This window comes from Cohnella cholangitidis, assembly GCF_014107495.1.
In the GTDB taxonomy this organism is placed as follows: domain Bacteria; phylum Bacillota; class Bacilli; order Paenibacillales; family Paenibacillaceae; genus Cohnella; species Cohnella cholangitidis.
On the sequence record NZ_CP041969.1, the window covers coordinates 3721886 to 3837228 of the forward strand.

The following is a 115343-nucleotide window of genomic DNA, read 5'->3' on the forward strand; positions in this document are numbered from 1 at the left end:
AGCGATCCGCTTCATCGAAAGGACCATAGGGAATTGCTGCTCGGAAGTCTTTACCTCGCAGGCCAGAATGGCATTATCCCAAGTCTCGCAGGCGGCCATGCCGCCTTTTCCGTCCGGCCGTTCCGGGATAATCTTAGACAGCAGAGCTCTGACGTTGGCGGGCCTCCAACCGAACCGAAGCGGAAGATGCAGCACATGAAGGCCGAGATCTCCCATGCACCCATATTCGCCGTTCGTTCCGATACGCCTTTTCCAATTAATCGGTTTGGACGGATCCAAATCGCTGGAATGCCAGAAGCCGGCTTCCACTTCGATGATTTGGCCGAACCGGTCTTCGTTCACCCATTTAACGATCTGTTGAGCGCCGGGAAAGAAGGGGAATTCGGATGAACTCCTTACGATGACATCGGGATGAGCTTTGATAGCTGCTTGTATAGCCGCATTAGCCCCGCGATCGATGCCGAACGGTTTCTCCCCTAGGAGATGCTTGCCTGCCCGGATAATATCGATATAGATGCCCTCGTGCAGGTTGTGGGGAACCGCGCAATAAATGGCGTCAATCGAGTCGTTGGCTAATAATTCCTTGTAGTCGGTATATACATTCTCTACCGTCGGGACATGATCGAGAAACCAACGTGCGGCTTCCGGATTGGCATCGCAAACCGCCGTGATGCGCGGTTCGAAATCAACATGGTTGAGATGGCACCAACGAGCGGCAGCGCTTGCGAATTCCTTGCCCATCAACCCGCAGCCGATCACGCCGAAACGAATGATCTTTTTCTCCATTATACCGATGCCTCCCGCAGGATAGCGAGCGCGGATTCTTCCGACGCGTCATCGTGAACGATCGCCATCATCGCGCGCGTCATGGCGGACGGGTTCGGATGCTGCACGACGTTACGGCCGTATACGATACCGGATGCGCCTTGTTTCATCAATTCTTTCGTGCGGGTTACGAGCTCTTCGTCGCTGGCTCGTCCGCCGCCCCTAACGAGTACGGGTACGTCGGAAGCGACCTCGATTACCCGGTGATATTCGCGGACATCGTCGCATGGATCGGCTTTGATCACGTCCGCGCCCAGCTCGACGGCTTGACGGACCAACGGCATGATTTTGCGGATATCGCCGTCCACCATGTAACCGCCTTTGATTTCATTCGGCAGCATGACCAATGGCTCGACCATTAACGTCATTCCGTATTTCTCGGCTTCCATCTTGAGCAAAGAGATGTTGCGAACGCATTGGTGATGCAAATCCGGTTGGTTAGGCAGCAACAGCAGATTGATACAGACGGCGACCGCATCCAGTCGAACCGCTTGCTCGATCGTCCGGTTGATCGTCTCGCTGAATAGGTGCCGGGGCAGTTCGGAACCGTATACGTTGGCCGCATCGGCCCGAAGCACGAGCCCCGGCTTCTGTTTTCCGGGAATGGATTGCAGGAAATGCGCTTGGCCGATACTCAATTGAATGCAATCGGGATTGGCTTCAACGATGGTTTCGACTGCTTTCTGCATATTTTCGATCCCATGAAGAAAGGAATATTCGTTGAAAAATCCGTGATCGATGGCGACATCGAAACATTTGCCTTTGTTACTAAACATGCGATTGATACGGTAGGGTTGTTTGGACAATTAGAACATCTCCTTTTATTGTTTATAACATATTTATTATTGAATACAACATTTATTGTAGCTTAGTTGTTCTTTGTTATCAACGTTTTGTAAAAAAAAAATTATCTATTTAGCAGAAAATAGCGATATTAATGCATTTATAATGAGTTCTAGGAATGTTTGATTTGAACATAAAAAATAGCTCCCGACATACAGGAGCTAATCTGCTGAATATAAGTTCACGAATATTGAAAAACGATGCGAAGGAGCTGTCGTTTATTTTCGTTTTGGGGTAAGTCCTCATACGATAGGACGTTATATAGAGGATTTAGAAGGATTTTTCCGAAAACGGGGACTGGTTGGAATCTCATTATTGCTAAGCCCGTCTTATAGGGCGAGAGGCTCCCGTATGCGGTTTTCCATGCCAAAGGATAATCGGTACACTTAAAAGGAGAATTTCATCCGGAGGTATTGCAGCATGACTCACATTGAAATGTTAAGGCGCCGCAGCGAGATCTTGAAACGTAACATTGGATCGATGATCATGAAGGATAACAAGCAAGGGTTAACCGGACAAGAGAACCTGTTCTATCAAGGCATGGTTAGAAAATGGCACCAGAACGAGCATGAAATCAACGCCGCGAATAAGAAAGTTTAATGAATAATAAGCAATGGCCCCAATCGACTGCGACGAGCAGCCGTTGGAGCCTTTTTTTACACGTTATTTGCTGTTCCAACTGGCCGAAACGGGAGAACTCTTGTTGCCTTTCGGATCCGACGGGGAGTAGGAAAATTTCATGGCGTTGAATGTTAATCGTATCGTTTCCTGTTCGTTGTTAAATTCATAACCGGTAACGTTAACCGCATTAAGATCGATCGTCAGCACCGTACTCGGGGCCTCGCCCCTGGTCGTAAGAACGAACTGGCCGCTTTTGATGTTCGTGCCGGATAATGCCGCTTGCAATAAAGGGGTGGATGCGGCATCCAAATTTTTCGTGACGGTAAACGAGTCGACCGCGGCTCTTCCGGAACCGGATCCGCCGCCGTTTGCCGCTTTTGCGTTGTTCGACACTTCGAATTGCACGCCGGACAGAACGATCCAATTTTCATAATGCCTGGCCTTCGAATCCCCGGCAATGCCGTCCAATCTCAGATATGCGTCATGAGAAAGGGGGGGAGGCGCGTCGGAGCTGGATACGGCTGCTGACGCCACGCCGGATATCATCATGAACAGGCCGATGATAACGATCAGTTTGATTCTTAATTTTCGCATAGGAATCACCCTTAATAGAAATTGATAGCCCTACATCAATATTCTAAGCCAGGGTTCCATAGAACAAGTAGCCTACCTCGGCAAAGGGTATCTTTGCCGCAACAGCCGACACGACTCCTCGATCGTTGCGCGCTCCGGCAATCGGAGTGGATGAAACGAGGCAGCGGTTGCGTATTCCGGCAGCCGTTCCCGCAAATGCCGTATGATCGCTTCAGTGAAAGCTTCCGCTCCTTCAACGCCCGCAATGCCTCTCTCTTGCAAGCTAGTCATTACCTCGGGTCTAACGAACGGATAGTCATCGGGCTCCGTGCCGACACCCGCCCGATCGTAGAATGCTTTGACCAGCTCCGCGCGTTCCGAGCCTGAGCCGTCCACAATGACGAAAGCCTGAATGATCATCGCCCGCACCTGCCTGCGTTGGGCGATTCCGCAAAACTTCAATCCGTCGACCCGAAGGTCGTAGTCGCCCGGACAATAGGAGCCCGCGACTTCCCCTCTCGTAACCTCGCAACCGTACGCGGACAAAGTCCGGCGAATCAAGGAATACATCCGCTCGAAATCGGCGTGGAAGCGCTGAGGGATCCGCGCGTCGATGGGCAGGATGAGGGACACGTTCACGACGCCTTGATCGAGAGGCACGGCCGCCCCGCCGGAATTGCGCAAGAGCACGGAGTACCCTTGGCGTTCCAACCATTTTACCGCGTCCGCCGCCCCGGGTAATCGGCTATCCTTCGAACCGATGACGAAGGCGCGCGGATGTCGCCAGAGGTGGCACGCCGCAGGTCCTCCGTTTCCCGTCTGTCTGCCTAACAGCTCGTCCAAGGCGAAAGAATAGCCGACGTCTTCGGGAGCGGGTTCTCTTGTTCGATCTAGAATGTGCATATCTTTCAGCTCGAGATTCATTATCGCCCATGCCTCGATTCGTATCATTGATGCTCGCAAGGCAAGTATAACACTGAAAGGATGATCATACTTATCGTTCAAGCATTGCAATGGAAGGGAATACAAATTAGAATCAATTCATATGTCTAGCTTGTACAGTCATGAAGGGAGCACGTGAACGTGGAGTCCGCTTTAATCGGAAGTATCATATCCGCTATGGCTACCGTACTGGGAGCCGCTCCTATATTTTTCATTAAGAAGCTGTCCGAGAAGTGGAAGGATATTCTCATTGCTTTCACGGCGGGTATCATGGTATCCGCTTCTACATTCGGGTTAATGCCGCAAGCGATCAAGGAATCGGGCATCGTCGGCTTGACGCTCGGCATTTTGATCGGAATCGTCGTACTAGACCTGATCGAGAAAAATATCCCGCATATCGACGTCGAGAACGATAGCCGCGTCAGTTCGTTCGACTCCAAGTCGCTCTTGGTCATCATAGCCCTGTTCATTCACAACATTCCCGAAGGGTTGAGCACCGGATTTAGTTATGCCAGCCAGAACGCGGGATTGGGACCGATGGTCGCGATCTCGATCGGAGCCCAGAACATGCCGGAGGGGCTTATCTTAGCCGTCTTCTTGATCAACTCGAAGGTCAGCAAGCTGAGGTCTTTCGCCATCGTGTTCCTGACGGGACTGATGGAAGCCGTATCCGCGATAATCGGCTATCTGACGGCCAGCAGCATTCAGAATCTAATCGGGTTCGGCCTTGCTTTCGCGGCGGGCGCTATGCTGTTCATCGCTTACAAGGAACTTATTCCCGAGAGCCATGGACACGGCTATGAGCGGCCTTCCACGTATTCATTCATATTCGGAATGCTGATTATGGTTTATATTAGTCATTGGTTCGGGTAAGGATGAAGCGGTAAACGGAGGGGGAGCGGCAAGCGATGAATCTGTATCGACTCGAATCCAATCCGTGCGGCGTCGACCGGATGAAGCGGTTTCTGGAGGATAACTTCGTTAGCATCGGATATCCGGGGATCGGAGATTTAGAGGATGTCGGCGATAGCGAGCTGAAGGATCGGCTAACCAAAGTTTACAAATACGAGGGTCAGGAGCTTGCGGATCGCTTAAACGAGATCGCTGTTTTCGTGCATGCGATGCAAGACGGAGACTATGTGCTGGTGGTCGAAAACGATTCCGTCCATCTCGGAGACGTCGGCGATTATTATTACGTGGAAACGTCCGATACGATGGAGGACGGCTTGTGTCATCGGCGAGGCGTCACTTGGCTAAATCGCATTCCAAGTTCCGAATTGAACGATTACGTGCGGGAATGGCTGAGCTCCCCCGGAGCGATCGCGGAATTCGAGTACCCGTTGTCCTCGGCGCAGCTCGATGGCTGGGTATCGCCGAACCTCTCGGCACAATCGCAGATGCCAGTTGTTGCTGACCATCGAGTTCACGTCGATCGGGAGACGATCGAGGAAGCGTTGGAAATCTTAAAGCAAGCCTTGAGATGCGAGGATGCCGACAGGCGGGAGCGCGCCGCTGCGGCTATATTGCGGTATGCGAAGTAGTTAAAAAGGTTCAGCATTTGCGCGCTATTCGAAATAGCGGCACGCGGTGCCGTTATTTCGAAACTAAACGCCCATTTTCCGCGTTAGCGGCACGCGGTGCCGTTATTTCGAAACTAAACGCCCATTTTCCGCGTTAGCGGCACGCGGTGCCGTTATTTCGAAACTAAACGCCCATTTTCCGCGTTAGCGGCACGCGGTGCCGTTATTTCGACTAAACGCCCATTTTCCGCGTTAGCGGCACGCGGTGCCGTTATTTCGACCCCCTAAGTTTGGACACGTCCAATTTCAGGTCCTCCGAGTTAGCGGCACGCAGGTGCCGTTATTCCGCAACAAGGCGGCGGCTCCTCCGAGTTAGCGGCACGCGGTGCCGTTATTCCGCAACAAGGCGGCGGCTCCTCCGAGTTAGCGGCACGCGGTGCCGTTATTCCGCGACAATGCGGCGGTTCCTCCGAGTTAGCGGCACGCGGTGCCGTTATTCCATATGAACAGGGTGTCCCTGAATAGGACACAGGGTGTCCCTGAATAGGACACCCTGTTTTTTACTTATTTGTCGGTCGAATATTTCTCGTTCTCTCCCAAGATCTCCCGGACAACGTTCCGCACCATTCTCACTTGGCCAGGTTTCTGATACCTCAGCGTAGATACGATCTCTTGCAAATCCTTTTCGGATTCCGTACGTTTTTCTTCCTCGTCTATGTAAGTAAACAATTGGGATAGGCTAACGTCCAGCGCGGTAGCGATCTTGGAGAGATTAAGAAGCGAGATGTTTTTCTCTCCTCTTTCGATTTGGCCTATATAGGAATAATGGAAGCCCCCTTTTTCCCCGAGCAGCTCCTGAGACATTTCCCGTTCTTTGCGCAACGAGCGAATCCGTTGGCCGACCAGCTTAAGAATATCGTTATCCATTGTCCACACCTCTTTGATTAAAGTGTAGAGAAGAGGCATGAAGGAATGAATGCGCCGATAAGTACAATAAACGATTATTATAGTATTCATTAATATCATTTAAAGCTATAATTAAGACGTTGGATACTTATCTGAGTCTAATATCCTATCTATCCGTATCATTTCCGGCCAAGCCGAATGTATACATCCTACATGCGAATGAGGGAAAAACGATGTTGCTGCCTCTGCTGAACTCGAACGGGGAACATAGAATGCTGGACGTGCGGGAAATCGTCTATTTGCAGACGAACGGCGCGGGGGAATTAACGATCTACTCTTATGACGACGAGTATAAGATCATCTCCATGGTCAAGGACTTGTCGATTCTGCTCCAAGATTCGGGATTCATCCGTACGGATCGGGGAACGGTCGTCAACATGGAGAGCATCGAATCGTTCGACGGCATCTTGAATATCGTAAAGCTGCGAACGAGCAACGGAGAGGTTATCGCGCCCGTGTCCCACAAAATGCAAAAGCAAATCAAAGCTTATCTAAAGGGCGTTAGAGGAGCAAGTCGGGAGTAGGGGAGTAAAAATCATTGTTCGCAAAATAGGTTTAAACGCTGCGATAGATGCCCATTCTAGTAAAGGAATCTAATCTACTAGAATCAGGTGATCGGAATGCTCTTATTAGGATTAGCGGGAGTATTGACTTCGATAGCATGCGCGGTAACGGTAGGCACGGGAATGATATCCGGCATCGGCAAGGCGCTGACCGTGGTAGTTGCGGCAATCGGAATTACCCTTGGCGCCACGGTCGGGACGGTCGTGGCAAGTACGGGAGCAACGACGCTGTCGACGGGGTCGATCGGAATCATGGTCGGCTCGTTAACGGTAATAGCAGGAAACGTCGCCGTTCGCAGGCTGATCAAGAAAGCTAATGTTCAAAGGCACTACTAATCGAAATAGATGGTAAAAAGACATTCACCGCAATGGAGGGCGAATGTCTTTTTTATGATTAGCCGATGGAGAGGACGACCTTCCCTCGGCCGTGTCCTTTCTCGACCTCTCTATGGGCGTCCGCGGCGTGGGACAAGGGAAAAGTTTGTCTGATGTGGATTTGCAGCTCGCCTCGGGAATGCAGATCAGCCAATTGCGCAAGCCGTACGGCCGACCGTTGGCTGCGGATCACGCGCAGACCGAGTCGCGCCGCTTGTTCGAAAGCGACGATCGTGCCGATGCGATCCTTGTCGCCGACAAGTTCCAGCGAAGCTTGCAGGGCATCGCCGCCGGCTGCATCCAGCGCGGCATGAACGCCGTTCGGGGCGAGCGAGCGCACTCTATCGGCCAACCCTTCGCCATAAGTTGCGGGAATCGCTCCGAGCGACCTGAGGTAGTCGTGGTTGCGCTCGCTGGCGGTGCCGATGACCGTCGCCCCATAGAATCGGGCCAGTTGTACCGCGACAGAGCCGACTCCGCCGGCCGCGGCGTGAATCAACACCGTATCGCCCTTGCCGACTCGTAATTCCTGCAACGCCGTATGAGCGGTTTGCCCTGAGGCGGACAACGAACCGGCTGCTTCCCAAGTCGTGCCATGCGGCTTCGTTATAATCTGGTCAACGCTAACGACGACGAACTCGGCGTAACAATTCAGCATTCGGTAGCCGAGAACCTCGTCGCCGACGGCAAAGCCGCCGACGCCTTCCCCGATCTGATCGATTACCCCCGCGAACTCGTTGCCCGGAATCTGAGGGAAACTCACCGTCGCTCCGGGCGGTACCCAGCCGGTCCGGACCGACACGTCGGCAGGCTGCACTCCGGCTGCTTTGACTTGAACCCTCACTTGTCCGGCGTCCGCTTGGGGGGCTTCGAAGTCCATGAGCTTTAATACGTCAGGCGGACCATAAGAAGTAAAAGCCGCTGCTTTCATATCGCCTCACCGATCCCTTCGCTTGCTTTTCTTTTTCGAGCCGTTCTTCCGAATTGAAAGATATAGAGCAGGAGTATGCCTACATGCGTTAACGCCAGAACGAGATAAATATTGCCGTACGCGGACGCTTCCGTAACCGAATTCAACGGATTCCAATTCCGGCCCGCGCCTTGGTCGACTGCCTTGCTGTAGAGGCTTGCCGATACGGCGCCGGCAATAAAGTTAAGCATACCTAGCAGTCCCATGCCGACTCCGCTCTGTTCCGCAGGCAACGTTCGGGAAATCGCGTTGGACAAGGCGATGTAGAGGAACGATTGCCCGACATTGCCGAAGATAAGGAACAGAGCGACGAGAATCGGCGAGACTCCGGGGAATGAAGATAATAGAGCGAAACAGACCAATAAGAGCGAAGAAGCCGAATAGAAGAGAAAAGGATTGCCTTTCTTATCCGCCAGATAACCGGCTTTTCTGCCTAAGATCGCGGTCATGACCGCAGCCGGAACCATCGCGATGCCGACCAGTCCGGGAGCCAGATGATAGACTTGGGTCAACAGCTGCGGACTCAGAAAAGCGAGCGAGTAGCCGATGCCCGTAGCTGCAAAAGCGATGGCGAGCCCAAGAGAATACCCTTTGCTACCGAATAGGTCCGGTTTAATAAAAGGCTCCTTCGCCGATCGGATTCTCGCCACGAACAACGCGAACGTGAGCAGGCAGCCGGCGGCAGGCATCATCGCCCCGTTCGTGATCGCGAGCAGCAATAAAGCGACGGTGCCTGCGAGCAATCCTCCTCCGATCCAATCGATCTTCACGGATTTGACGCGTTCGTCGCGCAAATATTTACGGTAATAAGGCAATGCGAGCAACGTGAGGATCGGCATGCAGAACAACCAGCGCCAATGAACGACGCTCACCACGAGAGACGCGACCGCAGGGCCTATCGCGCTTCCGATGGCGAGTCCCGTCATCGAGATCCCCAATGCTCGCCCCCGGCTTTCCTGCGGAAAATAACGAACCGGAATAATCCCGGCCGTTGCGGGAATAACGGCCGCTCCGACGGCCTGAACCATTCTACCTAGAAGAACCATCCAATATTCCTGCGCGCCCAATCCGACCAGCGAGCCTAAGGCGAACAGGACAAGTCCGAACGTGAGCAAGTTTTTGAGCTTGTAGACGTCGGCCAATTTCCCGTAGATGACGGTTCCGATGGCATAGATCAACAGAAAAGCGGAAGAGACCCAGCTGACTTGAGCGAACGACAGATTGAATTCCTGGCGGATCTCGGGCAATACGATATTGAACACAGTCGCGCTCATGACCGACAGGACAAGCGTAAAGGCAAGGATACGGATCAATTTCTCTCCCGCCGGCGAATCGACTCGGGTTTCCATGTAGCGAACCTCCTTTGCAAGCCTTCAACCCGGGAAGGCAATTGTTTCCTTGCAAGGAGTATTTTATAATGAACTGCAAATAAACAAAAATATATCTTATTTCATATGATATATATACTCTGGTATATAAGTGAGGAGTGAGTGGCATGGAACTTCTGCAATTGCAGTATTTTCGCACGGTCGCGAAATTGGAGCACATGACGAAAGCCGCTCAGGAGCTTCGCATCGCTCAGCCCGCTCTTAGCAAAACGATAGCCCGGTTGGAGGAGGACGTGGGGGTGCCGTTGTTCGATCGCCACGGCAGGCAGATCAGGCTGAATACGTTCGGCAAAGCCTTCTTGGACAAAGTGGACGCGGCGCTTACCCTTCTGGACGAGGGGAAAAAAGAAGTCTCCGAGCTTGCCGGAATGGAGCACGGAAGCATTCATCTGGCGACATCGACATTGGACCGGTTGACGGAGCCGCTGGGAGAGTTCGTCGCGCTTCATCCCGAAGTCAAGTTTCGGATTACCCAGGCATCCATGGAACGGATGGCGCAGCTAGTCGAAACCGGCGACGTCGACGTCGGCTTCACGGCGATGCCGGTCGAGTATCCGGGAATTCGTTCGATAACCGTGCTGAACGAGGACGTCTATTTGGCCGTTCCTCCGGGTCACCGATTGGCGGATCGCGACAGCGTCCGCTTAAGCGAGTTAGCCGATGAACCGTTCGTAGGCTATACGGAAGGGTTTCCTTTTCAGCAAATGAACGATAAGTTTTTCCGCAACGCGGGGTTCGCGCCGAATTTCGTTTGCCGGGTAGAAGAGCCTGCCGCCATTGCCAGTCTTGTCCGCGCTGGACTGGGCGTCGCGCTCGTCGGCAATTGCGGCGGCCCGAATACGAAGCTTGATCTTCTTACGATCGAGGATCCGGCATGTCAACGACAGTTCCGGATCATCTGGCACGAGAAACGTTACCTTTCCTTGGCGGCCCGTACGTTTCGGGACTTTATCGTCCGGTATTTCGCGGAGAGGGAGAGAACGGCACAACAAAGAAACCCGTCGGTTCTAGTCCCGACAGGTTCCTGAATGATTGCCGCGCACGTCAGCCGATCATGTCTCGCCTCAACGTGAAGAGATCCTTCAACTCGTCCGTAGACAGCTCCGTTATCCAGCCTTCCGACGAGGAAATGACATTTTCGCTCAGCTGCTGTTTGTTCTCCAGCATTTCGTCGATCCGTTCCTCGAGCGTGCCGAGAGAAATGAATTTGTGCACCTGCACGTCCCGGGTCTGACCCATGCGGTAAGCGCGATCCGTCGCTTGGTTCTCGACAGCCGGATTCCACCAGCGATCGAAATGAAAGACATGATTCGCCGCCGTTAAGTTCAGGCCGACTCCTCCGGCTTTGAGCGACAAGATGAACACGTTCGGCTGTTCGGGGGAGGGAGGCTGCGCGGTCGATTGGAACTGCTCGATCATGCGGTCCCTCGCCTGTTTGGACGTGCTTCCGTTCAAGTAAAGCACGGGCTCCGCGAGCTCTTGCTCCAGGACGAGCTTCAGCATCTGCCCCATGCCGATGTACTGGGTGAAAATCAGGCAACGCTCGTCTTCCTCCCGCAGCTCCTTGACCATGGCGAGCAGACGCTCCAGCTTCGATGAACGGCCGATGAGCGTTTCCGTATCGAACGGCGGTTCCGTTTTCTCCGTTTCTCCCCATATAGCTTCGGGCAACGCTTCCTTCGTCAGCAGAATCGGATGGTCGCATAGCTGCTTCAGTTGGGTTAGCGCAGCTAGAATAGCTCCTTTACGCTCGATGCCTTCCAGCTTTTGCATCTTCTCCATCAACTCGTTGACCGTCTGTTCATAGAGCGCTCCCTGTTCGGCCGTCAGATGAACATAGGTTTTCATTTCGTTCTTGTCGGGCAGATCGAGCTGGATAGCCGGATCTTTCTTCTTGCGGCGCAGCATGAACGGCTTGATCAGCTTTTGCAGATCGTTCGTGCTTTGCTCGTCCTTGTCCTTCTCGATCGCGGCGGCGAAGCGGGCGTTGAACTCGCGGGAGCTGCCGAGATAACCCGGGTTAATAAAATCGTACAGGGACCATAGTTCAGCTAACCGATTCTCGATCGGGGTTCCGGTGAGCGCGATGCGGTGCTTCGCCGGCAAGCTTCGGACGACGGTCGATTGTTTGGTCTGGGCGTTCTTGATGTTCTGGGCTTCGTCCAAGCTGATGGAAGTCCAAGTCAGGCTTTGAAGCGTCTCCTGGTCTAAAGAACAGGTCGCGTAAGAAGTCAGTACGACGTCGGCTTGCCGGGCTTCTTCGAGGAAATCTTCTCCGCTTAGTCTTCTGCTTCCGTAATGAAGCATCACCTTCAAGGAAGGGGCGAAACGGCTTATCTCCTTCTGCCAGTTGCCGAGAACGGACGTCGGGCAAATAATCAGGGACGGAAGCTTGCCGCCGGCCGAATCCGGGGACGCGCCTTCTTGAATATGCAGCAAGTAAGCAATGAGCTGCACGGTTTTGCCGAGCCCCATATCGTCCGCGAGACAGGCGCCCAGCCCGAAACGCCGCAGGAAGCTCAGCCAAGAGAAGCCTTCCTGCTGGTATGGGCGCAGCTCGGCGCGGAGTCCGGCGGGTACCGGAACGTTCGGTTGCTCCGTCTGTTGGCTGAGCTGGCCGATCAGCTTGATCAAATGCTCGTTCAGCTCGATCTCAAGCCGGATGCGCTCCGTCTGCTCCTCCTCGTTCTCGGCCGCGTCGCCGGGATTGTCCGCCACGAAGCCCTCATTCCCGAGCAGGTGCAATTGCAGAACGTCTTGGAAGGAAAGTCCTTGTTCCTTGTCCACGGACGCCATTGCCCTGCGAATCTGAGCGAGCAAGGCCGGGTCGAGCGGAATCCATTGCCCGCGGAAGCGAACGAGCCTGACGTTCCGGGCAACGAGCTCCGCGAATTCCGCTTCGGTAAGATCGACTTCGCCGATGGCGATCCGCCAATCGAAATCGATGAGGGAGTCGAGCCCGAACAACGATCCGCCGGTTCGGCCGCCTTCATCGGAGCTTACTTTGGCGCGAAGACGAGGCTTCTTCCGGCTGGCGGTTTCCCACCATGCGGGCAACAACACTTGCCAACCGGCCTCCAACAGACGTTGGCTGTCCGCCGTCAAGAATCGCCATGCGGCTTCGTCGTCCAGCTCTTCGGCGAAAATATCGTCCCGTGCTCCGTTAAACCGGTCATCGGGCAAGCTTGCCCGCAGCCTCTCCAACCAATTGGCGGAGCGGTGCGCCACGTGCGCCGTCCACGAGCTCGGCCATGAACCGAATACTTCGCCGCCCGCGGTCATTCGCGCGCCGAAGATCTCCGACGCATCCCGCTTATCCTGTAGGATGAGTCGAATCCGCCAAGCGGATTGCCCCTCGTCGGGCTCAAGCAGCTGCAGGGCCGGGCGGAAGGGAGCATAGTCCGCTTTCCAACCGATCGCGACTAACCATTCGCGTTCGTCCAAGCCTGCGTTGTCCGTTTTTTTGCGAGCGAACAGCAGCGGATATTCCCGCCTTAAATCGGAAGCGGCGGCTTCGGTTCCGTAATGACGGTTAAAGACGGCAGCGGAGAAAGCCGCTCTCACCCCTTCGATGAAGTCGGTCTGCCCCTCGCTCGCCTCTAAGACGGCGCGTTCGTCGGGGGTTAACGCCTCTTCGTCCCAATTCCATTGCAGCTTGCCCGACCGGAAAGCTTCGAAGCTGGGAATATAGCGCTTTTCTTGCAGGCAAGAAGCAAGAACGGGAGCAGCCCTAAGCAGCTGTTCGGCCACTTCGCTCCATACCCATTCAATGTGCCGTAGAAGCTTAGCCTCCGCGAAGAAAGGAATGACCATCTCCGCCGGAAGCAGGACGAGCTCTAGCCCTTCGATGTAGCGGACTTCCAGCTCCGTACCGTAGAAGGACGGTTCATGCCAGGCGAACAGCGCCTGTTTGAGAGAAACTCCGGCAGCATAAGTATGTTCGTTATAGGAACCGTGGATAAGGGCGTTGCCTTGACCGTCGAAGATGATTTGAATATGAATGGATTCCGTAAACCCGCTCGTCGTCATGGCAGCAAATTCCCCTTCCTGAGCTCCTCTTGCAGCGCGCGAAGCCGGCTATGCCGGACAATAAACGAAGAGAGAAACTGTTCCCATCGCGGTTCTTGTTTGATTTTTTTGTACAATTTGGCCAGACGTTTCAGCAGCTTCGTCGCGGCTTTGTAGCTGTCCCTGTTTTTAACGAGCACATATCGTTCGACGGCCTGATGATAGAAAGGAATGAGCACCTCGGGAGCATTCTTCTCCAGCGGCTGCAAATCGGTCGCGCGGAAGTCGAGAGGATCGCTGTCCATGCTTAAGTGGAAGTCCATCCAACGTTCCCACTTGCCGTTCGACAGCAGCTTTTCCTCGTATAAGGCGCGCGAGTGCGGGAGCATGGAGACAAGAGCGTCCCACATTTGCTGCTCGGTTTCGGGCAAATAGCGCACGGCTTGCTCCCAGTATTCCGAGTAGGGACGAATGCTCGCCTCCCGGCGCAAATTAAGCAACGGAGCGATTTCGCGCAACCATGCCGTTAATCGATTCCATTGCTCCGTTCGGGAGAGATAAGCTAAGAAGGATAATAAATATTCGCCGGGGATCTCGGACGTTTTCTTGGCGTCATGAAGCAGCATCCAGGCTTCCGAATCTTTGGATTCGTATAAGCGAATGCCGGCTTGGGCCACCTTCCATGCAAACGGGGATAAGGATGAGCCAAGCTCGTTCGCATTCTCATCCAGCGACCGCAGTTCCATCTCATAGAGGTTTGACTCGCGGATGGCCGGAACGGCCCAGCGGCTCCAGATGCTTAAGTAGTGAGCGAGAAAATAATGGTTTTCGTTAGATTCCGCTAACATTTCCTTGCGTACGTAAGATAAACTCTGCTGCACCATTCGGGCGTTGGCGGGATCGGCGGCGGCGGGGGAGAGCTGAATAATCCCTTGCTCGATCGTCGTTTGCAAGTCCGAAGCCGCATGATGGGCATGAAAGGCGAGATAAGAATAGACGTATCCCGATTGATCCTGCGGCTTCTTCGTTAATCTCGATAATACGAACATGTGCGCATGCAGGATGAAAAAGAGCTCGATCTCGGATGGCAGCGAAGGCTTGTAACGGAATATAGCAGCCAACGAGTCGGTAACGAACTGGGTATTGCGCGAGCCTTGCAGCGTTCGTTCCGATGCCAGCTCGAACCACGCATGCCACTCCGAGATGCTCAGATGAGGGATGCGTTGCGCTTGCTGCTGCAATTGCGCATAGCTCTCCGCGGCTTTCTTCGCCGCGAGTTGCTTGGCTTGGTTATAGGATTTCGCCGAAGAGGCATTATCGTCTCGCGGCTTCGCGAGGGCTGTCGTCTTAGCGTTAACCAGCGTGTGTATAGACCGGTTATGCAAATTGGCATACTTCAATATCGCGGCAAACATATGCTTGCAATTCCTGCCGACGGGGCAATTGCACCGGCTGGCCGAGAGACTATCGAGATCGATCTCGACTTGATAGTACTCGGATCCTTCCACAACCGCTTTTATGGTCCGTTGAGAGGGAAGCGTAAGCTTCACTACGCAGCCTTGTTTATAGTACTGAAACCCTCTGCTCAGGGTAACATCGCCGAAATGGTCGGCTACGTCTTGGACAAGCCGATTCCATTGATCGTCGTCCAATTCATAAGTAGGTATCATTTACAGGTCTCCCGAATGAGGTTCGTCGTTATTCGATTCCACAATTATATCATTGAAAGGCGTCGCGTTCAGGATGAATTGATTGACAATTCCCCGTGCAGGGATTGCGCGACGGTTGTAGAATTTTGAAAGGAAAGGGGTGGAAACGATGAGCGAATCGAAATACGAGAAACATTATTCCGACGAAGGGTTCTGGGCCAAGCTGAAGAAGAGCGCCAAGGAAGCGGGAAGCAAAGTCGTTTACAGCGGATTGCTGCTTTACTACGCCGTGCAAAGCCCGAAGACTCCGCTTAAGGCAAAAGTGCAAATATACGGGGCTTTGGGATATTTGATCCTGCCCGTGGACTTGGTGCCGGACTTCCTTCCCGCTATCGGATACGTAGATGATCTAGGCGCGCTGGGTTTGGCTCTCGGAGCGGTCGCGATGAGCATCGATCAAGAGGTCAAGCTGAAGGCGAAGGATAAATTGAAGGACCTGTTCGGAGAAGAGGCTTTGAAAAGCCAAGACGTCATCGACGTGGACTCGGAGATCGTCGACAAGTAACGCGTGCTACTGGTATGGAAGGAGCTGTCTCATAAGTAGAGTCGTACAAAATGGTCGATTAAGAAAAAGTGCATGTATCTTCTGGAGACTGCCTCATACGGTCCTGAAATGACCTTATTACGGGTTTACCTATTCAGGTTTCGGGACCGTATAGCATCGTAAGGAGATACATGCACGGCAACATTCTCTATCGATCATCCTTTCGTACGACCCTTTTTACTTATGGGACATCCTCTTAGTTATTTCTATCGATTAAAGTTTTTGCGGGGATGTATCTCCTTCCGGTTGCTTGGAAATCGTGAAATCTGATTCGATAAACCCTTAGCAAGGGAATTTCACGATTTCCAAAGCATTCCTGTATGGCGCTAATTTTGGAGTTTGAAAGAAAACGAGCACCTTCGTATGATGATGGTGGGGGGCCTAGACAACCCTAACACATCACAAGGAAGGTGCTCTTCTTATGAAGTTTAAACATGCTGCGAAACAAAATCAACGCATTGAAAGAATTACCGGTGACCACCTTATCATCGGGATCGATATCGCAAAATTCAACCATGTTGCACGTGCTACGGACTTTCGCGGAATCGAACGCGGAAAACATCTTGTCTTCTCTAACGATTTAGACGGTTTTCAAAAACTTCATGCATGGGTTCAATCACTCAAACTTCAGTTTAATAAAACGCGCGTTATTTTAGGGGTAGAGCCAACGGGACATTACTGGCTCAATTTAGCTTTTTGGCTTAAGGAAAACCATATGGAACTCGTGCTCGTCAATCCGCTTCAAGTTAAACGTAACAAAGAAAACAGAGATAACTCTCCAACGAAGAATGACATTAAAGATGCCCTTGTCATTGCTGACATGGTAAAGAACGGTTACTACTCGGAACTCCACCTATTGCCGGATCAATATCGCGCTCTGCGTCAACTATCGACTTGTAGAGAGTTTGTAGTGAAGCAGTTCTCGAGTGTAACTAATCAAATCCACCGTTGGACGGACATGTACTTTCCGGAGTTTCATCTGGCATTTAAAGACGTGACTTGTAAAACTGCTCTCGCAACTTTAGCCTTATTTCCGCTTCCGTCAGACCTATGTGGGCTAACGGTACAGGATATTGTTGCAAGCTGGAAACAACACCTTAAACGCGCCGGAAATCATTCAACAGCAGTTACTTTGCTTGAGTGTGCTAAGCGAACTTCGGCGGTACCGGGTTGCTTAGAAGAAGCTCGCCTCAGTATCGATTTACTCCTAAAGCAACTGGAGCTGTTCAAACAGCAACTCTCTAAGATAGAAGAAAAGATGAGTACACTTATCTCAGACATCCCAATGACAAATTCTCTTCGAGTAATAGCGGGAATCAGCGATATTACCATAGCAACCTTGTACAGCGAAGCAGGTGATTTACGTCGATTCGAACATGGAAGGCAATTGTTAAGATTAGCTGGTCTACACTTATCCGAAAATAGTTCCGGTACGATAAAAGGCAAAGTAAAGGTGACCAAGCGCGGCCGGCCCAAACTTCGAAAAACGCTCTTCTTGACTGTAATGAACATGGTTTCTGTGAATCCAGAATTCCGGACGCTGCATCAATACAACAAACATGTAAAGAAAATGAGTGCCATGCAATCACTCATGAGATTAATTGGGAAACTCGCTCGCATACTCGTTGCAATGGCACGACAAAACATACCGTACAATGTAAACCGCGTTCTGAACATCGCATAAAAAAGCTCGCTTATTGGCTCATTCGCAGGATTCCAAAAAGGCACGAAGTACCGACTACGTTTGCCTAAAGGGCTCTGACCCGTTTTTAAAGCATTGTCGGACTCCATCCCCTTGAAAGGTGTTACGAAGGAATGTAAGGGCTAATGACCCGTTGAGACATGGGAGGGACAACCTCAAGGATGTCGGTGGAGTAGTGCAATAAAAAGGAAGACTATGGGAAAACCACATTTCCCTTATTTCACTATGACCACAATGTCTTAACTGTCTCCAGCCAAACACTTCGTATTATCACTCGTTGCAAAGTAACGGATGAAATCCTGCGAATGAGCGAGTAAATACGAGTAAACACGATCACGTTGAGGGAGGCAAACGCTGTCGCTCCTACAGGAGATACATCCCCTCTTTTTTTATCGATTAAGGTAAGAACCTATTCACAACCTACTTGGGACAGCCCCTTGTATTGATTAACTTAGAAAACCATAACCGCCGCTAATTTTGTCATAATCCGCTTCGCGGCACGTCATCGTTAGACGGGTTCCGTCTTCCTCGTGACTCATGGCGTGAACGTGGGCGCGCTCCTTGAAATAGGACACCAGCTTGCTCCGGTCATAAGGAATTACGATTTCGTACTCCTTGTAATCGCTGAAGATCCGTTCGCTAACGAGTTGAACGAGATCCTCTATTCCGCTGCCATTCTCCGCGGAGAGATAGATTTCGTTGCCGTCTATCTTCGGATAGGAACGCTCGGTCAAATCCGTCTTGTTGTACACGCGCAACGCAGGAAGATCGCCCGCGCCAAGCTCTTGCAACGTTTCGTTCGTTACATGGATTCGACTCTCGAAGTCCGCATCGGAGCAGTCGATGACGTGCAGCAGCAAGTCGGCTTCGATTACCTCTTCCAATGTCGAGCGAAAGGCTTTAATCAAATGATGGGGCAGCTGGCTCACGAATCCGACCGTATCCGCCAAGAGGAACGACCTGCGGTTGGGCAGCTCGATGCTCCGCACGGACGTCTCCAGGGTGGCGAAGAGCATATCCTTGGCCAACACCTCCTTGCCCGCGCCGGGATTGAATTTCTTCACCAGGGCATTCATTAAGCTCGATTTTCCCGCGTTCGTGTAGCCGACCAGACATACGACGGGAACTTCGTTCTTGAGTCGCTGCTTGCGTTGGACATGCCGCCGGGCAACCAGCTTCTCTAAGTCCGCCTGCAATGCCGCGATCCGATCTTCGATCCTTCTCCGGTCGAGCTCCAGCTTCGTCTCGCCCGAGCCCCTGTTCTTAAGGCCGGCTCCGCCTCCTTGGCGGCCTAGCGATTCCCTAAGCCCGACCAAACGGGGCAGCATATATTGCAAGCGTGCGACTTCGACTTGGAGTTTGGCCTCTCTTGTCTGGGCCCGGCTAGAGAAAATATCCAGAATTAAGATCGTCCGGTCGATGACCCGGCAGTCGAGCTCCGCTTCGAGATTGCGGATTTGGGAAGGAGACAACTCATCGTTGAAGATCGCGGTGCCGGCGCTGACGGACGCCATTAATTCCTTTAATTCTTTGATCTTTCCGCTTCCCATGTATAAGGACGGATTCACCCGTTCGGCCTTCTGCACAAGCTCTCCCGCGACGTCGATCTCGCAGGCTTCGGCCAAGCTGCGGAGCTCCGCCATGGCTCCGGTAAAGTCGGGGCGATGATTGAGTTGCACCCCTACGGTTATTGCTTTTTCGCGTTGTAATCGGTTCATATATTCGATATCCTCCAGTCTGTACGAACAAAATAAAAAACACAGGCAGCGCTCTGCCTGTGCGGTCGTAAGACGATGAGAGGTAAGGAAATAAGCGCAAGCGGGCGATAGTCGCCGAAGCTTGCCGATCATGCCTACGCCTACGGTGAACGAACGAAACAATGCCGGAAACCGGACAACGAGACTTCTCCCGTTATCCATTATCCGTTCCGAGCATAGCCGTTCGATCGCCGATCTATAGGGGTTATAGGACAGACCAATCCTGAGTCCTCTGCACACAGGCAGAGCCTTAAGCGCTATTCAATTAGCCGCGCAAGGATCTAACTCGGATGTAGTCTATCACACGTAACCCTCCGTTCCCGTAAGTTACCGTTAGTGTAGCACACGAGCGGCCTACTGGCAAAGCTTCGATTTCAAAGTCGACGAAACCCGCTCTAATTCAAACACGTATAAAATGGGATAATAAAACGATGACGCACTATTTAAGCGGATCTAAGAGAGGAAGTTCAACGTGAATAAATCCAAAAGCCGATCGTTGCTGGCGGGTATCGGCGTGTTTCTGTTAGCGAAATTCAAATGGGCGATCGCGTTGCTGAAATGGACGAAATTCGGCGGTACGTTCATTTCTATGATGGTAAGCTTGGGGGCTTACGCGGCTATCTACGGATGGAAATTCGGCGTTGCCCTCGTTTATTTGATATTCGTCCACGAGATGGGACATCTTATCGCCGCCAAGCGCAAGGGAATTCCGATGTCTCCGGCCTTCTTCATCCCGTTCGTCGGTGCCATGGTATCCATGAAGGAGAGGCCGCGGGATGCGGCCACCGAAGCTTATTTGGCTTATGGCGGTCCGCTTGCGGGACTGATTTCGTTCCTGCCTGCCGTCGTGCTGTACGAGACGACCGGGGAACCGTTCTGGGCATTAGTCGTTTTCCTAGGCGCGTTCCTTAACCTGTTTAACTTAATTCCGATTTCTCCGTTAGACGGGGGCAGAATCGTCTCCGTGCTCTCGACGAAAATCTGGTTCGTCGGACTGCTCGCATTGGGCGTCGTCGTCGCGATTTCTCCGAGTCCGTTTTTGTTCTTCATTATTTTGATAGGTCTGTTCTCTTGGTGGAGTCGCGCCAAGGAAAATTACCAAGGCTCCGTGATGGCTTACGAAAGGGAGAAGCTTGCCGAGTACCGTTCCGCCATTCTGCAATGGCCGAATCTGTCGAGTACTTGGACGATCAAACAAACTTTATCGTCCCAAGCCGACGCCGCCAAGCAGAAGGAAGCCGGCATGCCCAAGCGGCTCATTCCGTTCTTGCACGATGAAGAGCGGCTTGCCCGCGACCAAGCGAAAATGGATCAACGCTACGCAAGCATGGCCCTTTCCCTTATTCAAGAGTGGGAGCATCAACCGGTGCAATACGAGGAGGCCGACCCTTCGCGCCCGATTCCTTCCAGGCTGCTTGAAGACGCGATAGAAAAGGCGGACGAGAGAATCAAGCTGCTCGACGTCGAGATCCGGCACTTCCGGACCTATTATAAAGCGCCTGCTTCCGTGAAGTGGAAAGTGCTCGCGGCTTACCTGCTGCTGGCCGGCGTATTATCCGCGTTCATGTGGTACGGTCATCGGATTATGGAATTATATCGATAATTGTCGGCATAGATGCAAGACGCTTTTCCCTCTACGGGAAAGCGTCTTTTTGTCATGCGCAACGGAATTTTTTTGGATAGTTAACTTTAGTAAATCGATTTCCGGAGTTTCTCTCCCTACAATGGAAGGGAGTATGTGGACAAGGAATGACAGATTTCGCGGAGGGATGATCATGAAACGCTTCATTAGACTTTTTATGTGTTTCGCCGTACTACTCGGGGCGATACCTTTCATTCAGATGAAAACGACGACCGCGGCGGCGGAATACGTCGTGGCTCCCCGGATCGCTACCGGCTACTATCATAGCCTTGTGCTGGTTACGGACGGAACCGTATACGGCTGGGGACAGAACACGGAGGGACAACTGGGAATAGGCACGATTTCGGGGAAGAACGTGCCGGTAAAAGTCAAAAATCTGGATCGCGTGAAGTCGATCGCGACCGGCATCCGAAGCAGTTACGCGATAAAGGAAGACGGCACGCTTTGGGCATGGGGAATGAACGGTAACGGCCAATTGGGAGACGGAACGACGATTACCCGAACGGAGCCGGTTCAAATTACGGGAATTCCAAGCGGAGTCAAGTCGTTATCGACAGGCATTGGTTACCATACCCTGGCTATCGACAACGACGGCAACGTATGGGCTTGGGGAACGAACAGCGGCGGGGAATTGGGGGACGGTACGACGATTCAACGGAATTCTCCCGTTAAAATAGCCGGTCTGGACGACGTAGTCGCGGTCGCCGCCGGCGGTTGGCACAGCCTCGCCGTGAAGTCCGACGGAACCGTCTGGACGTGGGGGAATAACGAATACGGAGAATTGGGCGACGGGACGAAGATCTCGCGTTCTACGCCGCAACAGATCGGCATTAGCGGCGTAAAGTCGGTGTCCGCGGGCAATAACCACAGTCTCGCGGTCAAGGAAGACGGAACCGTATGGAGCTGGGGAAGAAATACTTGGGGAATGCTGGGCGACAGCACCGGTTATGATCGACTGACGCCGGTTCAGACCAGTCTAGTTAGCGACGTCAAGGCCGTCGTAGGCGGCGGTAACCATAGCTACGCCGTAACGAATGGCGGGAAGGTATGGGCTTGGGGAGTGAATACGCAAGGCCAGATCGGGGACGGAACGTGGGAATGGCGTTATACGCCGGTGGAGATCACGACGCTCTCGGACATCGAAATGCTCGGCGCCGGCGGCTTTAACGGGATCGCGATGGAAAAAGACGGAACGGTATGGGTCTGGGGGTTTAATGCGAGCGGGGAACTGGGCGACGGCACGGCCGAGGAGCGTCGGATTCCCGTCATCAATAAATCCGTGGCGGACTTGACGTCTCCTACCATCGTCGACCCGGCGATTACCGCTGCCGATATTACGCAAACGGCGGTTACCCTGTCTTGGACGCCGGCGACCGATAATCTAAGCAAGCAGAATGAACTGGAATATCGGATATATCGCGTTGCGAGCAGTAATCCGGGGACGGTCAGCGCGATCGAATCCAGCGGAACCCCGCTCGGTGCCTATGAGGCTAATATTAACACGAAACAAATAACGGGATTATTCGGCGGACAAACGTACCATTTCGCGATTCTCGTGAAGGATAAGGCGGGCAAGAAAAGCGCCTATCAGAAGAAAACGGTTAAGATGTTACCGGTCCCCACCTATGTCGTTATCTATGAGGGCAACGGAGAGACCGGAGGCGAACCTCCCATTGATTCTTATGAATATTGGGTAGATGAAATGGCTGAAGTTCTGGGAAATACGGACGCATTGGAGAAAACGGGATTTACGTTCGGAGGCTGGAACACGCAACGGGACGGGAAAGGAACGGATTACGCGGCGGGGTCCACCCTCATCATGCCTGCAAGCGACGTCGTTCTCTTCGCGAAATGGATCCCCGGTCCGGATACGACCGCTCCGACGGTTAACGCCTATTCGCCATTGCAAGATGCGGCGGATGTCCCCGTTCATAAGCCGTTGACCTTGGGCTTTGACGAGGACGTAACGCCGGTTGCGGGTAAATATATTATCGTTAAAAATTCGGATGGCAGTTTATTCGAGACGATTGCGGCGACGGATACGAATAAGGTTACGGTCTCGGGCTCCACGGTAACGATAAGTCCGACGGTTCCGTGGAATCGGTCGTCCGATTATGTCGTACGGATCGAACCGGGAGCTTTCGCGGATGAAGCGGGCAATGCTTACGCGGGAATTTCGGACGATACGACTTGGAGATTCTCAAGCGCGGCGGAAGCGGTAGTGCCTGGAGATGACGCAACGTTAGGTTCTCTTAGCTTAAAGTCGAACAATAACGTGCTTATCGGGCTGGATCCTTTGTTCGCGCGGGAAACGTCGAGCTACAGGGTAAACGTGGCTTACGATGTAACATCGGTCTCGGTTACGGCTGCCACTTACGATAGTCGCGCAAGCGTGACGGCGAGCGTATACGGAAGTTCCAACGATCCGACCAAGGGGCCTATTCTATTGAACGGAGGGCAGCCGAGCGAGCAGCTGCAGCTAGTTGAAGGGATTAACCGGATCGAGCTGGGCGTGAGGGCAGAGGATGGGACGAGCAATAAATATACGATTTCCGTAACCAGGGCAACCGCTCCGTCCGTTCCCGGAACTAACCCTGGAACCGGATCCGGATCCGGACCTGGATCTGCGCCGGAGGCGCCCGCGGAGCCCTCCACGAAAGTGTCCATAAGCGGACAAGCCCTGAAGGGGCTAGTATCGGAAAGATCGGTTGTAGAGAATGGCTCTAACCGGTTAATCTTAACGGTAAATACGGCGGCTTTCTTGGAGAGGCTGGCCAAGGAAAAGGAGACGCCTTCCATTGTCATCGCATCGGAAACTCCCGGCTCGAACGCGGTCGTTCTGGAGTTGACCGGAGACGTCGTTCAAGCTTTGGGGGCTAAGGAAGCGATTCTGGAGATCCGCACTGCCAACGGAAGCTATAGGCTGCCGGCGGCCCTTGTGCCAATCGATTCTTTAACCGGGCGGTTTGGCGCAGCGGGCGACACGGCTAAAGTGACCTTCCGTATCGAGATTACGCAGCTCGGCGTGGCCGAGTTCGCGAATCTGCGGTTGATCGGATCGCCCGTGGAATTCAGGATTACCGCCGCATACGGAGCAAGAGAAGCGGAATTGGATAAGTTCGGCGCTTACGTGGAAAGAACGATTCCGATTTCCGCAGGCGCCGGCGCCGATCGGATCACGACGGCGGTCGTGTTAGAAGCGGACGGATCGGTTAGGCACGTACCGACTTTGATCGCCGATAGGGACGGCAAGAGCGTAGCGGTCATTCGAAGCTTAACGAATAGCAAGTATGCCCTGATCTGGCACCCCGTCGCCTTCGGCGACGTAGAAGGGCATTGGTCGCAGGCCGAGGTGAACGACCTCGCTTCCCGCATGGTCGTGAGCGGCAAACGGGGCGATCGGTACGATCCTTCGGCGGCGATCACCCGAGCGGAATTCACGGCAATCTTAGTGAGAGCGCTAGGTTTGTCCGATCAGGGAGAGGCGGCCCGATTCAAGGATGTTCCTTCGGGTGCATGGTATCTGGGAGCCGTGGGGAAAGCGCTGGAGTACGGCATCGTCAAGGGAGGAACGGGAGATCGCTTCAATCCCGATCAGGCCATTACCCGAGAGGAAGCGGCATCGATGATCGCGAGCGCGATGCGGTTAACGGGTTTAAGCGCCGACCTGGATGACTCGGCGACGGCAACCGCTTTAGCTCCGTTCGAGGATAGGGATTCCGTCAGTGGCTGGGCGAAGGAAGCAATGGCTGCGGCCATAGACAAGGGGCTGCTTAAGGGTAACGATTCGAAATTGATGCCTAAGAGCTCAATCACCAGGGCGGAGACCGCCATCCTCGTTCACAGACTGTTAGAGAAATCTAAGTTCATCAATTCAAACTAGTTCCTTTAGCGGCCGAACGGCCGTCCCGAACTCCCTTGGCAGAGAGGCCATAAGGGTTCGGGACGGCTTTTTATTATGATTGATCTACCGTAAGACCTAGGCGCGGATAGGCAGAAAAATAATGTTTAGGAGACGATTTCCTTATCGAGTGGTACAATAGGTTCAGTGACGAACGCAGACGTAGGACAAGACTACCAAACCGTCAGGGTGAGCTAACATGGAACTGATTAATTGCAACAGGTGCGGGAAACTACAAGTTCAAAGGCCGGATACGCTTTGCAAGGAATGCCAGCAGCTCTATGTTGCCGAGGCTCTTATTGTTAAGGAATATATTAAAATGAACCCCGGTGCTACGATAATGGATTTAGTCCAACATACGGGGTACACCCTGAAAAGGATCAAAGAGATTCTCCGGTAACGGAGTCACCGACACCCTCGGCTTGGCGCTTTCGCGCCTGGCCGGGGGTGTTTTGTTAGAAGCGGGTTGTATTCAGCAAAAGCACTCCGGTCCCTTAGCGGAGAGATCCGAAGAAGGTTCGTCTGCCGACGAATCAGCATGGTTGCCCGGTACGCCGTCGAACGCGTTCAAGGCATGCGTGGCATGGCTGAGTATGGCTCCTGCCCGGGTAGATGCGGCGACCAATACCGCTTCGACGATTTCTTCCCGCGTACCTCCGAGCTCCTTGTATTTCTTGACGTGGACGTCGATGCAATAAGGGCACCCCGTCAGGTGGGCGACGGCGATGGCGATGAGCTCTTTCGTTTTCAAAGGAATGGCGTCGGAGGCGTGGTATACGTTCTTTTCGAAGGTTAAAAAGGAATTGGCGGTTTGCGGGGCAAGCCGAACAAGCTCGGGTATCCGTTTCAGGTTATCGGGCGTGTAGTAAGGTTTCATTAGTATCCTCTCCTATTCGTTCAATCGTCGTTCTATACGCGATTGTAAGGGGAGAACGGCAAATCTTCCGTGACTAAGTCACGTTTGCCCGTTTCGAGAGCCGTTGCAGGCTGCCGCCGTCCAATAGGACGATCTGTCCTCGCTTTAAGGCGATCGCTCCGGATTTCGCGAAGCTCTTCAACGTACGCGTGACGACTTCGCGGGCGGTCCCGAGTTCGATGGCTATTTTTTCGTGAGTGATCCATAAGGTATCGGATTGCAACGCATGGAATCGGGAGAGCAGATAGTCCGAAAGTCGGAGAGGAATCGACTGGAACGTTACTTGTTCCAGCAGCGTCGTGACGTCGATGATCCGACCCATCATTTGCTTATACACGAATTGCCGAACCGGCTGGAGAGAGTCCATCCAACCTCGGAACAAGGGAACGGGGATCAATAGCACCTCCGTAGGCTCTTCGACCTGCACGGACGCCTCGTATTCCGTCTCCCCTAGAATGCTGGCCAGCATGAGCGAGCAGCATTGACCGCCATTTACGCGATAGAGCGTCATTTCTCGGCCGGAAGAGGGGCATATTTTGAATATTCGAACGCTGCCGCCGACGATGAACATCGTATGCCGAAAAATATGGCCTTCTTGGATCGCGTGGGGAGTAGAGGAATCGATAGAGAGTAATTCCGCGTTGACCCAATGCTCGTTCGGAACGGATTGGAAGCAAGGGAATAAAAGCTTAATCCGATCAAGATGATGGTAATCCATAAGCTGCGTGCTCCTTTAGGAGATGAACTATGTAGACATTATTCGCGAATCCCTTACAATATCCTCCATTCGTCTTGGATGACTATAGCGGTGACCGGGGTAACTGGTCATGTGACTTCGGCTCGTTATAGGATTGTAAGAGCTTAGGAATATGCGTTGGGATGACGGTCATGAAGGTCTCAAGCGCATCCTTGATGGAGGGATATTCGAAATGGAAGCGAAAGTGGGTATAAGGATGATTTTGGCGTTATCGGTTACGATCGTGATGGCAGTGACGGGTTGTACGGGCAACAATATTAAACTCGAAGGTTCCGGCGATAAGGGCAGCCTGACTTACAAGACGGAGGACGGAAATGAAATCACGCTTTCCAGCAAAGGGGAGGTGCCGGAAGGATTCCCGTCCGAAATTCCGCTACCGGGCGGCATGGACGTGACGGCCTCCACCCACAGCGAGAATTCGGGCAACTATACGGTGTCGGTCGAGATCGAGAAGCCTTTCGACGATGTGCTGAAGATTTACCGGGATTACATTAAGGATGCGGGATATACGCAAACGTTGGAAATGAAAGAAGAAGGCTATTACATGTATTCGGGCACTCGCGGAGACGAGTTGTTTATGATTACGTTCAACCAAGATCAAGAAAACAAAAAACTCGTAACGGGAGCTCTTGTCTACGAGAAGAAACCTTGAACCTTGATAGCGCGGCTTGAATAGGTTACAATTAGACCAACCGGTCGGTCTAAGGTGGTGCATCATGGTTAAAGGACGCTCTGACGGCGAAGAAACGAAGAAACGGATTACGAATAAGGCGAAGCATCTGTTTATCCAGAAAGGCTACGGAGCGGTTACGATGAACGAGGTGTGCGAGGAGGCCGGCGTAAGCAAAGGCAGCCTGTATCACCATTTTCCGAGCAAGGATGAGCTTTTCCTGTTTGTGATCGAGGAAGACTCGGAGCATTGGCAGAACGAATGGAACAAGAAGCGGGCGACTCTGAACGGAATCGAAGAGCAAATGTACGCTTTGGCGGAGCATTATGCCAACGACTTTCAGAATCCGTTGTTGAAGGCGATGGAGGAATTTTCCCGGAGCCGGGTCATTACCGACGATGTTTTCGAACGCGTGCTGCGGATCGGCAATAATAGCTCGCAAGCGTGTCGCGACGTGCTTCGCGAAGGAATGGAGAGCGGCGATTTCGCGGAAGCCGATCTGGATGAGCAAGTGTTGATCGTGAGCAGCATGTTCGAAGGTCTAGGCAAAATTTATTATATGATCGATCGCGAGCAAGAACAGAATAAAGTAAGAGATTATTATGAGAAAGCAGTCCGGCTTATGTTGGACGGAATTCGCGCCAAAGCAAAGTAAGAGCTTGGCGCCTCTTTTTTCACTATTAATTAGACCGGATGGTCGGTCTACTAAGGGAGAGGGTAAAAATGCTTTTGAAAAACCGCACGTTCCGTATTATCCTCGTATCCGATCTATTGCAGCAGCTCGCGATATGGATACGTAACATGGCGTTATTATTCTTCATCATGGATCAGACAAAGGGAGATCCGGCAGCCGTTTCGCTGTTATCTCTTCTGGAGTATGCGCCGATATTCATATTTTCCATCGTCGGCGGGTTATTCGCGGACAGGTGGAATCCTAAGCGCACGATGATTGCAGGAGACATTCTCAGCGCGGCGTCGATCGGCATTATTATCGTGCTTGTGGCAAACGACGGCTGGCAAGCGATATACGCCGCCGTATTCGTCTCCGCCGTGCTTAGCCAATTCTCCCAGCCTTCATCGGCCAAAGTATTCAAGGAACATATCCCGGAAGAGCATGTTCCGGGGGCTATCGGAATTACGCAAAGCCTCTCTTCCTTATTTCTGATCTTAGGCCCGATAGCGGGCACGGGAATCTATCAATGGGCGGGATTGACCGCTTCCTTGGCCGTATTGCCGGCGCTGTTCCTCCTCTCCGCGTTAATTCTATCGTTCCTGCCCAGAAGCGAAACCGTCAACAATGAAGAGAAGACGACTCTCCGGGAGGATTTGTCCGAAGGGATCCGGTTCATCCGATCGGATAAAAGTCTCCTCCGCTTATTCGCGGCGTTCTCGATGATCGGACTGGCGGCAGGGCTAGTCAATCCTCTGGAAATCTTCATCGTGACGGAAAGGCTCGGTTTATCCCAAGAGAAGTTGCAGTGGTTCGCGGCAGCGGACGGCGCAGGGTTATTGATCGGGGCATTGGTTGCGGCCGGATTCACGGGTTTGCTGAAGGTTCGTTATCTTTTTCCTGTCGCCATCATCTTTCTTAGTCTGACCTTTGTCGTGGAGGCTTTGTCCGTATGGCCGCTCTTAACGGGGGCTTTCCGTTTCTTGAACGGGATCATGCTGGCAATCGTCAATACGGCGGTGGGCAGCTATGTCATTACGAAGATCCCGCAAACCATGGTAGGTAGAGTAAACGGGATCGTCACGCCGTTATTCATGGGAGCGTTGCTTATCGGGACTTCGGTATCGGGGATGTGGAGTTCCGTCGCGGGAGTTATTCCCGTTTATCTAGGCGCTGCGGTTATTTGCATGATTTCCGTCCTGCCGTCGTTGAAAATCCATTTGCATAGAGACCATCCGGCAGAGGAGAAAAGCGCGCATGCCTAATATTTATAACGTGCTTGTATTAACGGGACTTTGCCTTCCGGGGATTGTGCTGATGAGCCAATATTCCGTTCGGGCGCTGGCGGATAAACCGGATAATAAGTTATCGGATACGTCCTTGTTCGCAGCGGTCGCGACGCAAACTTTGGTTATTGTCGCTCTATGCGCAGCCGCAGGAGTGTATTTGGGTCGCGGGGTCGGCATACGCGATCTTGTCCTCGAGGGAGCCGCGCGCGGGGAAGCGCAATGGTCCGATCTCTATCGTCAACTGAAGGCGGGGGCTCTATCCGGCGTCCTATGCGCGGGGGCGTGGATGATAGCCTATTATGGATTCGTGCGTTCCCGGCTGGACGAGGAAACGGTCGCGATCTCCGAAAGGTTAAGGAATCGGTTAAGCTTATGGACGCGGATAACCTCCGGAGGGATTGTCGAAGAGGTGATCTTCCGTTGGGGGGCGCTTACGGTTGCCATGTGGGCGCTATCCGCGATTAATCTAGGCGAATCAGCATCTTGGTGGATAGGAATCGCGGTAACCGGAATCGTATTCGGATTGGCGCATCTTCCCGTCAATCTTCAAGAAGGGTGCAAGCCGTCGCCGCTGTTCATCGGAACCTCGATCGTCGGCAACCTCTGGGTATCCCTTATCTGCGGATACTTACTCTACCGCTATGGGCTGATCGCCGCCATGACCGTACACGTCTTGTTCCACGTCATCTGGTATCCGTGGGATATGTCGGTTCACCGGCGAATGGAGGCATGCGGCTCCGCGAGCAGGAATTCGGGGGACGGGGATGGAATAAGTTGACATTGGTTAATGTCATAAACTAGGCGGGAGCAATGAGAAAAATAATTGTATTATACGCATTCCTAATCGCGGCGGTAATTGTTTTGTCTGCCGGACCTGCGAGCGCAACGGAAAGCGCTAAAACACGCATTACGATCAACGATGTAAGTTTAGAAGGATCCGAGGTTATCGCCGTTAACGGGGTGACTTTGGTTTCGTTTAGAGCGTTACTCGATGCGTTTGGCGGTAAAATCGGGAACGACGGGGAAACCGGAGCGGTAACGGGACGTTTAAACGGAAAAACGATCCGCATACGGGCGGATGAAGCATTATTTGAATACGAAGATCAAGTATATGACTTTCCGATCCCCGTTAAAGCCGTTAAGGGCCGGCTGTATGTGCCCGTTCGCGCGTTGGGGGCTGCTCTTGGATATCATTTGAGCTACGATAGTTCGAATAGAGCATTCCGATTGACCAAGTATGGCTTAGGGCAAGACGGTTACGTCAGGGAACTGTTGGAGGCTTACTATCGGGGGACCCGTCAGCCCCTATCCGATCTGGTTACGTTGGATAATCCCGATCGCATTTATTTGGAGGCCTCCTCTTCCCGTAAGAAAATACCGAATAGAAGCTTTGAATTTTGGATGGGAGACATCGTGTACTTATCCGATAAAGGGGCTGTCGTGACGGCGGGTTTCCGCTCCGAAACCCAGGCGGTAAGCTCAAGCGTCGAACGTAGATTCTTTCTGCGTCGGGAACAAGGACAATGGAAAATCGCCAACGCGGAGTGGGTTCATTTTACGCAAGATTTACCGAAGGACGCCGACGAATCGGCTAAGCAACAGTTAGCGACCCGACAGACTGAAACTCAACAAGTCGTTCGGGATTTAGAAACTTACTATAAGGCTATGAACGAGGAAAACTTGGAACAAGCCATGAAATCCCTCTCTCCTTATTTCGTTGAAGAGTGGGAAAAGGCGACGATAACGGATGAGACGTACGGGTCTTTCCTGCAAGAGCTGTTCGAAGGCGATTATTCCGATAGGGTCGAAAAGCTGCTGGATGCGCGAGTCTTGTATCTAGATGATTCGATTGCGGCCGTTCATGCCCGAATTCTCTATAGCGAGGAAAATAATAACCCAAACCTCAAAGAGTCGGAACGAAGCTATACCCAAGAATACGAGCTGCTAGTCGAGATGGATCTCACCCCCGAGGGACGATGGACATTTTACAGGGATTGGGATTTGAACGGGGATTATTGATCCTATTAATTCAAACAAGCCGTTCTGCGCCCTAAAGGGGAAGGACGGCTTGTCCGGTTTGGGGCGGTTCCAACCGACGGACGATCGCGCCGTTTGTCCGAAATGAACCTTTTGACAAGATCGAACCAATATAGGACGAATACCCACTAGGAGGCGCCCCCTATGCAGGATCAAGAAATCCGTCCGTGGCTCGCGAGAATGATCCAGGGTGATTCGGATGCATTCCAATACGTTTACGAACAGACCAAGGACGACGTATACCGCTTGCTTGTTTTTTTGTTGAATCACAAGGAAGATGCCGGCGATGTAATGAGCGAGGTTTATCTGAATCTGCACCGATCGCTTCCGAACTACAACTTCAACCAGTCTTTTCAATATTGGCTGAACGGTCTTGTCGTACGGCAGGCGAACAATTGGAAACGCAAAATATGGCGTACGATTCGCTTATTCGACCGGGCAAAGAGCTACGCCGTGGAACCGGCCGGCGTGCAGGCGGACGAGCGTTATTTGGCAAGCGAGCAAAGGACCGAAATGATCGCGCTCGTGAATCGGTTGCCTTACAAATTGAGAGAGGTCATCGTATTAAGGCATTACAGAGATTGCTCGCTCGAAGATATTGCGGGTATTCTTAACATTCCTCTCGGAACGGTGAAATCGAGGCACCATTCGGCCATCCGCAAGCTTCGCCAGTTGACCGGGCAAGAGATCGTTCATAAGGAGGCATCCCTTCATGCGGATTGAACAACAATTAACGGAGGCTTACCATGCTGCCGCGTTGGATATGACGAGTCCGGCGGAGCTGGACGAGAGAATCAAAAACACGCACGAAAAACAAACCGGCAGGAAGCGCAAGACGACGTCGAGCAAGAGAACGCTGCAAATCGTGTTTATCGGCCTGCTTGCCCTTATGATCATGGGATTCACGGCGCGGTATTTCATTACGCTCGGCGATGACCGGTTCCGTATGGAGATTGAAGTGAACGCAGGGCAAACGGAGTATAACGAGAGCCTGGCCGGCCAAGTACGCGCGCAATTGGAACAGGTGAAAGCTCAACTTAAGGTAGGGGAGAAGGCGCTTGTCTATTCTCCCGAGATTGCCGCTATCACTCCCGAGCCGCCTTCGGGGGGAGAGGGACTCCCTTATGTGGAGTACGTGTCTAATCCGGTCGTTTATGAAAACTATGCGGGTTGGCAAGCCAAGTTAAGCGAGCGTTTGCCCGAGTTCAGGCTCCCCGCCGAGGAAACGAACGGTTTGAAGTTTAAGGGAGGAGAAGAGGAACTCCCGTTCGGAGGAACGATTTTCGAGACGGACGTTGCCAGAGAGCTGCAATCCGAAGTGAATGATGAGGGTAAGGATATCGCGTGGAGGAAAATCGTCCGGGAAAACTCGGCATGGCCAGCCTATACGACGATTTATAACGATGCGGAGCGGAACGAGATCAAGGTATCCATGCAGATTATTGCGCAGCGGACGAAGATGGTCGGTCTTGCTCAGGCCGTGAACGAAAAAGTAGATCTGAATGGAACCGAAGCGTTGTATACGCTGAATAATCGTTTTCTGTATAGCGATACGAATCAATTCCAAATGCTGAGCTGGATCGAAACGCTTCAGGATGTGACCGTAGTGTACAGCGTTGGCAGCTCTTCCGAATCCGTAACCAAGGAACGGCTTATCGCTATAGGAGAGGGCTTGGTTGGTCATTGACCATGAGAAAAGGACGCCTCGATAAGGGCGTCCTTTTCTCATGGTCAATTATGGTTTAACCAGCATCATGTCTTTTACCGATCGCCACTCCGCCAGATGTTTCTCTAAATCGTTAATAAGGGTATCGACGTCCTGAACGAACTGCGCTCTTTCAACGCCTTCGAGATCAGGCAAATCTTTGGGGGACAGGTTGCTTGGAGCGGGAAGCGTTGCGAGCAAAAGGTTCAGCATGCCTTCGATGAAGCTTTCCGAAGGTTGCTCCCGATCTTCCGCAAGCTCGGTCTCTTCGTTAGAGCCGTAATCGAGAACCGATGTAATCGCCGACAATGGGCTTATCGGTTTCTCCGCGCGTGCTGCGGTACCCGGTTCCGTGGGTTCGCCGTTTCCTCTAACCGCGCTGGCGGGCGACGGAGAAGGCGCCTTATCTGTAACGGTCTCTTCTTTGGGTTCGGCGCTCTTCGCGCGTTCTTTCTTCGTCTGTTCGAAAGAGGACCAAGTTTCGAGCAGCTGCGGACCGGTCTTGAACAATAGCTTGCCTTTCGTGCTGTCGGAAATTTCCTTATCCTTGAACAAACGCGCGATCCGTTTGACGTCGGGAACGGGCATTTCGTCTTGCGCCATGATTAACGCTAGCGAATCCCGATATTCCATGGACAAGTCTTTGAGCGGCATGAGCTGGTCTTCCGTCAGCTTGTCTTTGCGGATCTCCGTCCCATACACGATAAGCGAGCGAACGGCGCTGCTGAACTTAAGCAGCTCCAGCTTGTTTTTAATGTAATTTTCCGGCTTGCCGAGCTTGCTGGACAAGTATTTCACGGAGCTGCTGAATTTCGGATCGGTTAGCAGCTTATTGAAAGCTTCGGCTTCCTCGATCGGGGAGAAGCCTTGGCGGGTTAAGTTCTCCGCGATCTGCTCCAAGTAAATTTCCATTTCGTCGGTAACGTTGGACACGATACATGGAATGGTCGGGAGGTTAAGGGCCGTGCAGGCTTTGTAACGCCTATTTCCATAGATGATCTTATATCGTCCGTCGCTCGCGGTTCTTACTTTAATAGGCGACAGCAACCCTAGCTCTTCTATGCTGCTCATAAGCTCTTGCAGAGCTTCCTCGTCGAACTGATATCTCGGTTGTTCTTTATCTTCATCGATCAAGTGCGTAGGAATTTGAATGATGTCCATGCGTGATCTCCTATCGTTAATATCGTTAAGGGCGCGCCAATGGGAACATCTGTATTATATAACAGGAGTTGAACTATGGGAATAAAGGGCAATCCGTCTCGGCAGAGGAAAACGGTTGATGTTTCGAATTCGCCCGTAATATGATAGGGGATGTTAGAGACGAGAGGTGCATAATGAATCGACATCATGATCAACTCGCGCTCGGCGCGAAAGAGACCAAGAAAACCAATATGCTCTGGCTGGTCGTTCTTCTAGGGTCGTTATCGGCGTTCGGACCGCTATCGCTGGATTTGTATTTGCCGGCGTTGCCGACTCTTGCGGATAATCTGAACACCACGTCTTCCTATGCCCAGTTAAGCTTAACGGCTTGCATGATCGGCTTGTCCGTCGGACAGCTGTTCGCCGGAGCGTTAAGCGACTTCCGCGGCCGCCGTATGCCGTTGCAAATCGGCTTATTGATCTATGCCGTATCTTCCGTGCTATGCGTGTTCAGCCCTTCGATCGAGGTGCTTGTGCTTTTGCGCTTCGTGCAAGGTATGGCGGGTTCGGCCGGCATCGTGATCTCCCGAGCCGTCGTGAAGGATTTGTATTCGGGACCGGAATTAACGAAGTTCTTCGCGTTGCTGATGCTCGTTAACGGAGCCGCTCCGATCTTCTCGCCGGTCATCGGGGGGCAATTGCTCAAAGTTACGCCATGGGAAGGGTTGTTCATCGTTCTGGCGGGCTGGGGAGTAGTCACGTTATTGGCCGTTCTGTTCGGCTTGCCGGAGACGCTGCCGGTTAATAAAAGGATGTCCGGAGGGATTCGCGAGACGCTGACTACGTTCCGCCGTCTGTTAAGCGACCGTATGTTCATGGGGTATGCATTGGCCCAAGCTTTGGTTAGCGCGGCTATGTTCGCATATATCGCGGGGTCGCCATTCGTATTGCAGAACATTTACGGCGTATCCCCGCAGATGTTCAGCTTATTCTTCGCCGTTAACGGCGTCGGGATTATTATCGCGGGGCAAATAACGGGAGCCCTGGCGGGCAGAATCGACGAGAAAAAGCTTTTCTTGAGCGGATTAATCATCGCATCCGTAAGCGGAAGCTTGTTGCTCGCCATGATCGGATCGTCGGCAGGACTGGCTGCGCTGCTCGTACCGCTCTTCTTCGTTGTCTCGAGCGTCGGTATCGTAAGCACGACCGGTTTCTCCCTCGCGATGCGTAACCAAGGACATGCGGCAGGCAGCGCATCGGCGCTGCTCGGACTTCTTTCCTTTCTGCTCGGGGGCGTGCTCGCGCCGATCGTCGGGATCGCGGGAAGCGCGAACGCGTTGCCGATGGGAATCATTATTGCGGTAACGGATTTAGGAGCGATCCTTTGTTACGTCGTGATGGTACGCCGATGGGAGATCGCTCGGAAATAACAAATCGTTCGAAATTTGCACTGGCCGATATTTGGTCGGTGTTTTTTGTTATGACCGACGACCAACGAACTCGCAAACCCACATAGACCGCTCGCAGCGGTTTAGAGAGTGGTGTTGATGTAGGAGCCATTTTTGGATTTTTAATGAAATTAATTTCGGAAAACGATGAAATTTTTATGAAAATACTAATTGACAATGCATAAAATAAAGCAACAAAATGTCCTGTTATCCGTGCGTTTACAACTTATTATCGCAATGGCTCAAAAGAAATAGCTCTATTCTACTTCACAATACTAACTAAATGTGATTTAATAATAATGAAATTTAATGAAATATATATGAAATCAAATGAAACACGTTTCACGAATTGCATTTCTTTAAATTTTGCTCCCATCGTGCAACTTGTTTCATAGAGAAGGAGGTGAAACCATCTTTTGCATCTGTATGTTATTCGACACGCGCAAACGACTATGAATATCGGGCAAGGCGGAGGCGCGAATTGCGAGCTTTCCGATATCGGTTATTGGCAGGCCAACCAAATTCCTTCCTTCTTTCGGGACATCAACGTCAAGGCTATCTATTGCAGCCCATTGAAGAGAGCGATTCTGTCGGCGTTGCCGATTAGCCGATTCTGTAACTTGCCGATCATTCTCGTTCCCGAAATGTCGGAGATGTTTCTGGAGCAATGGACGGACTATAGGGATTACGCCTGGCAGAGCTGCGCCGAACTTGTAAGCGGTTACCCGAATGTGCGGTTCTTGCATACGCACGACGAGAACAGGCAGTGGTGGCCGGTGTGGCCTGAAAAGCCGAGCGATGTTAGAGCTAGGGTCCGATCGTTCTACGATGCCCATATCGCTCCGGACTTGGGGACCGACGAACATATTGTCGTTATCGGGCATGGCCAGTCTACCGCGGATTTGAAACAAATCGCCAATCCCGGAGATACGATCCCGGTTTACAATGCTGGAATCGTAGAGTTTGTTATGAATGCCGCCGGTCAATGCGAGTCCGCCGTAGTCCATACGGGACATCTGGGAGCGCACGTTTCCGATTAAATCCGCAACAACCAACCATTAATCGAGAGGGGTTCGACAATGAAATTCAAAAAGACAATGCTTTTGCTGACAGCGCTCATTACCGCTTTCTCCGCTAGCGCATGCTCATCCAATAACGCTAACAATTCTGCTCCCAGCGCAAGTTCCTCCGCCGCGGCCAGTACGCAGGCGGCGGAAACCGGGGAAGAGGAGCTGGCGCCGGAACCGAACGCTAAGTTGATTATTTGGGAAGGCAAAGACGAGAAGCCTTTCATCGACGCGATCGCGCAAGAGTTCACGGCTAAATACAATATTCCGGTCGAGTTTCAAGAAGTGCCGTCTACCGAACAACGGAAAAAGCTGAAAACCGACGGCCCTGCCGGTTTAGGCGCGGATATCTTGGTTATGCCGCACAACACTTTGGGCGATGCGGTTGCTTCCGGTATTCTGCTCCCTAACGATTTCTACGCCGAAGAAACGAAGGCCAACTATCCTAAATCGTTAGTCGACGCCGTCTCATTAGACGGAATGATCTACGGTTACCCCCGCAACGTTGAAACGTACTTGCTGTATTACAACAAGGATCTTGTCAAAAAGGAAGATCTCGCCTCTTGGGACAGCATCGTCAAATTTGCTAAGAGCTATAACGACGTAGCGAATAACAAGTTCGGCTTGATGTGGCAAGTAAACGACTTTTACTATAACTATTCCTGGATCGCGGGCAGCGGCGGATACGTGTTCGGAGCTAACGGCACGGATCCTTCCGATATCGGTTTGAATAACGATGGCGCCGTCGAAGGCATGAAATTCTACCAAAGCTTGCGCGACGCTCTGCCTATTAAAGCGGTAGACGCGACGGCGGACGTAAAGACAAGCCTCTTCCAAACCGGCAAGCTGCCGATCAATATGGACGGCGTCTCCCAATTGGGCAATTTCACGAAAGAAAAGCTCGGGTTCGAAGTAGGCGCGGTTCCGTTGCCTCCAATGCCGAACGGCAAAAGTCCGATCAGCTTCTCCGGGGTTAAGGCTTACTATGTAAGCTCGTTCAGCAAATACCCGAATGCCGCGAAATTGTTCATCCATTTTGCAACCACGCAGGAAGCGGCCATGAAAAACTTCGAGTTGACCGGACTTATTCCGGCGCGCAACGGCATGGATTCCGATCCGAAGATCGCAAGCAACGAGGTCGTAAAAGCATTTACGGACCAAATTAAAAACTCGCAGCCGATGCCTAACATTCTTCCCGCAACCCAAATCTGGGGCCCTTCGACCGCTTCTCTGGAATTGATCTGGAACGGCGGGGACGTGAAAGAGATTTTAGACAAGTCCGTTGAGGATATTAAAGCCGGGATCGAACAACAAGGGAAAAATAATCGTTCGATATCTTCTATACCATGAACGATTAGGCGATCACCCACTTCCCGGTGGGTGATCGCTTAATTCGAAGGAGTGCATTCCTGATAATGAACCAATATAGGAAGACGGCTGCCTTGCTTTCCGTCATCGCTATGGGATTAGGGCAAATCTATAATCGCCAATATATAAAGGGAATTTTAATGCTCCTGTTATATGGTTGCGGATTATATTACGTGATATGGAACCTGAAGGATGCGCTGTGGGGAATCGTTACCCTCGGCGAGAAAAGCCAGCATTTGGAGCTGGTCGGGAAAGTGTACAAGATGGTTCCCGGAGATCACTCGATATTCCTGATCGTGCAAGCGTTAATCGTCATATTTGCGCTTATCGTATTTGTCATTGCATACGTTGCGAACATTAAGGATGCCTATCGCGTGGGGAAATCCCGCGAGCAGGGGGCTGCGCCTCGCCGTTTCATAGGTACCTTGCAATATATCAATCAACAAAAGTTCCCGCAGTTGATCATTGCTCTGCCGCTTGCCTTCGTGTTTTTTTTCACCGTGTTGCCGTTAGTGTTTTCGGTTCTGATCGCTTTCACCAACTATTCTTCTCCGAAGTATTTGCCGCCTGCCAATCTGCTGGATTGGATCGGGTTCGATGCCTTCAAGGAATTGTTTACGTTAAGCAAATGGGCCAAAACCTTCTACGGAGTTTTTACATGGAACATCATCTGGGCGGTTCTGGCGACGATAACGACGTTCTTCGGAGGATTCGGCGTAGCCCTGCTCGTGCAAAGCTCGAGTACCCGCCTGAAATCGTTGTGGAGAACGATCTATATTCTTCCGTTCGCTATTCCCAGCTTCGTCTCATATCTCATCATGCGCAACATGTTCAACTCTCAGTTCGGACCGGTCAATCAATATTTGAAATGGCTCGGCATTCAAGGGCCGTCTTGGCTTTCCGATCCGACTTGGGCCAAAGCAACGGTTCTCTTGGTTAATCTCTGGCACGGGTACCCGATATCGATGCTTCTCATCATCGGGATCCTCACGACGATTCCCAAAGAACTCTATCAAGCCGCGGAAGTCGACGGAGCTTCGGCCTTTCAGAAATTCAAAATGATTACTTTCCCGAGCGTTATGTTCTCGTTATCTCCGATCCTGATCGGCATGTTCGCCGGCAACGTGAACAGCTTTAGCGCGATCTTCTTGTTGACCAACGGGAATCCGGCCAATAGCGAATACCAATTCGCCGGACATACCGACATTCTGATCACTTGGCTATACAACCTGACGATCAATCAAGGGAATTACAACTTCGCTTCGGTAATCGGCATTATCATATTCGTCATTCTAGCAACCTTATCGATTTGGAATTTCCGAAGAACCCGTTCGTTCAGAGAGGAGGATCTTAACTGATGGTGAGTAATAGGAAGCTCAAAAAACTGCTGAATATTTCGATCGTCCATTTGTTGTTGCTTATTATTGCCGTTATCACCATCTACCCGGCGTTATGGGTCGTATTAGCGTCCTTCCGGCCGGGAACGTCTCTCTATAGCGAGCATCTTGTCCCGGAAAGGTTTACCTTGGAGCATTACCGCGGGCTGTTCGAGATGTTTCCTTTTGCGCAATGGTACGTGAATACGTTGAAGATCGCCGTCGTGACGATGGTATGCAGTACCTTTTTCGTATTGCTGACGGGTTATGCGTTCTCCCGATTCCGCTTCTATGGTCGCAAAGGGCTCATGACGGGATTGTTCGTTCTGGGGATGTTTCCTTCTTTCATGAGCATGATCGCCGTTTATATTTTGCTACTGAACATGAATTTGCTGAATACCCATTCCGCGCTGATCTTCGTTTACTCGGCGGGGGCGGCCATGGGCTATCTGCTCGTAAAGGGTTATTTCGACACGATTCCGAGAAGTTTGGAGGAAGCGGCCAGAATAGACGGGGCTAACCACTGGGTCGTCTTTTTCCGGATCTTCGTGCCGTTGTCCAGGCCGTTAATCGTCTATCTGTCGGTAACTTCGTTCGCGGGCGCGTTCAACGATTTTATTTTCGCGCAAATGGTGTTGAGGACGAAGGAAAACCAGACGCTCGCGGTCGGGTTGTATAACATGGTGAGCAGCCAATTCTCTACGCAGTTTACGCTTTTCGCGGCGGGATGCGTGCTGGTTGCGTTGCCGATAACCTTAGTGTTTATGTTCTTCCAGCGTTTCTTGGTGGAAGGTCTGACCGCGGGAGCGGAAAAAGGATAATCGGAATGAGGAAGAGCGGAGGAGAAGCAGTGTTCGATTTGCACACGCACCATGAAAGGTGCGGCCATGCTGTTGGTTTATTGGAGGATTATATAGAGAGCGCAATTGCCAAAGGATTACGGGTTCTCGGCATTTCGGATCATTCCCCTTATTTTTTCGCGCAAGACGATCATCCTTTTCCGGGGTTGGCGATGGCCCGCAGCGAATTTGCCAAGTATGTGGAAGAGGCCGGGGAATTAAAGAAGAAATACGCGGACCGCATCGAGCTGCTCATTGGCGTCGAGTCGGATATTTACAAGGAACATCTCGATTTATATGGTCGAGTCTACGACGGTTATCCGCTCGATTACGTCATCGGGTCGATTCATTTTACGGCCCCGGACCGCATTATGCGCGGGTTGGACTGGAGCGCCGCTTCGGATGGAGAGCGAGAGTTGGAATTCAAGCGATTCATCGAGTTGTTCCAGTTATCGGTTCATAGCAGATGGGTCAATATTATCGGGCATTTGGACAGGTTTAATAGAGGGTATGACTCTTTTCAGCGGTTGCTTGCTCCTTATATGGAACCTACGCTCAAAATGATGGCCGAGAAAGGCGTGGCCATGGAAGTGAATACGAGCGGGTTTCGGAATACGTCTCATGAATGGTACCCTTCCGCGGACGTGATCGAGCGCGCGCGCTATTACGGAGTCGATATTACGTTCGGTTCGGACGCGCATCATCCGAGCCGGGTCGGAGACGGTTGGGAGAAGGTTCGCGAGACTTTGCGGCAGATAGGCTACAAGCAATGGGTGATTTTCAGGCAAAGAAAACCTTGCTATTTGGAATTGTGACGGGGAAGCGGCATCCCTTCCTAACGAAGGGGAAGGAAGTGCGACTAAATGAATATAGCTAGCTCGGATATTTGGCATATTACCTATTCGGATATGACTCTGCGCATCTTGACGGCTCTAGTATTAGGCGGGCTGATAGGGTTCGAGCGGGAGGTTAACAACCATGCGGCGGGGTTCCGTACCCACATTCTGGTGTGCGTCGGTTCCGCGACGATCATGTTGTTGTCCATCTACGGGTTCGGAGATTTCGCGAAGGAGCTCAACGTAAGAATGGATCCTGCCCGGTTGGCGGCGCAAGTGATTACGGGGATCGGTTTTCTAGGAGCGGGGGCCATCATTCGCACGGGTTCGTACGTATCCGGTTTGACGACGGCGGCTTCGATCTGGGTCGTGGCCGCGATAGGTCTCTGCGTTGGGGCAGGCTTTTACTACGGGGCGATTCTGGCTTCGTTCCTCGTGCTGATCAGTTTATTCGTATTCAATAAATGGGAGAAGTACATGTGGCGCAAGTATCGAAAACACGAGATGAATATCGAGATGTACGACCGTCAAGATTTATTAGGTCAAATCGTTCTGAAATTAGGGGAGCATGGGGTGCTGATTTCCACTTTGCTCGTTCAGTCGAATAAGGAGAAGGAGGGGGGAGAACAAACCGTCCTTGTCCGAGTAAACGTTAAGACTCCGCGGGTAGATAAGATCGTGGAGGCGGTTCGCGGCATTTCCGCTTTCGAAGGCGTAATATCGGTGGACATCCCTTCGTTTTCCAGTCTATCCGGTACAGCGGCCGGATCGGTTAAGTAGGTAAAGGGAATGCTGGATTTAAACTGAACGGTCATAGTAAGATAAGAAAATATGGAAAGTTTATGAAGTGATTCGGTCAGCGGGGGTGTTTCATATCTCGACAATTAAAGATGTTGCTCTCCTAGCGGGCGTATCGCCGGCTACCGTATCGAGAGTGATTACCCAGAAGGGGAATATCGCCAGCGAGACCAGGGCCAAGGTTTATTCCGCCATGGAGCAGGTCAACTATATTCCGATACAATCTCAAGCTCTGAACAAGTCGGGAACGATCAGCTTCTCGATTGCCAGAGATCCGAAGGAAATGCTGGGGAATCCTTTTTTCAGCGACGTGCTGTGCGGAATATCGGATGCGGCGAAGAAATCGGATTACAACGTTCAATTCTCGTTGTACTACAATATAGAAGAGCAAATCGAGAAATCGATTCGGTTGTTCAAGAAGAAACAAGCGGACGGCTTTATCTTCACGAGCGTCATGTCGTCGGATAAGGATTTGCTGCTGAAAAGCATGCAGGAGAAGGATATCCCGTTCGTGATGATCGGCAGCAGCATGAATCCTAATATCTTCTCCGTTCACAATGACAATATTCGCGATAGTTATATGGTGACTAAGTATTTATTGGACAAAGGATACCGCAATATTCTGTTCCTAACGCCGAATCTCAAGCAGGATGTCATGTATGATCGGATGCATGGGTACCGTAGGGCTATCGAAGAGTGCGGAGGCGACGTTTCCGCGAATATCGTGTTCAGCAGCAACGAAGAAGTGGACATTACGAAAGCGTTGGACAAGGTAATGGAGGATGGTATTGCCTTCGATGCGATTCTGACGATGGAGTGCATCATGTCCCTGATCGCTATGAAGTATTGCCAAAGCAAGAATAAGAGTGTGCCGGAAGACGTCGGCATCCTTTCGTTCAACAACGCGACCTATCTGGACAAGGTATCGCCGTCCATTACCGGATTGAACTTGAATCCCGCGGTGCTGGGGGCAGAGGCATTCCAGCTCGTATACGATTTGATCAACACGAACCCGCAAGCGATGGTGCAGAAGAGCGTGAAGCTGCCATCGGAAATCATCGAGAGGCAGTCGACTCAACGTACGCTAGCTTAGAACAAATCCTATTTCGCGAAGAACAACACGGTCGGCAAACCATAGCCGTTGTTGTTCTTTTTTTGCGTTGGAATAATATGCAAGCCGGTAATTTATTTAAACGAGTTGACAAATGAAAGCGCTCCACATAATATAGATATCAAATAGATCCAACATAGATCTATGATAGATCTAAGATGAAAATGAACGTATTCGGCCTCGAAAGCTCCGCGGAAAGTATCGTCAACAAGAGGGGAGGCAGCACCATTTGAAAGAACAAGAAGTGATAGCTACCTATCTTATAGAGACGCCGTATTCCTTAGAGAAAGCTGCCGCAACGATGGCGGGAGAACAATCGACGGGCACTTTCGTATCCGTGCCTGGCGAAACTCCCGAGCTTAAAGCTCTACACGCGGCTAAAGTGGTGAATATTGAAACGATTGATGAAGCCGACGTTCCTTCGCTCCCGGGCGTTTATATCCCGAAGGACATGGAAAAACCGGTGTACAGAAGAGCGATCGTAAAACTAAGCTTTCCGCTTCGCAATTTCGGCGCTTCCTTGCCCAATCTTCTGTCTACCGTCGCCGGCAATTTGTACGAGCTTCGGGAGTTTTCGGGATTGCGGCTGATGGATCTCGAGTTTCCAACCGCTTTCGCCGATAGGTATCCGGGACCGCGGTTCGGTATTGAAGGAACCCGGAAGCTGGCGAACGTGCATGATCGGCCGTTGATCGGAACGATCGTTAAGCCGAGCATCGGGCTTCCGCTGCAAGAGTATGGCCCGCTTGTCCGCACGCTAGCGGAAGCGGGGCTCGATTTTATCAAAGACGACGAGCTGTGCGCGAATCCGCCGTACGCGCCTTTCGAAGATCGAGTCAAGATCGTCATGGCCGAAGTCGACAGAGCCGCGGACCGAACGGGCAAGAAACTGATGTATGCCTTCAACGTTACGGGCGATATCGACGAGATGAAACGAAATCACGATACGGTCCTCCGGGCAGGCGGAACTTGCGTCATGGTATGCGTGAACAGTGTCGGATTTGCAGGAGTGGCGCATCTTCGGGGATATTCCGAATTACCGATACACGGCCACCGAACGCAGTGGGGAGCTATGACGAGAAGCCCGCTCTTGGGAATGAGTTTTACCGCGTATCAGAAGCTCTGCCGCTTGGCGGGCGTTGACCATCTCCACACGAACGGAGTGGATAGCAAGTTCGCCGAGAGCAACGAATCGGTTATTCGGTCGATTAGCGATTGTCTGAAGCCGATGTTCGGAGGCTATGGGATCATGCCGGTGCTCTCTTCGGCACAATGGGCCGGGAGCGCAATACCGACTTATCGCGCGATTCGTACTCTTGATGTGATTCATTTAGCCGGCGGGGGGATATTAGCGCATCCCGGCGGGATAGCCGAAGGCGTTCGCAGCATGCAGCTAGGATGGGAAGCCGCGGTACAAGAGATTGAACTGGATAAGTATGCCGAATCCCATCCGGAGCTCCAAGGAGCGATAAGCGCATTCGGAGGCAAGTAGCAATAGCTTGGAGGTAAGATCACCATGAATCAAAATCAACTTCTGCTCGCGTTCTACGGCGATGATTTTACGGGATCAACCGATGCCATGGAAGCGCTGGCCCGAAGCGGATACCGTACGGTACTGTTCCTAGAAGCGCCGACGCCGGACATGCTTAGACGGTTCGAGGGCATTCGGTGCATAGGCGTCGCGGGGACGAGCAGGGCGAAATCGCCCGCGGACATGGCTCTGGAAATTACGCCGATCATGTCGCGTCTGTCCCGTCTCGACGCGCCGGTCGTTCATTATAAAACGTGTTCCACGTTCGACTCCGCGCCGGAGGTGGGGAGCATCGGAGCAGCGATTCGGACGTCCCGGGAATTTTTCCCGGACCAGCAAACCGTTCCATTGCTCGTAGGTGCGCCGGCGCTCGGGAGATATACGCTGTTCGGCCAGCATTTTGCCCGGATGAACGGCGAAATATACCGCTTGGATCGCCATCCCGTCATGTCTCGCCATCCGGTTACGCCGATGCACGAAGCCGATCTTCGCCTTCACCTTGGACAACAGCTCGACGAGGAGATCGGCTTGATGAATATTCTCGAACTGGAAGGCGAGCCTGAACAAGTAAGCGAGCGGTTCCGCGAGAAGCTGGAAGGAAAGCCGTCGGTTCTGCTATTCGATGTGCTGGATGAGGATAGGTTAACGCTGAGCGGCGGCCTCGTCTGGGAAGCCGCGGCAGCAGGAGAAAGGTTCGTGGTCGGTTCATCCGGCGTGGAGTATGCTCTGACGGCCTATTGGCAGAAGGCCGGGATAGCTCCTTCCGGAGACTTAAGTCCAATCGTCGCATCGGTAGTACCGGCTCAACGGATTCTGGCCGTTTCCGGCAGCGCTTCCCCGGTAAGTCAGCGTCAGATTGAAACCGCTATCGAACAAGGATTCCATGGTATTCGAATATCGCCCGAATCCCTTGCCGACGGGGATAATCTGCCGCAGGACATGCTGGAACAAGCGATACGCCTGCTGGACGCCGGCGAGAGCGTCGTGCTCTATACGGCACTCGGACCGGAAGATGAATCGATTGCCGACACCCGTAAGCGGATTGCCGACCAAGGAATCCTTCCTTCCCAAGCCGGGGAGCATATCGGACGGCAACTGGGACGATGGACCAAACACATCATGCAGCAGTCCGGTTTGCGCAGAGTCGTCATCGCCGGCGGAGACACTTCCGGATTCGTGACGAGCGAGATGGGGATCTACGGAATGGAAATGCTTTTGCCTATCTCGCCCGGGGCGCCGCTATGCATAGTCTATGCGCAGGACGCCCGAATGGACGGGATCGAGCTTGCCCTGAAAGGCGGCCAGTTCGGCAGCCCGGATTATTTTGCCAAAGTAAGGGATGCCGCCTTAGAATGAAGGGTAAAGACGAGATAGACGAGAGGGGACCGCAAGCGATGGAGGATTCCAAAAATCCAGGAGCTGCCATGTTGTTGAAGGATATAGCCTACGATCAGATCAAGGAACGCATTCTTGACGAAAGATTCGAACCGGGCCGGTTCTTATCCGAGCGCGAATTGATTGAATTGCTGGAGATGAGCAAAACTCCTATTAAATCTGCTCTAACCCGCTTAGAAGCTGAAGGTTTCGTAACCGTGTCCTCCAAACAAGGCATCATCATTAACGATCTGGCTATCAACCGTATCATCGACATTTACGATCTTAGGACGGCGCTTGAAACTTTCAACATTCAAGCCATTCTCGGCAAATTGAACGAGGAACAGAGCGAGTTGTTGCTGGCTAATCTCAAGGCGACCGAAGAGATCGTCCAACGTCTCGACGTGAAGGCATTCGGTAAAGCCGACCATGAATTCCATTTGCTGATCTGCCGCTTTACGGGCAATCAGGAAATTTACCGCGTGCTATTGAACTACCAGGATCATCTGCTCAGAATTACGCTGCGCCATTTGCGCAAAGACCCTCATAGGATGGTCGGGTTCTGGCAGGATCATGTAGGCATTTACGAACTGTTGAAGCAAGGCAACGAAGAATGCGTCGGCAAGATGCGCGACCATCTGCAACATTCCAAGAGCAAGCTGTTTATATAGAGAGAACAAGGAAAACCGAACGCAGCATGACCAGACAGAATGGAGAGATTAACCATGAAAGCCGTATTCGTGCAAGATGCTTATGAGGTTGTCGTCAAGGAAGTGGACATGCCCGAGCCGGGCAACAACGAAGTGTTGATCAAGGTGAAAGCGGCAGGCATCTGCGGCTCCGATATTCACACCTATAAGGGGCTTCATCCATTCCGTAAACCGCCGGTCATTATCGGCCACGAATTGTCGGGGGAAGTCGTCCAAGTCGGATCCGCCGTTACGAAATTTCAAGCGGGCGACCGGGTAACCGTTGAACCGCAAACCGGATGCGGCACATGCGAATACTGTTTGACCGGAAACGTTAATTATTGCGAGAACCGGGGAGCTCCCGGAATCGGAGCTTGGTACGGAGCGATGGCGGAGTATTTCGCCGCTCCCGAGCAGACGGTATTCAAGCTGCCGGACGGAATGGATTACGAGCAAGGCGCGCTGGTCGAGCCGTTCGCGGTAGGCGTTCACGCGGTTCGCAAAGCGGGCATCGGAGTCGGGGACAAGGTTGCGATCCTGGGCGCCGGCCCGATCGGATTGCTTGCTATGGCGGCGGCCAAGGCGGCGGGGGCAACGACGCTTCTCGTAACCGACGTGATGGATTACGCTTTGGAAAGCGCAATGAACATGGGAGCAACCCATACTTTGAACATTATGAACAAAAAGGATTGGATGCAGGACGCGAAGGCTATCGTCGGCGGAACTTTCGATAAGGTTCTGATCGCGGCCGGAGTTCCCGGCATCGTAGATCAATCGCTTGCTCTGCTACGCAAAGGCGGGCGGGTAGTTACCATCGCTATGTTCCATGGCGACCAAACGTTCAACATTCACAATTTGCAAAACCAAGAAAAAGAAATCGTGGGCTGCATGACGTATACCCGCGAAGATACGATTACCGCGATCGACATGATCGCCGCCGGAGCCGTCAACCTTGAGGCCATCGTCAGCCACAGGCTTTCGCCTGAGCAAGCGGCGGAAGGATTCCGCTTAGTCGACAAGAAGGAAGATCAATCGCTTAAAGTACTCGTTACGTTCGATAACTAAGTCAACGCAGGCCTGTTCGGCTTCACGCCGAGGCGCGGTGAAGCCGGACAATCCTTAAGCAATCATATAACACAACTAGGGGGCAGACACGAATGTTTAAGAAGTCTATTGCCGTAACCATGATGATCATTCTGTTATTTGTAAGCGCTGTAGCTTGCGGAAAAAACGAAGGAAGCAACGCAAGCCCGTCCGCTAACGCAGGATCTTCCAATGCAGGAAGTTCGGGTAAAGTAGTTAAACTCAGATTAGGACATATTACAGGCGAATCCGATGCGTGGCACAAAGGCGCCTTGGAATTCGCCAGACTGGTAAAAGAAAAGTCGAACGGCAGCGTCGAAGTCGAAATTTATCCGAGCTCCACGCTGGGCAACGACCGCGATTTGATCGAAGGCATGCAGCTCGGTTCCGTTGATTTCGCGCTCGTGGCCGGCGTATTGTCCAACTTCTACGAGCCGTATTCCATTTTGGAGCTTCCGTACTTGTTCCGCGACAACGACCACTTGCAGAAAGTGCTCTACGGGGAAGTCGGAGAAAAGCTGAAACAAGACCTGCTCGACAACGCGCAAATTCGCGGTTTGCAATTCTGGGTTCGCGGTCCCCGCGAGCTGACGGCTAGCCGTAAAATCGAGAAAGTAGAAGACCTGAAGGGCTTGAAGGTACGCGTTCCGGAAATTCCGGCATCTATCGCGGCATGGAAAGCGATGGGCGCATCCCCGACTCCGATGGCATTCGGCGAAGTATACTCCTCCCTGCAAACGGGAGTTATCGATGGACAAGAGAACCCGATCGCTTTCATGGCGAGCAACAAAATCCAAGAGGTTCAGAAGTATTTGATGATGACCAACCATGTGTATGGCTACGTACAATTGACGATGAGCGATATCACTTATCAGAAGCTGACGAAAGAACAACAGCAAGCGGTCGAAGAAGCGGCCAAAGAAGCAACGACATTCGAGAACGAATTGGTTGCGAAGCAAGATGCAGAGCTGTTGGAACAATTGAAAAAAGGCGGGATGGAAGTCGTGGAACCGGATACGGCTCCGTTCATGGAGAAAGCCAAAACGGTTCATGCGGAATTCGCGAGCAAATACGGCCAAGAGCTGTATGACAGCATCGTAAATACAAAATAGGCAAACCTATACAGAGGAGCCGGTGTCGAGGGGTGCAGGTAACCCGCGTGCGGACACCGGCTTCCTTTGCTCTGCCTAATTATGGGCATGTACGAGTCCTACAACAGGAGGATAACCTCAATGAAGGCTACTATGAAAGCAATAGACGGCTTGAATAAAATAGTGGGGATCGTCGTCGGCTTGATGCTCGGCGCTATGTCCATCATTATCATTATGCAAGTCCTTTGCAGATTCGTAATTGATTATCCGCTCACTTGGTCCGAGGAAGCGGCGCGTTATTTAATGGTTTATACGGTATTCCTGGGTGCCTCTCTCGCGCTTAGAAACCACAAAATGATCGCCATCGAGATCATTACCGAAAGCGTCAAACCTAAAGTTCGTAAGGTTCTAAGAATACTGGTTTCATTGATTTCCATCGTGTTTTTCGTTGTGTTGCTCTTCAAAGGACTGGATATGCTTGAAATCGTAAGCCGGCAAACGTCGGCGGGCCTAGGCATCAAAATGGATATTCCGTACATGGCGATTCCGATCGGCGCTACGTTGATGATAATTAACAGTATTGCAAACATTATCGATTTCATGACGCATGAGGATATCGATACATCGGAAGTATCGGAAGCGTTGAAAGCGGGGGGGCAAATCTAATGGGCATTATTCTATTTGCTTTCCTTATTCTGTTCTTCGCTCTCGGCGTTCCGATTGCCATATCGATGGGTCTCGCCGCTGCTGTTGCGATATGGTGGGATGGCGGCACGCCGCTTACCGTGCTTGTGCAACGTTCGTTCACTTCTATCGACTCGTTCCCGATTATGTCGATCCCTTTCTTCGTTCTTGCCGGAGTATTGATGGAATACGGCGGGATTTCCAGAAGGCTTGTCGCATTCGCGAATGCTCTAACGGGACATTTTTCGGGGGGGCTGGCGATCGTAACCGTTGTGACGTCCATGTTCTTCGCCGCGATCTCGGGGTCGAGCGCAGCGACTACAGCGGCCTTAGGAAGCATATTGATTCCCGCTATGATTGCCCGGGGGTATCATAAAAACTTCACCGGGGCAGTTCAATCCGTATCGGGCGAGCTCGGCGTTATTATTCCGCCAAGTATTCCGTTGATTCTTTACGGTATATCGACGGAGACTTCCATCGGTTCATTGTTCATGGCCGGTTTCATCCCCGGTTTATTGATCGGGTTGTCTTTGATCGTTACCGTTTTGATTATCGCCAAGAAACGCGGGTACGCGAAAGAAACGAGAAAGTCCGGTAAGGAATTGTGGAAAGCATTCAAGGATTCTTTCTTCGCCTTGCTGATGCCGGTTATTATCCTTGGAGGGATTTACGGAGGGTTCTTCACGCCTACGGAAGCGGCCGGAGTCGCCGTGGCGTATGCTTTCATTGTCGGCGTGGTCATTTATCGGGAAATCAAACTGCCGAAGCTTATGAATATTCTTACCCAGTCCGTCGTCACGACTTCGGCGATTATGTTCATTCTGGCAAGCGCGGGTTTGTTCGGGTGGATTCTTACGCGCGAAGGTATCCCGCAGGATGTTGCGCAGTTCTTCATTAGCATTTCCGATAATCCTTACGTCTTCTTGCTGCTGGTCAATGTATTCTTATTGGTAGTCGGCATGTTCATGGAAACTAATGCTTCGATTATTATTCTTGCGCCGTTACTAGTACCTGTAGCCGTAACGCTCGGTATCGATCCGGTTCATTTCGGTATCATCATGATCGTCAACTTGGCGCTCGGGATGTGTACGCCGCCGCTGGGGATCAACTTGTTCATATCGGCTCAACTGGCAAAGATCAATCTTCTGCAGATCACAAGAGGCATGGTGCCGTTCTATATCGTTCTCTTGCTGACATTGTTGTTGATCACTTATGTGCCGCAGATCTCAATGCTCATTCCCAATTGGTTGGGATAACCGATAGCCGGAGATAAATCATAAGCGTTTCTTGGATGGCCGCTAAGCGGCCATTCCCATTTTTCAAACATTTCCATTGCCGAGCTGCCTGGGGAGGAATAATCCATTATGAAAAATATCGACAAAGTTAGAAAAGAGCTGCAACAAACCGGAAAGTATATGATGGAATACGGGATCGCGTGGGGGAATTCGGGCAACATCAGCGCAAGAACGTCCGAGGATCGTTATTTGATCACGGCCAGCGGAACTTTCCTTGGCGAATTGGACGATGCGGATCTGATCGAGTGCGATCTTGCGGGCAACTCCTATGGCACGGAAGGCCGAAAGGCTTCCAAAGAAACGCCCATGCACCGCGCCGTCTACGAACAACGTCCCGAGATCAATGCGGTCTTGCATGCTTCTCCTTTCTATAGTACGTTAGTAGCTGCTTCTAAAATCGATATTCCGACCAATTGGTTCATAGAAACGATGTACTACTTGGAGAAAGTAGAGCGGGTGCCTTACTTCCATCCGGGCAGCGAAGAACTGGGAGAAGGAGTTCGGGCGAAAGCGAAGTCGGCCAACATCCTATTGCTCGAGAATCATGGGGTTCTCGTATACGATACTTCGATCCGGGAAGCCAGAATGGCGCTTCAGACGCTCGAGATGGCTTGCAAAATGTTGGTCGTCTCGCAATCCGCCGGTATCGAGATGACGGGGTTACCGCATGAAACCGAACGGGAATTTATTGAAGGCGCCGCTTACAAACCGAGAAGAAACTGGAACTTCTAAGGAGGCCCTATGGAACACCAAGCGATCCTTGCGCTTGCTATCTTTCTGATCACTTACGCGATGATTATCGCGGAAAAAATTCATAGAACGATCGTAGCCATGTTAGGCGGGCTTCTAGTCGTTGCGTTAGGCATCGTAAGCGTAGATTCGGCAATCGTACATCATATCGATTTCAATACGCTTGGCTTGCTGATCGGGATGATGATTATCGTGAGCGTGACGGCCAAGACGGGGTTATTCAGTTATATCGCGGTCGTGGCCGCGAAGAGGGCGAAGGGCGAACCGGTTAAAATCCTTATCGCGTTGTCCGTCGTCACGGCGGTAGCTTCGGCGTTCCTGGATAACGTCACGACGGTGTTGCTTATCGTTCCGGTCACGTTCAGCATAACGAGACAGTTGAAGGTACATCCGTTTCCCTTTTTGTTTTCGCAGATTCTGGCTTCCAATATCGGTGGCACGGCTACCTTGATCGGCGATCCGCCGAACATCATGATCGGCAGCGCGGTCAAAGAGCTTACCTTCATGGCGTTTATAGACAACCTGGCTCCGATCGCCATTATCATCATGGCGGTTCATCTTCCGTTGTTCGTGCTGCTCTTCCGCAAAAAGCTGAAGACGTCCGAGGAGTACAAACGGGGAATCATGGAGATGGACGAGAGCAAGCTCATCACCGATCGGCCGATGCTGACCCGATGCCTGATCATTCTCGGGCTTACGATCGCGGGATTCTTCCTGCATCAAGCGTTGCACTTGGAATCGTCCGTAGTGGCGCTTGCCGGCGCGTTCCTACTGCTTTTGCTCGCGGGAGAGCATGCGATGGAAGAGGCTTTCACGCGCGTGGAATGGACGACGATCTTCTTCTTTATCGGCTTGTTCACGTTAGTCGGCGCGCTTGTTGATACCGGGATCGTCCGCGATCTCGCCGTGCAGGCGATCGACTTAACGGGCGGGAACGTCGCCGCGTCCGCCATGCTCATTCTGTGGATGAGCGCCATAGCGTCAGCCTTCATGGACAACATTCCGTTCGTGGCGACGATGATCCCGCTTATACAAGAGATGGGCAACATGGGAGTAAGCAACCTTGAGCCGTTATGGTGGAGCTTGGCTCTTGGCGCTTGCCTAGGCGGCAACGGGACGTTGATCGGAGCGAGCGCGAATCTGATCACGGCCGGGTTGGCGGCCAAGGAAGGTTACCCGATTACGTTCGTTAAATTTCTGAAATACGGTTTCCCTTTGATGATTTTATCCATCGTCATTTCCAGCGTTTATATTTATTTGAGGTATTTGCTGTAACGGACAAGCTAATGAGAAGCCGACCCGAGGGTCGGTTTTTCGCGTTTTATAGCTTCCTTAGGCGATCCGAGCTTGAAGTGGTTGGAAGAAAACTGTAAGGTATTTAATATACGAAGTTAATCATTAATCGAATTAACCGCATTATCGATGGCTACAGGAGGCTGTTTCAATGACGATACAATCACAGGAAGATATCGAACAGTTAATGAAGATCGGACGAATAGTGGCATTAACGATCGAGGAAATGAAAAGACGCGCCGAGCCGGGGATGACGACCAAGGAACTGGACCAGATCGGCCAGCAGATGCTCTCCCTGCACGGGGCTACGTCCGCTCCGATGAAAGACGTTGATTTCCCGGGCTATACTTGCATTAGCATCAATGAGGAGGTAGCCCACGGCATTCCGGGAAACCGCGTGCTGCAAGGGGGCGATCTCATTAACGTCGACGTGTCCGCGGAGCTTAACGGCTATTACGCCGATGCCGGGCAATCGTTCCAGATTCCTCCCGTAACGAGCGAGGTGGATCGTTTGTGCCAGACGACCCACGCGACGATGATGAAAGTCATCAACAGCTTGAAGGCCGGAGTAAAGCTGAATCAAGTCGGCAAAATCATGCAGCAAGAAGCTAAAAACACGGATACCGCATCGTCGAAAACTTGTGCAGCCACGGAGTCGGCAAAGGGCTTCACGAGGAACCGACCGAAATTCTCCCTTATTACGAACCTCGGGATCGCAGGGTGCTGCGAGCCGGTCAGGTTATTACGATCGAGCCGTTCCTGTCGACGGGAGCAACCTACGTCGACGAGCAGTCGGACGGATGGACTTTGACGGTTCCGGACCGCAGCCGCGTCGCGCAATACGAGCATACGGTCATTATTACGAACAATAAACCGATAATCGTTACCGCATGCTAATCGGAACTCCTATCTACAAGTACAATCCGGATCGTCCGTTTAGAGACGATCCCGACCTCTATCTCCAGTGCTGGGGCAAAGAGAAGTGCGTGCCGGGGCATACCGTCGGTCCCGGGATCAAAGAGGTTTACAAAATCCATTTTATCCATCAAGGCAAAGGCTTCGTTCGAGTCGGAGAGCGGGAATATTCACTGTCGGCCGGGCAAGCCTTCTTGATTTATCCCCACCATTTGACTTATTACGAAGCGGATAAGGAAGAGCCTTGGGTGTATTCATGGGTCGGATTCTACGGCGCTCAGGTGCTGCCGATTCTTGCCCGGACGGGGCTATCCCCGGACATGCCCGTGTTCCCGATGGATATGCAGCTTATGCCCGGCTTATATGAAAAGCTGACCGAAATGTTGTCCGACGCGGAAGGCGGAGGACTTCGGTTGCAAGCGGCGATGTACGAATTGATGTCGGCCATCGTCGGCGTTATTCCCTTGGAGGCAAGACAAAGTTATCGCTTGGGCAAACAAGATGCGTACGTCCACCAAAGCATGGAATGCATTCATTCCCATTACGGGGAAAATATTTCGGTACGGCAGATGGCGGCGGATTTGGGGCTTGATCGCAAATATTTATCCGTTATTTTCAAACAGGCGCTTGGCGTTCCCCCGCAGCGGTATTTACTTCAATATCGAATGGATAAAGCGAGCGAATTGCTGTGCAAAGGGAAATATACGGTCGGAGAGGTGGCCAGGTCCGTCGGTTATCCGGACGCGCTGCAATTTTCAAAGATGTTCAAACGGGTAAAAGGGGTGCCCCCTACGCAATTCAAGTAAATCGAGAAATCGGACATTAGCCCATATTTATCACCCTCCGTGACATAGGCTCGGCTCCTCCTTTCTTATACACTTCTAAGTATATTGATCCTTAGGAGGAGTTTGGATGACATACTCAGCTAGTCCGCAACGATACGACATGATGACATATCGCCGCAGCGGCAAAAGCGGCTTGAAGCTGCCGGCGATATCGCTCGGCTTGTGGCACAACTTCGGAGGGATCGATTCGTTCGAGAAGGGAAGGGAGATGGTCAGACGGGCATTCGATCTTGGGATCACCCATTTTGACTTGGCGAACAACTACGGTCCCCCTCCAGGCTCGGCCGAAACGGCGTTCGGCGGCATTCTGAAGGCGGATTTCGCGGCTTACCGCGACGAGATGATCATCTCCACCAAGGCGGGTTATTACATGTGGCCCGGCCCGTACGGAGAATGGGGCTCGAAAAAAAGCCTCGTCTCCAGTCTCGACCAGAGCTTGAAACGGTTAGGGCTGGATTATGTCGACATCTTCTATCATCATCGCCCCGACCCGGATACGCCTCTGGAAGAAACGATGGCGGCTCTAGATTTGATCGTTCGCCAAGGAAAGGCGCTATATGTGGGGCTGTCCAACTATTCGCCGGAGCAGACGAAAGAAGCCTCGCGGATTCTTAAGTCTCTCGGGACGCCATGTTTGATCCACCAACCTCAGTATTCGATGTTAACGCGCGGACCGGAAGCCGGGCTGCTCGACGTGCTGGAAGAAGAGGGCATCGGTTCGATCGCTTTCTCGCCTTTGCACAAAGGAATTCTTACCGATCGTTACTTGAACGGGATCGCGCCGGATTCGAGGGCTGCAGGCCCGAGCGCGTTCCTGAGGCCGGAGGAATTGACCGAGCAGACGCTGGGCAAAGTCCGATTGCTGAACGAGCTGGCTGCGGAAAGAGGACAGAAGCTGTCCCAGATGGCGCTTGCTTGGGTGCTGCGCGGGGCCGAGTGACGTCGGCCTTGATCGGGGCGAGCAAAGTCAGCCAGATCGAGGATGCGGTCGGCGCGTTGCGTCAGCTGAACTTCTCCAGCGAGGAATTGGCGCGTATTGAGGATATTCTGAAGTAAGGTAGAGGCATCGCTTGCCGGATCTAGTCCGGGAGATACATGCGCGATATAGCGGCACGGCGTGCCGTTAACCGGAGCGAATCGGTCCCCGGTGATCGAATAGCGGCACGGCGTGCCGTTATCCGGAGCGAATCGGTCCCCGGTGATCGAATAGCGGCACGGCGTGCCGTTAACGGGAGGAGATCGGGCTCCGGTTATCGAATAGCGGCACGGCGTGCCGTTATTCCGATAGCTCTCTACGTACAAGCCTGCCAAGGGCACCCTTAAAGGGTGTCCTTTTGCCGTTGGACGGGCTCTCGCGTCCTCTATTTTATTGGGAAGTAATGTAATATGATAGATTGAAAGGAACGGGTTCGCATAAAAGTGGAGGCTGTGCGCATGGTCGGTATTTTCGGCGGGTTAAGCAAGTTAAGGAAGCCAATCGTTATCTTTTTATTAATAACTATAGTTGCTGTCTCGTCGCTCGGAGGAAATGCGTCTGCCAATGGCGGTCCGGCGGACACCGTGCCCTACGTTACCGGGGGCGGCATTCATTTTATTCAGAAGAAGAACGTTACGCTTAAGCGGGAGGATCTGTCGTTCGTCATCGTCGGAGACCGGGTTCGGATCAACGTTGCCTATACGCTGGCGAATCGCGGTAAAGCGGACAAGGTGCGCTTTGCCTTTCCCGTGGATTATTACGAACAGGAGTATGGCTGCGCTCCGAATTGCGACTTCAAGGCGAGCGATTTCCGGATCGTGGACGGCAGCCAACCGCTCAAAGTGACGGACGAATTGATCAAGATGCCGGTCAACCGAATCATAGACGATACCTATATCGTTCAAAAGGCTAGCAGGGTATACCGAACGGCCATTTCCTTTGCCAAAAACGAAACGAAGATTATTAAAGTCGGTTATACCGTCAATGCAGGTTATGTGGATTGGATGAACCCTTATAGCTTGATCGATCGGGTAGGGGAACGGGAATTCAACTACGATCTTGCGCCCGCGGGGTACTGGGGGAACGGCAAGGTGGACAAGCTGAATATCACGTTCGATTATCGGGACATCGTCAAGAAAGGCGGTTCTCTTCGCAAACTCACGCTGCCGTATGGACAGGCTTCGCCGGAAGGGATTTTCAAAGTCGAGCTTAAACAGGCCGACCTGAAATCTCTCGGGGATCTAAAGTTTAAGTACGAATACGAGGACTATCTAAAATCCAAGCAGATCGCCTCTTCCCGCATATCCCCGAAGCTCGTTTCGGGCATTAAAGCTTCATCCGAGCTAGGGAGCCGTTACGGAGCGAGTCGATTGCTCGACGGAAGCTTATCGACGACATGGGCCGAAGGCTCCAAGGGGCAGGGAATCGGAGAGACGGTTACGATCGAATTAAAGAAGAACACTTCTTTGGCGGAGCTAAGGGTCATGAACGGGTACATGAAAAGCAAGGAAACCTACGGCAACAATGCCCGGGCGAAGGAGATACTCGTAGAGAGCTTAATCAGGTATTCCGCCAATGAGGATTACCAGTGGGTAAGCGACACGAAGTATTTGGAGGATAAGCCGTACGACGCCAAAGCGGTCGCGGACGGGAACCTGTATTCGTTGTCCGATCAATTGGCTTATTACGAGGGCGAAGTGAAGACGATCAAGTTAACGATACGGGATACTTATCCGGGTACGAAATACGAGGATACTTGTTTGTCGGAGTTATTATTGCTTTACTAATAGAGGAGTTTAAGATTCATGTTCAGGTGCATTAGGGGATGAGCGCGTGCGGAAAAAAAGAATAGCGGCATTGGCAATAGGCTGCGTGTTTGTAGTTGCGGGGTGCGGGAATGGCGAGTCCGTGCCGGGGTCTTCGGCGAGAACGGAGCTGCTCGTGTCGGCTGCGGCCAGCTTGACGGACAGCCTGAAAGAAATTCAGGCGTTGTACGAGCAAAAGAACGATGATATTACGCTGCGTTATAATTTCGGTTCATCGGGTACTCTGCAACGGCAAATCGAGCAAGGCGCCCCCGCGGATCTCTTCCTATCGGCAGGCAAGAAGCAGATGGCCGCTTTGGTGGATAAAAGCTTGGTCGAGAAGGAGAGGCATACCGGATTGCTGCGGAATGAGCTCGTCGTTATCGTACCGGCGGATAGCGATACCCGGGTAAGTGCCGTATCCGATCTAATAGAACCGGGGTTCGTGAAGCTGGCGATCGGGGAACCGACTACCGTTCCCGCCGGCGGCTACGCGAAAGAAGCGTTGGAGCATTACGGCTTATGGGACCAGTTGAAACCCCGTTCGTCTATGCGAAAGACGTGCGCCAAGTGTTAACATACGTGGAAACCGGCAATGCCGATGCCGGGTTCGCGTACAAAACCGACGCCTTGACCTCGAATAAGGTAAAGGTTGCTTCCGTCGTCGATCCCGGCAGCCATCAGGCGATCGAATATCCTATCGGAATCGTTCGAGGGAGCGCCCATATGGAGGAGGCCGAACGGTTCTACGATTTTTTGCAGACCGCCGAGGCATTGTCCGTTTTCGAGAAGTACGGATTTAGTCTTCCTAACGAAAGAGGTACGAAATAGATGTCCAAACAAAAACATTACGTAGTATGGGTCGGCAGGAAACCCGGGGTTTACGCGAGTTGGGCGGATTGCCAGGAACAGATCAACAAGTTCGACGAAGCGAAGTTTAAGTCGTACGAGTCGAAAGCCGCAGCCGAGCTGGCTTACAAGGAAGGCTGGAAGAAGCACTGGGGAAGCGGGAAGACGGCTAGCTCCGGGGGGAGCTTCAAGCCGAAGGCGACGGGCATCGAGACGTCGGAGGAAATCGACTATAACAGCATCTCCGTCGACGTAGGGACTAGCGGAAATCCGGGACCGGTCGAATATAAAGGCGTGGATACGCGGACTGGCGAAGTTATTTTCTCCGTGGGACCGATCAAGAAGGGGACGAATAACCTAGGGGAATTTCTGGCGATCGTTCACGGACTGGCTTATTTGCAGAAAATAGGAAGCGACAAAACGATCTACAGCGACTCGGTTAACGCCCTGAAGTGGGTGAAGCAGAAGGAAGTATCATCCACCCTCGTCAGAGACGAATCGACCGCGGAAATCTGGGATTTGGTCGACCGCGCGGTTCGCTGGCTGAAGACGAATAAGTATTCGAACAAGGTGCTCAAATGGCAAACGAAGCAATGGGGCGAGATTAAAGCGGATTACGGGCGGAAGTAGGGGAGTTTGCGTTGAGTGGTATATTTTCCCTATTGGATAGGGTATAGTTGCGGAATCGTGTCGAATAAGCGCATAAAGGCTACTACGATGGGGGACGTGACCGTAAGGTATTTCAAGCCGAGCGCGACCGACTTCGCATTCACGTTTAATCTCGCCGTCGAAGGTTACACGGACGAAAGCACGCCAAGCTTCACGGTCGTTTTCCGCAGCACGGGAGAACAATTCGTAATTAAGGAAATTTACCATAGTTATTAGAGTCAAGAGGAGAGCGCCGTTCATGCGCTCTTCTTTTTTTATGGATTGAGCCATGATTCCCGCCATCTGCTCCTTAGACGATAGCGTTATGCGAGAGTCTTATTTTCACCGAATCACAGCTTGCTGGTCTAATAAGACGATGCGACAACGCTATCGATCCAACTCTCCGCCCCAAACAGGCCACAACCCACAATCAGGGTTATGGCATAACTCTATTTCAACGATAGACCCCCTCGCTCGCGCAATAAGGTGATCCTATAACGTTAAATGCGGGATCTATCAAATCTCCACGAACGCTTCTGCCGAAGCTCCGTTTCTTTTTAACAAACTCTATCATCCGGCTTAATCCCACGGAAATAGAACGGTTCTATAGTGGTGAAGGGTAGAATACAACAAGACTAAAGAGACACCCCACAAAAAACCACATGGGAGGAAAAGGGAATCATGAAAAATCGGTTGAAGAAAGAGCTTGCCTTCGGGCTGATCCTTACCTTACTTGTCGTGCTGCTAGCTGCTTGCGGAGGCGGAAACAATAATAACGCGAATAGCTCGGGAGCCGAGGAATTATCCTTGACCGAGATCGAAGCGAAGGCGAAGGAAGAAGGATCCGTCGTCAGCGTCGGCATGCCGGATTCATGGGCGAACTGGAAAGGGACTTGGGAAGATATTCAGTCCAAGTACGGGCTGTCCCACACCGACACCGATATGTCGAGCGCGGAGGAGATTGCCAAGTTCGAGGCGGAGAAGGATAAGCCGACGGCGGATATCGGCGATGTCGGGATCGCGTTCGGCTCGGTAGCCATTGCCAAAGGCGTCACTCAACCGTACAAAACTTCTTACTGGGACGAAATTCCCGATTGGGCGAAAGACAAAGACGGACATTGGCTGATCGGCTATCAAGGGACGATCGCTTTCCTAACGAATAAGAAACTCGTGGCCAACCCGCCGCAAAGCTGGGAAGACCTGAAGAACGGCAACTACAAAATCGTGACGGGAGACGTAACGAAAGCGGCTCAGGCGCAAATGGCCGTGCTTGCCGCCTCGATCGCGTTCGGCGGAGACGAGTCGAACATCGAGCCGGGCCTTGCGTTCTTCGAGGATCTGGCGAAGAACGGCCGGATCGCCAACGTTGAAGCCTCGCTCGCCAATATCGAGAAGGGCGAAGTGGAAGTCACTTTGCTGTGGGACTTCAATGCCCTTAACTATAGCGACCAACTCGGCAAGGATCAGTATGCGGTAACGATTCCGAAAGAGGGCAGCGTCGTCAGCGGATACGCCACTATCATTAACAAATACGCTCCGCACCCTAACGCGGCTAAGCTGACGCGGGAATACATTCTTAGCGACGCGGGGCAGATCAATCTCGCCAAAGGTTACGCGAGACCGATCCGGGACAGCGTGAAGCTTCCGGACGACGTGGCGGCGAAGCTGCTGCCGAAGGAAGATTACGCGAACGCGAAGCCGGTCGGCGATTACAAGGTATGGGAAGAAACGGCGAAGAGCATTCCGGAGCAATGGCAGGAGCGCGTTCTCGTTCATATCAACTAGCCGATCAACGCAAGACGACGCAACAATAGCAGCTATGGAGCGCCTTCGTCCGCGTGGCGAGGGCGCCCGTTTGTATACCGCCATAGGAGAGTGGACGGCATGAAGGCTAGAAACCGTTGGATGCTGCTCGGATTGGTTCCCTTTGCGCTTATGGTGCTGGCATTCCAATTCGCGCCGCTCCTGTCTATGCTCGCGGGGAGCGTCAGCAAGTCGGGCGCCGCCGGGTTTACGTTCGGCCATTACGATAAAATCTTTCACAGCGCTTATTACCTTCAAGCGATCAAGAACAGTTTGCTTATCTCTGTGTATTCCAGCTTGATCGGAATTGTCGCGGGTCTTCTATGCGCGTATTCGATTACCCGGTTTACGCCTAAGATCAGGGACAGATTGCTCATGCTTTCCAACATGACCTCCAATTTCGCCGGCGTTCCGCTCGCTTTCGCTTATATTATTTTGCTGGGCAACAACGGGGTGTTTACGCTTCTGTTCAAGCAGTGGGGCTGGGATGTTTTCGCCGGTTTCGACTTGTACAGCTGGACGGGGCTAGTGCTCGTGTACGTGTATTTTCAAGTGCCGCTCGCTTTGCTGCTGTTGTATCCTTCCTTCTACGGCATCCGGGATCAATGGAGGGAAGCGGCTTCCATGTTGGGCGCAAGCAGATGGCAGTTCTGGAGAACCGTCGGCTTGCCTATGCTGACTCCGGCAATCTTCGGAACGATCGGCATTCTATTCGCGAATGCGATGGGAGCCTATGCAACGGCTTACGCTCTCGTCGGGGGCAATTACAATTTGCTGGCGATACGGATTGGCTCCTTGGTGGCGGGAGATGTCGTGAACCAACCCGAGCTTGGCAGCGCGCTAGCCGTGCTGCTCGCGTTATCGACGTTGTTGGCGGTTTTCCTGAATCATAGAATGTCTAAGCAGTCTCAAAGATTCACCGCTTCGTATGCGTCGAATCCGAACCTCAAGCGATTCCGGTCCCGCGGACAGCGGCAAGGGGATGCCGCTAAAGGGGGCGTGGCTCCATGATCAAATCCAGGTCGAACTGGACTCACCGTTCGCTAATGCTGCTTCTCATGATTTACTTGCTGCTGCCGCTGCTCGCGACTTTTTTGTACGGGTTCGCCAAGGAGTGGCAGACGACGGTTCTCCCCGAGAGCTGGACGCTGGAATGGGTGCGGGAGATGTTCAAGGACGTCCGGTTTCTCGAGGCGTTATGGACTTCCCTCTATCTCTGTCTTATCAGCGTCGCGCTGAGCCTTGCGGTGATGCTGCCCGCCGTGTTCGTCATAACGGTGTACTTGCCGAAGTGGGAGTCGTTCATGAAAGGGTTGGTCGTGCTGCCGTATGCCGTTCCCGGCGTAGTGGCCGCGGTCGGTCTCATTCGCACTTATTCCAACGGACCGATCAATATTGCCGGTACCGCTTATCTATTAATCGGGGCTTACTTTGTCGTCGTGCTTCCTTATATGTACCAAGGAATCCGCAACAGCTTGCTTACCGTCTCGGCGGTTGAACTGCTGAATGCCGCGGAGCTGCTCGGGGCGTCTCGCATGAGGGCTTTCCTGACGGTGATTTTACCGAATATTTGGCCGGGGGTTATCATCTCGACGTTGCTAAGCTTCTCCGTACTGTTCGGGGAGTTCGTGCTGACGAACATGCTGGTCGGCGGACATATTCAGACGATTCAGGTGTATTTGTATCAGCGCGTCGGGGAGAGCGGGCATCTGGCCAGCGCGATCGCGATTTCCTATTTCCTATTCATACTAATCATGTCTACGATACTGATGAAGTTAGGCAAGAAGATCAACGGGGAGGTAGAGAGATGAATGCGTCTTACTTGGAACTTCACGGCATACGGAAGACGTTCGGAGCTTCTACCGTGTTGAACGATGTCGATCTAACGATACAAGAAGGAGAGCTCGTCACGTTGTTAGGTCCTTCGGGTTGCGGGAAAAGCACTTTGCTCAGATGTATCGCCGGTCTGACCGAGCCGGACGGCGGGAGGATCGTGCTCGGGCAGAAGGATATTGCCAATCTGCCTCCGCGCAGCCGCGAGGTGGGGATGGTTTTTCAATCGTATGCGTTATTTCCGAATTTGTCCGTCTTCGAGAATATGGAATACGGGTTGAAAATGCGAGGGGTCGCCAAAAAGGATCGGGCAAGAAGGTGCGAGGAGCTGCTTGCGCTCGTCGATCTGGAAGACAAGCGGGATGCGTATCCGCAGCATTTGTCCGGCGGCCAGCAGCAACGGGTCGCGCTCGCAAGATCGTTAGCAGTGCAGCCGAAGGTGCTGCTGCTCGACGAGCCGCTTAGCGCGCTTGACGCGAAGATCCGCAAAAACTTAAGAATGGAAATCCGCGCAATCCAACAACGGTTAAAGATGACGACGATTTTCGTTACCCATGACCAGGAAGAGGCGCTCACGTTATCCGATCGGATTTGCATCATGAACGAGGGGCGCATCGTGCAGGACGGTACGCCGGAGGCTCTGTACTCGACTCCCCGCACCGAATTCGTTGCCAGGTTCATGGGCAGCTATAACGTGCTGACCGGGGCGGAAGCGGCGAGGTTGTTCGGCCAAGGAGTCGGCTCCTCGGAGAGCTACGCGCTGCGCCCCGAATCGGTGAAGCTGCTGCCGCTTCACGCGGAGGCTAACGAAGGCGTGCAAGCCGACAAACGCATCGTGCAGGGGACGATCGAATCGGTGAGCGTTCTAGGCAATATTATTCGGTATTTCGTCCAATCGGAAGGGGTACGGTTAACGATCGATATTCTGAACGACGGACGATCCAAGCGCTCGGAAGACGGAGGTACGGTCCGGTTAGCGCTCGATCCTTCCCAGTTGCTGCAATTGGAGAAGGAAGGAGCTTAAGGATGTCGGTATCGTCGGAGCAACGCAAACGGATTATTCTCGAGCAACTGAAGCTCGAGGGACAAGTAAAAGTAAGCGATTTGTCGTTACTGTGCGACGTCTCGGAGGAGACGATCCGGCGGGATCTTGTCTTTCTGGAGAAGGAGGGACAGGTGAAACGCGTGTACGGCGGGGCGGTAGCGGCGAAACAGGCGAACTACGAGCCGCCGTATCTGCTTCGCCAGCAAGTAAAAGCCGATGAAAAAGCGCAAATCGGCACGAAAGCGGCCGAGCTCATCTCGTCGGGCGACACGGTCGTTATCGATGTCGGAACGACGACATTGGAACTGGCGAAGGCGATCTCGGATAAGGAGCGCCTCACCGTACTGACGAACTCCATCGCCGTTGCCTACCATCTTATGGAGTCCTTAATAGAAGGGCGCTTCTCGGGCAAAATCATCGTCATCGGCGGACAGCTCAATCCGGAACAGCAGTCTTTGTCGGGGGCGCTTGGAGAACGGGTTATGGAGCAATTTCGCGTAGATAAGGCATTCATCTCGGTCGGCGGAATATCCATGCAACGCGGAACAAGCGATTACGACGTGGATGAAACGATGCTCTCCCGAAGAATGGTTGCGGCTGCGGAGCAGACGATCGTGCTTGCGGACGATTCGAAGTTCGATAAGGAAGCGTTCGTCGAGCTCGCGCCGATTCGAGAGATCGATACGATCGTAAGTAACGTCCCGCCCCCCAAGGAATGGTTGCCCGCTCTCAAATCGCACCGCATTCAGTGGATAGAAGCAAAGGGAAAGGCGTGATGAAGATGACACAACCGCAGTCGCCTAAATTGGTCGTGGTCGTATTGGACGGACTTCGTTACGATACGGCGCGCAGATGTCTAGGTTTCATGGAGCACCTGGTCGAGCAAGGCGAAGCGGCCTGTTATCGGGTGAAGTCGGAGTTGCCCAGTCTGTCCAGGCCTTTATACGAAGTATTGCTAACCGGCACTCCGGCGCATGTCAACGGAATTACCGCCAATCATATCGTTCGCCTAAGCCGGGAACGAAGCGTGTTTCACCTTGCGAAGGAAGCGGGCTTGAGGACGGCCGCCGCCGCGTATCACTGGGTGAGCGAGCTCTATAATCAGGCTCCGTTTAACCCGGTGCGGGATCGTCATCAGCATGACGAGAGCAAGCCGATTCAGCATGGCGCCTTCTATTTCGAAGATCATTACCCGGATAGCCATCTGTTCGCGGATGCGGAATATTTGCGAACGGCGTTCGATCCGCACTTTCTATACATTCATTCCATGAATATCGACGATGCCGGCCATAAGTTCGGAGGAGAGAGCAAGGGCTATGACGGTTCGGCGAGAATGGCGGATGGGATGCTCGCTACGCTCGTGCCTATCTGGTTGTCGGAAGGCTATCGCGTTATCGTGACTTCGGACCACGGGATGGACTCGAATGGCCAGCATGGCGGAACGGCAAGCGAGGAGCGGCTTGTACCGCTCTATATCGTCGGAGATCGGATATTGTCCCACATGGAAGGGAAGACTCTGTCGCAACTAGGCATGGCGACGCTCATGTGCCACTGCTTGGGACTGGAGCCGTCGCCGGCTATGAGCGTTAAGGACATCCCTTCGTTCATGTCCGCGAAGGTCACTTGGCGAGGGGAGATCGATGATGAAGGTTGATATGCACTTTCACCTGGAAGAAGGACCTTATTCGTTGCGTTGGCTGTCTCGTACCTTGCAGGCGCTGACCGCTACGGCTGCGAATGCTTCGGTTAAGGCCGCAAGCCATTCCCTTGCTTGGGCGGAACAACTATCCGCTATGCTTGAAGCTCGAATGCGGGACGGTTGTTTCAGCGAAGAGTGGCTGGATCGTTATTTGGTAACGGGACGTTCGCGGGGAATCGGCCTGTTCGGGGTCGTCGACCATTTGTACCGGTTCCGGGAATGCCGAAGCTATTACGAGAAGCACATGCTTCTGGACGACAGCCCGATCGGGCGACTGCAGGAGGTTTGGCTTAATCAAGTGTGCGTTACCTCTCTGGACGAATTCGTGTCCTTCATTGCGAAAGCCAAGAAAACCCGCCCCGATCTCTTGCTCGGGATAGAGGCGGACTTCTTCGAAGGAGGGGAGGAGGAGCTTGGCCGGATCCTGTCGGGTTATGAATGGGATCATGTCATCGGCTCGGTTCATTTCATCGACGGCTGGGGCTTCGATAACCCGGAGACGCAGTCGCGGTTCGCGGATTTGGATCCGATGGAGGCGTACGGCCGGTACTTCGGGCTTCTTCGCCAAGCTTGCCGGTCCGGGCTGTTCGACATCATTGCCCATCCCGACAATCTCAAGGTATTCGGGTTTCGTCCCGTGAACGAGCAAGAGCTGTTGCCTCACTATCGGCATCTTGCGGAAGAGATGATTCTGTCGGGCGCGGCGACGGAGATCAATACCGGTCTAGCGTACCGTTACCCGGTCGAGGAGGCTTGTCCTAGCCCGTTGTTCCTGTCCGTTCTAGCGGAGCACGGCGTTCCGATCACGCTATCCTCCGACTCCCACTTCCCCGACGATATCGGGCGTTTGCTGGATGAAGCCCGCGCGGCGGCAATTGGAGCAGGTTATAAGGAGTTAACCGTATTTAACGGGCGGCGGGCCCGCGGAGTTTCGATCGGCAAATAAACCGGGCATGGGTTCAAAGGAGCGCTTCGGCGCTCTTTTTTTTGTATCTTGACACTTGTCATAACCATTGGTTACTATATAACCACAGGTTAATAACCATTGGTTATAAAAATAAGAAACTAGTCGAGGAGAGTGGGATTCATGTTCGCAGGACATTTCGGATTGGCGGCAGGCGTACGGGCTAAGGCGCCGGAAGTACCGTTATGGGCGTTAATGGCGGCTACTCAATTGCTGGATGTGGCGTTTATTCCTTTTCTAGCGGCGGGAGTGGAGACGATGGAGGAGGAGACCGGCAGCGGCTACGGGGATTGGATTATCCATGCGGATTATACGCACTCCTTGTTGGGAGCCATCGTCTTGGCCGTATTGGCGGGCATGCTGGCGAAGAAGCTGTGGGGAGCCAAGTCGGGACGAGTGATCGGGTTGGTCGTATTCAGCCACTGGCTGCTCGATCTGGTCGTTCATCGGGCGGATATGCCGTTATTGCCGGGCAATCTGGGGGATTTGCCGTTGCTGGGCTTAGGCGCGTGGAAGGTCGAGGGGATAGCGATCGGGTTGGAATCGATCTTGATCGCCGCGGGTCTAATTATGTATACGCGAGCCGTCTTGAAGACGGCGGGCAGCGGCAGGAGGATGACGGCGTATTTATCCTCTGCCGTTATGGGCGTACTGCTTGCGCTTACCCTATTGTCGGACGTCTTGGGTTGGTTTTAGGCCGGATTGACTTGTTCCGTAACCGTTGGTTACAATGGGGGGCAAAGGAACGGGACGGGGTGATTTAAGGTGTCGAGTAAACAGGAACAACGATCGGAAGAGACGAAGAGGAGCATTCTGGCCGCGGCGGGGCTGCTATTCGCCAGCAGGGGATACGATTCCGTAACGATGCGCGAAATCGCGAAGGAAGCCGGGTGCTCCCATACGACAATCTATATTTATTTTAAGGATAAGGAAGCGTTGCTTCAGCAACTTTCGCTCCCGCCGCTTCAAGCCCTGGCAAGCCGAATGGACGAATGGTCGAATACCGGCGGCCGGCCGGAAGAACAATTGAAAAACGTCAGTCTGGCTTTCATTGAATTTTGCCTGGCCAACCGTAATGTTTACAGCGTATTCTTTAACGTAAAGTCCGTGCGAGTAGACGAACAAGCGCCGAAGCTGGAAATCAACAAAGCGCGCAACGAATTGTTCGGGAGGCTGGCCGGAGCGCTGGGAGCTTGTTTGCGGCTGGAGCCGGAGGATGAACGCTTGTTGACGTGCAGCCGAATCTACTACTTCACCTTGCACGGCATCGTGTCCACCTATACGCATTCCGAAGAATCGGCGGATCAGCTGATGGAAAGGCTGAGGCCGACTTTCTTGGCATCGTTCGGGGTACTGCTCAGCGGGTTCAAGGATACGATAATCCGAAATGAAAACGGGATGGAAAGGGGCTAGCCCCTCTCCATCCCGTTTTTTCGTTATTTCTTCTTATAAACGACCAATATCGCGCTTCTTTGTTCGCTTAATTTGGTTGCCGTTATTTTGTTGATCGATCCGTAACAGATGTTAATGAGTTGATCGTCGTCCAGCCCGGCCAGAAACTCGTTTACTCTTTTCTCGGCTAAAGAGCTGTCCGTATCTAAAAATTCTTTGACTTGAATCATCGTAGTGCACTCCCCGTACGAGTAATGGTATGAATAGCCCCCCGCGAGTCACCTGGATGGCCCATATGCGTCCAACATAGCATGGACGTCGCGCGGGTGTCAAATTAGCCCATGATATTAGATTTGACCCGTACGGTCATTAGCATTGTTGGGTACATCTTAGAAATGCCCCCTTTTATAATGAAAAAGAATCGAAAAACGAAGGGGAGGCATTTCTTTGAGTAAATTTAAAGCGTATACATCATTGCTCCTGACAGCGATAATGTCCGTTACATGGCTGAGCGCATGCGCAAGCGACAAAGGGAATGAACCCGCCAAAGCAAGCGAGAGCAGCAGCGCGACCACCAAAGCGGCGGAAACGGCGGCGGCAGAAACCAAGGAAGAACCGATTACTCTCACTTACTTTCTGAATGCGCCGGGAGACAACGTTCCGGAGCATTTCAAAATCGCCGATATCATAACCGAGAAAACGGGAGTTACCGTCAAATACGAAAGGCTCGTCGGAGAAATCGAACAAAAGCTGGGCGTCATGATCGCGGGCGGAGAATATCCGGACATGATCTACCCGGGCGACAAAGCGCATATGCTGATCGATGCCGGAGCCCTGCTTCCGCTGGAGGATCTGATCGAAGAGCACGCTCCGAATTTGAAGAAATTGTACGCGAACTACTGGGAGCGCATGAAAGCCGCCGACGGCCATATTTACTCGCTTCCGAACTCCGTGCCGACAGGGCAGCCGAACCGATTCGTCAGCCCTGCGTTCTGGATTCAGAAGGATGTACTGAAGGATGCGGGATATCCGAAAATCACGACTTTCGACCAATATGTCGACGTGCTGAGGAATTACGCGAAGAAGTATCCGCAAATCGACGGCCAAGATACGATTCCGTTCGAAATCCTCACCTACGATTGGCGCTTGTTCACGCTGACGACGGCGATGCAGTTCTTAGCCGGCGGGCCTAACGATTCGCGGGCGATGGTCAATCCGGAAACGAACGAATTGACGTTCTATCAGACGGACGAGAAAATTTCCAAGCGCTACTACGAAAAGCTGAACGAGATGTGGAATGAGGGCATGATCGATAAAGAGGCGTTCGTCATGAACTACGACCAATACTTGGCTAAGCTGTCCAGCGGACGAGTGCTGGGGATGCATGACCAGAACTGGCAGTTCCAGGACGCGACCCAAGCCTTGCAACAACAGGGCAAGCTGGACCGGATGTACGCTCCGCTTCAATTGACGTTCGACGAGAGCATTAAAGCCGATTATATGGATGTTCCCTCGATTAACTACGGGAACGGCTGGAGCATGTCCGTCGACAACAAGGACCCCGTTCGCACGATCAAATTCATCGATGCGTTGGCCACGGACGAAATGCAAATTTTGAGAAGCTGGGGCGTTAAGGACGAAGATTACATCGTAGAGAACGGCAGATTCGTTCGCACCCCGGAGCAGCGCAAATGGTTCGAATCGAACGAGAACGCGTTAGGCTGGGACGGCAAAATCATGTGGTTCTACCCGAATGCGGCAGGCACGCTTCCGGACGGCAACAACTACTGGCCTGAATATCAACCGGAAGAGATCGCGGCCAAATACACGGAAACGGATAAGAAAATTCTCGAGACATACGGCGTGAAGACTTATCCCGAGCTGTTTAACCCCGGAAATACGAAACGCAAATATTTCCCGATCTGGAGCATCGAGCTGAACGAGGATTTGAAAATATTCGATCAGAAGCTGAACGATTTGAACAAGAAATATCCGCCGCAAATGGTAGTCTCGAAATCCAAAGAAGAATTCAACAAGCTTTGGGACGATTACGTCGTCGCGGTCAATAAGCTCGACGTAAAAGGCTGGATGGATTATCACACCGAGAAAGTGAAAGAGCGTCAAGAAAACTGGTGAGTCGAATAGGACTAGATGGAGGCCAGGCCGTATGGCTTGGCCTTCTTCCCTTCTTTGAAGAGATCAAGCAATTGGAGGAGTACTATGGAGCCGAAGACGGAAAGCGCGCGCATCGCGCCTAAACCAGATCAGTCCGAGTTCATAGCGGGCCTTAAAAGGCTAAGAAGACAGAAGGCGTTGCTTGCGATGTCCGTTCCGTTCGTCGTCTATGTTCTCGTTTTTAGTTACTCGCCTCTATGGGGATGGCTGATGGCTTTTCAGAAATATAAGCTTGGCTCCAATATTATGAACAATGAATGGGTAGGGCTGAAATATTTTCGCGAGCTGTTCCAGGACGAGATGTTCATGAACGTATTAAGAAATACGCTCGCGATGAGCTTGATTAACCTCGTGTTCGGTTTTGTTAGCTCGATTGCGCTCGCTCTTATGCTAAACGAAGTACGCAAAATTTTCTTCAAACGGTTGGTGCAGACAATTAGCTATTTGCCCCACTTCATATCCTGGGTGGTCGCGGCCAATTTGATCATGACGATCTTCTCCCTTGACGGAATCGTCAACGCCCTCCTGTTGAAGCTTCATCTCGTATCGGAGCCGATCCTGTTGATGTCGGAGCCGAAAGCCTTTTGGTGGATGATCGGCGTATCCAACGTCTGGAAGGAAGTCGGCTGGAACGCCATTATATATTTGGCGGCGATGGCTATGATCAATCCGTCGTTGTACGAAGCCGCGGATATGGACGGGGCGGGGCGGTTCCGCAAAATGTGGAGCATTACGCTGCCGAGCATGCTTCCGCTCATTATTATTTTATTGATTATGAACATCGGCCGCATTCTCGATGCCGGGTTCGAGCAACAGTATTTGCTCATGAACACGATGGTCATGGAGTATGCCGAGACAATAGATATTTTCGTATTGAAATACGGCATCAATTTGACGCGTTATTCGTTCGCTACGGCGGCGGGTATTTTCAAATCCGTCATCAGCATCATTCTGTTGATCATGGCGAATCAGTTCGCCAAGCGGATGGGACAATCCAGACTTTATTAGCAGCGGGAGGTGGAGCTTTGAAGACGGTTACGCTTAACAGGAGAAGGGGAAGATCGCGCTTCCCGGCATTCGATGTCCTCAATGGTACGGTTTTGCTGGTATTGATGGCGGTGACTCTCTATCCTTTCGTTAACATGGCGGCGGTCTCTTTTAATCAAGCCGTCGACACGACGCTGGGCAGCAATTTCGTTTGGCCGCGGAAATTTACGTTGTATAACTACGAAGTGATACTGAAAGATCGAATCATCTATCACGCTTTTATGATTTCGGTGCTTCGTACCGTCGTCGGTACGTTCGCGAGCGTATTCTGTACGGCGATGCTCGCTTATACGCTCAGTCGCAAAGAATACGCTCTCCGCGGGCCGATTTCCATGATTTTCGTTTTTACGATGTATTTCAGCGGGGGCCTCATTCCGGTATTTATGCTGATTAAAAGCCTTGGTCTTACCAACTCGTTCTGGGTGTATATTATTCCGGGCTTAGTGAGCGCCTTTAACCTGATCATCATGCGGTCGTTCATCGACGGGCTGCCCGAGAGCTTGGTGGAATCGGCGAAAATAGACGGAGCGAACGATTTTACGGTATTCCTCCGAGTCATATTGCCGCTGTGCATGCCCGCCATCGCGACGGTATCCTTGTTCGTGGCCGTCGGCCAATGGAATAGCTGGCTCGACACGTTCCTCTATAACTCGGCGAACGCCGATCTGTCCACGTTGCAGTATGAGCTGCTTAAGAAAATACAATCCGCAAACTTAAGCATCGGCGGTTCCGCGACTTCGGCGTTCCTGAACAACCAGAACGCGTCGGCGAATCTGGTGACGCCGATGTCCATGCGCGCGGCGATTACGATGCTGGCCACTGCTCCGATCCTTCTCGTGTATCCGTTTCTTCAGAAATATTTCATTAAAGGCATGACGCTCGGCGGAGTGAAAGAATAACGAAATCATAGATAGCTTGAAATAGACAGCCTGAAAGGAGGTTGTCTATTTACATCTCCATAAAACCCCAATACAATGTTTTTGAAAACGTATACAATCGGCGATGAGGCCAACGGGAGGCCCAATTGATTACGAGAGCGTTAAAGCATTGGAACGACATCCGCTTGCGAAACAAGCTGCTGATCTTATACGTTGTCGCCATATTCGTTCCGATGATCATAACGAATTTTATTTTCTATAACATTACGGCGGACAATGTTCGCGCGCAGAAAATTTCGGATCTCTCGCACGCCTTGGACAAAAGCAAAGAGACTTATCGCAAAGCGATCGAATCGATCGTCGAGATCTCTTCGGTGTTGTATACGGACAGCGAATTAAGCGCCGCTCTGGACGCCAATTATTCGACGACTAACGAAGTTCTTATCGCCTACGATTCCATATTGAACAGCTCCATCAATCAGTTCGTCTCGATCAACAAGCAATTTTACAATGCCTATCTCTACACCAACAACAAAACGCTGATCGGAGCAGGGGTGCTTAAACTGATCGATAAACAAACGGAGAGCGAGGAATGGTACGATCGCATTCGCCATCAATCGGTCATCGGCGCGCTTCATCTGCATACGAACAAAAATCCCGAACAACCGGACGAGTCTTACCTCAGCATTATTCGCAAGCTCGATTATTTTCGGAAGAGCGGATCTTACACGAAGATTCTTAAGGTCGATATTATGCCGCAATTCGTTAAGGAAACGCTGGAAGACGACTCCTCCATCGGGGATCTGTATCTGATTAACGATGACGGGGATATTTTGTACTCCTCTCAAGAGAAGGCGATCGGGTTGAAGGATCAGATGGATAGCGACAAGAACCTGGTGCTCACCAGTACGTTCGATAACGTAAGCTACTTGCAGGGATGGAAGATGATCGGCATTTATCCGAAGGATCAGATCGACAGCGCGATGCGGCATTCGAGGCTGTTCTTCATCTATTTAATGCTAGCCAATCTTTTGCTCCCCAGCTTGATCATTATCGTGCTGTCCGGCTCGCTGAATTCCCGGATCGTCGTCCTGTGGAAACAAATGAAACAAGTAAAGAACCAGCATTACGACCTGCTTAAAGTCGATCAAGCCAAAGACGAAATCGGACAGCTGACCGAGGAGTTTAACCGGCTGACGAGCCAGATCAGCTTGCTGATCCGAGACGTGTACGAAGCGGAATTGGGCCGCAAGCAAGCGCAGCTGAACGCGCTTCAGAGCCAGATTAATCCGCACTTCTTGTTCAATACGCTGGAGACGATTCGCATGAACAGCATGGTGAAGAACGAGCACGATACGGCTCTCGTGATTAGCCGGTTGGCTAGAAGCTTCAGAAGATCGATTACGTGGGGCGAAGATTTCGTGCCGCTTAGCGAAGAGATGGAATTCATTACGGATTTTCTCGAAATTCAGAAATTCCGCTTCGAGCACCGTTTGCGCTACGAGTTCCATATCGAGGATGCGATCAAGGACGTATCCATTCCGAAGATGAGCATTCTCCCTATCGTGGAGAACGCATGCATTCACGGGATCGAACGGTTAGCGGACGTAGGAATGATCCGAATTACGGGGAATCTGGAAGACGGCATGGTGAAAATCGAGATTGCGGACAACGGCATCGGGATGTCGGAGGAAGAGCTGGAGGGCATCGTAGAAGCGATGAGGGGCGATGTGCTTAATCAAGGGAACCACATCGGAATCCGAAACGTATATAACCGGCTTAAGCTCTACTATAACGACGGATTCGACTTCGCTTACCGGTCGGAGCCTGGCAGAGGAACCACGGTTACGATGCTTATCCCCGCTAATACGATTGTAGAAAGTAAATCCGAATCGAGGGATACACATGTATAAAACCCTTCTTGTGGAAGACGAGCCGAAGATGCGCGAAGGATTAAAGCAAATCGTCCCTTGGCAGAGCTATGGGTTTCATCTAAGCGGGGAAGCGGAGAACGGACGGGAAGGCTTAACGCTTATCGAGCGGGTTAAGCCGGATTTGGTGATTACCGACGTGCGAATGCCGTTGCTCAGCGGGCTCGATCTCATGATGGAGGTTTCGGGACGGATCGATTGCCAGTTTATTATCATCTCGGGCTATAGCGAATTAGATTACGTCATGAGCGCGCTTAAGTACGGCGCCGTGGATTATTTGTTAAAGCCGCTTGACGAGGAACAACTCATCGTAGCTTTGAACCGAGCCAAAGATCGACTGGACCGGGAAGCTCTGCTCCCCAAGGTGCTTCCGCCGGAAATATCGGTTAGCGGCGCGGTCGGCGACGTCATCGCCTATATTAAAGACAAATATCAATACAACATTACGATTAAAGAAATCGCCAGCAAGCTTTACATGCATCCCGTCTATTTGGGTCAATTATTCAAGAAAACGACGGGTAAGTATTTCAACGATTACGTCCATCAGGTTCGGCTCGACGAAGCGCAGCGGCTGCTGAACACAACCGAGAAAAAGGTATTCGTCATCGCGCTCGAGGTCGGCTATAAAGATAACGATTATTTTGTCCAACAGTTCAAGAAGCGGACGGGCGTTACCCCTTCCCAATACCGGATGAACGCAAGAGGGATGACATGAAGCGGCATCCGGTATGGAGAAGCCGCTGGTCGGGCTGCTGGCTTCTGTGCCTGTCTCTCTGCATGGCCAGCGCCTGTACGGGAACGGATTCGCAAGCGGACTCCGGCAAGAAAGCTCCGATCGCGTTTACGTATTTCGTCAATTCTCCCGGGGATATCGTGCCGGAGCATTCGCTTATCGGAGATTACATCGCCGAGCGGACGGGAGTATCGGTGCAGTACGAACGGGTTGTCGGAGAGATCGATCAGAAGCTCGGGGTGATGATCGGCAGCAAAAATTATCCGGACCTGATCTACGGCGGGGACAGAACGTTCCGCTTGCTGGAAGCGAACGCGCTTATTCCGCTGGAGGATTTAATCCGAGAACATGCTCCGAATTTGTTCAGGCTGTACGGACCGCACTGGGAGCGCATGAAGGCCGCAGATGGGCATATCTATGCCATTCCCTTGTCCGTGCCGACGGGCAAGCCCAATAAATGGATTAACGCCGCGTTCTGGGTGCAGAAGAAGGTGCTCAAGGAAGCGGGATATCCGACCGTTCGAACCTTCGATCAATACGTAGAGTTGCTTAGAGAGTACTCTCGCAAGCATCCCCTCTACGACGGGAATGAAACGATTCCTTTTGAAATCCTCACCTACGACAAACGGAACTTCACCTTGACGACGCCGATGCAATTTCTGGCGGGCGGCCCGAACGACTCTTTGGCCATGATCGATCCGGACTCTTATCAGGCTCGTTTCTATCAATTGGATGAGAGCATTACCAAACGGTATTACGACAAATTAAACGATATGTACATAGAAGGGTTGATCGACCGGGAAGCTTTTGTCATGAACTACGACCAATACTTGGAGAAGCTGGCGAGCGGCAGAGTGCTCGGCATGTTCGATCAATCCTGGCAAATCCTAGAGGCGCAATTAGCTTTGAAGGAGCAAGGCAAGCTTGAAGAATCGTACGTGCCGCTTCCGTTAACCTTCGACGAGGATATCGAAGAAGAGTACATGGACAATACGAGAATGAACTACGGCTTCGGATTCAGCATTTCCGTGAATTGCAAGGATCCGGTGCGGGCGATTGAAATGGCCGACTACATGGCGCGCGACGAAGTTCAAGCGTTAAGATTCTGGGGTTTTAAGGGGGAAAACTACAGCGTAACGGAGCAAGGAAGGTTTTACCGTACTTCCGAGCAGCGCGAATGGTTGAAAAATAAAGCCAACCGCATTCGGTGGAGCGGGGATATCATGTACTTCTGGCCCGGATCGGTAGGAACGATGCCCGACGGAAACAGTTACGATCCCATGCAGCAGCCCGAAGAAATAGAAGCGGAGTATTCCGAGACGGATCGCGAGTTGCTGAAGGCATATGGCGTTCGTACCTATGAAGATCTATTTAATCCGCCGAACGCTAAGCGCAAATATTTTCCCGCTTGGAGCATAGAGCTGTCCGAGAGCGCCAAAGAATTCGATCAAAAGCTGAAAGCGATTAACGAGAGAATTCCGCCGCAAATGGTAGTCGCGGATACGAAGGAAGAGTTCCGCAAGTATTGGGGGGAATACGTATCCGCCTTGAGCAGCCTCGATGTGGAAGGCTGGTTGGATGAATTAGAAACCAAGATTGCCGAAAGGCAAAGTAAGTGGTAGCCGCAATGCCCGGTTCCGATAACATTCCCGGCCGGGACGCTCCTCCCATGACGCCGGGACGCTTCGCTTGTTATGATCCTCGTAAATCATAGCGGGGTGGAGGAAACGAAAGTGACGATGGAGAAAACAATCAAAGGCCTGGCATTCGTCGCGCTGCTTGGAAGGGTTGTCCGTATCGGCATCTACATGAATGCGGCGGTCACTCCTTCGGTTTGGCCGCTCTGCCCTGTTCCCGCAACGTGTTGCGCTCCCAGAACACTCCCTCCGAATACCCTTGAATCGAGGCGTCGCTCTCGGCCATCTCAAGCCGCTTCTCGGTTAGACAGCAGTAGGTTTCGTCGATCTCGATGCCCACGTATCGCCTGTTCAGCTTCTTCGCGACGACGGACGTCGTCCCTGCGCCGCTGAAGGGATCGAGCACGACGTCGTTCTCGTCGGAGCTGGCGAGAATGAGCTTGGCCAGCAGCTTCTCCGGCTTCTGCGTCGGATGGTCGGTGTTCTCCGGCATCGACCAGAAGGGAACAGTCAGATCGGTCCACAGATTGGACGGGTGAGTAAGCCGGAATTTGCCGTCGGAGTCGTCGTTCCAATCCTTAGGCGAGCCATCTTCCGTTCGGTAAGGGGCGATGACCTTTCGTTTGACTTTGACGCGATCCACGTAAAATTTATAGTTGTCCGACTTCGTGCAGTGCCAAATATCCTCGGAGGCGTTCTTCCAGTTGGAGAGCGCGCCGCGGCCTTTTTCGCGTTCCCATGTAATCCGGTTGATCACATTCAAGTACTTCGAAGCCACCTCGAAGATCGAATGGCTCGAGCGCCAATCGCCGCAAATATACGCAGTGGCATTAGGCTTCAGTATGCGGATAATCCGAGAGAACCAGGCGTCCAGCCAATCGGCGTATTGCCGATGATCCATCCGGTTAAAAGTTTTGCCGTTAAAGGATTTCGTTAGATTATAAGGCGGATCGACGATCAGAAGATCGACGAATTCATCCGGCAAGTAATCCAGCGTTGCGAACAGATCTTGGTTAATCGTGCGGTTGACGATGTCTTCCGGCTCGGCTTTCGCCGACAACGCAAGCAATTGCGCGCCGTACTTGCTTCTCTCGGAATCATCCAGCGTAATCGTCCGGTTTCTTCCGGCTCTCTTCTTTTCGTTATCCGACACTTGTACGCCACCGCCTAGTTCAATCTTCTATATCTCATTCTATTGTAATAGAAACGTGAGCCTTTTTCAGGTCAAACCTCGAACTTTCTTCGTTCTGCTGCGTCTATATGGGATGTGGGTGCTTAAACGGAATAGGATATTCATTGATCGAGGAGAGATGAGCATGAAAAAGGCAGGATTGGAACGCGGCAAAAAAGGTTTGATCGCGATTGCGATCGGGGCGACGCTTGCTTCCGCATCGTTGGCAGCGCCCCAACAGAGCGCGGATGCGGCAGGGCTGAACGCCTACAAGATCATTAACCAAGCGATAGAAGTCGACGGCGTCCGCACGAATTTGTCCGCGCTCAACACGGATAACACGACCTATATTGCCATTCGAAGCCTGAATAAGAGCATCGGACTGAACACGGATTATAGCAAGGCGAAGCAGACGGTCACCGTAACCGGCCGGGATCGGGAGCTCGTGCTTAACCTGCAGGACGGCAGCGCGGAGTTGAACGATCAGCAAATTTACGGCTTGCCGGCGATCGTCCAGGACGGTACGACGTATGTTCCGTTCCGGTTCCTGCTCGAGAGGATGGGGTACGGAGTTTCTTTCGATACGGATACGAAGGTAATCGGGATCGAAGCGATCCAAGAGAACGATCTCAAGATTACGTCTGGCGTCATTAAGGAAGAGAGCAAGGGAAGCTCGCTGTTGATCCACTATCCCCAAATCTCGGAGTTCGCCGACGCCGCCGTTCAGAAGAAGGTTAACGAACTATTGAAATCGGAAGCCGAGGCCAATGCGGATGCGGCTCGGGAATCGCTTAGCGAATCGCTCGGCGAAGCGTCGGACGAAGCGCTTCCGCCTGCTTCCTTCGAAGGAACTTATACGATCACTTACAATGAACGAGGCAAGCTCAGCTTGTACGTGGATTATTATATTTACACGGGCGGGGCGCATGGTTCTACGGCGCGCGTGCCCTATACGTTCGATTTGGCGACGGGAGAGCTGTTGGAGTTGAAGGACGTTACCGGGGGCAACGCCAAATACGTTTCGATCATCAATGCCAAGATCAAGAGCCAGATCAAAGCGCGAGGGCTTGGACTCATTAGCCCGTTCGAGACGATCGAGCCGAATAGGGAATATTTCTTGAAACACGGCGGCGTGGTCATCTATTTCGGGCAGTACGAGTACACGCCTTACGCGGCGGGAATGCCGGAATTCGAAATCCCGTACGGCGATTTCAAATAATTCGAACGCGAAGCGAGCCGATCCTACGGGGTCGGCTTTTTGCCGTTATCCCCTTGGTTCAGGTTAAGGTACGATTCGAGTCTAGGTAAGCGGCGGTTATTTAAGTAAAATTCTTGTTCGCAGCTTGATAATTTCTTCACATCCGGCAGGTACAATGTACATCATAGGGAGGATTGACGCGCGGCGAATAATAGAGGATTTTGGCAATTGCGGGTGGAATGAACAATGTAGTAAAACGGATATCCCAAAAAGAGGGGCGTGCGTCGCATTGCGCTTTAATGACGTTAAGCAGACGATCCTTGTCGTAGATGACGAGGAGAAGATGATTTCTTTTATCGCGAGTTATTTGGAGAACGAAGGCTATCGGGTGCTGGAGGCCTCCAACGGGTCTGACGCCATCTCCTTGTTGCAGTCCGAACCCCATATCGATCTGGTATTGCTCGATTGGATGATGCCGGGCATGAACGGATTGGATACGTGCCGTTATATTCGCGGCTTCTCCCAAGTTCCCGTTATTTTCCTTACCGCCAAGGCGGAGGAGGTCGATAAGCTGCTCGGGCTAGAGCTCGGCGCGGACGATTATATTACGAAGCCGTTCTCCATCAGGGAATTGGAGGCGCGCATCCGCGTCATTCTTCGCCGAGTCAAGCCTCATTCGGGAGCGATCACCGAGCCTGTCGCGAAGGCGAACGACATTTTGAGGCGCGGCGCCCTCCTCATCGACTTGCCCAAACATACGGTGAGCTTGAACGGTCAGCCTGTTGCTTTTACTCCCACCGAGTTTAAGATTCTGAGGACGCTCGCTCAGTCTCCCGGTCGTGTTTACAGCAGGCTGGACTTGCTGGAAATCGCGCTCGGCGAGGAGTATAGCGGATATGAACGGACGATCGATACGCATATCCGAAATATACGCAAGAAAATAGAGACGGACTTCTCCAACCCTGATTATATCGTGACGGTGCATGGGGTCGGCTACAAGTTCGGAGACGCGAAATGAGTCTGCGGGCGAAGCTTGCGATCGGGATCGGCAGCGTATCGACATTGACTTTGGTTGCGGCCGTGGGCATCGGATATGCTTGGGGCAACGGGGACAACGATAAAGCTTCCAATACCGTTTATTGGGTCGTGTCCTTGTTCAGCCTATCCGTGATTTGGGTATTATCCTTCGGAGTTGCGCAGATGTTCGCAGGACGGGTTAAGTACCTGCTTAATCGGGCGCAAGGAATATCGAGCGCGGGGGTTTTTCAGGAAATACGCGTGAAGGGCAACGACGAAATCGCTGAATTGGCGACTCTATTCAATAAAATTTCCGGAGAGTGGATCAAAGGGGAAGAGGTTCGCAATCAGTTGGTTTCGGACGCGGCCCATGAGTTGAGAACTCCCGTGGCGATCTTGCGCGGACACTTGGAGACGATGCTCAGAGGCGCGCTTGAGCTTAAGCACGATAATCTGATATCCCTGTTGGATGAGACGAAGAGAATGACCCACCTGATTCAGGAGCTGCAGCAGATCAGCTTGGCGGAATCGGGACGGCTCAAGCTCGATCGCTCATGGACTAAAATATCCTTCGTATTGCGCGAAGTGGTCGATATATTTACGGTGGATGCCGAAGAGAAACAGGTTCGCTTGGTATATGAAGAGGAAGCCGATTGCGAGATCTATTGCGATATTTCTCGAATTAAACAAGTACTTATCAATATCATCGGCAATGCCATCCGATATACGCCGGAACTAGGGACGGTTCGCATTCGGCAATCGCAGCAGCGGGACGGGAAGATTCGCATCGAGGTAGCGGACACCGGACCGGGCATTCCGCCGGATAGGCTGCCGTATATTTTTCACAGGTTCTACCGCGTCGATGATTCCAGAAGCAGATCGATCGGAGGAACCGGTCTCGGCCTCGCGATCGCGAAGCAATTCGCCGAAGCGCACGGAGGAGTATTGGAAGCTTTCAGCGAGGAAGGCAAGGGTACGACGATTATTCTGCAATTGCCTACCTTCCCAGAAGTATAAGCCACGACCAGAGAAATGAGGATTGCCGGTATGCTCGATGAGGCATTATCGATGAAGGTAAATGAGCTTTGGAAAATATATGGCGCCGGCGATCAAACCGTAGAAGCGGTTAGAGATATTTCCTTCGAACTGCGCAAGGGGGAAATCGTCGCGATCATGGGACCGTCGGGCTGCGGGAAGACAACGCTATTGAACTGTCTTGCGGGGATGGATAGCGCTACCGCAGGCAACGTATGGATGGAGGGCATCGACTTGCAAAACTTGTCCGAACGCAAGAGGGATGCTTTTCGCGCCAGACATCTTGGCTTCGTGTTTCAGTTTTACAACTTGGTGCCGATTCTTACCGCGATCGAGAATGTGGAGCTGCCCTTGCTGTGCAAGGGAGTCTCCCGGAGATCGGCACGGGAGAAGGCGCGCCATGCTTTGACGCGAGTAGGCTTGCGGGAGAGGGAGCATCATCGGCCGGGCGAGCTTTCGGGAGGACAGCAGCAACGGGTGGCGCTAGCCCGAGCCATCGTGCACGAACCGCAAGTCATATTCGCCGACGAGCCAACGGGGGCGCTGGATAGCAAAAGCAGCGAGATGGTGATGGATCTTATCGACCATATTAATAGACACGATCGGATTTCATTCGTGATCGTTACCCACAATCCCAAAGTAGCCAGCTATGCGCATAGAACTTTGTTTATGGATAGCGGAAAGATGATTCCCGAGAGCCGTAACGGCACGAATCGCCGAATTCCGGGCAGAGAGGGAGAGGGATTCGCGTGATGGAGCTTCTATGGATGCTTCCGTTAGTCGCGCTTCTTCTCTACGCCCTGTGCATTAGCTTGAAGTATCCGCATGTCCGTCGAATAGCGGTAAGGGAATTGAACTTGAGGAAGTTTAGCTCGGTTCTAGTCATCGTCGGATTATCCGTATGCATCGCACTGATAACGCTTGTATTTTGTATCCGATATGCTTTTCAAGAGCGTTCGAATGCTTACTTGGAAAAGCCCGCCGAAGCGATTAAATATGAAGTAATGGCCATACACCAGCCTCATCTTCAGAAGCCCTATTTTACGGACGAAGACATGGGCGATCTGCTGGCGACGGACGAAGGCGACCCGAATATCTGGCCTATCGTGTCCTATGCGGTAACGCTTTTTCCCGCGTCGGAGCTTGATCAAGACGTTATATTGCCTAACGTGCTGGTGATTGGGGTTGACCCCGCGGTCGCCAAGAGCTTTAATCCGGAAGGGAGTAAAGCAGATTGGCCGTCCACGCTCGGAGAGAATCGGATCGTTCTGTCGGAATCGGCTGCGGATCGCTTGAATGCGCGAGCGGGAGATTACGTTCAATTACTGGATCATCATAACCGCAAGCATGCTTTTCAGGTTGAGCAAATTCAAGAGGATGAAGGGCTGTTGGCTTATCGCGGCTTTCAGAAGGCAGATGCCACCGCAATTATTTCATTGGAGCGGGCGAGATCGCTATTTGATTTGCCGAGCGGCTCCTATACAAGCGCAATAGGGGATTTACATGTACCGCCTCCATGGCATTCTCGGTATATTCAGCAAGATACGCCCCTTAGTTTGGAAGGCGTCTCCTCATTCGGCGTTTATTTCTTCGGAATCATTAACTCGACCGCGATCGCGATGGCGATTATTCTGACGATCAATTTATTCCGGTTAATAGCGGAAGAGAGAAGATTTGGGACGGGAGTCATGCGTTCAATAGGGTTCAGCAGATTAGATCTAAAGCGGATTTTAAGACTGGAAGGACTTTGTTATGCATTATTTTCCGGATTGCTCGGGAGCGCTGCGGGGACCGGCTTGGCCGCTTGGGTAATGGGAAGCAATCGCCGATTGTTCGGGCAGGAGATGTGGCTGGATCAAATCATAACCTGGCAGACCGGCTTGAAAGCGATGCTAACCGGATGTTCTATCGGAACGTGTATCTTGTTCGGCAGCGTCTGGATGGTGTCCCAAATCTCGTTAAGAAATTCGGCGCAAACCGAACCGGTTGGAGCGATACGCCGGGCCCCGTCCAAAGGAGCATATGCTTTTCATTATGGTTTTTCGTTTATTATTCTTACGTTGACTCTTTCCTTAGTCGTTTTGATCTCTATTCCTGAAGTACGGCAATCCTGGTTCGATGGAGTAGATTTGCTATTATGGTCCGCGGGCTTGTTTTTGGTAATTCCTCTACTTATCTATGGGGCCGTTTGGTGGCTGGAGTGGGGAGTCGGACTGGTTCTATGGTTATCGAGCAAAGTCCCGGCTTGCTATGCGATGCTGAATTTAGCGCTGAACCAATTGAAAGGCCATCGGATCCGAACGGGTCTGCTCATGCTGATGTTTTGTTTGGTTTGTTGTTTTGTCAGCTTCTCTACGGTCCTATCAAACTATATCCATGTCGTCGTCACTCAATCCGGGAATCGCGAGGCGACGGGCGGATATGATTACTTTGCCGAGGATGCTAGGGTGATCGCTTCCGAACAGCTCAAATCGTATTTGGACGAGATAGGTTACCCTGAGGAACGATATCCCGAGTATGCCTCGGTAGTTAGATTGCCATGGCGGGAGTCGGAATGGCGCGGCTTCGAGATTAACGGGGTGGATCGTCGTTACGCGCAGACCAATCGGCTTTCCGTAACTCCGCGACGAGAAGGTGACGGAGACGGAGCATCCTTGTGGAATAAGCTCGCAAGCGACCCGGATGCGGTAATCGTTTCGACTAGTACTCTGAGTTTTATAGAAAGTCAGAACTGGAAACGGGACAACGACGAGATCGTTTTCCGAATTAACGGACAGACGATCCGCAAACGGATCATAGGCGTAGCGAACGAAGGAACTAACGAGTGGAACGCAGGGAGTATCGCTTATCCTGCGACAATCGGAATTTGGATGAATGAACAAGAAGTGCTACGGCTTGGCCGAAATGCCAAGGAGCTGAATTCCGTCCTCCTATTGCGATTCGATTCCGCCGCGATCGGACGCGAGTGGCAGGAACGGAGCGAGCTGGGATTGGCCAGATTCAACGTTTATCCGCTGCGTAGCGCGGTTGACGAAGACGTCTGGTTCTACCGGGACGTCGGTTTGTTGTTTGCCTTGTTCGAAAAGTTTAATTATTTGGCGATGGCCATCGGAATTGCCGGTCTTGCGGTCGTAATGGCTCGTCTTGTCAAGATGAGGAAGAGGCAGCTAGGGGTTCTTCGGACTCTAGGGATCGCCCCGAACCTACTGCAGCTGTACGTAGTGGCGGAAGGGGTATTGCTCAGTATTTTTGGATCAAGTCTAGGTTTCGTTGTCGGGGGTTACTATGGTTATGTGCTTTGTAAGTCGCAAATCAGCGATATGGTGTTAGGCTTTCGCTTTGGATTTCCGATTTTTAAATTGTTGCTGCTCTTTATAAGCTTCGCGATCCTGATTTTGGTCAGCAACCTGTGGTCGGTCAGGTACGTGTACCGGGTGTCTCCGATTGAATCTACGAAGCATTTAACCTCATAGTGATTACGTAAAGTGGGCGTCCTGCGATATTGCGGGGCGCTTTTTCATGTTCTCGGCGAAAACTCCACACAATCTTCGCATCGTTTTCGCACAAACCCGACTTAATGGCAGCTAAATATTCAATCTTTCCTAGTAATATACGAAGCATTAGCTGAATGATCCGCGGCAGCGCGGATAAGGGAAGGTGGAAATGAGATGGGTTATTGGTTCGAGAAATTCGGCGTATCGTTCGCCGCGGCGATCGTAACGGGACTACTCTTCGGGCTTTTGCTGCGAGTCGTTATGAAAATAATCGCATTGGCGCATCCGGAGCTATCTAGCGGATTTCATTGGGAGGGAACCCTGTTCATCGCTTTGATCGGGGTTGGTTTTACTTTGGCAAATAGCGTCTTCTATGCGTTGGTCGAACGGTTCTTGCCGGGAAAATGGCTAGCCAAAGGATTCTTGTTCGGAGTTCTCGTCCTTGCGGTTTACGGAATTCCATTCTTTCTGTCTAATCCGGGAGGGGAGTTGTTCGGCCCCCAAGCCTATATCGGCGTTCCTCTATTCTCTTTGGTATTCGTTGCAGGCGGGATAACGTTGGCACGTTGCGTTCGTTTCATTGGGAAGTGGGTGAACGATAGACGGGAAAGACGGATCAGATTCGCTTATGCGTGTTTTATATTATTAGGCATTCCGGCGTGCGTGTTGATGGTCGGGATCGCGGTCGAGATGGTGACGGAGGTCATTCCGGAAATTCGTAATCAGGGGTAGATGGGAGGGGACGGTTATGCCATTGAATCGGAGATCGCATGCTAAAGAGATAGAGCCGGTGCTTCAGCATCCGATCTTATCAACGAAGTTAAACATTCCGCTGCAATCTTCATGCCACCTGACTCGCGACCGGTTAATGGATAAAATTTCGGCTTCGTTACTGTGCAAGCTGACGACCGTCATCGCGCCTCCGGGATTCGGAAAAACAACGATGGTGAGCGATTGGATCAGCAAGCGGCAAATCAAGGCAAGTTGGCTTTCGCTTGATCGGGGCGATAACGATCTGCATCGGTTCTGGGGGTACGTAGCGGCGGCCCTTGATCGGCTGGAACTGGAAATCGGCCAGAAGGCGCTGTCGCTACAACTGCAGCAAACCTCGCTCAAACTGTCCGTAGAGCAAATGATATCTTGGTTGATTAACGATCTATTCGACGTACGGGAAGACGTGGTGCTCGTTCTTGACGATTACCACGTCATGGAGTCCGAAGAGGTGCACCGTTCCGTCGTTTATTTTCTTGAACGGCTTCCGCCGCAAATCCACCTCGTCTTGATTAGCAGGAGAACGTTGCCTTTTCCGGTCGGCGCATTGCGAGCGAAAGGCCAATATATCGAAATCGGCGTTTCGGATCTAAAGTTCACGGACGGCGAGCTCGCCAGCTACTGGCGGCGTCAGACGGGCGCCGATCAGGAACAAGCTTCGCTTCGTTGGCTCGCCCACCGTGCGGAAGGTTGGATAGCGGGCATTCAATTGGCGGTTTTATCGCAAACCGCGAGCCATGAACACGTTTTGCAGCAGTTCACGGGTAATCATCGATTCGTTGCCGATTATTTGATGGAAGAGGTATTTATGGTTCAACCCCCGGAGATCCAGCAGTTTTTGCTCCAAACCTCCATTCTGGAACGAATGAACGTCGATCTATGCGCGGCCGTCATGGATGCATCCGGGGAAAAGGCGCTGCACTGCATACAAGAGCTTGAGCGCGGCAATTTGTTCTTCGTTCCGCTTGACGCCGAGCGTTGCTGGTATCGCTACCACCATTTATTTGCCGATTTTCTGCGGGGGCGTCTCGGGCAATCGCAGGGTTCGGATGCCGGAACGCTGCATGGACGGGCGAGCGAATGGTTCGAGAAATTCGGCCATATGGAAGAGGCGATCGATCATGCCTTGTCGGCGGGCTTGCATGAAAGGGCCTCGTCGTTGATCCAAGAAATCTCCGAGTCGTATTTGAAGAACAGAGAAACGGCACTGCTGTACGGCTGGCTGATTCGCCTGAACCCTTCGATTGCGGAGCGGCCCGCTCTATTGGTCGTCAAGGCATGGACGGAATTATTCCTGGGGCATTACGAATCGCTGAAGCAACATCTGACGCAGCTAAGATCGGTCTTGGAGGAGGATGGCGTTTATGCCGATCCTCGGCATACGCAAGTCCGAACGGAGCTGGAAATATTGGAAGGATTCCTGCCCTTGTTCCTAGGGGATTTCGATAGTGCTTACCGTCATATCGTACGGTTTCATTCGCGCGCCGATATTCCGAATGAGGAGTTGCCTCTGTTAGTCAGGGGGGGAGTCGAAATGAACGAAGGAACGGTGCCTTTCATTCGCGGATATTTCGGTTTCGGCGGCAGGCTCAAGCAAGCGATGCGCTATCATCGGGTATACAATGCCTTTATCGTTAGAAACGGGTTCCATCACCATGCCTTCAGCGCGTACCAACGAACGGCAATGTGCGAGATCGACTATGAACGGAACGATTTGGATGGGGCATTGCAGTATGCCGAATATGCGATAGACATCGCGTTCCAACACGGTGTTTTAGGGGCGTATATACCTGCCGTTATATTGAAATCTCGAGTATTGTGGGCCAAAAAGAGAGCGGAAGAGTCTATGGATACTCTTGTTCAAGCGATGAATTATCTTTGGAGAAGCCGTTTGGACAGATCGACGTGGTACGGCTTGCTGAACGCTCGCCTCGTAAACTGTCGGCTATCCATAGGAGACTACGATTACGCGGACGAATGGGTTAGACAGAGCAAGCTCTCCCAGGACGCGGCGATCATGGACAATCAGGAAGCCGAGACGATTACGTACATTCGGGCCATTGCCGCAAGAGGCCGAATCGACGAGGCGTTAATCTGCGCGGAGAAGCTGCTCAAGCTGGCCAAGCAGCGGCGCCAGAAAATGACGGAACTAGAGGCGAATGCGTGGCTGGCTATCTTGTTGGAGAGCAAAAATCAATCTTATGCCGGCCTGCTTCACATGCAGCAAGCTCTTGAGATCGGAGAGAGGGAAGGTTACCTTCGAACGTTCGCGGATATGCCCGAGCTCGTTTCTCTTCTCGGGCGATATGTCGAAGTCAGGAAACGGCATTACATGCCGGAGTTGCGGGAAACCGTCTCATTGTCCTACGTTAGATCGATCCTCGCCGTTGCCGGCGAGACGGCGGCTGGAACCATCGGAGAGAGCGAGGGCGGTACATCGGCGGCCTTAACGACAAGGGAACGGGAAGTCTTGCAGCAGATCGCGACGGGATTGTCTAACAAGGAAATCGCGGAGAGGTTGGTATTAACCGAAGGAACGGTTAAGCTCCACCTGCATCATATTTACGGCAAACTGCAGGTGAAAGGCCGAGTGCAGGCGATTCAACGCGGAAGGGAGCTTCGTCTGCTATCGTAATTCGGAATGGGTACGGGAATAGGGATTGTCGGAGACATTCGTCCGCCGGCAATCCCTTTTTGTTTTGCTTCAAAGATATAACCGTCTTGTATAACTATCGTTAGAAGGTAAAACTTCCATTTTACGATAAGCTGGGAGAGATACGGAAAGGAACGGGTATCCAGTTTTCCTGACAGGATCTTCACATTTTATTCGCAAAATGCAGATCGATTCTTCTCAGGAACTTCAAATGCCTGCATTACGATTGAAATGTAATCGAGATGAAGAGAGGAGATTTATCATGAAACGAATATCCAAAAGAGCTCTATCTGTACTAATTGCCCTGATGTGCAGTCTAGCCGTCTATTCTTCGGCGTTCGCCGAATCGGAAGGCGAAGTCGCTCAACCGGTCGTGAAGGCCGAAGAAACGGCGGAGCCCGAAGCCGAGGAACAATCGCGGAAAGAAGTGGATCCGAGGGAATTTTTCGAGGATCTGGAGATCATGGAAGTGGACGAACTTACGTTCAAGATCGTCAAGTTCGAGGCTGTCGCCGAAAACGCGAAGATCAACGAACCGCATTTCAAGGCGATCGTATTGTTCCAGAACAATAGTCCTTATTCCATCCGTACGCCGGCGACGGCTATCGAGCTATCCGATAAAGGGTTCAACTCGCTCGCGGTTCATTACGTCAAGCTGGACTCGACATTGAAGCCCGGTGAATCGAAATGGGCGACTGTGGAATTCCCGAGCTTGATAGAGCTGACGGCCGGGGCAAGCATGAAGGGCGTCAAAGGCGCAACGACCGACTACCTGTACGGAGAGCGAGTGAACGACGCGTCGGAAATTACGAAGGCTGGCATTTACGTGTTCGTGAACAGCAAACGAGTGAACGCAAAAGTATCGGATTCAAGCGGCTACCAATACTTGCCGACTAAGAGCCTGATGGAAGCCTTGGGCTTCAAATACACGTGGACTGCCAAGACGTCGACGTTCGTCGCGGTCAAAGACAATTTGAAGATCGAGAACAAGGTCGGCACCCGCAACGTCAAAGCGAACGGGAAAATCGTCAAGCTCGACGGCCAGCAATCGGCGTTCCTCAACAAGGTGCCAAGCCTCAGCGTGAACGCGCTCCCTTTGATATCCAGCGATTGGGTGCTGAACAAGGGATATCACGGTAAAATCACGATCATTACGGTCGCTGATCAATCTCTTATGAAATTTTAATTGAAAATATAGGGAGGATTTTATCCATGAAAAAAAATTATAAAGTTGCGGCAGCTGCGTTCCTATGCGGCTCGCTGTTCTTCTCCGGCATTTCCATGGCAGCCCAAAGCGATCTGATTTCCGTGTCGTTCGACAAGCTTCGGTTCATCGTGCAAGGAACGGACCATTCTTCGACGAACGGACAGTTCGATAATCAAGGCAAGCTCGTTCCCGAGTCGATCGTCTACAAAGGCACGACCTACGTTCCATTAAGATTGGCAGGGCAGCTTGTCGGGCAGCCGATCTACTGGGACGGGGCTACGAAGTCGATCTACCTCGGCGAGACGGTTATTCCGCTAGTTAACGCTAAGGGCGAGACGGTGGGCAACGCGAAGTTATCCCAAGGGGACAAAGGCGTTCGGCTACAGATCGAAGCGTCCGGTTTGACCGCGGGCAAGCACGGCATTCATATTCACGAGAAAAACTTCGAGAACAACGATTTCAAAACGGCCGGAGGCCACTACAACCCGCATGCGAAGAAGCACGGCCACGACAATCCGGAAGGGCACCACATGGGAGATATCCCGAACCTTACCGCCGGTGCGGATGGGAAAGCGAGTGCTGTCATTGAATTGGAGGGCTTTTCGATCTTGAAAGACGGCGCGGATTCCATCTGGGGCAAGTCGATCATGATTCACGCTACCGAAGATGATTATAAGACCGATCCGTCCGGTAATTCCGGAGACCGTATCGTTGGCGGCAACATTCGTTGAACTTATCCCTTTTCATTCCTATAGGAGGCCATTCCAGTGAATGCAGTATTCCATTTATGGAGTAAAAATCGCTTAGTAACCATGTTTGTACTGTTTCTGGCATTATCGATCATAGTCTCGGCGGTTGCCCCGGTTCCGTCCGTTGTGGCGGCCGTGCCTAGCGCTCCGGTGCTAGATCCGCAGCCAACGGTTACGAATGTGGCAAATCTAACGATAAAAGGAAAAGTGGATCCAAGCGTGACCGATGCCGTGTACGTATATGCGGACGGACTGGTGATCGGGTCGCCTGCCGCGGATCCCGATAGCGGACGGTTCGAAGTGCCGTACGTCATGACCACCGAGGGGCTTCACGAGTTTTACGCGAAATCGGTAAACGCGGACGGAGATATCGACGGAAATCATGTGCAAGTCACTTATGACAAGACTCCCGCCGCGAAGGCGGAACAAGTTAGATGGAGATCAGGAGGTACCGATTCGATCTGGCTGGAATGGATTCCGGGCTGGAACGTACCGGAAGTCGCGACCGGCTACCGGATCTACCGCAACGGGGCCGCGATCGCGGACGTTAACGCACCGCTGCCGCCCAAAGAACCGGATGATCCTCCGCGGTTCGGCTTCATGGATACGGGGTTAACGGAGAGAACCTCCTATTCGTATCAAATCGTGTCGTTGGACGCGGCCGGCAACGAATCGGCGCCGCAAATCGCGGGGGCAGCTACGATCCAAGCCGGTCTGCGCATCGCTCATGATCCCGAATTCGTGGCGGCTAACACGCTCGCGCTTAGTCCCGACGGCTTCGTAGCGGCGTACGAGATCGATGGGCCGCAGAGAGGAATCATCTTCTGGGATAGCAGAACGAACGCTTGGGACCATAAAGTCGTGCTCGACCTTTGGGGACCCGAGAAGCTTAGCTTAAGCCGGGAAGGCGCGCGAGTGGCCGCCATGACGGGCGAACAGATATACGTCTACGATCGGTCGACGGACAAGTTGGATTTAATCTACGATTCGGCCGTCGAGAATCGATATGCGTCTCTGCTTCGAATCGATCCGAAGGGAGAAAGAGTATTTTACGCGGTGATGAGCGAGGACGCGAATCAAGTCAGGACGATCGAATTCCGCAGCTACTCGGTCGCGACCGGCCAATCGCAGATTGTGCGTTCGGTGACGGAGGAAGGGCCGGGAACGCTGATCAAGGAGCTCAAGGTGTCATCCGACGGACGCTTCGCGGTGTACACCCGCACGGAACCCGACGAGTTCTGGTCCAACCGCGAAGTATTTCTGCTCGACTTGACGACCGGCGAAGAGAAGTTCATTAGCGATTACGCCGCTCGCCCGGACATCAGCGCGGACGGAGAGATCGTTACCTTCGTGAGAGGCGGCGAGTTCGCGGACGGCGTAGGCATTTACCGTTACAAAGCAAGCACGGGCCAGCTGATGCAAGTTCGAGACGGTAGCCTTAACGCTTTCTATGTGGATCAGGATCTCAGCGACGACGGCACTACGATATTGGCTTACTACCACAACGCGGATCAGCCGGTCTCTTTATCGCTGGATAGCCGTTACTCCGAACGGATCTACATCCCGCAAGACGCCGTGATCGAAACCGAGACGATCGGAAATCCGGCCAGTTATTTGAATTTAGGCGTTCTTAGCTCCGACGGAACGAAGACGCTGTTCTATTCCCACGATTCGACCCGCGATGACGGCGATGGGGATTTCCCGTACGCAATGTACATGAAATGCCGAATCGACTGCGGATCCAGCCCCGAGCTGAAAGGCTTGACGGTAAGCGGCACCCTTGCGCCGGCATTCGACCCGCTCGTGACTGAATACACCGTTAACGTCGGTTACGATACGGTAACGGCGCAGATTACGCCTTCCCTATACGGCGCCGGAACGAAGGTCGTCGCCGGCGGCAACCAGACGGGCACGGGGGCGCCGATAACGGTCGGGCCGCTCGCGGTCGGCGACAATGCGTTCTCTTTCAAGGTTCGTACCCAAGAGGGGATCGAGAAGGCGTATACCGTCCATTTCGTTCGCGCGAATGCCCCGGCCGGTCCGGGACCAGGACCAGGACCGGGCTCCGGTGGCGGAGGCGGAGGCGGGGGATCGAGCGCGAGCGCGCCTTCTACGACGTTGAACTCGCTGGACATTTCTCCTTATACGTTGAAACCGGCCTTCTCTTCGACCGTGCTGGATTACTCGATGGATGTCGCGCATGACGTCGCGTCCGTGGAATTCAAAATCAAAGCAACGGACGCGAACCGGGTGAAGGTAACCGTTAACGGTACGGAACAGAAAGACGGATCGCCTGCGAAGGTGAGTTTGCAGCAGGGAGCGAACGTCGTTAAGATCGTCGTCAAGAGCGATATGGGTACTGTGACCACTTACACGGTTACGGTGAATCGCGCGGCTCCTCCTAAGCAGCCGGATAAACCGACGGTAAACTTCTCCGATATTGAAGGACATTGGGCGAAAAACAGCATTCTGGAATCGGCAAAACAAGGATGGGTAGAAGGTTACCCGGACGGTTCCTTCAGACCGTATGTGGTCATGAACCGTCAAGAGTGGTCGATGTTCATGTACCGGTTCTTCGGCTGGCCGGAGCCTAAAGCCGCTCCTAAATTGACGGACGCGGATAAAGTGCCCGCATGGGCTAACGCCGCGGTTGGGGCAGCCTATGAGCAGAAGATCGTGACCGGCTTCTACGACGGAAGCTTCCGTCCGTTGGAAACGATCGGCCGCGTGGAAGCGATGGTTATGCTCGTTCGGGCGCTTAAGCTGGAGACGAAGTCGTCGGACCGTACGACCTTCGACGATGACGCTTCGATCCAGAGTTGGGCTAAGCCTTACGTTGCGGCCATGCAGCGAACGGGATTGCTGAAGGGCGTCAACGGCAACCGGTTTAACCCGGACGGCATGTTCTCCCGCGCCGAAGCGGCGGAGCTTCTCGTGAGAATCAACGATTATTTGAACAAGCAAGGCAAATAGGACTTCGAGTAAGAGAAGAGGCTACCCCTCAGTCCGAACAGACTGGGGATAGCCTCTTATGCTTGTTCGGAGAACTAAGAGCCGCCGCGCCGCAAGCGCTCTCTGCGTAGCAAATAAACGAAATATGGCGCGCCGAGGACGGCGGTCATGATTCCGACGGGAATTTCCCGAGGAACGATGAGTATTCGGCCGAGGCAGTCGCCTAGCAGCATAAGATCGGCTCCGATGAGCGCGGCAAGCGGGATCAGCCACTGATACCTGCCGCCCACGATGCTGCGGGCGATATGCGGAGCGATTAGGCCGACGAAGCCGATCGCTCCTACCGCGGAGACGGAAATGCCCGCGAGCACAACCGCGAGGAGCAGCAGCCAGAACCGTTGCCGGATTACGCTTAGTCCGAGCGAAGAGCTGACTTCGTCTCCAAGCTGGAATACGTTCAGTTTGGAGAAGTTCAGCCACGCGACGGGCACGAGCAGCGCGATCCATGGCAGAATAGACAGCACGTCATCCCAATTCCGGCTCCACATGCTTCCGGCCATCCACAACAGAGCCATATTAATATCGCTCGGATGCTTGACGATGAGATACTGGATGCCGGCTTGGAAGATGGCGCCGATGGCTACGCCGACAAGGGCCAAGGAAGCCGGCGACAACGTCAGCCTGCGGCTGAGCAGAAGCAGCAGACCGAAAGCAATGAACGCGCCTAGGAAAGCGGCTATCGGCAGCACGTAGCTAGGCGTTTTCGGCAAGAGGAAAATGACCATTGCCGCCGTGAAGCCGGCCCCTTTCGTAATCCCGATAACGTCGGGACTTGCGAGCGGATTGCGCAATAAGCCTTGCAGGATCACTCCAGCCACGGCTAAGCCGAATCCGGCTAGAATGCCGACGACTATTCTCGGCATCCGGACTTCATAGATGATATAGAAAGACTTGTTCTGTTCGTGCGTCAAAGTGGACCAGATGTCGCCGAAGGTGACGGGGACGGCTCCGACGCGAACGGACGCGATGGCCAGCACGACCATCAGAGCGAACGCGGCGATAAGCGCGATGCTTCTTTTCATTGGGCGGCACCGCCTTGCCTGCGTGCTAAGTAGATGAAGAAAGGCGCTCCGATCGCGGCCGTCACGATTCCAACGGGCGATTCGTAAGGGAAGGCGATGAACCGGCTAAGGAAGTCCGCGAATAGGAGCAGTACGCCTCCCAATAATCCCGTTAACGGCGCAAGAATAGCCAGGCTGTTGTTGCCGGCCAAAGCCCGGGCAATGTGCGGGACGATGAGGCAGACGAAGCCGATCGGGCCGCACAGGCGACCGCCGACCCGGCCAGAACGATAACGAGCGCGATGCCGATCCCCCGAATGACCGCCATCCTCCCGCCTAGCCCTGCCGCCATCTCGTCGTCAAGCAGCAACAGCCGGAAGGAGGGGAGCATGAAGGCGAACGCAAGCAGCCCGCCCGCGAAGAACGGGAGGAGAGTCGACACGTCGCGCCATACGGCTTGGCTCAGCGACCCGACCAGCCAGAAAATCATGCTGTCCGTGGAATCCTGATTGAGGATGACAAGCCCTTCCGTAAGCGAAGATAGCAGGAAATGGATCGTAATTCCCGCCAGTGCCAATCTTACGTACGCTTTTTGTCCCGAACCGGCCAGCGACCAGACGAGCGCGGCTCCTCCGGCGGCGCCGGCGAACGCGAACAGGATCGAGTCGACGGGGGAGAACCCCGCTACCGCGACCAAACCGAATACGACCGCTAATGCCGCGCCGGCGTTAATTCCGAATATATGCGGGGAAGCGAGCGGATTTTTCGTCGCCAGTTGGGTCAATAACCCTGCCAATGCCAATTGGATACCGACCATGCAAGCCATCAACGCGCGAGGAAGCCGTAAAGTCTGCACGTACAAATGCTCTTTGTCGTTTCCTTGATAGGTGACCGCTTCATACAGGGTGCGCCACGACACGTACGCCGATCCCCATTTCAAGTTGCAGATCAACCCGATGATCAGCAAGGCGAACGTAACGGAAAAAAGGAAGAGCAGAAACCCTAAGCGGCTCTGCTTCTCCTTGCGACTACGATTAAACATGAGATTATTCTCCCAGAACTTTCACGATATCCTCGATCATTTTCTCCGAACCGATCAGTCCGCGGGCAAGCGACCAGTCGCGTCTCTCGACCGTGAACACTTTCTTGTTGGCTACGGCATCGATTTTGCTCCACAGAGGGTTCTTTTCCCACTCGTTAATAATCGTAACTTCCTCGGTCGGCATTAAGAACAATGCTCCCGGATTCGTCTCGACCAGTTGTTCCAGCGTTAATTGCGGGTAGGAAGCCTCGTCCTTCACGGGATCGTTGAAGCCTAACGATGCGAGGAAAGAGCCCGTATACGCATGATCCGAGTGGGCGAAGAACCCTTTCGGATTGACGACCGCCGGCAGAACGCTTAAATCGGTGTTTTTGATTTTTTGCTTCGCGGCGTCCATTTTGGCTTGGTGCTCTTCCAAGCGTTTCGTGCCTTCCGCTTCTTTGCCTACGGCTTTTGCGATAATCATGTAGTTCTTGAGCATTTGATCGTAATCGGCTTGGAAGTCGTCGAGCACGAGCAGAGGGGCGATGCCTTTCAATTGCTCGAATGCTTCCTTGTGCTTGTTCAGATCCACGATGATCAGGTCCGGCTGAAGCGAGCTGATCAATTCGATATTCGGCTCGTAACGGGAGCCGACGGATTTGTAATTCGTCAGTTGGCTTTTGACGGCATCCATGAACAGCGCGGAATCGTCGTCGTCCGCGACGCCTACGGGCTGCAAGCCTAGAGTGACCAGAGCGTCCGCAAACCCGAATTCCATCGTCACGATTTTTTCAGGCGCTTTGGGAAGCACTACGGTACCTAACGCGTCTTCGACGGTGATCGAGCCTTCATTCGGGGCCGCGGATGCGGATGCCGATGCGGCCGGGCTGGATGGAGCGGATGCGGATTCGGACGAATTATTGTTGGATTGGCCGCATGCGGCGAGCGCGACGGCCAATAGGCTTATTAAGGATACGCTAAGCATGCGTTTGAACAGATGTTGCATTTTCTGATTCCCCCTGCAAATGATTATTATTCTCAATTGATTTTAGCACGAATGAGCGGAGAGACCATATCTAATATTCAGATTAAACATGTTATATTTTTAGATTTCGGTCAAGCTGCGCAAGTAAGCGGCAGGGGAACAACCGACTTCTTGTTTGAACACCCGGCTGAAATGAAAATAATCGGAAAAGCCGGAGTTGTGGGCGACTTCTTTGGCGGAAAGACGGGTTTGCTGGAACATCAGCTTCGCTTTCTCGATTCGGATGCGGCGCAAGTACCGGGTCATCGTCGTTCCGGTATGCTTCTTGAACAGCACGGTGTAATGTCCTTCGCTTAATCCGGCCCGTTCCGCCATCATCGGAAGAGTCAGCTTGTTCATGTAGTGCTCGTTGATGTAGGAGAGAGTCTCGTCGATCGTCTCCGAGGTGGATTGCTGCTTATCTTTGATACGGGATTCATGCAAGAAAATGAACAGAACCCGCTCCAGCATGGCGCGCATTCGGAACCGGTGCGAAGCGGCTTCCTCCTCCGAGCCGGCTTGAATTTGGTCGATCGTGCGGATAAGTTCGTCCAGCATGTAATGAATTTTAATGGCGCTAATCGTGCTAAGCGGACCGTGAAGCGTCCATAGGCTGTTCTCGGGCAGCACTCGGTAAGTAATGACGGTATACTCGGCTTCTTTTGTTTTGGGAACATGGACCGTATAGGGCGCGAAATGGGGATGGCAAGCAAAGCCCGCCGTACAGACGAGAGGTTCTTGGTCCGGAGAATCGATCGTAACGTGTCCAAGCCGAACGACGAGAAGAACATGGGTGCCCGGGCTGCACTCTATCTTCCGGGAAGAAGCGTAAGAAGCGACATGCTCCACGATAGGTATGATAGATAGAAGCTGCTGAAAGCTCATATGGCGTGAATCCCTTCGTAGCCGAATTCGTTATCGTTTTGGGAATATGAAAAGAGGGCCATGCTGCCGAGGAGGGAATGGAGTTCCCGCTCCTTCGATAGTATGGCCCCCGAGTAACGCGTCAGAGGGGGATTACTTAATGATCTCCGGTTCGGGAGCATCGGCCCCGCGAGTATCCACGGTAACCTTTTTCATGACAGGAGGCGTGTTCGGACGATCGTTAGCGTTTCTAGGCAATTTTACGATCTCGTTCACGACGTCCATTCCTTCGGTCACTTTGCCGAACGCCGCATAAGCTCCGTCCAAGTGAGGCGCATCCGCGACCATCAGGAAGAACTGGGATCCCGCGCTGTCCGGATTTTGCGCGCGCGCCATGGAGAGTACGCCCGCGGTATGCTTCAAGTTGTTCTCGAAGCCGTTCTGCGTGAATTCGCCGGCGATCGAATAATCCGGACCGCCCATGCCCGTTCCTTCCGGATCTCCGCCTTGAATCATGAAGCCGGGGATGATGCGGTGGAAAATCGTGCCGTCGTAGAAGCCTTTTTTCACGAGGGAAATGAAGTTGTTCACCGTGTTCGGCGCGACTTTAGGGTAAAGCTCGACTGTGATGATTTTGCCGCTGTCCATCTCGATCGTAACGATCGGGTTATCGCCGGATGTGTCTACTCCGTTCATTGGGGAAGCCTCCTGTGTCGGTGCAGCGGCGCCATTGCCTGTGGCCGCTGCATCGGATGATTGGTTTGTTTTTTCTTTGTTTCCGCATCCCGTTACGATCAACAGAAGCGTAATTATCGTAAGAAGAGATACGGCCAAGCTTTTTGTTGCGGATTTCAATTGCGGATCCCCCTTGTCCTCTATATCCCTTCGTATCATATCATTTGCTTGAAGAGGAATCCACCACCGCGCGTACGGCCCAAACCCCCGCATCCGCCGAACCCATTCGTAATCCCGCACATGAATTCGATAGAATCACTCCTTCAATTGGTAGTGCTACCTGCCTTATGATCACATTGCAATACTTAATAATCGCTAAAAAAGGAGGGGTGTCCAATAATTTGGTATCGCTTACATTGGTAAATAAAAATGGAAAGACAGGGCGGGATGGATGAGGAAAACAGCTGGAAGGCTCGTACGCGAGCAGATTCTATTTTGAAAGGAGATTGAATTTTATGAGAAAGCAAGGACGAATAACCTCCTATATTTGCATCTTAACTCTAATAGTAGGAACATTCCTTACCTCCATTGGAGCGCCTAAAGCAGCCCTTGCGGCCGGAGGACCGAATCTTGCCGCTGGCAAACCCGTATCGGAATCCGGTCATGCCGACGTGTATGTCGTGTCCAACGTCACGGACGGCAATTCGGGCACGTATTGGGAGAGCGCCAACAATGCCTTCCCGCAATGGGCCCAGGTCGACCTCGGAAGCGCGGTCTCGATCGACCAAGTCGTGTTGAAGCTGCCCTCCGGATGGGAGAGCCGGACGCAGACTCTGTCCGTTCAAGGAAGCGCGAACGGAACCGACTTCTCGGATCTCAAAGCATCGGCTAGCTATACGTTCAATCCGAACACGGCGAATACGGTGACGATCAATTTCCCCGCAGCCAGCGCGCGCTACGTGCGGATCCACGCCACCGCCAACACCGGCTGGCCGGCCGCGCAGATTTCCGAAGTCGAGATCTATGGGGCTGCCCCGGTCGGACCTTCGGCCATTCCGGGCAAAATCGAAGCGGAAAGCTACAGCGCGATGAACGGAATCCAGACCGAGACGACGACGGACATCGGGGGCGGCCTTAACGTGGGATGGATCCATGTCGGAGACTGGCTGGATTACAACGTGAACGTGCAGAACGCCGGCACGTACACCGTGGAATACCGGGTAGCCAGCAACGGCTCCGCGGGCCAGATCCAGCTGCAATCCGGTTCTGCGACGCTGGCGACCACGGCGGTGCCTAACACCGGCGGCTGGCAGAATTGGCAGACCGTCACCGCAAGCGTAACGCTAAGCGCGGGACAACAGACGCTTCGCGTCTACGCTAGCGGGTACGACTTCAATATTAACTGGATTCATTTTGTGCCGGGTAACCCCGTAGACAATCAGCACCCCTCGGCCCCGGCCAACCTAACGATCGCTCAGCCAACCTCGAGCACGATCAACCTCGCTTGGGGCGCCTCGACGGATAACGTCGGCGTCGTCGGATACGACATCTACGCGAACAACCAGCTTCGCGGCAGCGTGAACGGCTCGACGCTCTCCTATTCGGACACTCAACCCGCAAGCGCAACGGTTACCTACTACGTCGTCGCCAAGGACGGCGCCGGCAACGTATCCGCGCCGAGCAATTCCATAACGCGGAACGGTTCGGGCAGCGGCAACGATACGAACTTGGCCATCGGCAAACCGATCACGGCATCCTCTTCGACATTCACCTTCGTAGCGGCAAATGCCAATGATAACGATACGAACACCTATTGGGAAGGCAACGGCCATCCGAGTACGCTTACCGTAGACCTTGGAGCGAATGCCAACGTCACGTCGGTCGTAATCAAGCTGAACCCTTCCAGCGCATGGTCGACGCGCACGCAGACGTTCCAAGTGCTGGGCCGCGACCAGAATTCCACGGCTTTCGCCAACCTGGTCTCCGCCGCTTCGTATACGTTCAATCCGGCTACGCAAAACACCGTTACGATTCCCGTCGGCGCGACGGCGAGCAGCGTGCAGCTCCGGTTCACCTCCAACTCCGGCGCACCGGGCGGGCAAGTCGCGGAATTCCAGATCATCGGCACGGCGGCGCCCAATCCGGATTTAACGGTAACCGGCCTATCGTGGTCGCCCGTCTCTCCGGTGGAGACCGATGCCCTTACGCTTAGCGCGACCGTTATGAATTCCGGCTCAGCGGCAGCCCCGGCTACGAGCGTGAACTTCTATCTGGGCAACGTCCTTGCCGGAACGGCTTCCGTCGGGGCTCTTGCCCCGGGCGCATCGACGACCGTTTCCGCGAACGTCGGACCGAAGGACGCCGGCTCTTATTCCGCCGCGGCCAAGGTCGACGAGAGCAATGCCGTTGTCGAGACCGACAATTCGAACAACGGCTTCACCTCGTCTTCGCCGCTTGTCGTCGGCCAGGTTCAAAGCTCCGACTTGATCGGAACCGCCTCATGGACTCCAGGCAATCCTAGCGCCGGCAATACCGTGACTTTCACCGTGAACCTCAAAAACCAGGGGAATATCGCTTCCGCGGGTGGCGCTCACGGCATCACCGCCGTGTTGAAGAACGCGGCGGGAGCCGCCGTTCAAACCTTTAACGGCTCTTACAACGGATCCTTGGCCGCGGGAGCATCGGTCAACGTCGCCCTAGGCACATGGACGGCGGTCAATGGCAGTTACACGGTAACGACAACGGTTGCGGCGGATGCCAACGAGGTCGCTATCAAACAATCGAACAACTCTAGCACATCAAGCCTGTATTCCGGCCGAGGCGCCAACATGCCGTTTACGATCATGGAAGCCGAGTCTTCTTCGAACGGCACCAACGGCACGAAGCTGGCTCCGAACTTTACGCCGGGCGATTTTGCGGGCGAAGCTTCCGGCCGTTCGGCCGTTTATCTGGATTCGACAGGAGAATACGTGGAGTTTACGCTGACCTCGCCGGCCAACGCTTTCGTCCTTCGCAACGCCGTTGCGGAGAACACCGCCGGAACGATCAGCATTTACGCGAACGGCGCGGACAAAGGCAACTTCGCCGTCACGTCCAAATTCTCCTACGTCTATGCGACTCCTACGACTCTTGGACAGCTTGGATATAACAACTCGGGCTCCAAGGCGTACTGGCTTTACGAGGATTCGCAGATCATGCTCGATCAAGTCTACCCGGCCGGAACCAAGATTAAGATTCAGAAAGACGCGGGGGATGTTCCGTGGATCTATGTGGACATGATCGAGGCGGAGAATGTCGCGCCGGCAGCTTCGAATCCGGATCCGAGCAAATACGTTCAAGTGTCGGGCACCAAGTCGATCGAGCAAGCGCTGACCGAATTCAGGCAAGATCCGTCCAAGAAGGGGATCTTCATTCCGGCCGGCGAATGGACTCTCTCCTCCAAGATCTTCTTATATGGCCGTGCCACCGAGATCATCGGCGCGGGTCCGTGGCACACCAAGCTGGTGGCTCCGCAGGACCAGACGAATACCGATATCGGATTTAATATCGGCTCCACGGCTAACGGCTCGACCATCAAGAACTTGTCCGCTTGGGGCAATTATGTCTACAGGCAAGACGGTCCCGGCAAGTTCATCGACGGCAACGGCATGCAGAACGTGACCATCGAGAACGTCTGGGCCGAGCATTTTATTTGCCTGTATTGGGGAGTGAACTCTTCGTATAATACGTTCAAGAACAACCGGATCAAGAACCTGTTCGCGGACGGCATCAACATGACCAACGGCTCGTCCTATAACATCATCGACAATAACTATTCGCGCGGCGCCGGGGACGATGCGTTCGCCTTGTTCAGCGCGATCGATGCGGGCGGCTCCTACAACGTGGGCAACCAGTATACCAACCTCACCGCGACCAACGTCAGACGCGCGGCCGCTTTCGCCGTCTACGGCGGCCAAAACAACCTGTTCCAGAATCTGTACGGAGCGGATACTTTAACGTATCCGGGCTTCACCGTCAGCAGCCTGAGTTTCGGCTACAACACGCTCGGATTCGGCGATATGGATACCGTCATTGACGGGGTCACGCTGGACCGCACGGGAGGAGACTTCTGGACGAGCGAAGGAGCCGACGACAAGATCAACGATCACCAGAACTTCGGAGCGATCTGGTTCTTCGGCGGCGATCGAGTCTTCAAGAACATTCTTGTGAAAAACGTCGATATCAATAACCCGGTCTACTTCGGATTGATGTTCCAATCCAAATCTCCAGAGAACCTGCCGATGCAGAACATCCGCCTGGAGAACATTACGATCAATAATCCGGGCCGCTATGGCATCAAGCTGGTCGCCAAGGCGGAGAACGGGCAAGGACCGGTTGTCGGCGCGGCTAGCTTCACCAATGTCAAAGTGAACAACCCTGGCATCACGGCAATCTACGGCGAGAACAAAAGCCCGAACTTTAACGTCATCAGAGTGACGGGTAACAACTGGTAATCGTTCCGATTATGGCCCGGGCCCCTGCCGCCGATACGGTGGCAAGGGCTTTTGTATCTCTCTCTAGCTTCCTATTGCAATATTGAGTCGTTATTGCGTGAAAATAGATCGTCCGAGCAAGAACTGACTTTTGCGTAAAACCGAGAGATAGAGAGCGGAGAAGAGAATGCTAGAGCTTCCGACGATTGTAAGCGGTACGATTTGTCTCGTTGGAACAAAATGCGCGTATGGAGCATTCGGCATTGCTTTACAAAGATTGGGAGCAGGAGTAATATTCGATTCATGAATTTGATTTGTTCCATTCGTAATCGCTGAGTTTCCGGTTATAAACCGGGAAACGGGGGAACCAATCGATGGCGCGCGACCGGTGTGAGAGCCGGGCATCGTCATCCGGGGTGAATCCCGAAGCCGGCCGCACCTAAGATGCGAACGGCTTCGGGTAGGGCGACTCTCACCGCCCGAATCCGACAGCTAACCTCGTAAGCGTTGAGACATGCAACCGATGATTATCGGGATGCGTGCAGGTGGAGAGAGGATGATGAACTTGTGACCGAATCGGCCGCAGGGTTAACCCTCTGCGGTTTTTGTTATGTTTTTTTATCGCTGAGTTCCCGGTTATAGGCCGGGGAACGGGGGAACCAACAGGATTCCGGAACGATAGGAATCCACGGGGTGAATCCGGATGGCTGGAGCCGAGGCTTCATGCCGGAAGGTAGGGCGACTCTCATGCCCGAATCCGACAGCTAACCTCGTAAGCGTATTGAGAGAGGCGACGCGATCGTGCTTGGAGACGGCTTTGTTTAGCCGTGCTCGAAGAAGCCACGAGAAGAGTTCCTCTTCCCGAGGCTTCTTTTTTGTTGCCTTCTTTTCAATGGAGAACAGGAGATGAATGAAATGGGTAACCGGGATGTCGTGCTCGTATCGGCCCCGAATGTCGCCGGCGAACGATTCATGAAGCTATTGAAGCAAAGGAATATACCGTTCGCCGCGATCGTGAATAACCCTTCCGAATACGAACGGATAAGAGCCTTGGGGGCAGAACACGTCATTGTGGTGAATACGGCCAAGGAAGACTCGTGGATGATTCCCGAGGTTGGAGTCGGCAAAGTCTATCTTTTCGAGAAAAGCCTGAATTTATGCTGTCGGTACGTCCAGATTTGCCGGAGTTGGACGTCGAGGCCGATCTACGTCATTACGGGAAGCCACAATCCCCGGAACGTCTATAAGAGCTTGGGAGTCGATTACGTCATTCATAGCAGCGCGCAAGATTACGGCTTTCTCATTACGGACGATCTAATCAGCAAAAATTGAAGGAGGCTGCTCCATGCTTGATCTATATATGGTTCTGATATTGGCGGGTACATTCGCGTTGTTCTATGGCTTCATGGTTTGGTGCGATCGGGTCGTCGACGAGGCGGGAGGAGAGCGGAAATGATCATCTTATCGATTGTTGCCGGATTCGTCTTTCTCTACTTAATCTACGCCTTAGTGAACCCCGAGAAGTTCTAATCCAGAGGAGGAAAGGCTATGGGCATTCTGCAAATCGTCGTTGTCCTAGCGGTGCTGGCGCTGCTCGTCAAACCGGTAGGGACTTACGTTTATCACGTGTTTTCTAATGAAAAGAGCCGACAGGACCGAGTATTCGGACCGTTCGAGAGATTCATCTACCTGCTGATCGGTCTTAAGAACCGGAGCGGGATGACTTGGAAGAAATACGCATTAAGCTTTCTGCTGACGAATATCGTGCTTACCGCCGTCGGTTACTTGATTTTGCGGCTGCAGAAATATTTGCCGTTTAATCCAAGCGGCATCGATAACATGGAGCAGACGCTCTCTTTCAATACCATTATCAGCTTCATGACCAATACGAACCTGCAGCATTACAGCGGCGAGTCGGGCGTGTCTTACTTCTCGCAGATGGCCGTAATGACGATGATGATGTTTACCTCGGCCGCAACGGGATTCTCGGTAGCCATCGCGTTCGTGCGCGGGATTACGAACAAGGGAGAGACGATCGGCAATTTCTTCGAAGATTTCGTTAAGGCGCATACCCGGATTTTCATTCCGGCGGCCGTCTTGGTCACTTTGCTGCTCGTAGCTCTGCAAGTCCCGCTGACGTTGAATCCGACATTGACCGTCACTACGCTCGAAGGCGCGGCGCAAAGCATCGCGATGGGTCCGGTTGCGGCGCTTGAATCCATTAAGCATCTCGGCACGAACGGAGGCGGCTTCTTCGGGGCGAACTCGGCGCATCCGTTCGAGAATCCGAACCCGCTGACGAACATCGTGGAGATTTTGTCCATGTGGACGCTGCCTGCGGCGCTTCCATACGCGTACGGACGTTTTGCAAAAATCGCAAGCAAGGCTGGGTCGTATTCGGCGCGATGATGACGTTGTTCCTGTTGTTCCTCTCGCTGATCTACTTCTCCGAGCTTCGCGGGAATCCCGCCATCAACGCGACGGGAATCGAGTCCTCGCAAGGAAGCATGGAAGGGAAGGAAGTCCGGTTCGGAATTCCGCAGTCCTCGTTGTTCTCTGCGGTCACTACCGCGGCGACGACGGGAACGGTCAATAATATGCACGACACGCTCACTCCGCTCGGAGGCCTTGGGACTCTGGGAGAAATGATGCTGAACGTCGTGTTCGGAGGCAAAGGCGTCGGACTAATCAATATGCTAATGTACGCGATGCTTGGCGTGTTCTTATGCGGATTGATGGTCGGAAGAACGCCGGAGTTCCTGGGCAGGAAGATCGAGCCTAGAGAGATGAAGTTGATCGCTATCGCCATTCTGGCTCATCCCTTCATTATTCTCGCGCCGACCGCTATCGCCTTCCTAACGGATCTCGGCCAAGGCGCCATTACGAATCCCGGATCGCACGGGATCACGCAAGTGTTGTACGAATATACGTCTTCCGCGGCCAATAACGGCTCGGGCTTCGAGGGATTGGCAGACAATACGCCGTTCTGGAACATCACGACGGGGCTTGTCATGCTGTTCGGGCGGTACGTCTCCATGATCGCCATGTTGGCCGTTGCCGGGTCTCTCGTTCGCAAGCAGTGGGTACCCGAGACGATCGGCACGTTCCGGACGGACAACAAATTGTTCTACGGCATCTTAATCGGGACGGTCTTGATTATCGGAGCGTTGACATTCCTGCCGGCCATCGTGCTGGGACCGATCGCAGAGCATTTGAAGTTAGGCTAAGGATGAGGTGAACCGTTCATGAGTGCTAATCGTAAAACTATGCTAACGTCCGCGATCGCAAGCCGCGCGATCAAGGATAGCTTCGTGAAATTAAATCCGGCGAGCATGATGAGAAATCCCGTCATGTTCGTCGTCGAAGTCGGTACGGTCGTCGTTCTGCTGCTGACGCTGTTTCCTCGGTTTTTCGGGACGGAGAGGGATGTTGGCTTTAACTTGGCGGTGTTCCTGATTCTGCTCTTCACCGTGTTGTTCGCGAATTTCGCGGAAGCATTGGCCGAAGGAAGAGGGAAGGCTCAGGCCGATTCTTTGAAAAATACGAAAAAAGAGGTCAACGCGAACAAAGTGGTCGGAGGCGTCGTTAAAGTCGTCCCTTCCGCGGATTTGCGCAAAGGCGACGTGGTCGTCGTGTCGCAAGGAGAAATGATGCCCGGCGACGGCGAAGTCATAGAAGGCTTGGCGTCCGTCGACGAATCGGCGATAACCGGCGAATCCGCGCCCGTCATTAAGGAAGCGGGCGGAGACTTCAGCTCCGTCACGGGCGGTACCCGGGTCGTCAGCGATAAGATTACGGTGCGCATCACGAGCGATCCCGGAGAGTCGTTTATCGACCGGATGATCTCTCTGGTAGAGGGCGCTAAACGCCAGAAAACGCCGAACGAGCTTGCGCTTAACACGTTGCTGACTAGTCTAACGATTATTTTTCTCGTCGTGGTCGTGACGTTGGGTCCGATTGCGGGGTACTTGGAGATCGATCTTCAGGTACCGGTGCTCATCGCTTTGCTGGTCTGTCTCATCCCGACGACGATCGGAGGTTTGCTCTCCGCGATCGGAATCGCCGGAATGGACCGGGTTACGCAATTCAACGTGCTGGCGATGTCCGGTAAAGCCGTCGAAGCGGCAGGGGACATTAATATGATGATTTTGGATAAAACGGGAACGATCACTTACGGGAACCGGATGGCTAGCGAGTTTGTTCCGGTAGGCGGATCCGATGTTCGGACGGTAGGGGAATGGGCGTCTATTAGTTCTTTGAACGACGAGACGCCGGAAGGGCGCTCGGTGCTGGAAATGATGAAGCAGCAGGGGATGACGTTCGATGCTTCGCTGGCTGCCGGCGCGGACTTCATCGAGTTCAAAGCGGAGACGCGGATGAGCGGAGTCGATCTTCCGGATGGGCGCAAGGTGCGCAAGGGCGCCGTCGATGCCGTGAAGAAATGGGTAGCGGCGCAGGGAGGAAGCATTCCGGTCGATCTGGACGCTGCGGGCGATAGTATTGCTCGCGAAGGCGGAACTCCGCTAGCGGTCGCCGTCGATAATCGAATCTACGGTCTTATTTATTTGAAAGATACCGTTAAACCCGGCATGCGCGAACGGTTCGACCAGTTGCGCCAGATGGGGATCAAGACGATTATGTGTACCGGGGACAATCCTTTGACGGCGGCGACCATCGCCCGCGAGGCGGGGGTCGACGATTTCATGGCGGAGAGCAAACCGGAAGACAAGATCGCGTTGATCCGCCGCGAGCAAGCGGAAGGCAAGCTTGTCGCCATGACCGGAGACGGTACGAACGACGCACCTGCGTTGGCTCAGGCGGATGTCGGGCTCGCGATGAACAGCGGAACGATCGCGGCCAAGGAAGCCGCCAACATGGTCGATTTGGACTCCGACCCCTCCAAGATCATCGAGGTCGTATCCATCGGCAAGCAGTTGCTCATGACGCGGGGGGCGCTTACGACGTTCAGTATCGCGAACGATATCGCCAAGTATTTCGCCATTATCCCCGCAATGTTTATCCTGGCCATTCCGGAGATGAGCGTGCTTAACGTCATGGGGCTCGGCTCCCCGCTGTCGGCGATTTTATCGGCGTTAATCTTTAACGCCATTATTATTCCGTTGCTTATTCCTTTAGCGATGAAGGGCGTAGCTTACAAACCGATGAGCGCGTCGAAGCTGCTTAGCCGCAATATCGTCATCTATGGCCTCGGCGGCGTCATCGTGCCGTTCGCCGGGATCAAGCTGATCGATATGGTTGTTCATTTATGGGTGTAGCAGAGTCGGATCGCATAGTTAGGAAGGGGAATGGATATGAGTAATCGAACAACAGCGAGTTATCCCGGTGCTACCGGAGTCTCTTATTTAGCGGTCGCCATACGGGCAAGTCTTGTGTTTATCGTTCTATGCGGAATCCTTTATCCGTTTGCGACTACGGGCATTGCTCAGTTGATCATGCCGCGCAACGCCAACGGCAGCCTGGTCAAGGATTCCTCGGGGAACGTGGTCGGCTCCGAGTTGATCGGGCAGAAGTTCGCCGATCCGAAGTACTTCCAAGGCCGCGTATCGAGTATCGATTACCATGCCGCCGGTTCCGGGTCGAACAACTATGCTCCGTCGAATCCGGATATGCTGCAGCGCGTGAAGGATTCTATCGAAGCTTGGAAGCATGACAATCCTGACGTTCCGGTCTCCAAGCTGCCGATCGCGCTTATTACTAACTCCGGTTCCGGTCTCGATCCGCACATCACGCCGGCATCCGCCGAAGTTCAGATTCCCCGGATCAGCAAGCTGACCGGCTTGGCGGCAGATGAGCTAGAGAAGCTAGTCGACAAGCATACCGAGGGGCGCGACTTGGGCTTGTTCGGAGAACCGCGGATCAACGTGCTGAAGCTTAACCTTGATTTACAAACTTTATTGAAATCATAGAGACGTCGGACCACGCCGCTTAATTTCCCCGGCAGAAGCATCGCTGGAGGAACTTGAGCGGCTAGCCGCTTTAAATCGGCGGGAAAAGCACTATTGGATGAAATAACCCGGGAAAGTCGTGTTAAATCGGCGGAAGAAGCACTAATGGGCGAAATAAGCCGAAAAAGTCGTGTTAAACGGGCGAAAGAGGCGCAAGTGGCGAAAATAACCCGAGAAAGTCGTGTTACTTAGACCCCATACAAGCAGCAACAAGCAGTCAAGCAAGCCATAGGAAGGAGGAACAACGAGCGATGGAAAGTTTTCGCCGCAGAACGCCGGAGGAGTTACTGCAATCGATTACGAAAATCCAGACGGGCCGGTTAAAAATCTTGATCGGCGCGGTGAGTGGATCGGGCAAAACGTATCATATGCTGCGCGAAGGTCAGACGCTGCGCGCCCAAGGCATAGATGTCGTCGTCTGCGCCGTCTCTACGATGCGGCGACCGGAAACGGCGGAGCAGCTGCGGGGGCTAGAGAGGATTCCGAGCATTCATTGGATGAACGGCGCCACCGAGAAGAAGGATCTTAATCTCGAAGAGTTATTACAACGCAATCCGGAAGTTGTTCTGGTCGACGGACTGGCGCATCGCAACCGTCCGGACGCTAGATTCCCTACGCGATTGGAGGATATCCAATACTTGCTCGGGAGAGGCATCAGCGTCATCACGACCGTCAACGTCTACGAGCTGGAAGGCGTGACCGAACTTGCCCAGAGGCTGACGGGCATCGAGGCGGAGGCGACGGTTCCCGCCGACGCGCTGGATCTCGCCGATGAAGTACGGTTGATCGACGTCAGTCCGGAGACGATCTTGAAGCGGATGGACGAGGGCAATCTCCCTAATCTTAATCTGAAGGATCCGAAGCTTCTGCAGAGGGGGAATATCGGCAAGCTTCGCGAACTTGCTCTGCGGCTAATGGCTGAAGACGTAAACGAGTCGTTGGAGAAACACCGGGAAAAGCAAGGATTAGTCGGCCCGTCCGGAGCGGCCGAACGCATCCTCGTCTCGGCACAGTACCACTGGAACGGCTCGATTCACATCAGGCGAGGGCAGCAGATCGCCAAGAGGCTTGGCGGAGACTTGAAGATCGTCACGCTCGCGAACCCGCGCCGGGCGCTCTCCAAAGAAGCGGCGCAATTCAAGCGTTCCATCGAGAAGCTCGCGCGCAAAATCGACGCCGCTTTCGAGGAGCTGCCGCTTCTAACAAGACGCCGGCTGCCCGGCACGTTGGTCCGTTACGCGACTCTAAACAACGTAACGAGAATCGTGCTCGGCCATTCCAAACAAAGCTTCTGGCAAGATCTTCGGCATGGCTCTATAGCGGACGGCATTCTGAAAAAAACGAAAAACATCGACGTTTACTTCGTAGCGGACCGGTCCGATTACGAAGGGGAAAGGGTGCTGCCGACGAAGACGAAGACGACGGCTTCGGATTCGGCCTCCGAGCCTTATCGCAGATTAAGCCCGGAGGAAGTCGAGCAGAAGATCGAGCGGATCAAGCGGGGCAAATTCAAGGTCTATATCGGAGCGGCGCCCGGCGTCGGCAAAACCTACATGATGCTGAGGGAAGGCAATGACCTGCTGCGCAAAAAGATCGATGCGGTCATCGGACTGCTGGAGACGCATGGTCGGAAGGAAACGACGGCGCAAATAGACGAGCTCCATACGATACCTCGCGCACGCGTCCGCTACAAGGGAGCCGAGCTGGAAGAAATGGATGTTCCCGCGATCCTTAGCCGCGATCCCGAGGTTGTGCTAATCGACGAGCTTGCCCATACGAACGTTCCGGGCAGCAAAAACAAGAAAAGATACGAGGATATTCTCGAAGTGTTGGAAGCCGGGATATCGGTAATCTCGACGATGAACGTACAGCATTTGGAGAGCTTGAACGACGCGGTCGAGCAAGTTACGGGAGTCCGCGTAAGGGAAACGGTGCCGGATAACATCTTGAGGCTGGCTGACGAGGTGGAACTCGTCGACGTCGCGCCGAAAGCTTTACAGCAGAGGCTGCGCGAAGGAAAAGTGTACGCGATGGATAAGGTGGCGCAAGCGCTAGGCCATTTTTTCAACATCGGCAACCTGATCGCGTTACGGGAGATGGCGCTTAGGGAGATCGCGGACGACGTGGACGAAAGGCTGGAATCTTGGGAGCTGAGCGGCTCGCTAAGAGGTCCGTGGAGAAGGCGGGAAAACATATTCGTGTGCGTGACGACAAGCGGAAATGCCGACCGTCTCATCCGACGGGGGTTCCGAATCGCCCACCGCCTGAAAGCGGACTGGCACGTCATGTACGTCCATATCGGTCCCTCCATAAGCAAGGCAACAAGCAAAAGAATTCAAGCGCTGCAGGACTTGACCGGCAGATTGGGCGGGAAATACGAGACGCGGCATGCCGACTCTTATAAGCGTATTCCGAACGTTATTCTGGAAAAGGCAGCTCAATATCGCAGCACTCAGATGATCGTCGGGCAATCGGCGCGCGGCTTCTGGCATTCTCTCTTGCGCAGATCCGTCGTGAAATCGATTCTGCGGCACGGACGCCATATGGATGTCCTTGTCGTGGCCGATTATGATCCGAACATCCGCATGGGGGATGATTAGCGGGGTTCCCACGCAAGGTTAATTACGGGTAATATAGAGGAGAGGATATATGTAGAGGCTGACATAGTCGGCGCTAAAGGGCACAATGCACGGAGGAAGAGAGATGCCGTTATTTTTCCGATTGATTAAGAAATATCGCGTGGCCGCGATCATGGCGATTGCGCTTATGCTGATCGAACTGACGGTTGAGCTCGTTCAACCTTTGCTCATATCGAAGATCATCGACGACGGGATTGCCAAGCAGGACACGGGCATCGTGCTCCTATGGAGCGGAGTTTTGGTAGCGGGCACTCTGCTTGCTTTCGGCGCGGGGATACTCAGTTCTTTTTACGCGGCGCACGTTAGCCAGAGCTTGGGGTACGACATTCGCGAGAAGCTCTACGGCAAAGTGCAAGCGTTCTCTTACGCGGTCTTCAACCGGTTCGCGACCTCGTCGCTGATCACCCGCCTAACGAACGACGTCACGCAAGTGCAGGACACGACGTTCATGGGGCTGCGTTTCATGCTTCGCGTTCCGCTTGTCGTCGTCGGCAGCATGATCATGGCGCTTGTCGTCCATGCGGGACTTGGCTTTTTGCTGCTCCTGACCGTGCCTGCCCTTATCTTGTTTATTATATGGATCGTGAAGAAAGCGGCGGTCTTATTTAAAACGGTTCAACAACGGCTCGATACCGTCAACGGGGTCATGCAGGAGAACCTGACGGGGATGCGCCTTATTCGCGTGTTCGTGCGCAGGGAGCAAGAAGCCGCCCGATTCGCCCGGCATAGCGGGGAACTCATGCAGAGTTCCTCTTCCGCGCTTCGGCTCACCGAGATAACGCTCCCCTTCATCGTGCTCATCATGAACGCGGGTATTATTGCCGTGCTGTGGTTCGGCCAACTCGAAATTCGCGCGGGCAGCGCTACGACCGGGGAAGTCGTCGCGATCGTGAATTACTCGCTTCGGACCGCGGGCGCGTTATCCGCTCTGTCGATGCTCGTATCGGCTTTCTCGAGAGCGCATGCTTCGTTGCACCGGATCAACGACGCGCTAGAGACGGACGGCGGAACCCCATCCTTCGGCGATGCCGAGGCAACGGGGAAATCCGCGGGCAACGTTCGCGAAGGCGATGTCGAGTTCGACCGGGTCACCTTTCAATATCCGAATACGGAAGCGCCCGTGTTGGAGGACGTTTCCTTCCGCGTGAGCCAAGGGGAGACGGTTGCGATTCTAGGGGCGACCGGCTCGGGTAAATCCTCGCTCGTCCAGCTGCTTCTCCGACTGTACGAGGAGGACAAGGGGAGCATTCGCATCGACGGGCGCAACGTCCGCGAGTGGAGCATCCGGAAGCTTCATGACTCGATCGGGTACGTGCCGCAGGAGGTTGTGTTGTTTACCGGCACGATTCGCGACAATATCGCTTGGGGCCTTGAAGGCGTCGGACTTGAACATGTGATGGAAGCCGCTAAACTGGCGCAAATCCACGATACGATCGCCCAACTTCCGAACGGTTACGATACGCTGCTCGGACAGCGGGGCGTTAATCTGTCGGGAGGGCAGAAGCAGCGTCTTTCCATTGCCCGCGCTCTAATCCGCAAGCCGGCCATTCTGGTGCTCGACGATAGCACGAGCGCGCTGGACGTTCGTACCGAGGCCGCTCTGCTGCAGGCTATCCGAAGCTTGTCCTGCACGACGTTCCTGATCACGCAGAAGATCAGCTCAACCTTGAACGCGGACCTCATTCTACTGCTCGACGACGGACGGTTGATCGCCGAAGGGAACCATGCGCAGCTGATGGCGGGCAACGCCTTGTACCGCCGCATCTACGAATCGCAGTTCGGGGAGGAGGGTTCGCATGTGGGAAGCGCTAAGTGACCCTTTCCGCTATCGCAAGCCGACAACGCCGGACAAGGAGCAACAAGCCGGAGCCGCGGCGAAACGTCCTAAGCAGAAAGCCAAGGACTGGCAAGCGACGCTTAAGCGGATCTGGCAATACCTCGCCCACCGCAAAGGGCGGTTAGGCCTTGTTCTTCTCATGGTCATGCTGAGCTCCGGGTTAACTCTTCTCGGGCCTTATTTAATCGGCAGGGCGATCGATCATTATTTGGAGGGAACGGGCGGCGAGCCATGGCTTCTATTCCTTGGCGGTCTAGCGGCCGTGTACGTATTAAGCTCGGTTGTCGGCTGGCTGCAAAACGTATGGATGATCTCGATCGCGCAGGAAACGGTTTACCGGATGCGCGTCGATTTGTTCGGCCATTTGCATAAGCTGCCGATTCCGTTCTTCGGCAAGCGTCAACGCGGAGAGTTAATGAGCCGGATGACCAATGATGTGGACAATGTAAGCTCCACCTTGAACAGCTCCGCGATCCAGATTTTCTCCAGCGTGCTTATTCTCGTCGGAACGATTATCGTGATGTTGATACTAAGCCCTTTGCTCACGCTGCTGACCTTCCTGATCGTGCCGCTAATGGCGCTCGGCATGAGATGGATCACGAGCAGAACCGGAGTATTGTTCAAAGAGCGCCAACGCAATCTCGGAGATTTGAACGGGTACATCGAAGAGACGCTATCCGGGCAACGCATCATCAAAGCCTTCTCCCAAGAAGATCGGGTCATCGAGGAGTTCGGAGAGCGTAACAGGCGGATCAAGCTGTCCGGCTTCTGGGCTCAGGCGATCTCGGGATTCATTCCGAAGCTGATGAACGGGTTGAACAATCTGGGCTTTGCCGTTATCGCCGGCATCGGGGGCCTTCTCGCCATTCGGGGAGCGATCACGATCGGGGTTATCGTCGTGTTCGTCGAGTACGCCAGACAATTCACGAGGCCGCTTAACGACCTCGCGAACCAGTGGAATACGCTCTTGTCGGCCATTGCGGGCGCGGAGCGGGTGTTCGAGATATTGGACGAGGAGGAAGAAGCCAAAGACGAAGGCGAGGCCCGATCGTTGGATACGATTCAAGGAGTGGTGTCGTTCTCTCATGTGTCTTTCTCGTATACCGATGACGAGCCCACCCTTAAAGACATCAGCTTCGAAGCGCGTCCGGGAGAGACGATCGCGATTATCGGCCCTACCGGGGCGGGCAAAACCTCGCTCATCCAACTGCTGTCGCGTTTCTACGAGGCGGATTCAGGGAAGATTACGGTAGACGGGCACGATATCCTCTCGATTCGCAGGGAGAGCCTTCGTTCTCATATGGCGTTCGTGCTTCAGGATTCTTTCCTGTTCGAGGGGACGATTCGGGATAATATCCGCTACGGCAAGCTGGACGCTACGGACGAGCAGGTCGAGCAGGCGGCTCGCCTTGCGAATGCCCACTCGTTCATCTCGCGGTTGCCCGGCGGGTACGACAAGATTCTGCAAGGGGACGGAAGCGGGATCAGCCAAGGGCAGAAACAATTGCTGGCTATCGCCAGGGCGATTCTAGCGGATCCGGCCATTCTCGTGCTGGACGAGGCGACGAGCAGCATCGATACGGTGACTGAAATCAAAATTCAAGAGGGGCTGCAGCGGTTGATGGAAGGGCGTACGAGCTTCGTGATCGCCCATCGCCTCAATACGATTCGCCGAGCGGATCAAATTCTGGTCCTGAAGGACGGGAAATTGCTGGAACGGGGCACTCATGAGTCGTTGCTCGCGAAGCAGGGCCTGTACAGCGAGCTCTACCATGGTCATGGACAACTGCAATAAGCAAAGGGAGGAATTCGGGATGAGCCATACGGCCGATGAGGTTGCGAGATGGATGTTCGAGGAATTAAGAAACAGCGGAGCGCTCTATCAAACGGCAGCCGTTAACCACATTAAAACCCGCTTTGGGGAACAATTTATCTACGTTAACGACAACGGGCATGAATCGATCGACAAGGAGGTCAAGAAGGCGTTCAAGAAGCTCCACGGCGGCAAAGCGGCGTGGGACCGGGATGCCTTCTACTGGGGTTGGACCTCCGCGATCAAGGGGTGATGCCCGGTTTTATAGAGATAGGGAAGAAGCGTTCTTCTTATTAGTGTAGAAATAATAGACTCCAATGATGCCGATTAGCAGAACGAGGATGGAAACGAAGCTTCCCTCGGCTCCGAACGAACCGCCCGTCAGGGAGGCGGGGCCGTTGTCCGTCGCTTGCAGTACGGCGGGAACGGAATCGGTACCCGAAACTTTGAAGCCGTAGACGTACCCTTGGAAATAGTTCCAGCTCAAGTGAAGCCCGATAGGCCACCATAATCCGCCGGTCGCCTCGCGGGCAACCGCCATGATGACGCCTGCAAGAATAAGGTTAACAATCGGGTACGGCGAATCGAAGGTGCCGGAATTCGCGCCGTGCAGAATCGTAAATAGAAGCGAACTGACGACGATGGCCGTCCTGGGCCCATAATGATGCCGAATCAACCCTTGAACGTAACCGCGGGAAAAGGTTTCTTCGGAAAGAGCTACGCATACGTATAGCAATATCCCATAGAGCAACGATCGAACCAGCTCCGGATTCCAGTCGGACGCTTCCCAGCTTATGCCTCCCGATGCCCATATGATGACGGACGATAGGGATATGAGCAGGATACCGCCGATAAGGCCGTGAAGGGCAAATACGGAGCCTCTTTTTTGTTTTAATCCGAGAGACCAGCCTTTCTTGCGCTCGAACCATGCGTACATCGCAAGCGAAGCGACCATGAAGGCTCCCATCATCCCGAAGGCGAACAAATCGCCGCTTCCGATATCGGTCTGAATACTGCCGTCGTCGCGTTTATCGGCGGAAGCGATCATTTGAATCGCTACGATAAAGAACATAATTCCGAATACGATAACAAAACTGAGCAAGATTTTACCGACGACGGTTGCTAATGTTTTGATGGCTCTTCACACCTTCGATCATTTTTGTTCCTATCCTGTACCTTTGAAAGTATATCTTCCAAATTTACCCTATGTCAATTACTGGGCGCTACTTCCGGATAAGAACGGGCGTATTCACTTTGATCTGATCATAGAGCCAGCGAACCTCTTTGTTGTGCATGCGGATGCATCCCGCGGAGACGTATTTGCCTATCGATTTTTCGTTGTTGTTGCCGTGTATTCCGTAAGCGTAGGACGTTTTGCCGTTGCGGGTAACCTCCAAGCCTAACCACCGGTCGCCGAGCGGATTTTTGGGATCTCCGCCTTTGATTTTCTCCTTATAGTAGGGTCTGTTTTTGATTTTCTCATGAATGGTGAATAAGCCTTCCGGCGTATAGGAGGGTTTCTTTCCCGTGGCCACGGGAAACGATTTGACCAGCTTTCCTTCTTCGTAGAAATAGAGCTTGTTGGATGACTTGTCGATGAGGATGAATTGCTCGTACTTCGTGTATTTTTTCGCAAGCTGGATGTTTTCCGCGTGCGCGGAAACGACGGCCGGAAAGAGAAACAAAACGAATAAAGCAATCATGAACCTATACCCGAATTTAACCCGCATGCCAGTGGCCTCCCCGAAGGATCTGACTATTATATATGCGGGATCGCGGGCAATATGGTCATAATCGGGCGTTGCGATGGAAGAAAAGGCGAGGGCCGGCCTCCAAGGTCAAGGAGACCTTCGTCGGACGGCCCCCGACATCGTTTACCG

94 protein-coding genes, 5 pseudogenes and 2 riboswitches (2 of these 101 running past the window's edge) are annotated in these 115343 nt (G+C 52.9%); of the genes and pseudogenes, 76 read left to right on the forward strand and 23 right to left on the reverse strand.

Annotated features, from left to right (window positions below; translation table 11 throughout):
* Both FPL14_RS17310 and FPL14_RS17315 read right to left on the reverse strand, forming a co-directional pair.
* Positions 1 to 786, reverse strand: the 5' portion of a protein-coding gene (locus FPL14_RS17310; protein WP_182298963.1) for a Gfo/Idh/MocA family protein. It extends 369 nt beyond the left edge of the window; only the first 786 of its 1155 coding nucleotides appear in the window; it begins with the start codon at positions 784 to 786; the stop codon falls past the left edge of the window.
* Positions 786 to 1631, reverse strand: a complete 846-nt coding sequence (locus FPL14_RS17315; RefSeq protein WP_229263552.1) for a class I fructose-bisphosphate aldolase — start codon at positions 1629 to 1631, stop codon at positions 786 to 788. Before FPL14_RS17315 ends, FPL14_RS17310 begins: the two co-directional genes overlap by 1 nt.
* 457 nt (positions 1632 to 2088) lie before the next feature.
* Here FPL14_RS17315 and FPL14_RS17320 point away from each other — a divergent pair, with 457 nt between their 5' ends.
* A complete protein-coding gene (locus FPL14_RS17320) occupies positions 2089 to 2268 on the forward strand; it encodes a hypothetical protein (RefSeq protein WP_182298964.1) in 180 nt (59 codons plus the stop codon).
* Positions 2269 to 2331: 63 nt separating this feature from the next.
* Here the strand turns inward: FPL14_RS17320 and FPL14_RS17325 are convergent, their stop codons facing one another.
* Positions 2332 to 2883 (reverse strand): Hcp family type VI secretion system effector, encoded by a 552-nt coding sequence (locus FPL14_RS17325; RefSeq protein ID WP_182298965.1) that lies wholly within the window; start codon positions 2881 to 2883, stop codon positions 2332 to 2334.
* Positions 2884 to 2955: 72 nt separating this feature from the next.
* A complete protein-coding gene (locus FPL14_RS17330; RefSeq protein WP_229263553.1) occupies positions 2956 to 3786 on the reverse strand; it encodes a lipoate--protein ligase family protein in 831 nt (276 codons plus the stop codon).
* Between the two features lie 159 nt (positions 3787 to 3945).
* Here FPL14_RS17330 and FPL14_RS17335 point away from each other — a divergent pair, with 159 nt between their 5' ends.
* Both FPL14_RS17335 and FPL14_RS17340 read left to right on the forward strand, forming a co-directional pair.
* Positions 3946 to 4677 carry a ZIP family metal transporter gene (locus FPL14_RS17335; RefSeq protein WP_182298967.1) on the forward strand — a complete coding sequence of 244 codons (732 nt, stop codon included), beginning with the start codon at positions 3946 to 3948 and terminating at the stop codon, positions 4675 to 4677.
* A gap of 35 nt (positions 4678 to 4712) precedes the next feature.
* Entirely contained in the window at positions 4713 to 5345 is a 633-nt protein-coding gene (locus FPL14_RS17340) for a hypothetical protein (protein ID WP_182298968.1), read from the forward strand.
* A 543-nt stretch (positions 5346 to 5888) separates the two neighbouring features.
* Here the strand turns inward: FPL14_RS17340 and FPL14_RS17345 are convergent.
* The gene (locus tag FPL14_RS17345) at positions 5889 to 6251 is read right to left on the reverse strand and encodes a helix-turn-helix domain-containing protein (RefSeq protein WP_182298969.1); all 363 of its coding nucleotides are present in this window, start codon (positions 6249 to 6251) and stop codon (positions 5889 to 5891) included.
* Positions 6252 to 6463: 212 nt separating this feature from the next.
* On the opposite strand from FPL14_RS17345, the gene FPL14_RS17350 reads away from it, so the two are divergent.
* Together FPL14_RS17350 and FPL14_RS17355 are read left to right on the forward strand one after the other, a co-directional pair.
* Positions 6464 to 6814, forward strand: a complete 351-nt coding sequence (locus FPL14_RS17350) for a LytTR family DNA-binding domain-containing protein (RefSeq protein WP_182298970.1) — start codon at positions 6464 to 6466, stop codon at positions 6812 to 6814.
* Positions 6815 to 6910: 96 nt separating this feature from the next.
* Positions 6911 to 7189 (forward strand): hypothetical protein, encoded by a 279-nt coding sequence (locus FPL14_RS17355; RefSeq protein WP_182298971.1) that lies wholly within the window; start codon positions 6911 to 6913, stop codon positions 7187 to 7189.
* 58 nt (positions 7190 to 7247) lie between these two features.
* Here FPL14_RS17355 and FPL14_RS17360 read toward each other — a convergent pair whose 3' ends face one another.
* Both FPL14_RS17360 and FPL14_RS17365 read right to left on the reverse strand, forming a co-directional pair.
* The gene (locus FPL14_RS17360) at positions 7248 to 8159 is read right to left on the reverse strand and encodes an NADP-dependent oxidoreductase (protein WP_182298972.1); all 912 of its coding nucleotides are present in this window, start codon (positions 8157 to 8159) and stop codon (positions 7248 to 7250) included.
* Positions 8156 to 9547, reverse strand: coding sequence for an MFS transporter (locus tag FPL14_RS17365; RefSeq protein WP_182298973.1), 1392 nt, complete (start codon positions 9545 to 9547; stop codon positions 8156 to 8158). Before FPL14_RS17365 ends, FPL14_RS17360 begins: the two co-directional genes overlap by 4 nt.
* Positions 9548 to 9693: 146 nt before the next feature.
* On the opposite strand from FPL14_RS17365, the gene FPL14_RS17370 reads away from it, so the two are divergent.
* Positions 9694 to 10614, forward strand: a complete 921-nt coding sequence (locus tag FPL14_RS17370) for a LysR family transcriptional regulator (RefSeq protein WP_182298974.1) — start codon at positions 9694 to 9696, stop codon at positions 10612 to 10614.
* Between the two features lie 16 nt (positions 10615 to 10630).
* Here the strand turns inward: FPL14_RS17370 and FPL14_RS17375 are convergent, their stop codons facing one another.
* Both FPL14_RS17375 and FPL14_RS17380 read right to left on the reverse strand, forming a co-directional pair.
* Complete coding sequence (locus FPL14_RS17375; protein WP_182298975.1) at positions 10631 to 13615, reverse strand: DEAD/DEAH box helicase; 2985 nt, start codon at positions 13613 to 13615, stop codon at positions 10631 to 10633.
* Positions 13612 to 15264: an SWIM zinc finger family protein gene (locus FPL14_RS17380; RefSeq protein ID WP_182298976.1), complete on the reverse strand. Its 1653-nt coding sequence runs from the start codon at positions 15262 to 15264 to the stop codon at positions 13612 to 13614. Before FPL14_RS17380 ends, FPL14_RS17375 begins: the two co-directional genes overlap by 4 nt.
* 148 nt (positions 15265 to 15412) lie before the next feature.
* Here FPL14_RS17380 and FPL14_RS17385 point away from each other — a divergent pair, with 148 nt between their 5' ends.
* Positions 15413 to 15808 (forward strand): YkvA family protein, encoded by a 396-nt coding sequence (locus FPL14_RS17385; protein WP_182298977.1) that lies wholly within the window; start codon positions 15413 to 15415, stop codon positions 15806 to 15808.
* A 460-nt stretch (positions 15809 to 16268) separates the two neighbouring features.
* Positions 16269 to 17531, forward strand: coding sequence for an IS110 family RNA-guided transposase (locus FPL14_RS17390; protein WP_182298978.1), 1263 nt, complete (start codon positions 16269 to 16271; stop codon positions 17529 to 17531).
* Between the two features lie 464 nt (positions 17532 to 17995).
* Here the strand turns inward: FPL14_RS17390 and hflX are convergent, their stop codons facing one another.
* Entirely contained in the window at positions 17996 to 19267 is a 1272-nt protein-coding gene (gene hflX, locus FPL14_RS17395) for a GTPase HflX (RefSeq protein WP_182304032.1), read from the reverse strand.
* 511 nt (positions 19268 to 19778) lie between these two features.
* On the opposite strand from hflX, the gene FPL14_RS17400 reads away from it, so the two are divergent.
* The gene (locus tag FPL14_RS17400) at positions 19779 to 20909 is read left to right on the forward strand and encodes a site-2 protease family protein (RefSeq protein ID WP_182298979.1); all 1131 of its coding nucleotides are present in this window, start codon (positions 19779 to 19781) and stop codon (positions 20907 to 20909) included.
* A gap of 172 nt (positions 20910 to 21081) precedes the next feature.
* Positions 21082 to 24831, forward strand: coding sequence for an RCC1 domain-containing protein (locus tag FPL14_RS17405; protein WP_182298980.1), 3750 nt, complete (start codon positions 21082 to 21084; stop codon positions 24829 to 24831).
* Positions 24832 to 25321: 490 nt separating this feature from the next.
* Here the strand turns inward: FPL14_RS17405 and FPL14_RS17410 are convergent, their stop codons facing one another.
* Together FPL14_RS17410 and FPL14_RS17415 are read right to left on the reverse strand one after the other, a co-directional pair.
* On the reverse strand, positions 25322 to 25726 hold the full coding sequence (locus FPL14_RS17410) for a carboxymuconolactone decarboxylase family protein (RefSeq protein WP_182298981.1): 405 nt from the start codon (positions 25724 to 25726) through the stop codon (positions 25322 to 25324).
* Positions 25727 to 25799: 73 nt separating this feature from the next.
* Positions 25800 to 26483, reverse strand: coding sequence for a Crp/Fnr family transcriptional regulator (locus FPL14_RS17415; RefSeq protein WP_182298982.1), 684 nt, complete (start codon positions 26481 to 26483; stop codon positions 25800 to 25802).
* A gap of 211 nt (positions 26484 to 26694) precedes the next feature.
* Between FPL14_RS17415 and FPL14_RS17420 the strand changes: the two genes are divergently transcribed.
* The 7 genes from FPL14_RS17420 to FPL14_RS17450 all read left to right on the forward strand — a co-directional run bounded on the left by FPL14_RS17420 (position 26695) and on the right by FPL14_RS17450 (position 32875).
* Positions 26695 to 27174 (forward strand): hypothetical protein, encoded by a 480-nt coding sequence (locus FPL14_RS17420; protein WP_182298983.1) that lies wholly within the window; start codon positions 26695 to 26697, stop codon positions 27172 to 27174.
* Between the two features lie 64 nt (positions 27175 to 27238).
* Positions 27239 to 27847, forward strand: coding sequence for a TetR/AcrR family transcriptional regulator (locus FPL14_RS17425; protein WP_182298984.1), 609 nt, complete (start codon positions 27239 to 27241; stop codon positions 27845 to 27847).
* A 38-nt stretch (positions 27848 to 27885) separates the two neighbouring features.
* Positions 27886 to 29127, forward strand: coding sequence for an MFS transporter (locus FPL14_RS17430; protein ID WP_182298985.1), 1242 nt, complete (start codon positions 27886 to 27888; stop codon positions 29125 to 29127).
* Positions 29120 to 29929 carry a CPBP family intramembrane glutamic endopeptidase gene (locus tag FPL14_RS17435; protein WP_182298986.1) on the forward strand — a complete coding sequence of 270 codons (810 nt, stop codon included), beginning with the start codon at positions 29120 to 29122 and terminating at the stop codon, positions 29927 to 29929. Before FPL14_RS17430 ends, FPL14_RS17435 begins: the two co-directional genes overlap by 8 nt.
* A gap of 32 nt (positions 29930 to 29961) precedes the next feature.
* Complete coding sequence (locus tag FPL14_RS17440) at positions 29962 to 31170, forward strand: copper amine oxidase N-terminal domain-containing protein (RefSeq protein WP_182298987.1); 1209 nt, start codon at positions 29962 to 29964, stop codon at positions 31168 to 31170.
* A 162-nt stretch (positions 31171 to 31332) separates the two neighbouring features.
* Positions 31333 to 31911, forward strand: a complete 579-nt coding sequence (locus tag FPL14_RS17445) for a sigma-70 family RNA polymerase sigma factor (RefSeq protein ID WP_182298988.1) — start codon at positions 31333 to 31335, stop codon at positions 31909 to 31911.
* Positions 31901 to 32875 (forward strand): hypothetical protein, encoded by a 975-nt coding sequence (locus tag FPL14_RS17450; protein WP_182298989.1) that lies wholly within the window; start codon positions 31901 to 31903, stop codon positions 32873 to 32875. The genes FPL14_RS17445 and FPL14_RS17450 overlap by 11 nt, the downstream gene beginning before the upstream one ends.
* A gap of 48 nt (positions 32876 to 32923) precedes the next feature.
* Here FPL14_RS17450 and FPL14_RS17455 read toward each other — a convergent pair whose 3' ends face one another.
* Positions 32924 to 34054, reverse strand: a complete 1131-nt coding sequence (locus tag FPL14_RS17455) for a ParB/RepB/Spo0J family partition protein (RefSeq protein WP_182298990.1) — start codon at positions 34052 to 34054, stop codon at positions 32924 to 32926.
* Positions 34055 to 34227: 173 nt separating this feature from the next.
* On the opposite strand from FPL14_RS17455, the gene FPL14_RS17460 reads away from it, so the two are divergent.
* The 33 genes and pseudogenes from FPL14_RS17460 (at position 34228) to FPL14_RS17620 (ending at position 67461) form a co-directional block, all read left to right on the forward strand.
* Positions 34228 to 35463: a multidrug effflux MFS transporter gene (locus tag FPL14_RS17460; RefSeq protein WP_182298991.1), complete on the forward strand. Its 1236-nt coding sequence runs from the start codon at positions 34228 to 34230 to the stop codon at positions 35461 to 35463.
* 434 nt (positions 35464 to 35897) lie between these two features.
* On the forward strand, positions 35898 to 36521 hold the full coding sequence (locus FPL14_RS17465) for a histidine phosphatase family protein (RefSeq protein WP_182298992.1): 624 nt from the start codon (positions 35898 to 35900) through the stop codon (positions 36519 to 36521).
* A gap of 39 nt (positions 36522 to 36560) precedes the next feature.
* A complete protein-coding gene (locus FPL14_RS17470; RefSeq protein ID WP_182298993.1) occupies positions 36561 to 37898 on the forward strand; it encodes a sugar ABC transporter substrate-binding protein in 1338 nt (445 codons plus the stop codon).
* Between the two features lie 65 nt (positions 37899 to 37963).
* Complete coding sequence (locus FPL14_RS17475) at positions 37964 to 39274, forward strand: sugar ABC transporter permease (RefSeq protein WP_182298994.1); 1311 nt, start codon at positions 37964 to 37966, stop codon at positions 39272 to 39274.
* Positions 39274 to 40113: a sugar ABC transporter permease gene (locus FPL14_RS17480; RefSeq protein ID WP_182298995.1), complete on the forward strand. Its 840-nt coding sequence runs from the start codon at positions 39274 to 39276 to the stop codon at positions 40111 to 40113. Before FPL14_RS17475 ends, FPL14_RS17480 begins: the two co-directional genes overlap by 1 nt.
* A gap of 5 nt (positions 40114 to 40118) precedes the next feature.
* Positions 40119 to 40946, forward strand: coding sequence for a histidinol-phosphatase (locus tag FPL14_RS17485; RefSeq protein WP_182298996.1), 828 nt, complete (start codon positions 40119 to 40121; stop codon positions 40944 to 40946).
* A gap of 48 nt (positions 40947 to 40994) precedes the next feature.
* On the forward strand, positions 40995 to 41747 hold the full coding sequence (locus tag FPL14_RS17490) for an MgtC/SapB family protein (RefSeq protein ID WP_182298997.1): 753 nt from the start codon (positions 40995 to 40997) through the stop codon (positions 41745 to 41747).
* A 67-nt stretch (positions 41748 to 41814) separates the two neighbouring features.
* Positions 41815 to 42858, forward strand: a complete 1044-nt coding sequence (locus FPL14_RS17495; protein ID WP_182298998.1) for a LacI family DNA-binding transcriptional regulator — start codon at positions 41815 to 41817, stop codon at positions 42856 to 42858.
* 247 nt (positions 42859 to 43105) lie between these two features.
* Positions 43106 to 44368 carry a ribulose-bisphosphate carboxylase large subunit family protein gene (locus FPL14_RS17500; RefSeq protein ID WP_182298999.1) on the forward strand — a complete coding sequence of 421 codons (1263 nt, stop codon included), beginning with the start codon at positions 43106 to 43108 and terminating at the stop codon, positions 44366 to 44368.
* 24 nt (positions 44369 to 44392) lie between these two features.
* A complete protein-coding gene (locus FPL14_RS17505; RefSeq protein WP_182299000.1) occupies positions 44393 to 45763 on the forward strand; it encodes a four-carbon acid sugar kinase family protein in 1371 nt (456 codons plus the stop codon).
* A complete protein-coding gene (locus FPL14_RS17510; RefSeq protein WP_229263555.1) occupies positions 45760 to 46452 on the forward strand; it encodes a GntR family transcriptional regulator in 693 nt (230 codons plus the stop codon). Before FPL14_RS17505 ends, FPL14_RS17510 begins: the two co-directional genes overlap by 4 nt.
* Before the next feature lie 54 nt (positions 46453 to 46506).
* The gene (locus tag FPL14_RS17515; protein WP_182299001.1) at positions 46507 to 47535 is read left to right on the forward strand and encodes a zinc-dependent alcohol dehydrogenase; all 1029 of its coding nucleotides are present in this window, start codon (positions 46507 to 46509) and stop codon (positions 47533 to 47535) included.
* Between the two features lie 92 nt (positions 47536 to 47627).
* A complete protein-coding gene (locus FPL14_RS17520) occupies positions 47628 to 48665 on the forward strand; it encodes a TRAP transporter substrate-binding protein (protein WP_182299002.1) in 1038 nt (345 codons plus the stop codon).
* A 120-nt stretch (positions 48666 to 48785) separates the two neighbouring features.
* Positions 48786 to 49310, forward strand: a complete 525-nt coding sequence (locus FPL14_RS17525; RefSeq protein WP_182299003.1) for a TRAP transporter small permease — start codon at positions 48786 to 48788, stop codon at positions 49308 to 49310.
* Positions 49310 to 50584 carry a TRAP transporter large permease gene (locus FPL14_RS17530; RefSeq protein ID WP_182299004.1) on the forward strand — a complete coding sequence of 425 codons (1275 nt, stop codon included), beginning with the start codon at positions 49310 to 49312 and terminating at the stop codon, positions 50582 to 50584. The genes FPL14_RS17525 and FPL14_RS17530 overlap by 1 nt, the downstream gene beginning before the upstream one ends.
* A gap of 108 nt (positions 50585 to 50692) precedes the next feature.
* Complete coding sequence (locus FPL14_RS17535) at positions 50693 to 51355, forward strand: class II aldolase/adducin family protein (RefSeq protein ID WP_182299005.1); 663 nt, start codon at positions 50693 to 50695, stop codon at positions 51353 to 51355.
* Between the two features lie 9 nt (positions 51356 to 51364).
* A complete protein-coding gene (locus FPL14_RS17540) occupies positions 51365 to 52648 on the forward strand; it encodes an ArsB/NhaD family transporter (RefSeq protein WP_182299006.1) in 1284 nt (427 codons plus the stop codon).
* Between the two features lie 169 nt (positions 52649 to 52817).
* Positions 52818 to 53563, forward strand: a pseudogene (gene map / locus FPL14_RS17545) (type I methionyl aminopeptidase).
* Positions 53557 to 54387, forward strand: a complete 831-nt coding sequence (locus FPL14_RS17550; RefSeq protein WP_182299007.1) for an AraC family transcriptional regulator — start codon at positions 53557 to 53559, stop codon at positions 54385 to 54387. Before map ends, FPL14_RS17550 begins: the two are co-directional and overlap by 7 nt.
* A 106-nt stretch (positions 54388 to 54493) precedes the next feature.
* Positions 54494 to 55482: pseudogene (gene mgrA, locus FPL14_RS17555) on the forward strand (L-glyceraldehyde 3-phosphate reductase).
* A 378-nt stretch (positions 55483 to 55860) separates the two neighbouring features.
* The gene (locus tag FPL14_RS17560; protein ID WP_182299008.1) at positions 55861 to 57189 is read left to right on the forward strand and encodes an NADase-type glycan-binding domain-containing protein; all 1329 of its coding nucleotides are present in this window, start codon (positions 55861 to 55863) and stop codon (positions 57187 to 57189) included.
* A 154-nt stretch (positions 57190 to 57343) separates the two neighbouring features.
* A pseudogene (gene modA, locus FPL14_RS17565) lies at positions 57344 to 58038 on the forward strand (molybdate ABC transporter substrate-binding protein).
* Positions 58039 to 58686, forward strand: coding sequence for a ribonuclease H (gene rnhA / locus FPL14_RS17570; RefSeq protein ID WP_182299009.1), 648 nt, complete (start codon positions 58039 to 58041; stop codon positions 58684 to 58686).
* A gap of 15 nt (positions 58687 to 58701) precedes the next feature.
* A complete protein-coding gene (locus tag FPL14_RS17575; protein WP_182299010.1) occupies positions 58702 to 58941 on the forward strand; it encodes a hypothetical protein in 240 nt (79 codons plus the stop codon).
* Between the two features lie 444 nt (positions 58942 to 59385).
* A complete protein-coding gene (locus tag FPL14_RS17580; protein WP_182299011.1) occupies positions 59386 to 60489 on the forward strand; it encodes an ABC transporter substrate-binding protein in 1104 nt (367 codons plus the stop codon).
* 99 nt (positions 60490 to 60588) lie between these two features.
* Positions 60589 to 61518: an ABC transporter permease gene (locus FPL14_RS17585; RefSeq protein WP_182299012.1), complete on the forward strand. Its 930-nt coding sequence runs from the start codon at positions 60589 to 60591 to the stop codon at positions 61516 to 61518.
* The gene (locus FPL14_RS17590) at positions 61515 to 62318 is read left to right on the forward strand and encodes an ABC transporter permease (RefSeq protein ID WP_182299013.1); all 804 of its coding nucleotides are present in this window, start codon (positions 61515 to 61517) and stop codon (positions 62316 to 62318) included. Before FPL14_RS17585 ends, FPL14_RS17590 begins: the two co-directional genes overlap by 4 nt.
* Positions 62315 to 63364: an ABC transporter ATP-binding protein gene (locus FPL14_RS17595; protein ID WP_182299014.1), complete on the forward strand. Its 1050-nt coding sequence runs from the start codon at positions 62315 to 62317 to the stop codon at positions 63362 to 63364. Before FPL14_RS17590 ends, FPL14_RS17595 begins: the two co-directional genes overlap by 4 nt.
* A gap of 2 nt (positions 63365 to 63366) precedes the next feature.
* Positions 63367 to 64161 carry a DeoR/GlpR family DNA-binding transcription regulator gene (locus FPL14_RS17600; protein WP_182299015.1) on the forward strand — a complete coding sequence of 265 codons (795 nt, stop codon included), beginning with the start codon at positions 63367 to 63369 and terminating at the stop codon, positions 64159 to 64161.
* Positions 64161 to 65039: an alkaline phosphatase family protein gene (locus tag FPL14_RS17605; RefSeq protein WP_407644622.1), complete on the forward strand. Its 879-nt coding sequence runs from the start codon at positions 64161 to 64163 to the stop codon at positions 65037 to 65039. Before FPL14_RS17600 ends, FPL14_RS17605 begins: the two co-directional genes overlap by 1 nt.
* Positions 65029 to 66030, forward strand: a complete 1002-nt coding sequence (locus FPL14_RS17610) for a PHP domain-containing protein (RefSeq protein ID WP_182304035.1) — start codon at positions 65029 to 65031, stop codon at positions 66028 to 66030. The genes FPL14_RS17605 and FPL14_RS17610 overlap by 11 nt, the downstream gene beginning before the upstream one ends.
* A 141-nt stretch (positions 66031 to 66171) precedes the next feature.
* Positions 66172 to 66744, forward strand: a complete 573-nt coding sequence (locus tag FPL14_RS17615; RefSeq protein WP_182299016.1) for a metal-dependent hydrolase — start codon at positions 66172 to 66174, stop codon at positions 66742 to 66744.
* 69 nt (positions 66745 to 66813) lie between these two features.
* Positions 66814 to 67461, forward strand: coding sequence for a TetR/AcrR family transcriptional regulator (locus FPL14_RS17620; RefSeq protein ID WP_182299017.1), 648 nt, complete (start codon positions 66814 to 66816; stop codon positions 67459 to 67461).
* A gap of 23 nt (positions 67462 to 67484) precedes the next feature.
* Here FPL14_RS17620 and FPL14_RS17625 read toward each other — a convergent pair whose 3' ends face one another.
* Positions 67485 to 67670 carry a sporulation protein Cse60 gene (locus FPL14_RS17625; RefSeq protein WP_182299018.1) on the reverse strand — a complete coding sequence of 62 codons (186 nt, stop codon included), beginning with the start codon at positions 67668 to 67670 and terminating at the stop codon, positions 67485 to 67487.
* Positions 67671 to 67887: 217 nt separating this feature from the next.
* On the opposite strand from FPL14_RS17625, the gene FPL14_RS17630 reads away from it, so the two are divergent.
* The 6 genes from FPL14_RS17630 (at position 67888) to FPL14_RS17655 (ending at position 75826) form a co-directional block, all read left to right on the forward strand.
* On the forward strand, positions 67888 to 69576 hold the full coding sequence (locus FPL14_RS17630) for an extracellular solute-binding protein (RefSeq protein ID WP_182299019.1): 1689 nt from the start codon (positions 67888 to 67890) through the stop codon (positions 69574 to 69576).
* Positions 69577 to 69660: 84 nt separating this feature from the next.
* Positions 69661 to 70623, forward strand: coding sequence for an ABC transporter permease (locus FPL14_RS17635; RefSeq protein WP_182299020.1), 963 nt, complete (start codon positions 69661 to 69663; stop codon positions 70621 to 70623).
* A 17-nt stretch (positions 70624 to 70640) separates the two neighbouring features.
* The gene (locus FPL14_RS17640) at positions 70641 to 71561 is read left to right on the forward strand and encodes a carbohydrate ABC transporter permease (RefSeq protein ID WP_229263556.1); all 921 of its coding nucleotides are present in this window, start codon (positions 70641 to 70643) and stop codon (positions 71559 to 71561) included.
* A 125-nt stretch (positions 71562 to 71686) separates the two neighbouring features.
* Complete coding sequence (locus FPL14_RS17645; RefSeq protein WP_182299021.1) at positions 71687 to 73453, forward strand: sensor histidine kinase; 1767 nt, start codon at positions 71687 to 71689, stop codon at positions 73451 to 73453.
* Positions 73446 to 74186, forward strand: a complete 741-nt coding sequence (locus FPL14_RS17650; protein WP_182299022.1) for a response regulator transcription factor — start codon at positions 73446 to 73448, stop codon at positions 74184 to 74186. Before FPL14_RS17645 ends, FPL14_RS17650 begins: the two co-directional genes overlap by 8 nt.
* A complete protein-coding gene (locus FPL14_RS17655) occupies positions 74183 to 75826 on the forward strand; it encodes an extracellular solute-binding protein (protein WP_182299023.1) in 1644 nt (547 codons plus the stop codon). Before FPL14_RS17650 ends, FPL14_RS17655 begins: the two co-directional genes overlap by 4 nt.
* Positions 75827 to 76025: 199 nt before the next feature.
* Here FPL14_RS17655 and FPL14_RS17660 read toward each other — a convergent pair whose 3' ends face one another.
* Positions 76026 to 76994, reverse strand: coding sequence for a DNA-methyltransferase (locus FPL14_RS17660; RefSeq protein ID WP_182299024.1), 969 nt, complete (start codon positions 76992 to 76994; stop codon positions 76026 to 76028).
* Between the two features lie 163 nt (positions 76995 to 77157).
* Here FPL14_RS17660 and FPL14_RS17665 point away from each other — a divergent pair, with 163 nt between their 5' ends.
* The 10 genes from FPL14_RS17665 (at position 77158) to FPL14_RS17710 (ending at position 92109) form a co-directional block, all read left to right on the forward strand.
* Entirely contained in the window at positions 77158 to 78231 is a 1074-nt protein-coding gene (locus tag FPL14_RS17665; protein WP_182299025.1) for a PdaC/SigV domain-containing protein, read from the forward strand.
* 268 nt (positions 78232 to 78499) lie between these two features.
* A complete protein-coding gene (locus FPL14_RS17670; RefSeq protein WP_229263557.1) occupies positions 78500 to 79228 on the forward strand; it encodes a response regulator transcription factor in 729 nt (242 codons plus the stop codon).
* A complete protein-coding gene (locus FPL14_RS17675; RefSeq protein ID WP_182299027.1) occupies positions 79225 to 80244 on the forward strand; it encodes a sensor histidine kinase in 1020 nt (339 codons plus the stop codon). Before FPL14_RS17670 ends, FPL14_RS17675 begins: the two co-directional genes overlap by 4 nt.
* Before the next feature lie 51 nt (positions 80245 to 80295).
* Complete coding sequence (locus tag FPL14_RS17680; RefSeq protein ID WP_182299028.1) at positions 80296 to 81015, forward strand: ABC transporter ATP-binding protein; 720 nt, start codon at positions 80296 to 80298, stop codon at positions 81013 to 81015.
* Positions 81015 to 83735 carry an ABC transporter permease gene (locus FPL14_RS17685; protein ID WP_324617933.1) on the forward strand — a complete coding sequence of 907 codons (2721 nt, stop codon included), beginning with the start codon at positions 81015 to 81017 and terminating at the stop codon, positions 83733 to 83735. Before FPL14_RS17680 ends, FPL14_RS17685 begins: the two co-directional genes overlap by 1 nt.
* A gap of 195 nt (positions 83736 to 83930) precedes the next feature.
* Positions 83931 to 84488, forward strand: coding sequence for a hypothetical protein (locus FPL14_RS17690; RefSeq protein WP_182299030.1), 558 nt, complete (start codon positions 83931 to 83933; stop codon positions 84486 to 84488).
* Between the two features lie 16 nt (positions 84489 to 84504).
* Positions 84505 to 87162, forward strand: a complete 2658-nt coding sequence (locus FPL14_RS30540) for a winged helix-turn-helix domain-containing protein (protein ID WP_324617809.1) — start codon at positions 84505 to 84507, stop codon at positions 87160 to 87162.
* 280 nt (positions 87163 to 87442) lie between these two features.
* A complete protein-coding gene (locus tag FPL14_RS17700) occupies positions 87443 to 88366 on the forward strand; it encodes a stalk domain-containing protein (RefSeq protein WP_182299031.1) in 924 nt (307 codons plus the stop codon).
* Positions 88367 to 88392: 26 nt separating this feature from the next.
* Complete coding sequence (locus tag FPL14_RS17705) at positions 88393 to 89118, forward strand: superoxide dismutase family protein (protein WP_182299032.1); 726 nt, start codon at positions 88393 to 88395, stop codon at positions 89116 to 89118.
* A gap of 36 nt (positions 89119 to 89154) precedes the next feature.
* Positions 89155 to 92109 (forward strand): cadherin-like beta sandwich domain-containing protein, encoded by a 2955-nt coding sequence (locus tag FPL14_RS17710; RefSeq protein WP_182299033.1) that lies wholly within the window; start codon positions 89155 to 89157, stop codon positions 92107 to 92109.
* A 74-nt stretch (positions 92110 to 92183) separates the two neighbouring features.
* On the opposite strand, the gene FPL14_RS17715 is transcribed toward FPL14_RS17710, so the two are convergent.
* The 5 genes and pseudogenes from FPL14_RS17715 to FPL14_RS17735 all read right to left on the reverse strand — a co-directional run bounded on the left by FPL14_RS17715 (position 92184) and on the right by FPL14_RS17735 (position 96916).
* Entirely contained in the window at positions 92184 to 93170 is a 987-nt protein-coding gene (locus FPL14_RS17715) for a FecCD family ABC transporter permease (protein ID WP_182299034.1), read from the reverse strand.
* Positions 93167 to 94191, reverse strand: a pseudogene (locus tag FPL14_RS17720) (FecCD family ABC transporter permease). The gene FPL14_RS17715 and the pseudogene FPL14_RS17720 overlap by 4 nt, the downstream one beginning before the upstream one ends.
* A 4-nt stretch (positions 94192 to 94195) precedes the next feature.
* Positions 94196 to 95179 carry an ABC transporter substrate-binding protein gene (locus FPL14_RS17725; RefSeq protein ID WP_182299035.1) on the reverse strand — a complete coding sequence of 328 codons (984 nt, stop codon included), beginning with the start codon at positions 95177 to 95179 and terminating at the stop codon, positions 94196 to 94198.
* A gap of 99 nt (positions 95180 to 95278) precedes the next feature.
* Entirely contained in the window at positions 95279 to 96082 is an 804-nt protein-coding gene (locus tag FPL14_RS17730; protein ID WP_182299036.1) for an AraC family transcriptional regulator, read from the reverse strand.
* 132 nt (positions 96083 to 96214) lie between these two features.
* Positions 96215 to 96916: a peptidylprolyl isomerase gene (locus FPL14_RS17735; RefSeq protein WP_229263558.1), complete on the reverse strand. Its 702-nt coding sequence runs from the start codon at positions 96914 to 96916 to the stop codon at positions 96215 to 96217.
* Positions 96917 to 97251: 335 nt separating this feature from the next.
* Between FPL14_RS17735 and FPL14_RS17740 the strand changes: the two genes are divergently transcribed.
* From FPL14_RS17740 to FPL14_RS17785, 10 genes and pseudogenes are all read left to right on the forward strand, one after another.
* Complete coding sequence (locus FPL14_RS17740; protein WP_229263559.1) at positions 97252 to 101229, forward strand: discoidin domain-containing protein; 3978 nt, start codon at positions 97252 to 97254, stop codon at positions 101227 to 101229.
* Between the two features lie 299 nt (positions 101230 to 101528).
* Positions 101529 to 101730: riboswitch (cyclic di-AMP (ydaO/yuaA leader) on the forward strand.
* Positions 101731 to 101820: 90 nt separating this feature from the next.
* Positions 101821 to 102003, forward strand: a riboswitch (cyclic di-AMP (ydaO/yuaA leader).
* A 120-nt stretch (positions 102004 to 102123) separates the two neighbouring features.
* Positions 102124 to 102540, forward strand: a complete 417-nt coding sequence (locus FPL14_RS17745; RefSeq protein WP_182299039.1) for a potassium channel family protein — start codon at positions 102124 to 102126, stop codon at positions 102538 to 102540.
* Positions 102541 to 102660: 120 nt separating this feature from the next.
* Positions 102661 to 102738 (forward strand): potassium-transporting ATPase subunit F, encoded by a 78-nt coding sequence (locus tag FPL14_RS30805; protein ID WP_182304038.1) that lies wholly within the window; start codon positions 102661 to 102663, stop codon positions 102736 to 102738.
* An 18-nt stretch (positions 102739 to 102756) separates the two neighbouring features.
* Positions 102757 to 104435: pseudogene (kdpA, locus tag FPL14_RS17755) on the forward strand (potassium-transporting ATPase subunit KdpA).
* An 18-nt stretch (positions 104436 to 104453) separates the two neighbouring features.
* Positions 104454 to 106484: a potassium-transporting ATPase subunit KdpB gene (gene kdpB, locus FPL14_RS17760; RefSeq protein WP_182299040.1), complete on the forward strand. Its 2031-nt coding sequence runs from the start codon at positions 104454 to 104456 to the stop codon at positions 106482 to 106484.
* A 36-nt stretch (positions 106485 to 106520) separates the two neighbouring features.
* Positions 106521 to 107135: a potassium-transporting ATPase subunit KdpC gene (gene kdpC / locus FPL14_RS17765; RefSeq protein ID WP_182299041.1), complete on the forward strand. Its 615-nt coding sequence runs from the start codon at positions 106521 to 106523 to the stop codon at positions 107133 to 107135.
* A gap of 290 nt (positions 107136 to 107425) precedes the next feature.
* The gene (locus FPL14_RS17770; RefSeq protein ID WP_182299042.1) at positions 107426 to 109774 is read left to right on the forward strand and encodes a histidine kinase; all 2349 of its coding nucleotides are present in this window, start codon (positions 107426 to 107428) and stop codon (positions 109772 to 109774) included.
* 103 nt (positions 109775 to 109877) lie between these two features.
* Entirely contained in the window at positions 109878 to 111629 is a 1752-nt protein-coding gene (locus FPL14_RS17775; protein WP_182299043.1) for an ABC transporter ATP-binding protein, read from the forward strand.
* Positions 111610 to 113445: an ABC transporter ATP-binding protein gene (locus FPL14_RS17780; RefSeq protein ID WP_182299044.1), complete on the forward strand. Its 1836-nt coding sequence runs from the start codon at positions 111610 to 111612 to the stop codon at positions 113443 to 113445. Before FPL14_RS17775 ends, FPL14_RS17780 begins: the two co-directional genes overlap by 20 nt.
* A 19-nt stretch (positions 113446 to 113464) precedes the next feature.
* Positions 113465 to 113716 carry a DUF6953 family protein gene (locus tag FPL14_RS17785; RefSeq protein ID WP_182299045.1) on the forward strand — a complete coding sequence of 84 codons (252 nt, stop codon included), beginning with the start codon at positions 113465 to 113467 and terminating at the stop codon, positions 113714 to 113716.
* Positions 113717 to 113725: 9 nt separating this feature from the next.
* Here the strand turns inward: FPL14_RS17785 and FPL14_RS17790 are convergent, their stop codons facing one another.
* From FPL14_RS17790 to FPL14_RS17800, 3 genes are all read right to left on the reverse strand, one after another.
* Positions 113726 to 114565, reverse strand: a complete 840-nt coding sequence (locus tag FPL14_RS17790) for a CPBP family intramembrane glutamic endopeptidase (protein ID WP_182299046.1) — start codon at positions 114563 to 114565, stop codon at positions 113726 to 113728.
* A 121-nt stretch (positions 114566 to 114686) separates the two neighbouring features.
* Positions 114687 to 115193 (reverse strand): L,D-transpeptidase, encoded by a 507-nt coding sequence (locus FPL14_RS17795; protein WP_229263560.1) that lies wholly within the window; start codon positions 115191 to 115193, stop codon positions 114687 to 114689.
* A gap of 144 nt (positions 115194 to 115337) precedes the next feature.
* On the reverse strand, positions 115338 to 115343 hold the 3' end of the coding sequence (locus tag FPL14_RS17800) for a hypothetical protein (protein WP_182299047.1). Its footprint extends 210 nt past the window's final position; 6 of the gene's 216 nt are visible here — the last part of the coding sequence; the start codon falls outside the window, past its right edge; it ends in the stop codon at positions 115338 to 115340.

Bases quoted from the DNA above. Each gene is read 5' to 3' on its own strand.
- FPL14_RS17320 (WP_182298964.1), top strand. From the start codon at position 2,089: ATGACTCACATTGAAATGTTAAGGCGCCGCAGCGAGATCTTGAAACGT.
- FPL14_RS17325 (WP_182298965.1), bottom strand. From the start codon at position 2,883: ATGCGAAAATTAAGAATCAAACTGATCGTTATCATCGGCCTGTTCATG.
- FPL14_RS17330 (WP_229263553.1), bottom strand. From the start codon at position 3,786: ATGAATCTCGAGCTGAAAGATATGCACATTCTAGATCGAACAAGAGAA.
- FPL14_RS17340 (WP_182298968.1), top strand. From the start codon at position 4,713: ATGAATCTGTATCGACTCGAATCCAATCCGTGCGGCGTCGACCGGATG.
- FPL14_RS17345 (WP_182298969.1), bottom strand. From the start codon at position 6,251: ATGGATAACGATATTCTTAAGCTGGTCGGCCAACGGATTCGCTCGTTG.
- FPL14_RS17350 (WP_182298970.1), top strand. From the start codon at position 6,464: ATGTTGCTGCCTCTGCTGAACTCGAACGGGGAACATAGAATGCTGGAC.
- FPL14_RS17355 (WP_182298971.1), top strand. From the start codon at position 6,911: ATGCTCTTATTAGGATTAGCGGGAGTATTGACTTCGATAGCATGCGCG.
- FPL14_RS17360 (WP_182298972.1), bottom strand. From the start codon at position 8,159: ATGAAAGCAGCGGCTTTTACTTCTTATGGTCCGCCTGACGTATTAAAG.
- FPL14_RS17365 (WP_182298973.1), bottom strand. From the start codon at position 9,547: ATGGAAACCCGAGTCGATTCGCCGGCGGGAGAGAAATTGATCCGTATC.
- FPL14_RS17370 (WP_182298974.1), top strand. From the start codon at position 9,694: ATGGAACTTCTGCAATTGCAGTATTTTCGCACGGTCGCGAAATTGGAG.
- FPL14_RS17375 (WP_182298975.1), bottom strand. From the start codon at position 13,615: ATGACGACGAGCGGGTTTACGGAATCCATTCATATTCAAATCATCTTC.
- FPL14_RS17380 (WP_182298976.1), bottom strand. From the start codon at position 15,264: ATGATACCTACTTATGAATTGGACGACGATCAATGGAATCGGCTTGTC.
- FPL14_RS17385 (WP_182298977.1), top strand. From the start codon at position 15,413: ATGAGCGAATCGAAATACGAGAAACATTATTCCGACGAAGGGTTCTGG.
- FPL14_RS17390 (WP_182298978.1), top strand. From the start codon at position 16,269: ATGAAGTTTAAACATGCTGCGAAACAAAATCAACGCATTGAAAGAATT.
- hflX (WP_182304032.1), bottom strand. From the start codon at position 19,267: ATGAACCGATTACAACGCGAAAAAGCAATAACCGTAGGGGTGCAACTC.
- FPL14_RS17405 (WP_182298980.1), top strand. From the start codon at position 21,082: ATGAAACGCTTCATTAGACTTTTTATGTGTTTCGCCGTACTACTCGGG.
- FPL14_RS17410 (WP_182298981.1), bottom strand. From the start codon at position 25,726: ATGAAACCTTACTACACGCCCGATAACCTGAAACGGATACCCGAGCTT.
- FPL14_RS17415 (WP_182298982.1), bottom strand. From the start codon at position 26,483: ATGGATTACCATCATCTTGATCGGATTAAGCTTTTATTCCCTTGCTTC.
- FPL14_RS17420 (WP_182298983.1), top strand. From the start codon at position 26,695: ATGGAAGCGAAAGTGGGTATAAGGATGATTTTGGCGTTATCGGTTACG.
- FPL14_RS17425 (WP_182298984.1), top strand. From the start codon at position 27,239: ATGGTTAAAGGACGCTCTGACGGCGAAGAAACGAAGAAACGGATTACG.
- FPL14_RS17430 (WP_182298985.1), top strand. From the start codon at position 27,886: ATGGTCGGTCTACTAAGGGAGAGGGTAAAAATGCTTTTGAAAAACCGC.
- FPL14_RS17435 (WP_182298986.1), top strand. From the start codon at position 29,120: ATGCCTAATATTTATAACGTGCTTGTATTAACGGGACTTTGCCTTCCG.
- FPL14_RS17440 (WP_182298987.1), top strand. From the start codon at position 29,962: ATGAGAAAAATAATTGTATTATACGCATTCCTAATCGCGGCGGTAATT.
- FPL14_RS17445 (WP_182298988.1), top strand. From the start codon at position 31,333: ATGCAGGATCAAGAAATCCGTCCGTGGCTCGCGAGAATGATCCAGGGT.
- FPL14_RS17450 (WP_182298989.1), top strand. From the start codon at position 31,901: ATGCGGATTGAACAACAATTAACGGAGGCTTACCATGCTGCCGCGTTG.
- FPL14_RS17455 (WP_182298990.1), bottom strand. From the start codon at position 34,054: ATGGACATCATTCAAATTCCTACGCACTTGATCGATGAAGATAAAGAA.
- FPL14_RS17460 (WP_182298991.1), top strand. From the start codon at position 34,228: ATGAATCGACATCATGATCAACTCGCGCTCGGCGCGAAAGAGACCAAG.
- FPL14_RS17470 (WP_182298993.1), top strand. From the start codon at position 36,561: ATGAAATTCAAAAAGACAATGCTTTTGCTGACAGCGCTCATTACCGCT.
- FPL14_RS17475 (WP_182298994.1), top strand. From the start codon at position 37,964: ATGAACCAATATAGGAAGACGGCTGCCTTGCTTTCCGTCATCGCTATG.
- FPL14_RS17480 (WP_182298995.1), top strand. From the start codon at position 39,274: ATGGTGAGTAATAGGAAGCTCAAAAAACTGCTGAATATTTCGATCGTC.
- FPL14_RS17485 (WP_182298996.1), top strand. From the start codon at position 40,119: ATGAGGAAGAGCGGAGGAGAAGCAGTGTTCGATTTGCACACGCACCAT.
- FPL14_RS17490 (WP_182298997.1), top strand. From the start codon at position 40,995: ATGAATATAGCTAGCTCGGATATTTGGCATATTACCTATTCGGATATG.
- FPL14_RS17505 (WP_182299000.1), top strand. From the start codon at position 44,393: ATGAATCAAAATCAACTTCTGCTCGCGTTCTACGGCGATGATTTTACG.
- FPL14_RS17510 (WP_229263555.1), top strand. From the start codon at position 45,760: ATGAAGGGTAAAGACGAGATAGACGAGAGGGGACCGCAAGCGATGGAG.
- FPL14_RS17515 (WP_182299001.1), top strand. From the start codon at position 46,507: ATGAAAGCCGTATTCGTGCAAGATGCTTATGAGGTTGTCGTCAAGGAA.
- FPL14_RS17520 (WP_182299002.1), top strand. From the start codon at position 47,628: ATGTTTAAGAAGTCTATTGCCGTAACCATGATGATCATTCTGTTATTT.
- FPL14_RS17525 (WP_182299003.1), top strand. From the start codon at position 48,786: ATGAAGGCTACTATGAAAGCAATAGACGGCTTGAATAAAATAGTGGGG.
- FPL14_RS17530 (WP_182299004.1), top strand. From the start codon at position 49,310: ATGGGCATTATTCTATTTGCTTTCCTTATTCTGTTCTTCGCTCTCGGC.
- FPL14_RS17535 (WP_182299005.1), top strand. From the start codon at position 50,693: ATGAAAAATATCGACAAAGTTAGAAAAGAGCTGCAACAAACCGGAAAG.
- FPL14_RS17540 (WP_182299006.1), top strand. From the start codon at position 51,365: ATGGAACACCAAGCGATCCTTGCGCTTGCTATCTTTCTGATCACTTAC.
- FPL14_RS17550 (WP_182299007.1), top strand. From the start codon at position 53,557: ATGCTAATCGGAACTCCTATCTACAAGTACAATCCGGATCGTCCGTTT.
- FPL14_RS17560 (WP_182299008.1), top strand. From the start codon at position 55,861: ATGGTCGGTATTTTCGGCGGGTTAAGCAAGTTAAGGAAGCCAATCGTT.
- rnhA (WP_182299009.1), top strand. From the start codon at position 58,039: ATGTCCAAACAAAAACATTACGTAGTATGGGTCGGCAGGAAACCCGGG.
- FPL14_RS17580 (WP_182299011.1), top strand. From the start codon at position 59,386: ATGAAAAATCGGTTGAAGAAAGAGCTTGCCTTCGGGCTGATCCTTACC.
- FPL14_RS17585 (WP_182299012.1), top strand. From the start codon at position 60,589: ATGAAGGCTAGAAACCGTTGGATGCTGCTCGGATTGGTTCCCTTTGCG.
- FPL14_RS17590 (WP_182299013.1), top strand. From the start codon at position 61,515: ATGATCAAATCCAGGTCGAACTGGACTCACCGTTCGCTAATGCTGCTT.
- FPL14_RS17595 (WP_182299014.1), top strand. From the start codon at position 62,315: ATGAATGCGTCTTACTTGGAACTTCACGGCATACGGAAGACGTTCGGA.
- FPL14_RS17600 (WP_182299015.1), top strand. From the start codon at position 63,367: ATGTCGGTATCGTCGGAGCAACGCAAACGGATTATTCTCGAGCAACTG.
- FPL14_RS17605 (WP_407644622.1), top strand. From the start codon at position 64,161: ATGAAGATGACACAACCGCAGTCGCCTAAATTGGTCGTGGTCGTATTG.
- FPL14_RS17610 (WP_182304035.1), top strand. From the start codon at position 65,029: ATGAAGGTTGATATGCACTTTCACCTGGAAGAAGGACCTTATTCGTTG.
- FPL14_RS17615 (WP_182299016.1), top strand. From the start codon at position 66,172: ATGTTCGCAGGACATTTCGGATTGGCGGCAGGCGTACGGGCTAAGGCG.
- FPL14_RS17625 (WP_182299018.1), bottom strand. From the start codon at position 67,670: ATGATTCAAGTCAAAGAATTTTTAGATACGGACAGCTCTTTAGCCGAG.
- FPL14_RS17635 (WP_182299020.1), top strand. From the start codon at position 69,661: ATGGAGCCGAAGACGGAAAGCGCGCGCATCGCGCCTAAACCAGATCAG.
- FPL14_RS17650 (WP_182299022.1), top strand. From the start codon at position 73,446: ATGTATAAAACCCTTCTTGTGGAAGACGAGCCGAAGATGCGCGAAGGA.
- FPL14_RS17655 (WP_182299023.1), top strand. From the start codon at position 74,183: ATGAAGCGGCATCCGGTATGGAGAAGCCGCTGGTCGGGCTGCTGGCTT.
- FPL14_RS17665 (WP_182299025.1), top strand. From the start codon at position 77,158: ATGAAAAAGGCAGGATTGGAACGCGGCAAAAAAGGTTTGATCGCGATT.
- FPL14_RS17675 (WP_182299027.1), top strand. From the start codon at position 79,225: ATGAGTCTGCGGGCGAAGCTTGCGATCGGGATCGGCAGCGTATCGACA.
- FPL14_RS17680 (WP_182299028.1), top strand. From the start codon at position 80,296: ATGAAGGTAAATGAGCTTTGGAAAATATATGGCGCCGGCGATCAAACC.
- FPL14_RS17685 (WP_324617933.1), top strand. From the start codon at position 81,015: ATGGAGCTTCTATGGATGCTTCCGTTAGTCGCGCTTCTTCTCTACGCC.
- FPL14_RS17690 (WP_182299030.1), top strand. From the start codon at position 83,931: ATGGGTTATTGGTTCGAGAAATTCGGCGTATCGTTCGCCGCGGCGATC.
- FPL14_RS30540 (WP_324617809.1), top strand. From the start codon at position 84,505: ATGCCATTGAATCGGAGATCGCATGCTAAAGAGATAGAGCCGGTGCTT.
- FPL14_RS17700 (WP_182299031.1), top strand. From the start codon at position 87,443: ATGAAACGAATATCCAAAAGAGCTCTATCTGTACTAATTGCCCTGATG.
- FPL14_RS17705 (WP_182299032.1), top strand. From the start codon at position 88,393: ATGAAAAAAAATTATAAAGTTGCGGCAGCTGCGTTCCTATGCGGCTCG.
- FPL14_RS17715 (WP_182299034.1), bottom strand. From the start codon at position 93,170: ATGAAAAGAAGCATCGCGCTTATCGCCGCGTTCGCTCTGATGGTCGTG.
- FPL14_RS17725 (WP_182299035.1), bottom strand. From the start codon at position 95,179: ATGCAACATCTGTTCAAACGCATGCTTAGCGTATCCTTAATAAGCCTA.
- FPL14_RS17730 (WP_182299036.1), bottom strand. From the start codon at position 96,082: ATGAGCTTTCAGCAGCTTCTATCTATCATACCTATCGTGGAGCATGTC.
- FPL14_RS17740 (WP_229263559.1), top strand. From the start codon at position 97,252: ATGAGAAAGCAAGGACGAATAACCTCCTATATTTGCATCTTAACTCTA.
- FPL14_RS17745 (WP_182299039.1), top strand. From the start codon at position 102,124: ATGGGTAACCGGGATGTCGTGCTCGTATCGGCCCCGAATGTCGCCGGC.
- FPL14_RS30805 (WP_182304038.1), top strand. From the start codon at position 102,661: ATGATCATCTTATCGATTGTTGCCGGATTCGTCTTTCTCTACTTAATC.
- kdpB (WP_182299040.1), top strand. From the start codon at position 104,454: ATGAGTGCTAATCGTAAAACTATGCTAACGTCCGCGATCGCAAGCCGC.
- kdpC (WP_182299041.1), top strand. From the start codon at position 106,521: ATGAGTAATCGAACAACAGCGAGTTATCCCGGTGCTACCGGAGTCTCT.
- FPL14_RS17770 (WP_182299042.1), top strand. From the start codon at position 107,426: ATGGAAAGTTTTCGCCGCAGAACGCCGGAGGAGTTACTGCAATCGATT.
- FPL14_RS17775 (WP_182299043.1), top strand. From the start codon at position 109,878: ATGCCGTTATTTTTCCGATTGATTAAGAAATATCGCGTGGCCGCGATC.
- FPL14_RS17780 (WP_182299044.1), top strand. From the start codon at position 111,610: ATGTGGGAAGCGCTAAGTGACCCTTTCCGCTATCGCAAGCCGACAACG.
- FPL14_RS17785 (WP_182299045.1), top strand. From the start codon at position 113,465: ATGAGCCATACGGCCGATGAGGTTGCGAGATGGATGTTCGAGGAATTA.
- FPL14_RS17795 (WP_229263560.1), bottom strand. From the start codon at position 115,193: ATGCGGGTTAAATTCGGGTATAGGTTCATGATTGCTTTATTCGTTTTG.